This is a genomic window from Actinokineospora spheciospongiae, assembly GCF_003182415.1.
Lineage (GTDB): Bacteria > Actinomycetota > Actinomycetes > Mycobacteriales > Pseudonocardiaceae > Actinokineospora > Actinokineospora spheciospongiae.
Map to the genome: position 1 here is coordinate 165359 of NZ_QHCP01000001.1, position 115343 is coordinate 280701.

Consider the following 115343-nt stretch of genomic DNA (forward strand, 5'->3'; position numbering starts at 1 on the left):
CGCGGTGGTGTCGATGGGTGCGGTGGTGGCGTAGACGGTGGCTTCGGTGGGTCCGTAGCCGTTGATGTGCCTGGTGTGGGGGAGTTGGTGGAGGAGTTCGCGCAGGGCGGGGGAGATGGCTTCACCGCCGAGCATCAGCGTGGTGAGGCCGGACAGCGCGGCGGTGTCGCGGGTGAGGAGCCTGGTGGCGTAGGACGGGGTGGTTTGCAGGTGCGTGACCCCGGGCAGGGCCGCCGACTCGTCGCCCGCGTCGGGGAGGACGACGGTCGCGCCCGTGGTCAGCGTCCAGACGAGTTCGACCACGGAGATGTCGAACGCCGGGCTGGTCAGCGCGAGCCAGGTCTGCGGTTCCGGGGTGCCCAGCAGGTCGTCCATGGCGTGCAGCAGGTTCGCCAGGTTCGCGTGCGTGACCGCCACGCCCTTGGGCACGCCGGTCGAGCCGGAGGTGTAGAGGACGTAGGCCAGCGACTCCGGGTGCGGGTCCACACCCGAGTCGGTCGCGGCGGGTTGATCGGCCAGGTGGTCGGAGCCGAGGTCCAGCACCGGCACGCCGGTCGTCGGCGCCGGGCCCGCCGCCGGTTCGGTGAGGACGGCGACCGGGTTCGCGTCGTCGGTGATCCGGCGCAGCCGGGCGGGCGGGTGCGTCGGGTCCAGCGGCAGGTAGGCGGCGCCGGTGAGCAGGGTCGCCCACAGCCCGACCACGGTGTCCACCCCGCGCACGCTGTGCAGGCCCACCAACGACTCCGGCCCGGCGCCCTCGGCGCGCAACCGGGCGGCGAGGGCGTGCGCGCGGTCGGCCAGTTCGGCGTAGGTGAGCGTCCGGTCGCCCTGCACGAGCGCGGTCCGGTCTCCGTGGCGGGCCAGCGCCGCGCGCCAGCGGGTCAGGACGCCGGTCGTGCCCGCCGGGGTGCGGTGCCCCACCGCAGCCGCCCGCTGCACGCCGGTCAGCACCGGCAGCGCGCTCACCGGGGTGGCCGGGGCATCGGCGATCGCGGCGAGCAGGGTGCGCAGGTGACCGGCGAACCCGGCCACGGTGGCGGGGGTGAACAGCTCGGTGCGGTACTCCCAGCGCAGGCCGGGCGCGGGCCCGTCGATCCCGACGACCTCCACCGACAGGTCGAACTTCGCGGTGCCGGTGTCGACCGCGCTCGCCCGGTACTCCACGCCGTCTGCGGTGACGACCCCGGGCAGCTCCGGCCGCACCGAGAGCATGGTCTGGAACACCGGGTGCACGTCCGGTTCCGCGACCGCGCCCAGTTCCCGGACGACGTGCTCGAACGGCACGTCCTGGTGCTCGTGCGCGCCCAGCACCGCGTCCCTGGCCCGCGCCACCAGCCCGGCGGCGGTCGGGTCGTCGGACAGGTCCAGCCGCAGCGCCACGGTGTTGAGGAACAGCCCCACCAGCGGCTCCAGCGCCGGGTCCGGCCGGTGCGAGACCGGGGTGCCGATCAGCACGTCGGTGCTCCGGGACAGCCTGCCCAGCAGGGCCGCGTAGGCGGCGGCCACCACCATGAACAGGGTCGCGCCCCGCTCGGCGGCGAACGCGCGCAACCGCTCGGTGAGGTCGGCGTCGAGGACCTGGTGGTGGTTGGCGCCGCGGCCGTCGGAGCCGACCGGGCGCGGGTGGTCGGTGGGCAGCCGCAGCGCGTCGGGCAGGTCGGCCAGCCGGGACCGCCAGTGCGCCAGGTGCGCGGCGTGGTCGTGGTCCGCCTCGGCCAGGGTGTAGTCGGCGTACTGCAACGGCAGCGGCTCGGCGGTCGACCCGGTCAGCTCGGCCAGCAGCACGCCCAGCGACCAGCCGTCGCAGACGATGTGGTGCACGGCGACGAGCAGTTCGAACCCGGTGTCGACCGGCACCAGCGCGGCGCGCAGCAGCGGCCCGGTGGCCAGGTCGAACGGTCGGTCGATCAGCTCCCGCCGCCCTTCGGCGGTGATCACCGGCAGCGGCACCCGACCTGCGGGGTGGACCACCTGGTGGGGGCCGTCCGCGTCGTGCGGGAACACCGTGCGCAACGCCTCGTGCCGGGCCACCAGCGCGTCCAGCCGGGCACCCAGCTCGGCCGGGTCGACCTCGCCGGTGATCCGCACCGCGCCCGCGATGACGTAGGCGTCCTTCGTGGACAACTGGGCCTGCACCCAGATGCGGCGCTGCGCCGCCGACAGCGGCAGCCGGGCGGGCCGGGGCAGCGGCAGCGACGCGGTGTCACCCCGGGGGCAGGTGTCCAGGTGCGCGGCCAGGTCGGCGATCGTGGGGTGCTCGAACACCGCCCGCACCGACAGCTTCCTGCCCAGCGCGGCGCGCACCCGGGCGGCCAGTTGCGCGGCGAGCAGCGACTGCCCGCCGGAGGCGAAGAAGTCGTCGTCGCGCCCCGGCTCGGCGGTGCCCAGCAGCTCCGCCCAGATCGAGGCCAGCACCTGCTCGGTGGCGCCCTCCGGCGCCCGGTGCACCCGCGCTGCCCGGTCGGGCAGCGGCAGCCGCGCGGTGTCGAGCTTGCCGTTGACGGTCAGCGGCAGCTCCGGCAGCGCCACCAGGTGCGCGGGGTGCATCCACGTCGGCAGCAGGCCGCGCAGGTGCGCGCGCAGGTCGGTCTCGTCCGCGTCGCCGACGAGGTAGGAGGTGATCTCCGGGCCCGGGGTCAGGGCGGTGTGCGCGGCGCGGACGGCCGGGTGGGCGGTGAGCGCGGCGGTGATGTCGCCGAGTTCGACCCGGTAGCCGTTGACCTTGGTCTGCTGGTCGGCGCGGCCGTGGAAGTGCAGCACCCCATCGGGTTCGGCGTGCGCGAGGTCGCCGGTCCGGTACACCCGCGCACCGGGCTCGCCGTGCGGGTCGGGGGTGAAGCGGGCGGCGGTCAGCCGTGGGTTGCCCAGGTAGCCGCGGGCCACCCCGGCACCACCGAGGCACAGTTCACCGGTGGTGGGGGTGATGGCCAGCGCACGGTCCAGTGGGCGCGCGGTCACCCCGGGCACGGGCAGGCCGATGGGGGTGGTCGCCGCGGTGGTGTCGATGGGTGCGGTGGTGGCGTAGACGGTGGCTTCGGTGGGTCCGTAGCCGTTGATGTGCCTGGTGTGGGGGAGTTGGTGGAGGAGTTCGCGCAGGGCGGGGGAGATGGCTTCGCCACCGAGCAGGAGGGTGTCGAGCCCGGCCAGCGCGGAGACGTCCCGGGTGAGCAGCTTCGTGGCGTAGGACGGGGTGGTTTGCAGGTGGGTGACGCCGTCGAGCTGGTCGGTGACCGGGGAGTCGTCGGGGAACACGACGGTCGCGCCGGTGGTCAGGGTCCAGATGAGTTCGACGACGGAGATGTCGAAGGCCGTGCTGGTCAGCGCCAGCCAGGTCTGCTGGTCGTGCCCGGCGAGCAGTTCGTCCATGGCGACCAGCAGGTTCGCCAGGTTCGCGTGCGTGACCGCCACGCCCTTGGGCACGCCGGTCGAGCCGGAGGTGTAGAGGACGTAGGCCAGGTTCTCCGGGAGCGGCGCGGTCCGCTGGACGCTTGTGTCCACATCGGACTTGTCGGTGAGCGGGATCGTGCGCGCGGGGAGTTCGGGCAGGTCCGGCTCGGCGAGGACCACCACCGGGTCCGCCGCCGCGACGATCTGCTCCAGCCTGCGCGGCGGGTGCGTCGGGTCCAGCGGCAGGTACCCCGCCCCGGTGTGCAGGACCGCCCACAACCCCACGACGGTGTCGATGCCCCGGCCCGCGTGCAGGCCCACCAGTGCCTCCGGTCCGGCGCCCAGCGCGACCAGCCGGTCCGCCAGCGCGTGCACCCGGGCGGACAGCTCCGCGTAGGTGACCGTGTCCGCCCCCGCGCGCAGGGCCGTGCGGTCGGCGAACCGGCGCGTGGCGCGGGCGAAGCGCGACAGCGCCGAGGGAGCCCTGGTGACCGGGAGCCCTTCGCCCAGGTCGGCGCGGGCGGTGATCTCGGCGGCGGTCAGCAGCGGCAGGTGGTCCACCGGCCACCCCGGGCGGTCGGCGATCCCCTGGAGCAGCACGGTGAACCAGCCTGCGAACCCGGCGATCGTCGCCTCGTCGAACAGGGCCGTGCGGTACTCCCAGCGCAGCGCGAACTCCACGCCGGTGTCCTCGACGTCCAGCGACAGGTCGAACTTCGCCGTCCCGGTGTGCAGCTCGCGGGCGGTGGCCCCGGCCCGATCGATGCGGCGGCGCACCGTCAGCATGGTCTGCGCCAGCGGGGCCGCCCCCGGCGCCCGGGTGGGCACCAGGGCGTCGACCAGTTCGTCGAAGGGCAGGTCCTGGTTGCGCTGCGCGTCGAGCAGGGTGTCCCGGCAGCGGCGCAGCAGCACCCCGAACGTGGGGGCGTCGCCGAGGTCGGTGCGCAGCGCGAGGGTGTTGACGAAGAAGCCGACCAGCCGGTCCAGCGCCGGGTCGGGGCGGTTGGCGACCGGGGTGGCCACCACGACGTCGGTCTGCCCGGTGATCCGGGACAGGAAGGTGGCGTAGGCGGCGTGCAGCACGACGAACGTCGTCACGCCGTGCTCGCGGGCGACCCCGGCCAGCGCGGCCCGCACCTCGGCGGGGACGACGTGCTCGTGCACCGCGCCCGCGCCGTCGGCGGTGGTGCGCGCGTGGTCCACCGGCAGCTCCAGCGGCGCGGGCACCTCGGCGAAGCGCTCCCGCCAGTGCGCCAGTTGCCGCTCCCGCTCCCCGGAGTCGAGCACCCCGTGGTGCCACAGGCTGTAGTCGGCGTACTGCACGGGCGGCGGGGTCGGGTCCTCGGCGGTCAGCTCGTCCAGCACGACGTCGAGGGACCAGCCGTCGCAGACGATGTGGTGCGCGGCCAGCACCAGGTCGCGGCCGACCACGGCGGCGCGCACCAGCGGACCCCGGGCCAGGTCGAACGGGTCGGCGGTCAGCGCCGCGACCGCGTCCGCGCCCTCGGGCAGCGTCGCCACCTCCACCCACCCGGCGGGCAGGACGTGCTGGTGCGGGCCGTCGGCGTCGGACGGGAAGACGGTGCGCAGCACCTCGTGCCGCTCGGCCACCCGCGACAGGCGCGCGGCCAGGTCGGCGGCGTCGGGCTCCTCCGGCAGCCGGATCGCGCCCACCAGCACGTACGCGCCGGGGTCGAGCTGGTCGAGCACCCACATCCGGCGCTGCGCCGCCGACAGCGGCAGCCGGGCGGGCCGCTCCCCGGCGGTGACCGCCGCGCGGGACCCGCCCGTGGCGGACTCGGCCAGCTCGCGCAGCGTGCGCCCGGCGAGGATGTCGCCCACCGGCAGCACGACGCCCAGGGCGGTCTCCGCCTCGTGCGCCAGGCCGATCGCCAGCAGCGAGTCGAAACCCAGCTCCAGCGGCGCGGTGTCGGGGTCCAGCCCGGCGGGGTCGCACTCCAGCAGGCGCGCGGCGATGGCGGTCAGGGTCTCCAGGGCGCTCATCGGCCCGCCTCCTGGCCCGCCGGTTCGAGCAGGTCCAGCGCGCCGCCGAGGAACAGCGCCCGGCACTCCTGGCGGCGCAGCTTGCCGTTGGCGGTGCGCGGCAGGGCGCGCGCCCGGACCGCGACGACGGTGTGCACGCGCAGCCCCAGTTCCTCGGCGACGGCGCGCCGGATCGCGGCGGCGGCGTCGGCGACACCGGCCGGGTCCTTGCGCTGGAACATCTCCGCCACCACGACCAGCCGCTCGGCGTCCGGGCCGGGCACGGTGAACACCGCGCTGCCGTGCGCCCGCACCAGATCGTGGGCGCGCTCGGCGCACGCCTCGACGTCCTGCGGGTAGTGGTTGCGGCCCCGGATGATCAGCACGTCCTTGAGCCGACCGGTGATGTGGAGCTGCCCGTCGGCGATCACCCCGAGGTCCCCGGTGCGCAGGAACGGTTCGGCGCAACCGGGCAGCCGCAGGTCGAACCGGTCGGCGGCGACGCCGTTCCAGTAGCCCGCCGCCACGCTCGCCCCGGCCACGACGACCTCGCCCACCTCGCCGTCGGGCAGCTCGGTGTCCCCGTCCTGGCGCACCACGCGGACGTCGAGGCCCTCGGGCAGCCCGCCGCACCCGACGTGTTCGGTGACGGCCCCCGGACTGTCGTCCCCGACCACCCGGGTGACGGGCTCGACCCCCACCGGTCCGCCGCTGACGAACAGGGTCGTCTCGGCGAGGCCGTAGCAGGGGAACCACGACGACCGTCGGAAACCGCGCGGTGCGAACGCTTCGGTGAACCGGTCCAAGGTGCTCGGTCGGATCGGCTCGGACCCGCTGAACGCCACCTGCCAGCGGCTCAGGTCCAGGTCGTCGGCGTCGTCGGGGCGGTAGCGGCGGGCGCACAGCTCGTAGGCGAAGTCCGGGCCGCCGCTGACCGTGGCGCCGAACCGGGAGACCAGGCGCAGCCAGCGCATCGGCTGTTGCAGGAACTCCATCGGCGGGGTCAACACCCCGGGGAAGCCGGAGAACAGCGGTTGCAGCACGCCGCCCACCAGGCCCATGTCGTGGTACGGCGGCAGCCAGCTCACCAGCGTCGACTCCGCGCCCAGCCGCATCCTCTCGGCGATGACGGCCGAGTTGTGCAGCAGGTTCGCGTGGCTGACCAGCACACCCTTGGGTGCGCCGGTCGACCCCGAGGTGTACTGCAGGAACGCCGGGGTGGTCGCGACCGGGTCGACCTCGGTGCCCGCGCCGGGCGCGGTGAGCGCGGCGGCGTCGACCCGGGTGAGCCGGTCGAACACCGGGTCGCCCGCGGGCAGCAGGGCCAGGACCGCGGCGTCGGCGACCACGGCCACCGGCTCGGCGTCCACGGCGATCCCGCGCAGCCGCGCCAGGTTCTTCTCGGTCACCGGCGGATAGCTCGGCACCGCGATCACACCGCAATGCAGGGCGGCGAGGAATGCGACCACGAAACGCTCACCGGGCCCCGGCATCAGCAGTACCCGGTCGCCGGGGCGGGCGTGCTCCCGAAGTGCCGCCGCGGCGGCGAGTACGCTTTGGTGGAGTCGGCGATAGGACACCGTGTCGGTGTCACCGCCTGTAATGAAATGGTAAGCGGTGCGCTCTGGCGTTTCCTCAGCCCGGCGGGTAAGGATTTCGCCGAAGAAGTCGTCGGGGAACGTTCGCATGATGGGGATACCGTCCTAGTCCCGGAACCAGTTCAACTGTTCGACGGCGAGTTCCGCAGCGCCCTCGATGCGCAACCGCCCGGACCCCAGCGCGCCCATCGGGTCCATTTTCCCGGAAACGATCTTGAGGTAGTCGGCGAACGAGGCGCTGATGGTGACCTGGCCCACAGAATCGGGCCGGGCGGCCACCGCGCATTCGCCGCCGGAAACCACGAGCTGCCAATGGTGGTCGGTGCCCTCCCCGGCGATGCGGTAGTCCACCACCGCCTCCCGGTCGCCGGCCTTGGTCGGGCGGAACGCGTCGCGCAGGTTGTTGAACAGGCCCGCCAGCACCACGTGCTCGCCCTCGGCCGGGCTCTGCTCCGGCACGGTGACGAACCGCGAGGCGGGCACCCCGGCCGCCTCGCCGCCGCTGCGCTCGACCACCCGCACCCCCTCCGGCGGGGCCACCCACGACCGGTCCGCCCAGTCCGCGCCCAGCTCGTCCCACCCGGGCAGCGCGCCCGCCAGGTGCGGGCCCAGGGCGTCGGCGGGCACCGGCGTGCTCGCCGACTGCCACCGGTAGTCGGCCGACAGGCGCAGCCGGTCGGTCCGGTTGGGCAGCGCCCCGTGCGCGGTCAGGCAGTGGAACAGCAGCACGTCGCCCACCCGGTAGTGGGTGCTCGCCCACCGCTCGTCGTCCGGGTCGACCGCGTCGAACCTGGCCTGCACGCCCTCGTTCTGCGACCCGGTCAGGATGGCCAGCCCGCCCAGCTCCGGGGGGCAGTCGACGAACGGGACCCAGGTGGTGAACATGTCCGCCACGCCCTCGACCACGAAGTCCTGGTGCACGTAGAGCCCGGGGGTCGTGCCCAGCCCGGCGGGCCAGACCAGCCTGGCCACCTTGCGCGGGTGGCAGAAGACGTCCTCGCCGACCAGCGCGCGCAACACCGAGGTCAGCGCCGGGTCGTGCGGCAGGGCGTGCAGGTATTCGATTCTCTGGACATCGGTGTATCCGGGGACGAAGTTCGCATTCTTGAAGTCCCTGGCCGGGGGTCTCAGCGCCGCCCGCTCCGGGTCGGCGCCCCCGGCCAGCCAGCCGTCGCGCTGCAATGCCCCGAGCACGTCGCGGGCGAGCTTTCGGATCGGCGCCGGATCGAGCAGGCCGCGCAGGAACACATAGCCCCGATCGGCGATCGCGGCGCGCAGCGCGGCCGGATCGCCCGCGATCGGCGTCGAATCCACCAGTTCCCGCATGACCACTCCTGAAATCGAGGCCGCAATGGTTTCGCCGAATATTTCGACGCGTGCCGGACCGCTGTGCGTTCGAGAGGAATTCAATCGAGCCGAGCGGTTCGGGGGCTTTTCGCGGCCGGCGGCCAGTGCAGCCGTCAACCCCCTCCTGGCCGTGGTCGCCAGCTTATGCGGCCCCGGGGGTGGTCCGGCAAGTTAGGGAAATCCCTGACTTCCCCGTTCAGCCCAACAACTCCGACCCCACCACGCTACGTGTTTTAGGGATCGACCGTCCGGGTGAGTTTACTGGGGCTGCTTGCCTGGAATCGGCTGCGGCGGTAGACAAGTTTGGGACAGTTCGGGCTTGAGCATGAGGAGTTGGGGCAATGCGCCTGGGTATCATGTTCGGCGCACCATCGGGGGCCAGCTTTTCCACGGCGGCTTTCTTATTGAACCCGAAGCGATCGTGAACCGTGACAACGCGCCCACCCGTTCGATATTCGGACGCGGGGCGGAGTTGAAGCTGCTCTCCAGGGCGGTCACCGACGTGGGACGGGGGCACAGCCGCACCATCGAGGTCATCGGCGAGCCGGGCATCGGCAAGACCCGGCTGCTGCTGGAGTTGCGGCGCGACACCGCGGCCTCGCGGATGACCGTGCTCACCGGCCGCGGCGGCGAACCCGGCCGCGAGGTGCCGTTCTCGTTGTTCACCGAGGCCGTCGACGACTACCTGGCCGGTCTCGCTCAGGCCGAGCGCGCCCGGCTGCTGGCCGATCCGTTGCTGGCGCCCGCTTTCGAGCACCTGGCGTGCGTGGCACCCGGCTCCCCGGAGCGGGCGGCGTGCGCGGAGGACGTCGAGCGCAGGCGGCTGTTCAACTCCGTGCGCGAACTGCTGACCCGGATCGCGGGCGGCCACGGCCTGGCGCTGCTGCTCGACGACGTGCACTGGGCCGACCCGGACTCCGCGGACCTGCTGGGGCACCTGGTGCGCCACCCGCCCGCCGGTCCGGTCCTGCTGGCCGTGGCGCACCGGCCCAAGCAGGCGGTGGCCAGGTTGGCGGCCACCCTCAGCTCCGCCGCGCGGTACGGGCTGCTCCAGGTGCTGCACCTGGGCCCGCTGACCCCGACCGCCGCGGACGAGCTGCTGGAGGCGCTGACCCCGGCCGTCGGGCAGGCCGGTCGCGCCGCCCTCTACCGCGCCAGCGGCGGGAACCCGTTCTACCTGGAGGTCCTCGCCGACGCCCGGCGCGGCGGCAGGCCAGCCGAGGCCGAGGGCCCGTGCCCGCGGCTGACCGCCATGCTGCACGCGGAGCTGACCGCGCTGCGCCCGCAGACCCTGGCCGCGGCGCAGGCCGCGGCCGTGCTCGGCGAACCGTTCGACGTGTGCCTGGTCGCCGAGGTGGCCGGCCTGGGCACCGCCGAGGTCTTCGCCGCGATGGACGAGCTGGCCTGCCGGGACCTGGTGCGCCAGCTCGGTTCCTCGTCGCGGTTCGTCTTCCGCCACCCGGTCGTGCGGCACGTCACCTACCGGGCCATCGGCGCGGGCGGGCGGATCGCCGCGCACACCAGGGCGGTCGAGGCGCTGCGGGCCCGCGGTGGTTCGGCGGTGGCGATGGCCCCGCACGTCGAGCGCACCGCCGGGGTCGGCGACACCGACGCCACCCGGGTGCTGGCCGACGCCGCCGGGGACGCGCTGGACCGCGACCCCGCGGTGGCCGCGCAGTGGTTGCAGACCGCGCTGCGGCTGCTGCCCGACCCGCCCGAGTTCCGGCTCCGGCGCAGGGAACTGCTGCTGCGCCTGGCCGAGGCGCACGCGCGGGGCGGGCAGCTCGTGGAGAGCGAGGCGGCGCTGGTGCGGGCGATCGAGATGGTCGACGAGGACGACCGGGACACCCGCACCCGGCTCGTCGCCCAGCGCGCCGGGATCACCCGGCTGCTCGGGCGGCACGCCCAGACGGTGAGCTGCGTCGACGACGAGCTGTCCGGCGGGCAGCGCGCCGACAGCGCCGACGCCGTGGCGCTGCGGCTGGAGCGGACGGTCAACGCCGTGCTCGCGGGCACCGGCGCCTGCCGCGTCGAACCCGAGCCGGTCTGGGCCGAGCAGGCGGTGAGCGCCGCGCTGCGGCTCGGCGACCGCGGCCTGCACGTGAGCGCGCTGGCCGCCGCCGCGCTGGCCGAGGTGGTCGCGGGCGGCTTCGACGCCGCCGCGGAGCTGGTGGCGCAGGCGGGCGGGCGGGTGGACCGGCTGGCCGACGTGGACGTGGCGGTGCACCTCGACGGGGTGGTCTGGCTGAGCTGGTGCGAGGTGCACCTGGGCGAGTCGACGGCCGCGGTGCGCCACCTGGAGCACGCGCTCGTCCTGGCCCGCTCGTCCGGGCGGTCGGTGGACACCACCCGGCTGCTGGTGGTGCTGGCCGCCGCGCAGCTCGACCTCGGTGCGGTCCCCGCCTCCGCCGAGGCCGCCGAGGCCGCGGTGGAGGCCGGGATCGGCCTGCCCGGCACCGAGCTGCGCACGATGACCCTCTACGCCCACTGCCGCGCGCTCGCCCACCGCGGCGCCACCTCCGCCGCGGTGGAGGCGGGGCTGGCCGCGACCAGGGCCGCCGAACCCGGCCGCGGGCTGTGGTGGTCGCTGGCCTGGCTGGCCCTGGCCGAGGCCCGCCTGCTGCACGGCGACCCGCAGGGCGCGGTCACCGCCGTCCGCGCGGTCGTCGGCGACGGGGGACTGGCGGCGGTGCCGCCGATCGCCCGCGCCGAGGTCGCCGAACTGGTGGTGCGCGCCGAACTGGCGCTGGGCAGGCCGGAAGCCGCGTGGGGCTGGGCCGAACGGCTCGACCCGGCCGAACCGCACCGCGCCGGGTTCGCCGCGCTCGCCCGCGCCCAGGTGCTCACCGGCAGCGACCCGACCGCCGCGGCCCTGCACGGGGCGCAGGCCGAGTCGGCGTTCACCGCCGCGGGCAGGCGGCTGCTCGCGGGCCGGGCCCGGCTGGTGACGGCCTCGGCGCTGCTCGCCGCGGGCAAGCAGGCCAAGGCCGCCGCCGAGCTGTTCCGCGCCGAGCAACTGCTGCGCGAATGCGGGGCCGCCGCGCTGGTCGAGCGCGCGGTCGCCGAGCAGCGCAGGCTCGCCAAGGCCACGCAGGCCCCGCCGGAGCCCCGGGCCGGGCTGGCCACGCTCACCGCCCGCGAGCGGCAGGTGGCCGACCTGGTGACCAGCGGGCGCACCAACCGGCAGATCGCCCAGCGGCTCGGGGTCAGCGACAAGACCGTCGAGGCCCACCTGGCCCGGGTGTTCGCCAAGCTGGGCGTGGGTTCCCGGGCCGCGGTCGCCAGCGTCGTCGCCCGCTCCCGCACGGCCATCGGCCTGCTCAGCGAAGGTGCGTGACCCGCACCCGTCCTCCCCGTTCCCGTCGCGACCTGAGAATCCGGAGTTCGCCATGCTTGATTCCCTGCGCTGGCTGGGGCTGCTGCTCGGTGCCCTGGTGGTCACCCTGGCGGTGGCCAAGCTCGGCGGCCTGCTCGCCAGGGCGGTGCGCCAGCCCAGCGTCGTCGGCGAGATCGTCCTGGGCCTGCTCACCGGCCCGTTCCTGCTGTGGGTCGGCGGCGAGGGCGTGCGCACCGCCCTGCTGGGCGAGGGCAGGCTCGACGCGCTGAACACGGTGGCGCACGCGGGCCTGGTGCTGTTCCTGGTCGGCGTCGGGCACGAGCTGAAGGTGGGCGCGGGCATCCCGCGCGCCCGGTCCCTGGTCTGGACCGCGACCGGGGCCATGCTGCTGCCCGCCGCCGCGGGCCTGCTGATGGCGCTCTGGGTGGGCGGGCAGGGCACCGACCTGCGCGGCTCGGCGCCGACGACGTCGTTCGTGCTGGTCATGCTGGTGGCGCTGACCGTCACCGCGGTCCCCGTGCTGGCCCGCATCCTCGACGAGAGCGGCCGGATGGACACCCCCGCGGCCCGGCTCGCGCTCAGCGCCGCGGCGTTCATCGACCTGGTCGCCTGGGCCGTGCTCGCGGTGGCCATCACCGGCGCCACCGGCGAGGGGGACCTGCTGTCGGTCCTGGGCAGGCTGGGGATGCTGGTCGGGGTGGTGCTGGTCATCACCTCGCTCGGCAGGCTGCTGCGGATCGGGCGGGTGCGCGCCGCCGCCGCGGCGCACCGCCGGGTGACGATCGTCCTCATCGGACTGGCCGCCCTCGGCGTGGCGCTGCTGGCGAAGGCGCTGGGGATCAACGAGATCATCCTCGCGCTGGCCGTCGGCCTCGCCCTGCCGGTCGACGGCGAGCGCGGCACCTGGACCCCGGTGGCCGAGACGGTGGCCCGCGGCGGTCGGGAGCTGGTGCCGGTGTTCTTCTTCGTGACCGGCGTCGGGGTGTTCGCCGCGGAGGTCGGCTCGATCCCCTGGGCGGCGATCGGGGTGGCGCTGGTGCTGGCCGTCGTGGGCAAGGTGGGCGGCAGCTACCTCGGCGCCCGGCTCGGCGGCAGCACCCGCGGGGAGAGCCTGGAGCTGGGGGTCCTGCTCAACACCCGCGGCCTCACCGAGCTGGTCGTGCTCCAAGCCGCGTTCACCGCGGGCATCATCACCCCGGCGCTGTACCTGGCGCTGGTCGTGATGACCCTGGTGACCACGGCGATGACCGGGCCGCTGCACAAGCGGCTGACCCGCGAGCCCGCCGAGATGAGGTCCGTGTGACCACCACCCGATCCGCCGCCGACCGCTTCTTCGCCCGGCAGAGCGAGCTGGACCCGGTCCGGGCGGCGCTCTCCGGCGCACCGGTCGACCCCGGCGCCCGCCCCGACTACTCCCCGGCGAACTTCGCCGCCCGGGCCGAGCTGCTGCGCTCCACCGACCCGGGCGGCGACCCCGCGCTCGCCGAACGCCTCGCCGCCGAGACCGCCTACACCGAGGCCGGGCTGGCCACGGAGCTGAACCTGGTGACCTGCCCACCGGTGCTGCTGCGCGAACACCTGGGCCAACTGGCCAGGGACGGCGACCCGGCGGTGTTCGCCGAAGCCCTGGCCGGGGTGCCCGCCGCGCTGCGCGGGTACGCCGAGACCCTGCGCGCCACCGCGCTCCCACCCGCCCGGCGGCAGGTCGAGATGGTGCTCGGCGCCATCGGCTCCTGGGCCGCGGGCACCGAGTTCGGCGACTCCCCGCAAGCGGAGGCGGCTCGGCGGGGCTACGCCGAACTCGCCGCGGTGCTCACCGAGGAGGTCCTGCCGACCGCCCGCCCCGAAGACGGCGTCGGCGTCGACCGCTACCGCGCCGCCGCCCGGTTCCACCTCGGCGAAGACCTCGACCCGGCCCACTGCCACGAGGTCCTGGTCGCCGAACTCGACGAACTCCGCGCCGCCTCCGCGGCTTTGGCCCCCCGGGGCGTCCGGGAGACCTGCGCCGAGCTGAACACCGACCCCCGCTGGACCGTCACCGGCCCCGAGGCCCTGCGCGACTGGGCGGTCGAACGCCTCGACACCGCCGCCTCGGTGGGCCGGGAGGTGCTGGTCGCACCACCGGGCCTGGGCGCGGTGCAGGTGCACGTCCCGGTCGAGCACGGCTCCCCGCGCTACCTCCCGCCCGCGGCGGACGGCTCCCGCCCGGCCCGCCTGGTCTGGCCGGTGCCCGCCACCGACCCGGTCCCGGTGTGGAACCAGACGACGATGCTGCACCACGAGGGCGTCCCCGGCCACCACCTGCAACTGGGCACGGCGGTCCTGACCGCCACCTCCGCCTGGGCCGCGCACACCGTCGTCGCGGGCAACGCCGAGGGCTGGGCGGTCTACGCCGAGGGCCTCATGCGCGACGCGGGCGCCCTGACCACCCCGCAGGAACGCCTCGGCCACGTCCTGGGCCTGCGCCTCAACGTGGCGATGGCCCTGGTCGACCTCTCCGTCCACACCGGACTCCCCATGGGGGGCACTGGTGCTTCGTGGACCCTCGACGGCGCAGCCGCCTTCCTCGCCGCCGAATCGGCGTTCGACGCGGGATCGCTGTACTTCACCGTCCTGCGCTCGGCGGCGTGGCCCGGCCAGGCGCTGACCTACGCCTGGGGTGCGCGCGCGTGGCAGGAGTTGCGCGCGGCCTCGGACGCCGAGGGGACCGACCCGCGCGAGTTCCACCGCCGGATGCTCGCGCTGGGCCCGTGCGGCTTGTCGGTGCTGCGCTCAGCCCCGGGGGCGTAGCCGCCCGTGGCGGGCGCGGGGGGCTGACGCGCCCGCCACGAGCGCGTCCCCCAGGGGCGTGCGCCGGTAGAGGACCGAACGCCCCGCCCGCGCCCGGTCGAGCAGCCCCGCCCGCCGGAGCACCGCCAGGTGGTCACCGACGGCGCCCACGGTCAGACCCAGGCTGCGGGCCAGGTGGGTCGTGCCCGCCGGGTCCGCCAGGGCCACCAGGAGCCGCGCCCGGGACCGCCCCAGCAACGCCGCCAGCGCGTCGGGGTCGTGCCCACGCGTGGACTCCCACAGCGCAGCCGCACCCCGGGCCGGGTAGATGATCGCGGCGGGCCAGGGGGCGTCGAGGTGCACGGCCACCCTCGGCCAGACGAACACCGAGGGCACGAAGAGGAGCCCCGACCCGTCCGAGGCCCGCACCCGCCGCCCCGGCACGCCGGTGACCGCCACCGCGCCGCCGCCCCAGCGAACCCTCGGGTGCAGACCGTCGAGGGCGGCCACCCACCCACCGCCACCCAACCTCCCGGCCCGGTGGACGACGTCCCGCTCGCAGACGGCCCTGACCTGCGGCCAATCCGCCGCCAGCAACTCGTGCCACGCGGTCGTCAGGGCGTCGGCCAGGTGCTCCACCACCGACGCCGACCCCAACAGCGCGGCCACCCGGGGATCGCCGACCGGGCGGTGCCCGGCACAGGCCGAGATCTCCTCCCGCGCCACGCCCACCGGCGTCGCCAGCACCCGCGCGACGTCCTCCCCCCAGGTCTCGGCGAGCACCGACGGCGGCGGGGTCACGAACGCGGCACCGTGCCGGGGGGACTGCAAGGCCAGCAGCGCGGCGAAACCGGGCTGCAGGCGGAGCCGGTCGAACGCGGGCCGCAGGCGGGCCCGCCACGCCTGCGGCAGCCGCACCCGCGACACCCCCGCCAACGCCCGCAGCAGGCCGTCCAGCTCGAACGCGGGCGAAAGGGCGAACCGGGTCCGGAGGAGGTCTTCCCCGGTCACCTCAAGGCGCAGCACCCCACCGACGTTACGCCGCAGAACGTAAGCATGGACGGGCCCCGACCCCGCGCCGATGCTGGGCCGATGCCCCCGGACCTCCCCGATCCGCTACCGCGACGTGCTGGCCGAACCCCGCTTCCGCACCGTCTTCGGCGCCCGGTCGCTCGCCACGGCGGCCGACACCCTGCGCACGGTGGCACTGTCCGTCCTGATCTTCCTCGCCACCGGTTCCGCCCTGCTGAGCGCGATTGCCCACGGCGCGTCCTTCGTGCCCCAGTTGATCGGCGGCAGCCTGCTCGGCGCGCTGACCGACCGGGCCGAACCGCGCGGGCTGATCGCGCTCGGGTACGGGGTGGAAAGCGCTGTCGCCCTGCTGCTCGCCACCGGCATCACCCCGGTCTGGCTGAGCCTGTCCCTGGTCGCCGCAATCGCTTTCGTGACACCGGTCTTCACCGGGCTCACCGGCCGCGTCATCGCCGACGTGCTCCCCGGTGAGCGGTACGCGGTGGGCCGGTCGATGTCGCTCCTGGCGTCCTCGGTGGCGCAACTGGTCGGCCTGGTGGGCGGTGGGGGAGCGGTGGCGCTCCTGGGGAGTGGGCGGGCGTTGCTCGTGTCGGCCGTCCTGCACGCCCTGGCCTGCCTGTGGGTCCGCACCCGGCTCCCCGTGGGCAGGCCCGCGAGACGCGAACGGACCGGCACCGTCCGTGCCGGTTGGACGACCAACCGGCGCCTGCTCCGCGATCGCGACCTGCGGGTGCTCATCGTCGCCCAGTGGCTGCCGACCGCGGCAGCCGCGGGGGCGGAGGGCCTGTTCATCCCGTACGCCGCCGCGCGGTGGGCGGCGGAGAGCGCGAGCCTGCTGCTGGCCGGACTCCCCGCGGGCATGGTGGTCGGGACCGTCCTGGTGGGCCGGTTGGTGCCCCCGGGGAGCCGCGACCGCCTGGTCATCCCGCTCCTGGTGCTGGTCGGGGCCCGCTCACGGCCTTCTGGTTCCCGCTGCCGTTCGCCGTCGCGCTGTTCTTGTCCACATTGTCCGGTGCCGGGCTCGCCTACGGCGTGTGTGTGCAGTCCCGGTTCCGGGACCTCGTTCCGGTGAGGGAACGGGGGCAGGCGTTCACCCTCCTGGCCACCGGCCTGATGACCGCCCAGGGACTCAGCCCGGCCGTGTTCGGCCTGGTCGCCGACCACACGACGGCGGGTGCGGCCGTGGCTGTGGCGGGTCTGCTGGCGGTGGTCCACGTGGTGTGGCGAGGACCGGACCTGATCCGGGTGTTGCGGACAACCACCTGATCGTGGCGCTTGTGGCGTTTCCGCCCGGGGTATCCGGACCAACCCACGGAGGAGGAACCATGACCACCGAGACGCACTCGACCGTCCCGACCACCCGCCAGTCCACCGACCCGACGCCGTCCGCCGGGAGGCCCGCCTCGGCCGACGAGCCGGTGCACGCGGAGAGGACTGCGGAGAGGGTCACGCAGCGGCACGCCGAACGGCACGCGGAGCCGCCGAGGAGCGCCGAGGTGCGCCGGGACCGGGAGATGTCCGGCACCACCGGGATGCCCGGCACCACCGGGATGCCCGGCACCACCGGGATGCCCGGCACCACCGGGATGCCCGGCACCACGGAGATGTCCAGGAACACCGAGATGCCGAGGGACACCGACAAGGCGGAGGACGCCGACAGCGGTGGGCTGAGGATCGCCGGTGTCCGGCTGCCCGTCCCCGCGATGGCGCCCGTCGACTCCAAGCGCGCGCTGTGGTGGGGTGGGCTGGCGGCCCTCGCGGTGGTCGGGGTGCTGGAGTGGCCGGTGGCGGCGGTCGTCGGGGTGGGCAGCTTCGTGGCGGAGAAGTTGTCCCGGGAGGACGTTCGCACCGAGCCCCGGGCCAGGTAGCGCGGTCACCTCCGGTTGCGGAGGGCCTGCACCAGCAGTGCGATCGCTTCGACGGCCGCCGGGCTCGCCCCGGCGGCCGTCGCCGCTGCTCGGAGGGCGGGCTCGGCGTGGTGCAGGGCCGGGGTCAGCAGGGTCGAGGCAAGTGCGACCGGGGTCAGCAGGGGTGCCGGCGGGGCGAGGTCGACGACCAGGACCGGGCGCGTGCGGTCCCCGGTGGTCGGCTCGTGGATCAGCTCGAACATGGGCTTGTCCATTCGAGTGAGGGCGGTTCGAGCATCTCCCGCTGCCGGGCCGGGGCCAAGAAACGGTGTGTGAACCGTCGGTGCCGAAAGGACCACCTTCGGATGAATCGGGTGCGGCGGGGAGGGGTTGGCCTCCCGCCATGGGTATGACACGCGCTCAAGCATGCCGGACTGCGAGTGGGTGGAAGACGGTTGATGGTGTTGAAGAACGTGGTGCGGTTGCCGGAGTTGGCGGTGAGCGCACCGGGTCGCGTCCTGCGGGCGGCCGGGGAGGCGACGAGTGCGGCGCTCGACGTGGCCGACGAGGCCGTGGGCCTGGGCAGGCGGGCGGCTGCGACGGGGGTCGAGGCGGGGCGGGCGACCCTGGAGTCGACCGGGCGCCTGGTGCGCGACGCCTTCACCAAGCGGGAGCTGTGGTGGCGGGCGGGGCACCGCCTGCACCTGCCGGTGCGCCTGCCCGAGGATGCGCCCGAGCAGGTGCGGCGGGTGCTCGAGGACGTGGTGGCCGCCGTCCTGGAACACCCCGGGGTGGTGAGCGCCTACTGGGACGGTGGGCTGGCGCGCGTGGTGGTCCGGTTCGCCGAGGACGCGGCCACCGACAGGGTGGCGGCGGAGGTGTCCGCGCTGGCGCGCGAGTACGAACCGTCGCCCGCCAGCGCCGTCGAGCCCGCCGCGCACCCCGGGGACCTGCACGAGATCCGGTCCGCCGCGGTGGCCTTGGCGGTGACCGGCGCCGGTCTGGCGACCTCGCTGGCCGCCGGGGTGTTCCGGCTGCGCCGCCCGCCCCGGGTCGCCGCCGCCGCGCTGACCGTGGTGCGGGAGGACCCGCGGGTGCGGTCGCTGCTGCGGTCCCGGCTGGGTGGCGGGCCCACCGAGGTGGCGATCGCCGCCGCGACCGCCGCGGTGCACGGGTTCGGCGGTTCCCCGACGGAACTGCTGCTCGACGCCGCGCTGCGCACCGGGCAGTTGCTCGACGCCGCGGCTCGGGTGACCGCGTTCGAGCGGGTGCACGACGTGGTGTGCGTCCCCGGGCGGGAGAGCGTGGCGGGCGAGCCGGTTGCCAGGCCCGCGCTCGTCGACCCCGTCACCAGGTACGCGACCTCCGCCTCCACCGGCGGCCTGGTCGGGGCGCTGGTCACGGGGGTGCTCACCGGCGGTGTGCGCGAGGCGAGCGAGGCGGTCCTGGCCGGATCGCCGAAGCCCTCCCGGTACGGCTGGACCGGCTACGCCTCCGTGCTGGGGCAGGTCCTGGCGCGCGACGGGGTGCTGGTGCGCGCCCCGGAGCGGCTGCGCTCGCTGCAAACCGTGGACACGCTGCTGGTGCACGCCGGGGCGCTGCGGCTCGACAGCCGCACGGTCACCGAGGCCCACCCGCACGCCCCCGACTGGGGCGACGGCCGCCTGTGGGAGGCCGCCGAGGCCGCGCTGGCCGCCGCCGACTCCGGGTCTGATCCTGACGCCGACCCCGACGCGGTCCGGCTGCGGCCGGTCCCCGACGCCGAGGCGGACTCCACCGGGCTGATGATCGCCTCCGCCGACGGGCGCGACGTCGGCACGGTCCTGGTCGGGCACCGGCCCGACCCGGTCGCCCGGGCGGTGCTCGACGCCGCCGGGCAGGCCGGGCTGCGCGTCGTGGTCGTCGGCGACGACGGCACCGGGGCGAACGCGGTCGGGGCGGACGAGACGGTGTGCGAGCGGTCCATGGCCGAGGTCCTGCGGTCGCTGCGGGCCGACGGCCGGGTGGTGTGCGCCCTCGCCCGGCCGCGCGGCACGACCGGGGCGGACGCCGACGTGGTCGCCGGGGTGCTGGCGGCGGACTTCGCCGTGTGCCTGGCCGACCAGGACGCCGCCGTGGTGTGGGCGGCCGACGCGCTGTGCGTCGACGGGCTGGCCGGGGTGTGGCGGTTGGTGCGCGCGATCCCGGCGGCGCGGGCGGCGGGCAAGTACGGGGCGACCTGCGCCCAGGCCGCGACCGCCCTGTCCGGGCTGCTGGTCGCCACCAGCCAGCAGCGGCGGTGGGGGCGCCTGCTCTCCCCGGTGGCCCGGCTCAGCCCGGTCGACCTCGCCGCGGGCGCGGCCCTGGTGTCCGGGTGGGCGCTGGCCGCGGGTGTGGGCACGGCGCCCACCCCGGCGCCCCGGCCGCTGGTGCCGTGGCACGCGCTGCCCGCGGAGGGGGTGCTGCACCGCCTCCGCGAGCAGTCCGGGCGCGGTCGCCAGGTCGCCGACGACCTGACCGCGCGGGCCCGGCACCTGGGCGCGCGGCTGGCCGGGATGCCCGGCGCCGGGCCGCCGCGCGAGCTGCTGCGCCTGGCCGGTGCCGTGCGCACCGAGCTGGCCGACCCGCTCACCCCCGTGCTCGCCGTCGGCGCGGTCGCCTCGGCGGTGCTGGGCTCCACTGTGGACGCCCTGCTGGTCGTCGGCGTCATGGGCGTCAACGCCCTGGTGGGCGGCGGGCAGCGGTTGCGCGCGGAGCGGGCGCTGGCCGCGCTGGCGGTCACCCAGCGGCAGCGGGCGCGGGTGGTGGGCGAGCGCCGGACCGAGGTGGTCGACGCGGACGGGCTGGCACCCGGGCACGTGATCGAACTCCGGGGCGGTGACGTGGTGCCCGCCGACGCCCGGCTGCTGGAGGTCGACAGCCTGGAGGTGGACGAGTCCGCGCTCACCGGCGAGTCGCTGCCGGTGACCAAGGAGTCGACCGCGACACCGGCGGCGGCCATCGCCGACCGCCGGTGCATGGTCTTCGAGGGCACGACCGTGGTCGCCGGGTGGGCCAGGGCCGTGGTGGTGGGCACCGGGGCCGACACCGAGGCCGGGCGCGCGGTGTCGCTCGCCTCGCGGACCGCGCCGCCCGCCGGGGTGCAGGCGCGGCTGCGCGAGCTGACCGGCAAGGCGCTGCCGATGACGCTGGTCGGCGGCGCCGCGGTGACCGGGTTCGCGCTGCTGCGCGGTCGCCCGGTGCGCGAGGCCATCGGCGGCGGTGTCGCCGTCGCGGTGGCCGCGGTCCCCGAGGGGTTGCCGCTGGTGGCCACCGTCGCCCAGACGGCGGCGGCTCGGCGGCTGGGCAAGCACGGCATCCTGGTCCGCACGGCCCGCACGCTGGAGGCGCTGGGCCGGGTGGACACGGTGTGCTTCGACAAGACCGGCACGCTGACCGAGAACCGGCTCCGGGTGGTCGAGGTGGCCACCGCCGACGGGGTCTTCCCGGTGGACGCGCCCGAGGCCACCGCCGTCCTGGAGGTCGCGGCCAGGGCCTGCCCGCGGCAGCCGACCGAGTCGGGCGCGCACGAGCACGCCACCGACGAGGCCGTGCTGTCGGCGCTGCCCGAGGACAGCGGGTGGGAGCAGTTGGCGGGTCTGCCCTTCGAGGCCAGCCGCGGGTACGCGGCGGCCGTCGGGCGCACCGGGGACGACACGCTGCTGGTGGTCAAGGGCGCACCCGAGGTCGTGCTGCCGGGGTGCGCCGCGGTGCCCGCCGACACCGGCGAACTGGTCGAGACCCTGGCCTCGGCGGGACTGCGCGTGCTCGCGGTCGCCCGCCGCCCGGTCGCGGCCGACGACGCCGACGAGGTGCTGGACGAGCCGCTGGCCGAGCTGGAGTTCCAGGGCCTGCTCGCCCTCGCCGACACCCCGCGCGACAGCGCCGAACCGCTGGTCCGGAGCCTGCGCGAGGCGGGCGTGGCCCCCGTCGTGCTCACCGGCGACCACCCGAGGACCGCGCGCGCCATCGCGGTCGGCCTCGGCTGGCCGGAGGACACCAAGGTCGTCACCGGCGGCGAACTCGCCGCCCTCGACCGCGCGGGCGGCGCCCGGCTGCTGCGCGGCGCCGGGGTGGTGGCCAGGGTCGCCCCGGAGCAGAAGTTGCAGGTGGTGGAGGCGCTGCGGGCCGCGGGCCGGGTGGTGGCGATGGTCGGCGACGGCGCCAACGACGCCGCCGCGATCCGCGCCGCCGACGTGGGCATCGGCATCGCCGCCCGCGGCTCGGCCGCCGCCCGCAACGCCGCCGACCTCGTGCTCACCGACGACGACCTGGGCGCGCTGGTCGGCGCGGTGGCCGAGGGCCGCGCGCTGTGGCGCAGCGTCGCCGACGCCATCGGCATCCTGATCGGCGGCAACGCGGGCGAGGTCGGCTTCACCGTCCTGGGCACCATGCTGTCGGGCACCTGCCCGCTGTCCACCCGCCAACTGCTCCTGGTCAACCTGCTCACCGACATGTTCCCGGCCATGGCAGTGGCGGTGACCCCGGCCAGGGACGAGGCGGGCGGCGAGGAGGCCCCGGTCGGCGCGGCGGTGCTCGGCGGGCCGCTGATCACCCAGATCCGGCACCGGGGCATCATCACCGGCCTCGGCGCCACCACCGGGTGGCTGATCGGCAAGTGGACCCCGGGGACCGCGCGGCGCACCAGCACGATGGCCCTGTGCGGCCTGGTCGGCTCACAGCTCGTGCAGACCCTGTCCGGCAGGCGGCACAGCCCTCTGGTCCTGGCCACCACCCTGGGGTCGGCGGCGGCGCTGGTGGCGGTGGTGCAGACCCCGGGGGTGAGCCACTTCTTCGGCTGCACCCCGCTGGGCCCGGTCGCGTGGGCGGGCGTCGGCGCGGCGATGGGCACCGCGGCCGTCGGCCCGGTGCTGGTGCCACCGCTGGAAGCGGTCGTGAGCCGGGCGGCCTCCCGCCTCCCGGCCGTCCGGTTCACCTCGGGGGCCGGGCGGGGCTGACCCGGGGGATCGGGTGATCGCCGCGCGGGCGGACCCCGCCCGCGCGGCGATCACCCCCGGAACCGGGACGGCGGAACGCCGAGCATCCGCTTGAAGTGCCTGCCCAGGTGCGACTGGTCGTGGAACCCGGCCGCCGCGGCCACCTGCCCCGGCGCCATCCCGTCGAGCAGCAGCCGCCGCGCCAGGTCGACCCGGCGGCCGACGAGGTAGCGGTGCGGCGGCAGCCCGAACTCACCGCTGAACGCGCGCACCAGGTGCGTCGGGTGCGCGTGCAGCCGGGCCGCGGCCTCGTCGAGGGTGACGCCCTCGACGGTGCGCGCGTCGAGCAGGTCGCGCAGCCGCCGGGCCAGACCGGGTGCGCGGACGGCGGGGGCGGTGGTCGGGCCGCCGGTCAGGTGCATGCCGAGGCGTTCGCAGATCAGGGCCAGCCTGCTCTGCGCCTCCAGGTCCTCGTGGTGCGGGGCGAGCGCCCGGTGCAGCCGGTCCACCCGGTCGCGCAGCACCGGGTCCGGGATGCCGGGGGAGTCCACGGCGGCGCCGGTCAGGCCCGGGTCGAGCAGTTCGGGGCCGAGGTAGAGGACCCGCTTGCGGAACCCGTCCGGGGTGGCGTTGCGCCCGTCGTGCGGGACGTGCGGTGGCAGCACCGTCACCTGGGAGGTCAGCGCCCCGTGCTCGTGCCGGTCCAGGTCGTAGCGGACGACGCCCGAGTCGATGATCAGCACGGTCCAGGCGTCGTGGGTGTGCGCGGGGTAGGCGTGCTCGGCGAACCGGGCGTGCAGCACCTCGCGGACGCCGCCCAGCGACGGCCGCCACGCGGTGACCTCCGAGCGGACCGGCACGCCAAGAACGTACAAGACCCGGACCAGCCGACCGGCTGAGACTGGCCCGGTGGAACACGACACCGAACCGTCCCGCCCCGAAACCAAGATCGCCGTCCTGCTGCGCGACGACCTGCTGGGCTGGCAGGCGCTCAACGTCACCGCCTTCCTGGTCAGCGGCCTGACCGCGGCCAACCCCGACCGGATCGGCGAGCCCTACCTCGACGCCGACGGCACCGAGTACCTGCCGATGCTCGGCCAACCCGTGCTGGTCCTCCAGGGCGGCAAGGAGGTCGTCACGGCCGCGCACACCCGCGCCCTCACCCGCGGCCTGCGCATCACCGTCTTCACCGCCGACCTGTTCACCACCGGCAACGACCGCGACAACCGCGCCGCCGTCCGCGCGGTTCCCCGCGACCACCTGGACCTGGTCGGACTCGGCGTCCACGGTCCCCGCAACGCCGTCGACAAGATCCTCAAGGGCGCCCGGATGCACCCGTGACCGGTGGTGGAACGGGGTGTTCCGCCAACCGCCCTTGAACCCGTGTGCGGCGGATCGCCTTGACAGGGCGCGCACGGGTGCGGATGCTGGAGGTGCGAAGGGGAGTACCCCTCCGGCCGCAGGTCGTCAGTACGGTGGGTCAGTGCCCGCCCGGCCTCGGCGCCGCCCGGCTCGTCCGGCGGTGGGGAGACCTTCGGTCAAGGACCGGAGGCACCACCATGCGCACTTCCCCCATCGCCGTCGCCGTCGCGGGCGGTCTCGCCCTGCTCACCGGGTGCAGCGGCCTCCAGGACGCCGCCGACACCGCCGCCGCGGCCAGTCAAACCCTGTCCAGCGCCCAGGTCTGCCTCGACGCCGTGGGCGCCGTCGACTTCACCCCGGACGCGCTGAACCCGCAGAACACCGTGGAGCAGAGCCGAACCGCCGCCGAGACCCTGAACGGCCTGGCGGGCAAAGCCGCCGACACCACGGTGAACGACGCCATCCGGGACCTGTCCGACACGCTCGCCGCGGTGACCCTGGACGACCTCGCCTCGCCCGTGGTCTGGGTGCAGCGCAAGACCGACCAGGCCGCTGCCCTGCTCCAGGCGTGCTCGATGCGGTGACCCCGCGCGGAGCGCCCCGCACCGGCCCACCGGTCGGTGCGGGCGGGGCACCGCCATCCCGGCGGCCCGCAGCCGCTCCCGCGCCGTGCGCCCCAACGCGAGCAGCACCACCACGGCGGTGACCAGATCGACCGTCCCCCAACCGAAGTGGCCGAGCGCGCCGTAGCGGTGGAGCGCCGACCAGGCGTGGACCGACGCGATGAGCGCGATGCCCGACTCCGAAGCGGTCGTCCCCGGCCGGTTCCGCCACCACGTGCCCGCCACGCCGAAGACCGTGCCCGCGAGCAGTGCCCCGGCGGCGAAGGCCCACAACGCCCAGAAGGCGAGCGAGTTCGCCAACCGCGCGGCGGCCCGAATCCGCTACGCCGAGCCCACCCCACCCGCGGGCACGGTGTACTCCGTGAACCGTCCACACTCGACAAACCCCAACCGCCGGTAGACCGGCTTCCCGTCATCCGAAGCCTGGAGCACCGCGACGGACTCCCGCGCGCACCGCAGCGCGGCCTCCGTGATCGCCCCCGCGTACCCCTTGCGCCGGTGCGCGACCAGGGTCGCGACGTTGTAGATCCCGGCGACCTCGGCGTGCCGGAACACCTCCGCCGTGCAGACCGGCGCACCGTCCACGTACCCCACCAGGTACGAGGACGACGAGTCGAGGGCGTGCGGCGCGGCGTCGGCGAAGAACCGCTCGACGGTCGCGGCCGGGGGTTCCCAGTTGGCGGCGAGCACGCGGGCGAAGTCCGCCAGCTCGGCGGCGGTGTCGACCACCCGGATGTCCAGCCCGGACGGCTCCCGGTCCGGCCGCGACCGGCGCAGGTCCAGCCACATCCCGGCCTCGGACTCCGCGGCGGACAGCCCGGCGTCCACCAGGAGCTGGTCGAGTTCGGGCGAGCCCGGTCCCACCCACCAGGAGAACGGCCGCCCGGTCGCGGTCACCCGGTCCACCGTCTGCCGCACCCGCCGCCGGGGCGCCCCCGACTCGAACCGGGCCCTGGCGACGATGTTGAAGGTGTCGTCGGCGATCCCGCTGTCGGCGATGAGCAGGTCGGCGCTGTCCACCACCACCGCCCCGGGCAGCCGCCGGTGCAGGTGGGCGGCGTGTTCGGCGAGGTTGCGCTCCATGCTGTCCAGTAAGTCCACCGCCCCATCGAACCGTGTCCGGTGGCGCCGGGTCCCGGTGCACCCCGTCCGACCGGACAACGGCATGACAACTGCTTGACAAAGTCGCCCGGGGTGGTGACGCGCCCGGCGGGAGGGGCCAGGATCTGCGGCGTTGGTCCGAACGCGACGACCCGGGTGGCCCGGGCGGCGGGCGGGGGCGGGAGGAGGAGTCGCATGGTCGACGGCGGTGCGGCGGTGTCCGCGGACGGGGAGTCCGGTGGGGACCGGACCGACCGGTTGTTGCTCGGCCTGGTCGCGCGGGTGCACGCGGGGGAGCGGGCGGCGCTGGCCGAGGTGCTGGCGGTGGTGCGGCCCCCGGTGCTGCGGTACGCGCGGAACCGGCTGCGGCCCACCAGGGACGCGTTCGCGTCCGTCGAGGACGTGGTGCAGGAGACCTGCCTGGCCCTGGTGAAGGCGATCCCCACCTACCGGTGGGACGGGCGGCCGTTCATGGCCTTCGCCTACGCCATCGCCGCCAAGAAGATCGCCGACGTGTACCGGACCGGTTCGCGGGACCGGTCGAGCCCGGTGTGGGAGTTCGCCGACCGGCCCGACGGCCTGCCCGACCCGGAGCAGCGGTTCCTCGACCGCGAGCGGGGCGACCGGGCCGGGGCGCTCGTGGCCACCCTGCCGGTCGCGCAGCGGGAGGTCCTGTTCCTGCGGGTCATGGTGGGCCTGTCCGCCGCGGAGACCGCGGAGGCCCTCGGGACGACACCCGGCGCGGTGCGGGTGGCCCAGCACCGGGCGCTCACCGCGCTGCGGCGAAAGCTGCGGTGACCCCCGCCGGAGCCCTTCTGCGCAAGATCGTTCCTTTGTAGGGTGCCGCCCATGGCACAGCGTCAGCTCCGCACCCGGATGGGAACCCTGCTCGTCACCGACGACGGGGCGGTGGTGCGGGCGCGCGGCGTCCGCTACGCGACGGCGGGCCGGTTCGAGCGGCCCGAGGCGGTGCGGCCCTGGTCGGGGGTCGTGGACGCCACCCGGCGCGGACCGGTCTGCCCGCAACCGCCCTCCCGGCTGGGCTTCGCCACCGGCGAGTTCACCGACGGCATGGTCCACAGCGAGGACTGCCTGGTCGTGACCGTCGCCGCGCCCGCGGGTGCCGACGGGCTGCCGGTGCTGGTGTGGATTCACGGCGGCGCCTACGTCGAGGGCACCGGGGAGTGCGCCAAGTACGACCCGGTGGCGCTGGCGGCCGAGGCCGGGGTGGTGGTGGTGAACGTCAGCTACCGCGTGGGCGTCCTCGGCTACCTCGCCCCCACCCAGGCGGGCGGCGCGGACAACCTCGGCCTGCGCGACCAGGTGCTCGCCCTGCGCTGGGTGCGCGACAACATCGCCGACTTCGGCGGCGACCCTGGCAACGTCACCGCCTTCGGCCAGTCGGCGGGCGCGGACTCGGTGCTGGCCCTGATGCTGTCGGAGGAGGCCGACGGCCTGTTCCACCGGGCGATCATGCAGAGCGCCCCGCTGAGCATCTCGCAGGAGCGGGCCCCGCTGTTCGCGGCCGTGCGCGCCCGCCTCACCCACCTCGCCCACGGGGCGAGCACGGCGGAAATCCTCGCCGCCCAGGACGAGGCGGTCGCGGTGGCGCACCGGTTCGGCGCGTTCGCGGGCATGCCCTACGGACCGGTCCTGGGCAGCGCCCCCCTGCCGTCGGTCGCGGAGGTGCCCGCCCGCCTCGCCGACGCGGCGTCCCGGGTGGAACTCCTGATCGGCCACACCAAGCACGACGCCAGCCCGTTCGTGGTGATGTCCCCCGCGGGCCGCCGCCTCACCCGGCTGGGCAGGTCGGTGACCCGCATCGTCTCGGCGGGCGCCACGAAGCAGGTCTTCGCCGACCCGGCGCACAGGCTGGCCGACACGTGGGCGTCCAACGGCGGATCGGTGGCGCGGTACCGGTTCGACCGGGCCCCCGGCTTCCTGGGGGCGGGCCACTGCGTCGAACTCCCGTACCTGCTGGGCACCCCGGACTCCTGGTCGGACTCCCCGATGATGGGCGGCAAACCCCTGGACACCGCCCTCGCCACCAGGCTCCGCCGCACCTGGGGCGACTTCGCCCGCGGCGGCGTCGCGGCCCTGGAGTCCACGAACCTGCGGTTCGGTTGATCGCCAAGCGCGGCGCACCGGCAGGATCGGGGCATGACCACGCTCCTCATCGCCAACCGCGGCGAGATCGCCGTCCGGGTCCAGCGGGCCGCCACCGCCCTGGGCCTGCGCACCGCCGCGGTCTTCACCGCCGACGACCGCGACGCCCGGCACGTGCGGCTCGCGGCGGAGGCGCACCCGCTGACCGGTGAGCGGGGTTACCTCGACGGGGAGCAACTGGTCGCGCTCGCCGGGCGCGTCGGGGCCGCGCTCGTGCACCCCGGTTACGGCTTCCTCAGCGAGAACGCCGACTTCGCCGCCCGCTGCGCCGAGGCCGGGCTGACCTTCGTCGGTCCCGCCCCGGAGGCGTTGGCGCTGCTCGGGGACAAGGCCCGCGCCAGGGAACTGGCGGCAGGCCTGGGCATCCCGGTCCTGCCCGCCACCCCCGGCGGCGTCACGTCGGCGCAGGCGCGGGACTTCTTCGACGAGGTCGGCGCCGTGGTGGTGAAGGCCGTCGCGGGCGGCGGTGGGCGGGGCATCCGGGTGGTCACCGAGGCCGCCGACCTGGAGTTCGCCCACGAGCGGTGCCGGTCGGAGGCGGAACGGGCCTTCGGTTCCGGTGAGGTGTACCTGGAGCGGTACCTGCCCCGGGCGCGGCACGTGGAGGTGCAGGTCATCGGGGACGGGACGGCGGTCAGCCACCTGTGGGACCGGGAGTGCTCGGTGCAGCGCAGGCACCAGAAGCTGATCGAGGTGGCACCGTGCCCCGGGCTGCCCGCGCGGCGGCGGGCCGAGTTGTTCGCCGCGGCGACCCGGCTGGCGGAGGAGGTCGGGTACTCGGGGCTGGGGACGGTCGAGTTCCTGGTGGCCGACGACGGGTTCTGGTTCCTGGAGGTCAACCCGCGCGTGCAGGTCGAGCACACCGTGACCGAGGAGGTGACCGGCGTCGACCTGGTGGCCGCGCAACTGGAGGTCGCGCTCGGCCGCACGCTCGCCGACCTCGGGCTCACCCAGGACCGGGTGCCGCCGCCGCGGGGGCTGGCCGTGCAGTGCCGGGTCAACCTGGAGGAACCGCTGCCCGACGGCACCGCGCGGGCCACGTCCGGGGTGCTGACCGAGTTCGAGGTGCCCTCCGGGCCCGGGGTGCGGGTCGACACCGCCGGGTACCGCGGCCTGCGCGCGGTCTCCCGGTACGACTCGCTGCTGGCCAAGGTCGTCACGCACGTCCCGCACACCGACCTCGCCCGCGCCGCGGTGGCCGCGGAGGCCGCGCTGGGGGAGTTCCGGGTCGGCGGGCCGGGGACGAACCTGGCGTTCCTGCGGGAGGTCCTGCGGCACCCGGTGTTCCGCGCGGGGGAGTGCACCACCTCGTTCGTCGACGACCACGTGGCCGACCTGGTCACCGCCGCGCCCGAGGTGGCGCGGGCCGACCTCGCGGCGCCGTTCGCCGGGACCGTGGTCGACGTGCCCGCCGCGGTCGGGGCGCGGGTGGCGGCCGGGGCGCCGCTGGTGGTCGTCGAGGCGATGAAGATGGAGCACGTGCTGGTGGCGGCCGTGTCCGGGACCGTGGTGGAGGTGCGCGCGTCGGTCGGTGCGGTCACCGCCGACGGTGACGTGCTGGTGCGGCTGGACCCCGACGAGGCCCAAGCGGGCGCGGTGGCCACGGAGGAGGCCGTGGACCTGGCCGCGGTGCGGGCGGACCTGGCCGAAGTCCTGGAACGGCACCGGGTCGGGCTCGACGCGGCCCGGCCGGAGGCGGTGGCCAAGCGGCGGCGCCTCGGTCGGCGCACCGCCCGGGAGAACGTGGCCGACCTGTGCGACGCGGACTCGTTCGTCGAGTACGGCGCCTTGGCCGTCGCCGCGCAGCGGCAGCGGCGGTCGCTGGAGGAGCTGACCGCCAAGACCCCGGCCGACGGCATGGTCACCGGGATCGGCGGGGTGAACGGGCAGCGGTGCGCGGTGCTCGCCTACGACTACACGGTCCTGGCGGGCACCCAGGGCGTGATGAACCACCGCAAGACCGACCGGATGCTGGAGTTGGCGGCGCGGCACCGGCTGCCCGTGGTGCTGTTCGCCGAGGGCGGCGGCGGGCGGCCCGGCGACACCGACACCACGGCGGTGTCGGCCCTGGACGTCCCCACCTTCGTCACCATGGGCCGCCTCAACGGGCTGGTCCCCACCGTCGGCATCGCCTCCGGCCGGTGCTTCGCGGGCAACGCCGCCCTGCTGGGCTGCTGCGACGTCGTCATCGCCACCCCGGAGGCCACCATCGGCATGGGCGGGCCCGCGATGATCGAGGGCGGCGGGCTGGGCGTGTTCGCCCCGGAGGAGGTCGGGCCGGTGTCGGTCCAGGTGCCCAACGGCGTCATCGACGTGCTCGCGGCGGACGAGGCCGAGGCGGTGTCGGTGGCCAAGCGCTACCTGTCGTACTTCCAGGGCTCGGTCGCCGACTGGGAGTGCGCCGACCAGCGGGCGCTGCGCCACGTCGTGCCGGAGAACCGGGTGCGCGCCTACGACGTCCGCCGGGTGGTGGAACTGCTGGCCGACACCGGGTCCGTGCTCGAACTGCGCCCCGAGTTCGGCGTCGGCGTCCTCACCGCCCTGGTCCGCGTCGAGGGCAGGCCCATGGGGCTGCTGGCCAACAACCCCGCCCACCTCGGCGGCGCGATCGACACCCCCGCAGCCGACAAGGCCACCCGCTTCCTGCAACTCTGCGACGCCCACGGCCTGCCGGTGCTGTCGCTGTGCGACACCCCCGGCTTCATGGTCGGCCCCGACGCCGAGCGCACCGCCACCGTCCGCCACTTCAGCCGCCTGTTCGTCACCGGTGCGACGCTGACGGTGCCGGTCCTCGGCGTGGTCCTGCGCAAGGCCTACGGCCTCGGTGCCATGGCCGTGCTCGGCGGCAGCGTGCACGCCCCCGTCGCCACCCTCGCCTGGCCGACCGGCGAGGTCGGCGGCATGGGCCTGGAGGGCGCCGTCCGCCTCGCCTTCCGCCGCGAACTGGAGGCGATCGAGGACCCCGACAAGCGCCAGGAGACCTACGACTTCATCCTCGCCGAGGCCTACCGGCGCGGCAAGGCGGTCAACGCCGCCACCGTCCTGGAACTCGACGACGTGATCGATCCCGCCGAGACCCGCCACCGGATCGCCCGCACCCTGCCGCCCGCCACCCCGTCCGGGCGCCGTGTTGACACGTGGTGACCGTCGTGTGAACGCCTCGCCCGCTCCCGCGATGTGGGAGTCCGCTGTGGACCGCCGAAGCGGTGGGATCGTTGGGACCACAGCACTCCCCGACGATCCCCCGGAGGAACGCGTGACGACCCAGGTGCGGCTCAACCAGGTGGACATCGAGGCGGTGGGCGGCCTGGTCGCCGCCGTCCAGGCCGACAGCGCCAAGGCCAAGACCACGTGGGCGGCCCACGTGACCTGGACGGGCGGTTTCCAGTCGGAGGCCAAGGTCCGCCAGTTCCCGGCGGCCAAGTCCGACGAACCCCCCGCCCTCGGCGGCGGCGACACCGCGGCGAACCCGGTCGAGCAGCTTCTCGGCGCCCTGGGCAACTGCCTCGCCGTGGGCTACGCCGCCAACGCCACGGTCGCGGGCATCCAGCTCGACAGGCTGACCGTCGACGTCAAGGGCGACGTGGACCTGCACGTCTTCCTGGGCCTGGCCGAGGGCCACGCGGGCTTCGACGGCATCACCGCCACCGTGCGCATCGACTCACCCGCCGACCGCGCCGACCTGGAAGCCCTGCACGCCAAGGTCATCGCCAGCTCCCCGGTGGGCCACACGCTCACCGCCGCGGTCCCGGTCGAGGTCCGCCTGGCCTGACCGAGGGGCGGGTCAGACCGCCTGCGCGGCCAGGGTGACACCGGTCAGGCGCTCGGACTCGGCCCACAGGCGGGCGTTGGCAGCGGCGTCCCGCGCCCGACGGGTGGGCCGGACCGTGGTCGTGGGACCGACCAGCCCGAACCGGCCACCGGGCCCGTAGTAGCCGCCCGCCGTCGCGTCCGGGCTGGTGGCGGCGTGCAGCAACGGCTCGACACCGGTCCCCACCTCCTGCGAGGGCAGCGGGCCGACGCGGGTGAACCAGCTCTCGGTGGTCTTGTCGCGGCCGAGGCTGGCGCCCGCGGTCTGCAGGTTCGTCCGGGTGAAACCGGGGTGGGCGCCGGTGCTGAGCAGGTCCCACCCGCGCTCGGCGGCCAGGGCGGCGAGGTGCTGGGTGAACATCTGGTTCGCCAGCTTCGACCGCCCGTAGGCCGCCATCGGCCGGTAGCGGCGCTCCGAGTGCGGGTCGTCGTAGTCGATCCGGCCCACGGCGGCCAGGCCGCTGCTCATGGTGGCCACCCGGGGCGCGTCGGCGGCGAGCAGCAGCGGCAGCAGCCGCACGGTCAGGGCGAAGTGGCCGAGGTGGTTGCCGCCGAATTGGAGTTCGAACCCGTCGGCGGTGGTCATCCGCTTCGGCGGGGCCATCACGCCCGCGTTGTTGACCAGCAGGTCCAGCGGGGTGCCCTCGCCCAGCAGGCCGTCGGCGAACTCCCGCACCGAGGCCAGGTCGGCCAGGTCCACCCGGCGCACCTCCACCCGCGCAGCCGGGTGCGCGGCCAGGATCTCCGCCTTGGCCTGCTCGCCCTTGGCCGGTGTGCGCACGGCCAGCACGACCCGCGCCCCCACCTCGGCCAACCTGCGCGCGGCCTCCTTGCCCAGCCCACTGTTCGCACCGGTCACGACGACGAACCTGCCGGTCTGATCGGGGATGACGTACATTCGGAACTCCTTAAAGACTGTCGGTCTGTTATGACTCCGACGCTAACAGACCGCCGGTCTGCTGACAAGAGACCATCGGTCTTCTAGGCTGCGCGCATGACGTCCTTCAAGCGCGCCCGCAGCGAGGAGCAGCGCGCGAAGCGCAGGCAGACCATCCTCGACACCGCGGCCGCGATGCTGACCGAGATGCCGGTGGCACAACTCAGCCTGAACGAGCTGAGCAGGCGCGTCTGCCTGGCCAAGTCCAACGTCCTGCGCTACTTCGAGTCCCGCGAGGAAATCCTCCTCGAACTCCTCGCCACCGCCACCCACCAGTGGCTCACCGACCTCGACACCACCCTCACCACCCCCGCCGACGCCGCACTGCCCGACCGCCTCGACGCCCTCACCACCACCACCGCGACCTCGCTGGCAGCCCGCCCGACCCTGTGCGACCTGCTCGGCAACCAGGCCGCTGTGCTGGAGCACAACGTCTCCCCGCAGATCGCCGCCGACTACAAGCGCGCCACCCTCGCGGGCGTCGCCACCCTGGCCGGGGTGGCACGCCGGTGCGTCCCGGAACTGGGGGAGGCCGACGCCACCGGCTTCGCGGGCGCCACGGTCGTGCTGGCGGGTGCCCTGTGGGCGCACAGCCGCCCGTCGAAGGCCATGCTCGCCGCCTACGCCGCCAACCCCGACCTCGCGGCGCTCCGGCTCGACTTCACCGCCACGCTCACCGAGGCGCTGGGGGTGTTCCTGGCGGGCCTCCTGGCCCGACAAACCCGTTGACCGGTGCTGTTCCCCCGGCGTTTTTGTCGGTGAGCCGCGCGGGGAGACCGTGCTGTGAGAGTGGGGCGGTGGCCGGGTCTGGCCGCTGTACCTGGAGGGGCCGATACCCGCGAGATGGCGCCCCCACCCACACCTGAGTGTCGGCCGGCGGGCAAGCCGGGAGCAGGCCGCGCTTAAGCGGGCGTCAATAGGGTGGCCGCGCACAGGACACCAGCGGTCGGGCGGCGACCGGTGGAGCGGGAGGGGAACCATGCGCATCGACCCGAACGGACCCGAGGACGAGCCCGAGGTCCGGCAGATGGTCGTCATCCACAAGGCGCTGCGCAAGCAGTTCGCCCTCCTGCCCGAGCAGGTCCGCGCCGTGGCCGACGGGGACCGCGCCCGCGCCGCCGCCGTCGCCGACCACGTGCGCAGCCTGCTGCTGCTCCTGCACGCGCACCACCACAGCGAGGACGAGGTGCTGTGGCCGCTGCTGCAGCAGCGGGCACCGCTGGAGGAGGCCCTGATCCGGGAGATGGAGGCCCAGCACGGCGCGGTCGACGCCGGCATCCGGAAGCTGACGCCCCTGGTGGCCGCCTGGGCGGAGCGCGGCGACCGCGCCACCGCGTCCGACATCGCCGCGGAGTTGGCCGGGCTCACCGCGCACCTCGACGAGCACCTGGACGCCGAGGAGGAGAAGGTGTTCCCGCTCGTGCTCGACCACCTCAACGTCGCCGAGTGGGAATCGGTGGTGGCGGAGGGGCCGAAGCAGATGCCGTCCAGCCCGCGCATCGGCATGGTCACCATCGGCGTCGTCCTCGACGCCGCCGACCCGGCGGAGGGGGACTGGTTCTTCCGCAACCTCCCCGCCAAGGGCAAGATCGCCTGGCGCGTGTTCGGCCGCTCGTACTACCGGCGTTACTCGGCCAGGCTCGGCACCACGGCGGTCTGAGCCCCATTCCACCCGGGTACCGATGTTGCGGAAAGCGGGGACGGCCCCAGCCGCCACTGGTACTACTTCCGCATGGGAAACAGGGGGCTTTCCAAGGCGGGGATCGTGCTCGCGCTGGTCCTCGGCGGTCTTCCGCTGACGGTCTTGGGCGCGGACGCGGCGCGGCAGCCGGACAACCGGGCGCACGTCGACCGCGCGGAGACCGCCCAGGCGCAGGCCAGGGCGGTGGCGATCACCGAGGCGCTGTTCTCCTACTCGAGCGCAGACCTGCCCGCGCAGCGCGCCGAGGTCGCCGACCTCATCACCGGCGACCTGATCACCCAGTACACCGATCTGCTCGACCAGGCGGAGAAGAGCGTGCGGGAACAGCAGGTGACGCTGACGTCGAAGGTCACGCACTCCGGGGTCCGCCTCCTCGACCCCGGGAAAGCCGAAGTCCTGCTGTTCCTGACCCAGTCCAGCGCGCGGCCGGGCGAGGCCCCGCAGTCCGCGGGCGCGCAGTTCGTCCTGACCCTGGTCCGCGGCGACAGCGGTTGGCAGCAGGCCAAGGGGTCCACCATCGACCTGCTGGGTGCCCGGTGAACGCCCCGAACCGCAGGGCGCTCGTCGCCGTGGTCGCCCTCGTCCTGGTCGCGGCAGCCTTCGGGTTCGCTGTCCTGCTCGGGGACCGGACCACCGCGGGAACCGCCGTTCCCGTCCAGCCCACCGGGTCCCCCGCCGACCGCGAGGCCGCCACCACCCGCGACGACGTGGTCCGGGTGGGCGGTGACGGCGCGCGCGTCCTGAACACGCTGCGGGTCGCCACCTTCGACGCCGACTACGACGCCTGGGAGCAGGTCGCCACCGGCGACCTGCTCGACTCGCTGCGCACCGGGCGGACCTCGAGCCGGGAGAGGTTCCTCGCGGCCGGGACGTCCACCACCGGCCACGTCCTCGCCGCCGCGGCGGAACAGGTCGACGCCGACCGCGGCACCGCGACCGTCCTCGTCGCCCTCCGCGTCACGGCGGAGTCCGCCACCGCTCCGACGGAGACGCTGGTGCGCGTGCTCGTCACCGTGACCCGCACCGCCGACGGCTGGCGCCTCTCGGGGATCGCCCACGCCCCGGTCCGATGACGCCCGCCCGGGGGAATCCCCGGTCGCCCGGAGTCGTCCACCGGCGGGTTCAGCGGTGGCGGTCCGTACCGTGGCCGCCATGACCGTGCCTCCCGCCGAAGCGCTGCCGGTGGTCGTCGTCGGCGCCGGGCCGACCGGGCTGACCTCGGCCATCCTGCTGGCCCGGCGCGGGGTCCGCAGCGTCGTCCTGGAACGGCACCGCGACGTCTACCCGCTGCCGCGCGCGGTGCACCTCGACGACGAGGTGGTGCGCATCCTGCAACGGGTGGGCGTGGCGGAGGGGTTCCGCGCCATCAGCCGACCGGTGGCCGGGCTGCGCCTGGTCGACGGCGGGCTGCGCACGATCGTCGAGTTCCGCCGGGACAGCCTGGAGGGCGCGCACGGCTGGCCGCAGGCGAACCTGTTCGACCAGCCCGACCTGGAGCGGTTGCTGCGCGCCGCAGCGGCGGAGCACCCCGAGATCGACCTGCGCGGCGGCCACGAGGTGGTCCGCGCGCAACTCCCGGCGAACCCCCGCGACCCGGTGCGGGTGCACGTCCGCGACCTCGGCACCGGGGCGGTCGGCCACGTCGACGCCCGCGCCCTCCTCGGTTGCGACGGCGCGAACAGCCCCACCCGAGCGACCATCGGCGCCGCGATGCGCGACCTGCGCTTCGAGGAGCGGTGGCTGGTCGTCGACGTGCTCTGCCCGACCCGGTTGGACGTGTGGAACGGGGTGTACCAGGTCTGCGACCCGCACCGCGCCGCCACCTTCATGCAGGTGGGCGCCGAGCGCTACCGCTGGGAGTTCCGCCTGCGCGAAGGCGAGACCAGCGCGGACCCGGACCTCGACGCCCTCCTGCACCCGTGGACCGGCGGCGCCGAGGTCGAGGTGCTGCGCCGGGCCGAGTACACCTTCCGGGCCCAGGTCGCCGACCGCTGGCGCCGAGGCCGCACCTTCCTCCTCGGCGACGCCGCCCACCTGACACCCCCGTTCATCGGCCAGGGCCTGGGCTCCGGCCTCCGCGACGCCGCCAACCTCACCTGGAAACTCGCCGCCGTCCTCACCGGCACCGCCGACGAGTGCCTCCTGGACACCTACGAGCCCGAACGCCGCCCCCACGCCACGACGATGATCCGCACCGCCGTCGCCGTCGGCTGGGCCATGACCGGCGGCGGCCCACTCGGCGCCACCGTCCGCAGGCGGGCGATCGCGGGCGCGGGCCGCATCCCCGGCGTCACCGACCTGGTCCTCAAGACCACCTCCCCCCGCCTGCGCCGTGGCACCCTCGTCCGCACCGGCCCGCGCGACCGCCTGGCGGGCACCCTGTGCCCCCAACCCCGCATCCCCACCCCCACCGGCCCCCGCCGCCTCGACGACGTGCTCGGCGACGCCTTCGGGATCATCCACAGAGGACCGATCGAACCCGCCCCCGCAACCACGGCCCGCAGGCTCGGCGCGGTGGTCGTGCGCGCGGACGGGTGCCCCGAACTCCTCCGCTGGCTCGGCCGCTCCCGCGCCGCCCTCATCCGCCCGGACCGCGTCGTCGTCACCGGCTTCCCGAGCCAGGACGTGCCCACGTGCGTGGAACTGTTCTCGGCTTAGAACCCACCCGCCCAACGACAAGCCACTTCGAACCCCATCGGCGCAGCAACAACTGGTGACCCCCGCAACCGCCAGCTCGGCCACCAGTCACCCCGAATCTCACCGGCGCAGCGAAAACCGCCCACCCAACAAACCGGCGGCCCGGCGAGCGAACTGCCTGGGTGGGTGGATGTGTTTGGCCGGGGGTGGCGATCATGTGACAGCCTGCCTGGGCGGTGGGGCATCTTTTCAGCCCCACCCGGTCGCACTGGAGCACATGATCGCCATAGGGGCCCCGGCCAAACACATCCACCCAGCCGGGCACACCCACCAAACGATCGGGCTTTGCCGGAGACGGCCGAGCCGAGCACATCCACCCAACCGGGCACCCCGACGAAGGACCGGGCTCCAAGCAGGGGTCAGCTTTCGTCGAGCAGCGCGCAGCCCCCCGGGTTCCGGCCGCGTTCGGCCGGGGGCCACCTCGACGACCGCTGTGGATCACCTGGGCCCCGTACTTGTAGTCCTCCGTGACCTCATTGCGGAGACGTACTTTCATCCTCGGCGGCCTGACCGGGGTGGGGACCGTGCTCCTGGCGCCCCACGCCGCCAACGCGATCAGCTACCCGTTCACCCTGGGCGTGGCCTCGGGTGATCCGGCGGCGGACGGGTTCGTCCTGTGGACCCGGCTGGCGCCGAGCCCGCTGAACGCCGACGGCCTGGGCGGGATGCCCGACACGGCGGTGCCGGTGGAGTGGCAGGTGGCGGCGGACGAGCGGTTCACCCAGGTGGTGCGGTCCGGGACCGCCACCGCCGCGCGGGCCTCGGCGCACAGCGTGCACGTCGAGGTGACCGGCCTGCAGCCGGGCCGCGAGTACTGGTACCGCTTCCGTGCCTCCGGGTTCATCTCGCAGGTGGGGCGGGCCAGGACGGCTCCGGCGGTGGGCACCAGCCCGGAGCTGACCATGTTGTTCACGTCGTGCTCGCACTACGAGGCGGGTTACTTCACCGCGTACCGGCGGATGGCCGAGGAGCGCCCGGACCTGATCCTGCACCTGGGCGACTACATCTACGAGGGTGCGGCGAGCAGCACCGCCGTGCGCAAGCACGCGCCCACCGTGGAGATCGACGACCTGGCCGACTACCGCGTCCGCCACGCCCAGTACAAGACCGACCCGGATCTGCAGGCCGCGCACGCGGTCGCGCCCTGGGTGCCGGTCTGGGACGACCACGAGGTCGAGAACAACTACGCCGGGCTCGTCCGCAACGACAGCTCGCCCGCCGGTGACTTCCGCGCCCGCCGCACCGCCGCGTACAAGGCGTACTACGAGCACATGCCGCTGCGCGCCGCGCAGGTGCCGGTCGGGGCGGACATGCGGCTGTACCGGCGCATCCGGTGGGGGAGCCTGGCCACCTTCCACATGCTCGACACCCGCCAGTACCGCGACGACCAGGCCTGCGGCGACGGCAGCAAGGTGTGCCCGGAGGCCGACGCGCCGACCCGCACGCTGACCGGGGCGGCGCAGGAGGCGTGGCTGCTGGACGGGATGCGGCAGAAGCTGGGCACCTGGGACTTCCTGGGCCAGCAGGTGTTCTTCGCGCAGAAGCTGGCTTCCGCCGACGGCGCGCGCAGCATGGACGCCTGGGACGGCTACACCGCCAACCGCGATCGGCTCCAGCGCGGGTGGGACGCCCAGGGCAACCGGGGCACCGTGGTCCTGACCGGCGACGTGCACCGCTCGTGGGCGTCGAACCTGATGCGGGACTACACCGCGCAGGACCGGGTCGTCGGCACCGAGCTGGTGACCACGTCGGTCACCTCCGGTGGTGACGGGAACGCCTCGGACAACGGGCTTTCCGCGCTGAACCCGCATGTGAAGTTCCACAAGAACCTGCGCGGTTACGTCCGCACCGTCACCAGTTCGACCCGGATGGCGGTGGACTTCCGCGCGGTCGACCGGGTCACCGCGCGCGACTACCCGGTGAAGACCGTGGGCAGCTACGTCATCGAGGCCGACAACCCCGGATTGCAGGCGCCGTGAACAAGACGATCCCCGTGCTGGCGGCGGCGCTGCTGACTGCCGCCCTCACCACCCACACCGCCGCCGCGGCGGGCACCACCCCCGCTGACATCACCTGGACCACGGCCAACTCCGTCTCCACCGGCAACCAGCACAACGCCGCGGTTTCCGCGGTCCGCAACGGTTGGACCGCCGTGGCCTGGGAGGACGACCGCGACGGCGGGGACGCGCTGCACAGCGAGGTCTTCCTCCGCCTGTTCAAGGACGGCGTGTCCCGCTACGAGACCAAGCTGTCGGCGGGCGGCACCGGCAACTGGACCCACCTGCAGCCGGACGTGGCACTGCACGACGACGGCAGCGCCGTGGTGGTGTGGGCCACGGACGGCGACGGTAACGGCTACTACAACATCGCCGTCCGCGCGGTCCGCACCGACGGCACCGTTTCCGGTTCCGCGACCGCCAACGCCTCTTCCGACGGCCAGCAGCTCGACCCGGCCGTGGCCGCCGACCCGGACAGCGCGGGTTTCGCGGTGGTGTGGGAGGACGAGCAGACCGCGACCGCGCCCACGGTCCGCGTCGCTGGCTTCGCGTCGGTCACGTCGAAGACCTACGAGGCCCAGGTCCACGCCGCGGGTGGCACCCACCAGCGCCCGGACGTGGCCGTGGGCGCGGCGGGCAACGCCGTGGTGGTGTGGGACGAGGACGGCGACGCCAACGGCTCGTTCAACGTCGGCCTCAAGGTGCTGACCCCGGCCGGTGGGGTCAAGCGGGCGCAGGGGGTCGCCAACGCGACCACCGCGGGCCAGCAGCGGCACCCGTCGGTCGCGGCGAACTTCGCCGGTGACTTCGCTGTGGCCTGGGAGACCGACCACACCGGGACCGCCGCGACCGCTGTCCGCTCGTTCACCGCCGCGGGCGCGGCGGGTGCGGAGACCGTGCTGGCGGGCGCGGACCCCCAGGTGGGCATCGACGACCAGCGCGGCGTCGCCGTCGCCTGGAGCGCGGGGCAGGACGTGTTCGCCCAGGGCCTCAACGCCGACGGCACCGCCACCGGCAGGCTGCCCCGCCTCGCCGCGGTCAAGACCGCCACCGGCCGCCAGGAACACCCCGCCCTCGGCGTCGACGCGTGGGGTCAGCTCACCGTCGCCTACACCGACGACAACGACGGCAACGGGGCGGACCAGGTCTACCTGGGCACCGGGCTGCTGAACAGCACCTGGTGACCGGCTCCGGGTGACCGGAACACGGACGAGTCGCCGTTCATCGCCCCCGTGCTCGCCAAGGGCTGGGCGACCGCTTCGCGGGCGAGCCCGCCCGAGGCAACCGCTGATCCCAGACCCACCGCTGCCCCCGCCGCGTGCGCGCCGGGGGCAGCGGTGTTCCGGGCCGGGAGCGACTAGCGGGAACTGATCGCGCGGCGGGGGGAGTTCGGGCCGTTGTCCGCACCCACGACCCACTGGCTGTACGGCGCGATCGCCAGCCAGCCCACGGAGCGCTGCGCGCCGGTCGGCGCGAACTCGACCGGAACGCCGTGGCGCGGCCAGATCCGGCCGCCGCTCGTGCGCGCGCCGCCCACCTCGACGGCCTGCGTGCCCGCGACCTGCCCGGCCTGGTTGATGCTGTTGGCGGTGGAGGGCAGCGGGCTGGCCGGTGTCAGGTCGGTGATGGTGCCCGCGCGCCAGCGGAACGCGTGGTAGGCGCCGCTCGCGGTCTCGGAGGTGCCCGTCACCTCGCCCGCGTCGTTCAGGTACGGCCCGCGGCCCACGCCGGGCAGGTTGGTGACCGCCTGGTTGCCGCCGAGGGTGCCGATGTCGGTCAGCACCCCGTCGCGCCAGAAGCCGACCCGGTAGCCGCCCTCCGGGACCACCAGGTCGAACAGCACGTCACCGCGGGCGTTGATCCCCGTCGGCTCGGGCGGGTAGCCCCCGCCGAACGGGTTGGGCACGGCGACGGCCGCGCCGCTGCCCGCGCGGTACACGTGCGTGCCCGAGTCCGAGGACACGGCGACGTCCCCGCGCGGGCCGATCCGCCCCAGGTGGCCGTCGGTGGAGATGGTGCGCCAGACCCCGGCGCGCCACGTCGCGAACAGGTAGCCAGGCCCGGACTCGGTCACGGCCCGCACCAGCACCTCGCCGACCTCGGAGATGCCCAGGCCGACCGCTGAGACCGCCCCGGGCGGCAGCAGGTCGGTCGTGCGCCCACCCGACCACAGCACCGCCGAGGACACGCCGCCGACCCGGCGCGTGCCCACCACCTGGTCGCGGGAGTTGAACTCGATGGCCTGGCTGGGGTTGGGGTCGAGCGGCAGCAATTTGCCGCCGCGCCAGGTCACCGCCTGCTGGTCGAAGGAATCCGCCTGCCGGGCGTTGCCCACGACGAGCCCGCTGGGGGTCACCCCGAGGGCCGAGGCGGAGTGGTCGGGGGAGGGAGCAGGCAGTTCTCGCAGGGTGGGTGCGGCAACGGCGACCGCCGTGGCCTCCGTGCCGAGCAGGGCGGTGGCTGCCAGCAGCACCGCGGGGACCAGGGTTGCGCGCATCACGGTCCTCTCATCGGGTGATCAGGACGTGACACAAGGTATACATAATGCCGTTACTCAAACAAGAGCGTTATCCGAAAAGTTCCTCGGTCCCTAGGGTCGGGTGAGGGCGCCGGGAGAGCCCGCCACGGGCTCGGGGACGCGGACGGAGGTGAAGGAAACCCTGCGGCGCAGGTGGAAGCCGAGTGCCTGGTAGAGGCGGATGGCGTTGGTGTTGGTCGCGGGCGTGTGCAGGAACGGGCGTTCGCCGCGCTCGCGGATGCCCGCGACGAGGGCGCGCACCAGCCTGGTCGCCAGCCCCTGGCCGCGCTGGGACTCGTCGGTGCAGACGGCGCTGATCTCGGTCCAGCCGGGCGGGTGCAGGCGTTCCCCGGCCATGGCGACCAGTTCCCCGCCCCGGCGGATGCCCAGGTAGGTGCCGAGTTCGATGGTGCGGGGCAGGAACGGGCCGGGTCGGGTGCGCTGCGCCAGGGCCAGCATCTCCGGCACGTCCGCGACCGCCAGCCGCACGGCCTCGGGGTCCGCGGCTCCCTCGACCCCGGCGTCCACCAGTTGCACCCCGGGGATGGACAGCGTTGTCTCCCAGCCCGGGGGTGGGGTGTCCAGGCCGGGGATGAAGATCTCGTTCCCCGCGCCCGCCAGCTCCGCGACCTCGTCCCACGCCGACACCCCGGGCCGCACGGCCGCGAACGGTGAGACGTCCGCCGGGTAGCGGACCACCCGGCCGTGCCGCTCGGCGAGCTGGGCGTGCGCCCCGGTCAGCGACTCCCAGGTCGCGTTGTCCAGTACCCGCTCGGCGTTGTCCAGCGCCCGCTCGGCCGCCATCGCGCTCCTCCGGTCCCTCGTTCCGACACCGGGGTGAACCCGCCCGCACTGCCCGGTGTTCCGCGCCGTGGGTGATCCCACTGCCCGGGAGGCGGGGGAGCTGCCCCGCTCCGGCGGGGGTGGCGGTGGGTCAGGCGGAGAGCCTGCTCCGCAGTTCCGTCAGCGCGTGGCCCAGGGGCAGGTCGACCCGGTGGGTGGCGTGTTGGTCGCCGCGGGTCTCGCCCTGGTTGATGATGGCGACGGGGGTGGCGGTGGTGGCGGCCCGGCGGATGAAGCGCAGGCCGGACATCACGGTCAGCGATGAGCCCAGGACCAGCACCGAGGCCGCCGCGTCGACCAGGGCGTTGCACAGGTCGACCCGCGGCCGGGGGACGTTCTCGCCGAAGAAGACCACGTCGGGCTTGAGGACGCCGTCGCAGGTGCGGCAGGCGACCACCCGGAAGTCGGCCACCGCGGTGTCGTCGAGGTCCACGTCGCCGTCGGGGTTGATCGGGGCGGCCTCGGCGGAGAAGTCGGGGTTGGCCTCGGCGAGGCGGCGGTCCAGGTCCTCGCGCGGGGTGGGTTCGCGGCAGGACAGGCAGACGACCCGGTCCAGGCCGCCGTGCAGTTCGACCACGTCGGGGGTGCCCGCGGCCTGGTGCAGGCCGTCGACGTTCTGGGTGATCACGCCGGTGAGGTGGCCGCGGGCGTGCAGGGCGGTGACGGCGCGGTGGCCCGCGTTCGGGGCGGCGCGGGCGATGGTGCGCCAGCCGACGTGGCTGCGCGCCCAGTAGCGGCGGCGGGCGTCGGGGTCGGCGACGAACTCCCCGTAGGTCATGGGGGTGTGCTTGCGCAGGCTGCCCGCCGCGCCCCGGTAGTCCGGGATGCCCGACTCGGTGGACAGGCCCGCGCCGCTGAGCACCAGCACACCGCCGCGGTCCACCAGCTCGACCACCTCGTCCAGTCGGGTGGTCCTGGGCAGCGGCGGTCCGCTGGCCGTCCAGCTCAGGGTCGGCCGGGTGCGCATGCGTCCATCCTACGTCCGCGCGGCCAGTGCTCGCCCGTGCTGACGGGCCTGCCCACCAGGGGTTTCCCACTCGGTGGATCGCGGGCGCGGACGGGGGAGACTGGCGGCAGCGGACCGTGGACGGCGGAGGTGGCGTGGTGGGTGCGGAACCCTTGCGGAGGCTGGGCTTCCTGACGATCGGGCTGTTCGACCCGGACGACCCCCGACCGGGGCACGAGTCCACGTTGGAGGTCATCGAGCTGGGGGAGCGGCTCGGGTTCGACAGCGCGTGGGTGCGCCACCGGCACCTGCAGCACGGCATCTCCTCGCCGGTGGCGCTGCTGGCCGCGGCCACCCAGCGCACCAGCCGGATCGCGCTGGGCACCGCCGTGATCCCGCTGGGCTGGGAGAACCCGATCCGGCTGGCGGAGGACCTGGCGACGGTCGACGTGCTCTCCGGCGGGCGGCTCAACCCGGGGGTCAGCGTCGGCCCGCCGATGCACTACGACCGGCTCAAGGACGCGCTGTACCCGGACACCGCCGACGTCGAGGACTTCAGCTACCGCCGCGCGGAGCGGCTGCTGTCGGCGTTGCGCGGGGAGAAGGTGACCGGGTTCAGCGGCACCGAGGGCATCGAGGTGTTCTCCGACCGGGTGGAGCCGCACGCGGCGGGGCTGGCCGAGCGCCTCTGGTACGGCGGCGGCAGCCTGCGCTCGGCGCAGTGGGCCGGTGAGCAGGGGTTGAACTTCCTGACCAGCAACGTCGTCCGCGCGGGTGAGACCGAACAGGACTTCGACAGCATCCAGCTCGCGCAGGTCCTGCGGTTCCGCGAGCACCACCCGCTGGGCGACCGGGCGCGCGTCTCCCAGGGCCTGGTGGTGATCCCCACCGACTCCGCGACCCCGGCGCAGCGGGCGAAGTACGAGGAGTACGTGGCAGGCCGCACCCCGCGCACCGCCGAGCCGCAGGGTCCGGCCCGGGTGGTGTACGCCCGCGACCTGGTCGGCACGTCCGCGCAGATCGCCGAGCGGCTGTCCGAGAACGCGGCGTTCCAGCAGGTCACGGAGGTGGCGTTCGCGCTGCCGTTCACCTTCGAGCACGAGGACCACGTGCAGATCCTCACCGACGTCGCCACCCACCTCGGACCCGCGCTGGGGTGGCGACCGACCGCGTGACCTACCCCGACCGGGTGCCCAGCGCCCGGAAGCCGCCCATGAACAGCGCCGTGATGATCTCCACCAGCTCCGGGGTCGTGGCCGAGCGGTAACCGAGGGTCTGGTCCACCAGCACCTCGTTGACCCCGCCGACGAGCACCATCACCCCGGTCTCCAACTGGTGCGGCGCCAGCGTCTCGGCTTCCTCGGGCACCAGGGCGGCGATGTAGCGGACGAACGCGTGCAGCACCTCGCGGCGGCGGGCCTCCAGCTCCGGGCTGACGCCGACGATCTCGATGACCATCACCCTGGCCCGGCGCCGGTCGGCGGACATGGTGTCGACCAGCGCGGTGAGCCCGGCCCGGACGCGGTTCTCGACCTGCTCGCCCGCGGCGGCCACGGCCGTCTCCACGGCCGCCCGCACCAGGGCGGCCTGCTTGTCGTAGACGGCGCGGAGCAACTGCTCGCGCTCGGTGAACGACTCGTAGAAGTAGCGCTGGGTCAGCCCGGCCTCCGCGCACACCTGCTTCACTGAGGAGGCGGCGTAGCCGTCGGTGCCGAACAGCTCCAACCCCGCGGCCAGCAGCCGGGAGCGCCGCTCGGCCTGGCGCTGCCCGGCGTCGCGGCCACCGTAGCGGCGGCCATCGGTGGTGACCCCGGTCACAGGTTCTGCCTTCGCTTGACCATGTCCGCAGCCTACTGACATGGTTTCGTGTCAGATATTGTGACACGTTGGCGTGTCAGATCGGGGAAGGGGACGTGCGGGCATGGCGCAGCAGCAACGGAACATGCGGATCTCGGACGAGGACCGGCGCGGCGCCGCCGAGGAGCTGCGCGCCGCGCACGCCCAGGGCAGGCTCAGTCTGACCGAGTACGACACCAGGCTCGACGGGGTGAACCGCGCGACGACCTACGGCGACCTCGCCAAGATCTTCACCGACCTGCCCGCGGTGTCCCACGCCCGCACCGAGCGGCGGTCGTCGGCGCCGAAGTGGGTCCGCATCGTCTGGCTGTGGTGGACCGTCACCCTCGTGATCAACCTGGCCGTCTGGGCCCTGGTCCGCTTCCAGCTCAGCGACGACGTCCACTTCTGGCCGGTCTGGCTGCTGATCCCGACCATTGCCATCGCCGCGGTCACCTACCGCGCCACCACCGCGCACGCCGCCAAGCAGGCCCGCCGCACCCCCGCCTGGCGGGGTTGATACCAGGTTCGCGACAACTCGCCCGCTGCCCCTAACGCGCGGCCCGCACGCGCTGACTCCTCCAGGACACCGCCGTCCGGTGAGGAAGAGGCACGCGAATGAAGATCGACATCTTCAACGAGATCCAGAACCCCCGCCCCTGGGGTCCGGATCAGGAACAGCTCCGGTTCCGCCAGGCTCTGGCGCAGGCCGAGCTGGCCGACGAGCTCGGCTACGGCTGCTGGTGGCAGGTCGAGCACCACGGGGCCGAGGAGTTCAGCCTGTCGTCGGCACCGGAGATGGTGCTGGCCGCGATCTCGCAGCGCACCAGCCGCATCCGGCTCGGGCACTCCGCGGTGCTGGCGCCGAGCCGGTTCAACCACCCGATCCGGGTCGCCGAGCGGGCGGCCACGCTCGACCACCTCAGCGGCGGCCGGGTCGAGCTGGGGCTGACCCGGTCCACCGTGCCCGAGTGGCGCTTGTTCAACATCGACAAGGACGACGTGCGCCCGCAGACCGCGGCCGCCTTCGACATGATCCCGAAGATGTGGACCAGCGACCGCTTCTCCCACGACGGCGACGGTTTCACCATCGACGACGTGCCGATCCTGCCCAAGCCGTACCAGACCCCGCACCCGCCGCTGTGGCAGGCGGCGGCCAGCCCGGCGTCGTTCGAGGAGGCGGGCAGGCGCGGGGTCGGCGTGCTCGGCACGACCATGTGGGAGTCGCTGGAGCGCGCCGAGCGGATGATCGGCCTGTACCGGGCCGCCGCCGAGGCGTGCACCGAACCCGCGGGCGCGTTCGTCAACAACCAGGTCGGCTTCTTCACCTTCGTGCACTGCGCGGAGACCGACGAGCAGGCCATGCGCAACGGCGCCGCCGCGGCCGCCGCCTGGTACAGCACCCGCGCGCTGACCTTCTTCGAGGCGGCCACCGACTTCCGCCTCGCCATGGAGCGCAACGAGAAGCTGCTCGCCGCCCCCGACGGCGGCGGCGCCACCGGCGACTTCCTGCGCGCCGAGGCGGGCGACGCCCCCACCCCCGCGGCCATGCTCATCGGCCGCATCCTCGGCGGCGAGGACGTGCCGGAGGACGAGCTGTTCGACATCCTCAGCGCGCAGAACTCCCTGATCGTCGGCAGCCCCGACACCTGCCGCAAGAAGCTGCGCGCCTACGCCGACCTGGGCATCGACCGCCTGCTGTGCCTGCACCAGATGGGCAACCTCGGCGACGAGGAGGTCACCACCAGCATCCGCCTCACCGGCGAGCTGATCAGCGAGTTCGACACGGACTGAGCTGCGAGGGGTGGTGCGGACAACGGCGGCTTCCGGCCCCCGGTGCGCGTCACCCCTCCCGGGTCCACACCTCGGCCGTGGTGGCGAAGGCCGAGGAGGTGGGGCGGTCGTCGGGGCCGGTGTGGGTGACGTGGCCGGGGACCGGGGTGCCGCCGATGGTGACCGCCGCCGTGCGCATCGGGGCCAGGAGCAGGGTCAGGCCGTGCGGGACGCCGTCGAGGTGGAAGGCGTCGGTGGTGAACGGGCGGTGGTGCATCGGGTCGGACATGGTGAGGGTGACGTCGGCGGCGTGGGCGGTGACGCCGGTGGCCAGGTCGATGTGGCAGGTGACCGGGGTGGCCTCGACGGTGGGGGTGGGCCAGGGCAGGTGTTCGGTCTCGGGGAAGTGGCGGACGAAGGTGCGCTCCAGCCAGGTCCCCAGGGTCGGGGTGGTGGTCAGCACGCGCACGGCTCCCCGGTGCCACACGACGAGCGCGGTGCCCCGGCCCGCCACCGACCAGTCGACCGACCACAGGGACGCGAAGACCGTGGGCTCCCCGTCCTCGGACAGGGTGACCGCCGGGTTGGCCCCGGCCAGCAGCACGGTCACGGCAGGCCCAGCAGCGCCAGGCCCACCAGCGGCAGAGCGGCGGCGTACTGGTCGGTGAACTCCGCGCCCATGGAGCGCTTGAGGTCGACCATCTTCTTGCCCAGGGACACCCGGGGCCTGCCCGTGTCGTGGAGCCAGCGCATGAGCTCACCGTAGAAGTGGAAGTACAGCCCGGGTCGGCCGCCCTCGTCCTCCGGCAGCGCCGACCAGTGCCGGGCCAGCGGCAACTCCGGGTGGTCGAGCAGCACGCCCAGCGCCAGCAGGGTGTCGTCGCGGGGGTCGGTGTAGGCGATGGTGAACACGTCCGGGCGCGCGAGCAGCGCGGTGAGCTGGCCGGTGAACTGCGGCAGCGGGATGATCGGCACGTCCCGGTGGGTCTCCAGGTTGACCCGCAGCAGTTCCGCCGCCCGGGTCGGGTCGACCGCGCCGCCGGTGCGGACGGTGATGGTCGGGTCGTCGTCGATCGTGTCGAACAGCCTGCGCAGGTGTTGGCGGCGCTTGCGCGGCAGGGTGGCCAGCCACGCGTCCCGGTCGCCGACCGCGCGCAGGTGGGCCAGCGGTTCGGTCTTGCGCACGAGCCTGCCGCGCTTCTCCAGCAGCGGCAGCGCCTCCTCCGGCACCTGCCGCAGCAGCGCCGCGCACACGCCCGCGCCGAGTTCGCGGCGGATGCCGGGCAGGAACTCCGCGAGCAGCCGGTGCACGCCGCCGTGGCCGTCGTCGGTGTCGAACCACCAGCCCGGTACGGCGCTGGTGCCCGGCGCGCGCACGTCCAGGCCGCCCAGCCCGCCCGCCCGGCGCGGTCCGACGAACCGGTGGCGGCGGGTGGTCGGTCCGACGAACCCCGACGCCACCACCCCGGTCGGACCGCCGGACCCGTGCAGGACCGTCACCAACTGCGGCACCCGCGCGGCCCACGCCTGGGCGGCCAGCACCGGCCACGACCAGTCCGCGCGCAGCCCGGCGCGGGCCGTCAGCTCCGGCCAGTGGTCCGGCTCGGCGTCGAACCGGGCGTCGAGGACTTCCACCGCGCTCACCGGCACACCGGCCTCGGCGCGGCGACGGTGTGCAGCGGACGGTAGGTGAAACCGAGCTGTGCCTTGACCTCCGCCATCCCGCGCCCGGCGGTCACCGCCGGTCGGCCGCGCTCGACGGCGTAGCGGACCACGCGGGTGAAGCCCTCGTAGTAGAGGTGCTTGCGGCCGCCCTCCTCCGGGGGCAGCGCGGCCCAGTGCTGGTGGAACACCAGGTCCGGGCTGTCGAGCGCGGTGGCGAAGGCGAGCAGGGTGCCCGCGGTGTCGTGGTAGGTCGTGGTGGCCACGTCCGACCGGCGCACCAGCTCGTGCAGGTACGCGCCGGAAACCCCGCCGCGCCAGTCGAAGCGGGGTACGCCCAGCCGGGCGCGGTGCCTGCGCAGCAGGTCCGCCAGGACCTCCCCGTCGAGGTCGTCGCGGTCGCTGTCGGTGCGCGCGACGAGGTCCGGGTCGGCGGCGACCTTCTTGACCTGCCCGCGCACGCTGCTGCGCCTGCTCTTGGTCAGGCTCCGCAGCCAGCCCTCGAAGTCGGTGAAGGTGTTGTCCAGCACGGAGGTCCCGAGCGTTTCCTTGGCCAGCCGCCCGCGCCCGGCGAGCAGCCCCACCCCGTCCGGTGCGGCGTTGCGGTAGACCACGCCCGCGCAGAACACGCCCAGCCGCCGGGTGATCGCGCGCTCGTAGACGCGCCGGGCGGCGAGCCGGTCGGCCGCGTCCAGCCCGTCGTCGAACACCCAGCTCGGCACCCCGGACAGCCAGGGGAACTGGGTGTCGACGAGCGTCGGGCCGAAGCGGACCGGGCGCACGACCATGCACCCGAACGCGGCGACGAGGTCGCCCCCGCTGTGCAGCAGGGTCAGCAGGATCGGGCTGGGGGAGTGCGCCGACTCGACGCCGAGCAGCCGGTAGTCCCAGGGCGCGGGCAGGCCGTGGCGGACCCGGAACCCCTCCCACCCCGGCGGTTCCGGGTCGCGGCGGGGGTCGAGCACGGTGGCGGTCAACGCCCGCGTCGGCACGGTTGTCGTCATCTGCTGTGCCCCTGCCTCTGCTGCCCCTGCCTCTGCTGCCCCTGCCTCTGCTGCCCCTGCCTCTGCTGCCCCTGCCTCTGCTGCCCCTGCCTCTGCTGCCCCTGCCTGTGCTGACCCTGCCTGGCCAGGAACGGTCGGGGGACGGCGACCGACACCAGCGGTCGGGTGCCGAAGCCCAGCATGGCCTTGCGGTCGAGCAGGGTGCGGCCCGCGGTCAGCAGCGGGCGCCCCCGGTCGGCGGTGTGCCGCACGGCCCTGGCGCAGGCGTCGACCCACAGGCCGCTGCCGGGCCGGGCGGCGAAGTGCTGCAACGCGGCGCCCTCCTCGTGGTCGAGCAGCACCGAGAACGCGGCCAGTTCGCCTCCGGCGGTGCGGTAGGTGGTGGTCACGACGTCCGGGCGGCGCACCAGCGCGTCCAAGTAGGACGGTGCGATCCGGCTGCGGGTGTCCAGGTGCAGCCCGCCGACCCGGGACCGCTGCCCCTCCCGCCAGGCCCGCGCGTCCTGCCGGGCGCGGTGGTCGTTGAGCAGCGTGGCCAGTTCCCGGCCGTCGAGGTCCGCCCGTGCCGCCGCCGACTCGACCCGCAGGGAACCCGCGCCCAGTCGTTCGCGCACCGCGTCCGGCAGCCCCCGCTCCCACGCCTCGGCACTGCCCACGCCGGACAGCACCGCCACCGGATCGATCTCCCGCGTGACCCGGCCGCGCCCGGACAGCACCGGACCCAGGCCGTGGTCCACCGCGCGGTAGACGACCCCGAGCAGGCCGGGGCCGAGCCGGTCGACCACGGCCCGCTCGAACGCCAGCACCGCCGCCCGCTTGCGGTCGTCGTCCACACCGGGCAGGAACACGCAGGCGGAGTGGCCGCTCAGGGCGGGCAGGTAGACCTCCACCCAGCGCGGGGCCAAGCCGCGGCGCGGGGCGTCGGGCGGTGGGGCGTAGGCGCGCTCGCGCACGGTCCGGCACACCATGGCCACGAACGCGCCGACGGCTTCCTCACCCTCGCGCGCCACGGCCAGGACCGGCGGGTTGCGCGCGAGCCACGCCTCGATGCCCAGCAGCCGGTAGTCCCACACCGGCAGCAGTCGCGCCTTCTTCTGGAACCGCCGCCACCCGGTCGGCTCCGGGTCCGACCGCGGGTCGTGCACCTCGACGGTGGTCACCCCGCGACCGTCCGAACCACCGGGGTCGCGTGCCGGGGGCACCACTCGACGCGGCCGGGCACACCGCCGCCGACCAGGGCGTCGACCAGTCGGGGCGACCGCTGCCGGAGCAGGGTGAACGCCAAGCCCGCCCGGGTGCGGCGGGCGTACACGCGGGTCCAGTCCAGGTGCCACAGGCCGCAGTCGCGCAGCACGCCCAGGTAGCCCAGCACGGGGTCGTGCAGGACGCCGTACGGGCCGCTGTCGAGCCGGTCGAGCGTGCGCCGGGGCACCCGGTGGACCCGGTCGCCGCCCGGCACGCGGTCGGTGAACCCGTCGAGCGCCTTGTCCGGTCCGACGGCGACCACCGGGCGCCCGGCGCCGAGCGCCGCGCCGACCTCCGGCAGCGCCGGGTCGTCCACCTCGGCGTCGACCAGGCAACCGCGCCAGCCGCGCGGCAGGTCCCAGACCGGGCGGGCGCCGGGGTGCTCCAGCGCGACCAAGAGGCCGTCGCCCGCGGTCGGCCGGGCCAGCGGCAGCAGCCCGCCGAGCCCGCGCACCGGGTCGAACCCGGTCGGCCCACCGGCGAGCGGGGCCAGGTCGACCACCGCGCGCACCAGGTCCTCGGTGGACACCGCGCCCTCGGCCGACCCGCTGCCCAGTCGCGGTTCGGTGCGACCACCCAGCGCCCAGCGCTCCCGGTAGAACGGGACCGTGGCGAAAGCCGACCGCACCACTCGCCGGTATGCTGTACGCCACAGCGCGTCGACACCGGTTTTGACCATGCCGCGCAAGCTATCCCGACCGATGCCGGTTTTCAAACCCGCCCCCGGAGCAAGGCGATCGTCGTAACGCCGATGAGCTGAATGGCGGCTTTCTCCGCAAAGGACTACCCCCGTCCGGGACTTGCGGCTTATATCCACACCGCTCCGCCAACGAGTTTCGCCCGCGTTCACCGGGGCGTCGTCCCCGTCCAAGGAACGAGATGCCTGCACCCTCGGTCGTCGCCGCCCTCAGCGTGGTCATCCCCTGTTTCAACGAAGCGGACAACGTCGACCCCTGCTACCGGGAGATCATCGCCGAACTGGGCGAACACGACCTCGAACTGCTCTTCGTCGACGACGGCAGCACCGACGCCACGCTGGAGCGGGTGCGCGCCCTGGCCGAGGCCGACCCCAGGGTGGGCTACCTGTCGTTCACCCGGAATTTCGGGTTCGAGGCCGCCTTCTCGGCCGGTTACCGGTACGCGGGCAAGCCCTGGGTGCTGCACATCGACGCCGATCAGCAGTTTCCGGCGGCCGAGGCGCGAAAACTGATCTCGGCCGCCGAAGCGGGCAATGACGCCGTGTTCGGCATTCGGACGAATCGGCAGGACCCGCTGGTCCGCCGTTGGGGTACCGCCCTGTTCCACTTCCTGGGCAGGCGCGTGCTGCGGATGGAACTGCCCCGGGGGGCGACCGCTTTCCGGCTGGTGCGCGCCGACCTCGCCCGCACCGTCGTCGACCTCCGGCTGGGCACCCCGCACTTCTTCGCCACGGTGCCCCGGCTGACCGACCGCTACACCGTGGTCCAGGTCGAACACCGCGCCCGGGTGCGCGGGGTGTCCAAGGTGAACCTCGGTTTCCTCACCGGGCACGCCATCGAACTGTTCGTCGGGCACACCCGCAGGCTGCTGACCATCGCCGCCACCTCGGCCGTGCTCGGCGGGATCGCCGCGGTGGCGCTCACCGTCGCCGTCCTCGCAGGCGCGGTCCCCGGCTCCGGCGCGCTGGCGGGCCTGACCGCCCTCATGGCCTGCGCGCTGCCGGTGCTCGCCCTGGTCGTGCGCTACCTCGGTGTGATCGGCGCGGCCCAGCCGCGCCCGCGCCTGTACTACGTCCGCGAGTCCAGCCTGGCGGTCGACCCCGCCGAGCTGCTCTGCGCCCCGCCCGCGGTGCCGCCCTCGACCAGGGCGCAACCGCGGTCCGACCCCGCACTGGAGGCCACCCGATGAAGTCCCTGGTGATCCTGGGCGGTGCCGACGGCGCCGTCGGCACCTACCACCGCGCCCGCGAGCTGGGCTACCGCACGATCTGCGTGGACTTCCGCGCCGCCGCGCCCGCCGTCGCCGTCGCCGATGAGTTCGTGCAGGTCAGCGTGCGCGCCCCGGAGCAGATCGCGGCCGCCCTGGCCGGGCGCGGGGACATCGTCGGCGTGCTGTGCCCGGCCAGCGACGTCGGCCTGGCCACCCAGGCGGCGCTGATCGAGCACTGGGACCTGGCCCGCCGATTACCCGACGCCGCGGTGTCCGCGTCGATGGACAAGTCGGTCTTCCGCTTCCTCTGCGACTCCCTCGACCTGCCCAGCTACGCCAGCGTGGCGGGCGCCCCCGGACCCGACCTGGTCGCCGCCGCCCGCAGGCTGCGGTTCCCGGCCCTGGTCAAGCCGGTCGACTCCTCGGGCAGCCGCGGCGTCGTCGCCTGCGCCACCCCCGGTCGGCTCGCCGAGGCGTTCACCGAGGCCATCGCGTTCTCCCCGTCCGGGCGGGTGGTCGTGGAGGAATTCCTCGACGGCACCCACCTGACCGTCGAGGCGCTGGTCGTCGACGGTCAGATCGCCTTCCACGCCGTCACCTCGCGCACCGTGACCCCGCCGCCGTTCTTCGTCACCACCGCGCACGTGATGCCCGCCGACCTGCCCGAGCACACCGACGCGCACCTGGTGCGGATGCTCACCCGGATCAGCGCCGAACTCGGCTACACCCACGGCCCGCTGACCCTCGACGCCGTCCTGGGCCGCGACGGCGAGCTGTACCTGATCGAGATGGCCGCCCGCCTCGGCGGCAACGGGCTGTCGGAGCTGGTCCAGGCCGCCACCGGGGTCGACCTGGTCGGCGCGATGATCGACCTGGCCACCGGCGGCACCCCGGTGCTGTCCCCGCGGCCGATCCGCCCCAGCCTGGTGCACATGCTGGCCTCCGACCGCGCCGGCCACCTCGTCCGCGTCGAGGGCGTCACCGCCGTCGCCGAGATGCCCGAGGTCGTGCGGCTCTACCTGTTCGCCGAGGAGGGCACGCACGTGCACGCCTACGAGCAGGCCGGGTACAAGCTCGGCTACCTGGTGCTCAGCGCCGACACCCCCTGGGAGCTGTGGCGGGCCGAGGGCGCCGCGCGGGCCGGTCTGCGCTTCGTCCTCGACGCCCCCGACATGGCCGTCCCCCTTCCGTGACCCACACTTCCCGCTTGGAGCAAGACATGTACGTCCTGGGCATCAGCCGGGTGCACGACTCGGCGGCGGCGCTCGTCCGCGACGGCGAGATCATCGCCTTCGCCGAGGAGGAGCGCTTCACCCGCGTCAAGCACGACGGCGGCTTCCCCACCGAGGCCATCCGGTTCTGCCTGGACCGCGCGGGCATCACCCTCGCCGACGTCGACCACGTCGCCTACTACTGGCAGCGCTGGAAGGAACCCATCCACGCCGCCAAGGTCTTCGCCCGCTACTTCCCCGGCACCCTGGCCGTCTTCCGCAACGAGACCGGCGACGCGCACAAGGCCGCGAGCATGGTCGACACCCTGCGCACCGGCGGCGGCAAGGGCCCCGACGACTACCACGTGGGCGGCGCCGTCCTGGCCCACGTCAAGCGCTCCTACACCCTCGGCCGCGACGTCCGGGAGGCCCTGGGCTTCACCGGTGAGACCAAGTTCAAGGTCCACCTGATCGACCACCACCGCTCGCACGCGGCCAGCGCCTACTACATCAGCCCGTTCGACGAGTCGGCCGTGCTCACCTTCGACGGCATCGGCAGCGACGGCACCAGCACCCTGTTCGCCCACGGCCGCGGCGACCGCATGGTCGACCTGCGCCGGATCAAGTTCCCGCACTCCCTCGGCGCGATGTACGCGGGCGTCACCGGCTACCTGGGCTTCTACCCGACCATGGACGAGGGCAAGGTCATGGGCCTGGCCCCGTTCGGCCGCGACACGTACGTGGAGCAGTTCAAGGACCTGGTGCACCTCGACCCCGACGGCGGGTTCGAGCTGAACCTGGAGTGGTTCCGCCACCACACCACCGGCAAGCACCTGATGTCGCAGAAGTTCACCGACACCTTCGGCCCCGCCCGCGAGCGCACCAAGGTCTCCGCGGCCAACCCGGTGCCGCAGCACTACATGGACATCGCCTACGCCCTCCAGGTCACCCTGGAGGAGGCGGGCCTGCACATCGCCCGCTGGTTGCAACGCGAAACCGGCTCCAAGCGCCTGTGCGTCGCGGGCGGTGTCGCCCTCAACAGCGTCATGAACGGCCGCCTGCTGCTGGAGACCGACTTCGAGGAGTTCTTCGCCCAGCCCGCCGCCGCCGACGACGGCTGCGCGGTCGGCGCGGCACTGGAGGTCACGGTCGGCAAGCACCGCCTGCCCCGCCCCCGCACCGGCTACACCTACACCGGCCCGGACTACACCGAGGCCGAGATGGAGCTGGCGCTGCGGGACGCGGGCGTGGAGTACACCCGGGTCGACGACATCGCCGCGCATACCGCCGCCCGCATCGCCGACGGCATGATCGTCGGCTGGGTCCAGGGCCGGATGGAGTGCGGCCCGCGCGCCCTGGGCAACCGCTCCCTGGTCGCCGACCCGCGCCTGGCGGAGTCCAAGGAGCGGATGAACGAGAAGGTCAAGCACCGCGAGCCGTTCCGCCCCTTCGCCCCGAGCTGCCTGGCGGAGAAGGCGGGGGAGTGGTTCGCCAGCGGCTATCCTTCCCCGGTGATGCTGCTGGTCTTCGACGTGCTGGAGCACCAGCGCGCCGCCGTCCCGGCCATCACCCACGTGGACGGCACCGCCCGGGTGCAGACGGTCAGCGAAACCGACAACCCGCTGTATTGGCGCATGATCAGCGAGTTCGAGAAGCTCACCGGCGTCCCCATGGTCGTCAACACCTCGTTCAACGACAACAACGAACCCATCGTCGCCAGCCCCGCCGACGCGATCGCCTGCTACCTCAAGACCGATGTGGACGCGCTGGCGCTGGGCCCGTTCTGGGTGGAGAAGCAGCGCATGGAGACCGAGTGACCGCCGTCCGACCCGAATCCCCACCCGCGACCCGGCCCAACTGGGTGCGCGCGCTGTACGAGCGCAGGCGCTGGCTGTGGGTGGTCCCGGTGGTGCCCGCCGCCGTGGTCGCGCTGCTGGTGATGGCCGTCCTGCCGCCGGACCAGACCCTGGACAACCTGGGAGAGTTCGCGCTCAAGCTGGTCCCGTTCGGCTGCGCGGTGGCGGCGGTGGCGCTGATGCCGCGCTGGAGGGTCGCCCCCTGGCTGCTCCTGCTCGCCGTGTTCGTCTACATGGGGTACCTGGACACGGAACTGGTGCTGCGCATCCAGGAGTACGGCCGCACGGCGCTGACCGACGAGGGCACCTTCGCCCCCATCTACCAGTTCGAGCTGTTCATCACCACGTTCATCGTCCTGTTCGCGCTCATGGCCTACCGGCTCGGCGGCGCCCGCACGGCGAACGTGCTCAAGACGGGCCTGGCGGCCATCCTGGTCGTCATCTCCGGCCTCAACGACCTCACTTTCTGGGCGGCCAACGACGTCTGGGCGGCGGGGGAGAAGCCCGAGGCGCTGCACTGGGCCTCCCACATGATCGTCTTCACCGGCGGCCCGCCCAGCGTGCCGACGGCGGTGGTCTTCATGGTCATCCACCTGGCCCTGGCCGGGGTGATCGTCGCGCTGCCGGTCGGCAAGTGGGTCGACCGCAAGCTGGCCCCCTGATCAGCCGCCCGACTTCGCCACCACGGCCGCGACGAGGCGATCGGTGTCCGCGGCGGTGGTGGGGCGCCTGCCGTGGAACGACAGGGTGGTGAGGACGTCCCCGCGCACCACGAAGACCTCGCGGGAGTACAGGGTCAGGTAGGGGCCGCCGTAGGTCACCTCGGCCACCCACGGGGTGCCACCGACGACCCGGACCCCGATGTCCAGGGTGATGTCCCCGGAGGAGACCGAGTAGCGGGCGCAGCGGGCGTAGAGGTCGGTGATGGCGGCCAACGACCGGTCGGCCGCTGCCGGGTAGCGGAAGACCCACTGGCTGATCGTGGTGTTGCCCGGGCCGCTGAACTGCACCTCGGCCCGGGCCACGGGCTGCTGGGGGCCGACGTCGGCGTTGTCCTGGCTGCACTCCGGCCGGTCCGAGGTCAGCTCGTCCTGCGGTGAGGGCGGCGCCACGGTGAAGCCCGGGGGCAGGTCCGCGGCGGTGAGCAGCAGCGTCGCCAGGTCCACCGGGGGCTTCGTCGTCGTCGGGGCGGGCGGGGTGGTCGGCGTGTTGGCCCGCACCGCGGCCTCCCCGAACGGCAGGAGCCGCAGCAGCGCGAGGAACTCGGTGTTGGCGGTAGTGAACTGCTCGGTGACCGGGCTGGGATCTCCCGAGGGTGCGGCGAAGACGCGCGTGCACTCCTGAGCACCCCGCAGGGAGGCGTCGAGCCCGATGTCCCAGTGCGCCCGCGCCACCGGCACCGGCGGCCCGGGGAACCGCCGGGCGTCGGCGATCCGGTCGACCACCTCGGCGCACCGCGCCACCTGGGCGGGCCGGTCACCCGCCGCCATCCCGAAGAACGCCCGGCCCTGGGCCTGCACGACGTCGTCCAGCAGAACCTGGCCACCGCCCTGCGCCCACACGCGCATCGCGGCGACCGGGTCGAGCTGCCGGGCGGCCGGGGGTTCGGTCGGCAGCAACGCCACCGCCGACGGCGCGGGCGGGTACGGCACCAACACCGCCACCGTCACCACCACCACGGGCACCAGCGCGACCCGCGCCACCGACCGGTCGGACACCCCGCGCCGCACCGGCTCCGCCTGCCGGGCAGGCACCCGCCGCCGCACGAGCGCCACCGCGAGCACCGCCGCGACGACGGCGGTGAACGGCAGCACGTGCCACGGCTGCCTGGCCACGACCGCGTCCACGCCACCCCCGGACCAGTGCGCCACCCAGATCGCCGCGCCCCCGGCCACCCCGGTCAACCACGCCGCCACCAGCGCCGCGACCACCCCGGCCCGCCGAGCCGCGCAGGCCACCACCACCTGCACCGCCACCACGGCCACGACCTGCCACGCGGTCCGCACCAGCGCACCCTCCGGCGTGCCTGCGCCCCCCAGCCCGGCGAGGACGACCGCGACCACAGCCCCGACCGCCCCGACCGCCCCCGCGGTGAAGGCGGCCCGGGGCGGCCGGGCCAGCAGCGCCGGGACCAGCCACACCAGCGCCAGCGCGGCGGTCGCCGAGAACCGGTCACCGGGCCCGGTGTACGCCAGGAACACCAACCGCACCACGACCGAATCCGCACCGCCACCCGCCAGCGCGTCGAGCCGGTCGAGCGCGGGGGAGAACACGGTGCTCCAGGCCCCCGCGTACCCGTGCGCGGTGAGCAGCCACCCCAGGCAGCTCCAGCACACGACCAGCACGGCCGCCGCCACCGCCACACCCCGCCCACCGCGCAGCCGATCGCCCAGCAGCACCGCGCACCACCCGGCCCACCCGCACACCAGGGCCGCCACCACCGCGCCCACCGCCAGCAGCCCCCAGGTGAGCGGGGACAACCGCAGGCCCCGCTCGTCCAGCACGACGGTCGGCACCAGCAGCGTGCCCAGCGCCAGCCCGAGGCCGAGACCCGCCGCCGGGCGCAGGAACACCCCGGACCGGTCCCCGCCCGCCCGCCGGTACGCCGCACCGCGCCACGCGGCCAGGCAGACGAGCACCGCCACCCCCACCGACCAGCACACCCGCACGACGTGCGGCCCGGCCGTGTCCGAGCGCACCCACAGCCCGGACAGGCCGAACTCGGCGGTGCCCGTCAGCACCTGCCAGGTCACCGCGCCCAGGAAGAACGCCCAGAACCCCGGCAGCAGCAGCACCCGCGGGTCGTTGGTCGCGGCGAGCCGGGCCGCGCGGGTCGGGTGGGCGGTCAACCGCGGCGCCCGCACCTCCGGCAGCGCCCGGTACGGGTCGGCGTCCCCGGTCCAGCGCACCACCAGCGCGTCGGCGTGGAACTCGCGGGCGCGCAGCACCGAGGTCCGGGCCGCGTAGGCGAGCGCCAGCAGCACCGGGAACCACAGCAGCAACGTCACGGTGGACGTGTCCCACCCCAGTCCGCCGTGCACCGCCCTGGCCACGCCCCACAGGTACGGCAGGACCGCCACCACCAGCACGGCCCGCCACACGGCGATGGTCGCGTAGGTCATCGGCACGTCGCGGTGCCGCAGGTGGGCGAGTTCGTGCAGCACCACCGCGTCGAACGCGGGCCGGTCCCGCCCGTGCAGCAGCACCAACCCCACGTCCAGGGCCACGACCGGCCGCCGGTGGGTGCCGAACGCGACCCCACCCGCCCTCGGGCTGCCCGGGTCGAGCCGGAACTCCGGCATCGCGGGCAACCCGGCCCGGCGGGTCAGCTCCACCAGCGACGGCTCCACCCGCGCCCACAAGGCGGGCACCGCCCGCAACTCCACCAGTCTCCCGCGCCGGATTCGCCACCACGGCTGCGCCTGGTAGATCAGCCAGGTGACGAGGGCGAGCAGCAACAGGCCACCCGCCAGCCACAGCAGTTGCCCGCCGCGCAGGGCGTTCAGGCAGTCGTAGTAGCCCCGCCACTTGCGCCCGTCCAGATCCAGTGCCCCCGAGGTGGCGGGGTAGAGGTCGTGCAACACCAGACAGCGGGCCCTGGCCAACCCGCGCCCCGCGAACGCGGTCTCGGAGAAGGAATCCGCGACGAACAGGGTGATCGCCAGGGCGATGCCGATCAGCGTCACGAACCGGAACGCGGTACCGGCGGGCACCGCGCCCGCCGGGCTGCTGCCCGCGCCTGCGGCAGGTGCCGCGCCTGCGGCAGGTGCCGTGCCGGTGGATTCCGGGGCGGGGCCGCCCGTGTCGAGGTGGGGGCGGTCCCCGGGCGGGTCAGGCGGGGTCGGGGCCACGGCTCAGTTCGGCGATCACCGCGTCGGCGATTCTCGTCGCTTCCTCGGGGGAGCGGCCCAGTTCCAGGGCCCGGGCCTCGACCACCCGGCGGACCGCATCGGAGTCGTCGCCTCGGCGGAAAACCTTGCGGATCAGCTTGCCGCCGCCCTTGACCAGGGATTCGCCCGCCTTGTCCAGCAGGTGCTGGTACACCGAGGCGCCGACCGCCAGCGCCACCGGGGTCACCATGGTCACCACGGTGCCGATGCCCGATCCCAGCACGGGTGCCCGTGGCCCGTCCTCGGCCAGGACCCGTTCCGGGTCGCGCAGGAACTCCTGCCCCACGACGTCCACCACGACCGACTCGTCCGGTGCCAGGTCGGCCACCACCGCCTTGGCGATCCCCACCACGAACTCGTCGTACTCCGCGCTGCGACCCACAGCGACCTCCCCGCTCCGAGACGGGACATCATCGCGTGCCCCCGGGCCGAGATCATCCCGCCAAAGCGGTGAACCCGGGTCCGCTTCCGGGTGGAAGCCCCCCGGGGCGCGCGGGTCATTGCCCCGAACGGCGGTCCGGCAGTAGCCTACCGGCCAGTAGGTTTCTGCACCTCGACGAGGAGGACGACCCATGCGCAGGTACGACGCGCTCGTCGTGGGCGCCGGGTTCGGTGGGCTGGGCGCCGCGATCGAACTCAAGCGGCTCGGCTACGACGACATCCTGGTCGTCGACCGCGAGGACGACCTGGGCGGCACCTGGCACGTCAACCGCTACCCGGGCCTGGCCGTCGACATCGCCTCGGTGACCTACTCGTACTCCTTCGCCCCCAACCCGTACTGGTCGCACGTGTTCGCCAGGGGCGCGGAGTTGAAGCGCTACGCCGAGCACGTCGCCGACACCTTCGACCTGCGCAGGCACCTGCGGTTCCGCACGTCGGTCGAGGGCGCGGAGTGGGACGACACCGCCAAGCACTGGGTGGTCCGCTTCACCGGCGGTGAGACCGTGCACGCCCGCTACCTGCTGACCGCGACCGGGTTCCTGTCCCAGCCGAAGAAGCCCGACATCCCCGGCGTGGACGACTTCGCGGGCACCGTCGTGCACAGCGCGGCCTGGGACGACGGTGTCGACCTCACCGGCCGCCGCGTCGCCGTCATCGGCACCGGGGCGACCGCCGTGCAGCTCATCCCGAAGCTCGCCCGCGCGGCGGCTGACCTGACCGTCTACCAGCGCACCCCGATCTGGGTCACGCCCAAGGTCGACGGCCGCATCCCGAAGCCGGTGCAGCGCCTGTTCGCCCGCTTCCCGGCCACCCAGCGCGCGGTGCGGGCGGCCAACTCGGCGGTCCTGGAACTGATCATGGTCGTCGGCGTGCTCAACTACCGCCGCGCCCGCCTGGCCAACAAGGGCGCCGAACTGCTCGCCCTGGGCCACCTGCGCCGCCAGGTGCGCGACCCGAAGACCCGCGCCGCGCTGACCCCGAACTACTCCTTCGGCTGCAAGCGCCCCACGTTCTCCAACGACTACTACCCGACATTCAACCGGCCGAACGTCCACCTGGAGACAACCCCGATCGACCACATCGCCGCCGACGGCATCGTCACCGCCGACGGCCGCAAGACCGACGTCGACACCCTGGTCCTGGCGACCGGCTTCGACCTGTGGGACGCCAACTTCCCGGCCATCGAGGTGATCGGCCGCGAGGGCCGCGACCTGGGCGCGTGGTGGCGCGAGACCCGGTTCCAGGCCTACTGCGGCGTCACCGTGCCCCGCTTCCCGAACCTGATCAGCCTCAACAGCCCCTATTCCTACAACGGCCTGTCCTACTTCTGGACCATCGAGGCCCAGATGAAGCACATGAACCGCCTGTTCACCGAGATGAAGCGGCGCGGCGCCACGACCTTCGAGGTCACCGACGCGGCCAACGACGCCTTCCTGGCCCGGATGACCGACAAGCTCCAGGACTCGGTCTTCTACGTCGGCAACTGCGCCCCCGCCCGCAGCTACTACTTCAACCACCACGGCGAAGCGGCCCTGCTGCGCCCCACCTCCACCCGCAACGGCCTGCACGAGGCGGCGAACTTCCCGCTGGACTCCTACACCTACGCCTGATCAGTCCACTCCGGACCGATCAGGACGCCGGGCAGCCCGACGCGGTGGGCATCGGCGCCGCGGGGTCGAAGGCCGCCGCCCTGACCTCCTCCGCGACGCCCCCGGCGGTCGAGCGCTCGCCGAACGCGGGGGCGAGCACCCCCCGGTCGAAGGCGGTGCAGTTGATCGAGTACGCGTACCTGTTCCACCCCTGCGCCCAGAGGCCGGTGAAGCCGGTGCTGAAGTGGGCCGCGTCGCGCACCACGTAGTCGGCGTCGACGCGCAGGACGGTGACGAGGTCCATCGGCCCGGTGATCGTCCGGGGGTCGTCCGGGGCGAACGCGTAGGCGAAGGCGTACCTCGTGTGCACCGTCAGCTCACCGAGCGCGCCCGCCGCCACGGTCATGGTCCCGGTGACCTTCGGCGGCACGTCGAGCAGGCGGTGCTCCGGGGACAGGTTGGTGCGCAGCCCGCCGCTGGCCAGCAGGTACTCGCGCCCCTTCGGGGCGAACATCGCCAGGTACCCGTCGAGGCCGCGCCCGTGCGTCACCTCCCCGTCGAGGTGCGCCGCGACCACGGCCCGGTGCACCAGCCCGGTCGCGGCGGACACCTGCTCGGCGGTGAACCCGCCCACCGGGGCCGCCGCGGGCACCACGACCCCCGCCGCCCCGTCCGCCCACCCGGCGGCGGGCGTGCCCGCGAACGGCTGCGCCAGGTCGACCCGCCGCACCTCCACCCGCGTCGTGCTCGTCGGGACCGCCAAGCCCGGCCTGGTCGCTCCCCGGTCGACCGAGTCCAGCAGTAGGCTCCCCGCCACGGCCACCCCGAGCACGGCCGCCCCGGCGACGACCTTGCGCCGGTGCGCGGCCCAGAACGCCGACCGTCGCCGGGGCCGCTTGGGCGGCCGCACCCGGCGGGCGGCCTCCCGCGCCAGCCGGTCCCACTCCGGCCCCCGCAGGTCGGGGTGGTCGAAGATGTCGTCCGCCACAGCAGCCCCCAGGCTCGTCGTCCGCTGAACGCCGAACGATAACCCAGGTGGCGCAACGGTTCTCCCACCGGAATCGGCCACCACGCGGCGGGCCGGTGGGAGAATCGCAGACCGGGTCGGGTGAAGTGGCACGGGCGCGCGTCCACCGGTGCGTCGGGGCTGTGCTGGGATGGTCCGGTGACCGACATCGCCACCGCCCGCACGCTGCTGTTCGTCCCCGGCACCCGGCCCGAGCGCTTCGCCAAGGCCGCCGCCTCAGGTGCCGACGCCGTGGTGCTCGACCTGGAGGACGCGGTCGCCGCCGAGGACAAGGCCGCCGCCAGGGCCGAGGTGGTGGCGTGGCTGGACCGGGGCAACGCGGCCGTGGTGCGGGTCAACGCGGCGGGGACGCCCTGGCACGAGGACGACGTCCGCGCCGTGGCCGGGCGGGCCTCGGCGGTCATGGTGGCCAAGGCCGAGCGGCCCGACGACCTGGCCGCCATCCCCGGGCCGGTGGTCCCGCTGGTCGAGACGGCCACCGGCGTGCTCGACGCGCGGGCGCTGTGCGCGGTCCCCGGGGTGGTGCGGGTCGCGCTGGGGCACATCGACCTCGCCGCCGAACTGGGCGTCGCCCCGGATTCGCGGGAGGCGCTGCTGCTGAGCCGGTCGGCGCTGGTGGTCGCGTCGGCCGCGTCGGGGCGGGCGGGGCCGGTCGACGGGGTCACCACCGCCTTCGGGGACCACGACGCGCTGCGCTCGGACTTGGCGCACGCCCTGGGGCTCGGCTTCACCGGCAAGCTGTGCATCCACCCCGGCCAGGTCGCGCCAGCGCACGCGGCGATGGCGCCCGGCGCGGACGAGGTGGAGTGGGCGCGCGGGGTGCTGGCGGCGGGGGCGAGCGGGTCCGTCGCCGTCTACAACGGACAGATGGTCGACCGGCCGGTCCTGCTCCGCGCCAACGGCATCCTGCGGCGCGCGGGAGGCTGACCGGGGCGCCCGCTGGTACGGTGGCGGTGAAGACCGAGCACGGGGAGTGATCCACCGATGGTGGCCGAGGACGACGTTTCCGGGTAGACCGGCCGTCTGACCAGCGGTGTCCGCACAGCGGCACCGCTACCGGTCGTGCGCTCCTTTCCTCCCACCCTCCCCGGACGGCTGCTGCCGCCCGGCTTCGCGCATGAGGACTTCCGCGTGTCTTCCATCATCTGTTCCGCCCTGTCCTTCTCCTGGTCCGACGGCACCCCCGTCTTCGCGGACCTGAGCTTCACCGCAGGCCCCGGCCGGACCGGCCTGGTCGCGCCGAACGGCGCGGGCAAGAGCACCCTGCTCAAGCTGATCGCGGGGGAGCACACCCCGACCGAGGGGTCGGTGACCGTCGACGGGGTGCTCGGCTACCTGCCGCAGACCCTGCCCCTGACCGGGGAACCCACCGTGGCCGAGGTGCTGGGGATCGCCCCGGTCGTGCGGGCCTTGGCCGCCATCGAGGCCGGGGACACCGACGAGGAGCACTTCGCCGTGGTCGGCACCGACTGGGACGTCGAGGACCGGGCCCGGGTGCAGCTCGACCGGCTCGGCCTGGCCGGGGTCGCCCTCGACCGGCGGCTGGACACCCTCAGCGGCGGCCAGGTCGTCACCCTCGGGCTGGCCGCGCAACTGCTCGCCGACCCCGACGTGCTGGTGCTCGACGAGCCGACCAACAACCTCGACCGCGACGGCCGGGCCCGGCTCGACGCCGTCGTGCGCGAGTGGAAGGGGTGCCTGCTGCTGGTCAGCCACGACCGGGCGCTGCTCGACCGGATGGACCGCGTCGCCGAGCTGGACCAGGGGCGGGTGCAGGTCCACGGCGGGAACTTCACCTCGTGGGAAGCCGCCCGGCAGGCCTCCCGCGAGGTGGCGGAGAAGAACATCCGCAACGCCGAGCAGCAGCTCAAGCGGGAGAAGCGGGAGATGCAGCAGGCCAGGGAACGGGCCGCGCGCCGGTCGGGCAACGCCGCCCGGACCAACACCGACATCCCCCGCATCATCCAGGGTGGCCTGAAGCGGCGCGCCCAGGAGTCCGCGGCCAAGGCCGACGACACCCACGGCAACCGGGTCGACGCGGCGCGCGCCCGGCTGGACGCGGCGGAGCGGTCGCTGCGCGAGGACGAGGCGATGGCCCTGTCGCTGCCCGACACGGAGGTCCCCGCAGGTCGCACCGTCTTCCACGGCGAGCGCCTGCGGGTCCGCGACCTGTTCGGCGACGGCCTCGACCTGGTCGTCCGCGGTCCCGAGCGGATCGCGCTGCTGGGGGCGAACGGCGTGGGCAAGTCGACCCTGCTGCGGGTCGTCTCGGGCGCGCTCACCCCGGACGCGGGGCTGCTGACCCGGGCCGAGGGGCGGGTGGCGTACCTGTCGCAGCGCCTCGACCTGCTCGACCCCGCGCTGAGCACGGCGGAGAGCCTGCGGGCGGTCACCCCGGGGATGCCGGAACCGGACCGGATGAACCTGCTGGCCAGGTTCCTCTTCCGCGGCCCCCGGGCCCACCTCCCGGTGGGCGCGCTGTCCGGCGGCGAGCGGCTGCGGGCGACCCTGGTGTGCGTGCTGTGCGCCGAACCGGCACCGCACCTGCTGCTGCTCGACGAACCCACCAACAACCTCGACCTGCTCGGCGTCGAACAGCTCACGGCCGCGCTCAACGCCTACCGGGGCGCGTTCGTGCTGGTCAGCCACGACGAACGGTTCCTGGCCGACGTCGGCGTGGACCGCGGTCTGCGCCTGGCCGAGGGCGGGCTCACCGAGGTGGACGTGCCCTGAACCGGCGCGTGCCCTCGCGGGAGCACCCCGCGAGGGCACGCGCCGAGCACTTCACCGGCCTCCCGCGACGGTCAGGAGGTCCAGACGTCGGGGGTGGGTGACCCCGGGCAACGCGGAGAGCTGTCGGAGACGCAGGCATGGGCGCGATCGGGGACGTCGGTTCCGGCCGCCGACCCGACCAGCACCCCGGCAGCGAAGGCCACCACCGCGAATCGCACTGCGACGCCGAACGAACACATGATCGTGGAACGCATCACGCACCTCTTCCCGGAAGGAGCTGTCCGCCCTAACCCTGCGCCCGGCGGCCCGGCGGCGGCAACGGGTTCCCCGTTCACCGGCACGCGGACCACGGGCAACGCGGGGCCGTCCCGTTCCCACCTCCGGCTTGGTCCGGATGGGCGCGGCAGGCGATGGTCGCCTCCACTGGTCGCAGGACACCGGGCCGGGTTCACGGGAACGCGGGCACCGCCTCGCGCTGCCGCCGCTTCTCCGCCTTGACCTCTTCCGGCTCCACGTACGGGCCGGGCTTGGGCCGCGGGGCTCCGCCGGGGAACGCCAGCCGCAGGATCGTGCGCTGCACCGAACCCCACTGCTTGCGCAGCGGCCCGGTGTTGTACGGCAGCCCGTACCGCGTACACCAGGTAGTCCTTGACGACCTGGCGGCGGGCTTTCACCCCGATCGCCTTGATCTCGTCCCACACCTGCTTCTTGGGCTTGCGACCGGTGCGGATCTTCTCGAAGTCCAGGTCGTGCACCGCAACGCCCCACTCGAAGAAGGCGGTCAGCAGCAGGTTGTAGAACGGTTGCAGCAGGTAGGCGGGCTTCCACGGCTGTCGCGCGTCGATCCGCATGATCTCGTAACCGACGTCGTTGTCCTTGCCGATGACGTCGGTGTAGGTGTGGTGCACGTAGTTGTGCGAGTGCTTCCACGCCGCCGCCGGGGAGGCGGTGTCCCAGTCCCAGGTGGACGAGTGGATGGTGGGGTCGTTCATCCAGTCCCACTGGCCGTGCATGACGTTGTGGCCGATCTCCATGTTCTCCAGGACCTTGGCGACCCCGAGCCCGGCCGTCCCCAGCACCCAGGCCGGTTTGTACCGGGAGAACAGCAGCACCGCGCGGGACAGCAGCGCCAACCGCCGGTGGAAGGTGATCATGTTGCGGATGTAGCGGGCGTCCACCTCGCCGAGGTCGCCGAACACCTCGTCGTGCAGCGCGTCGAACTCGCGGGCGATGCCCGACAGTTGCTCCTCGCCCAACGCGTACAGGGGGTTCGCCGGGTCGTACGGGGTCGCCGGTCGTGCGGGCATCCCGTCTCCTCTCCGCTCGGTCCTACAGGTCGATTTCGACGTCGCCCTCGGGGGCGCTGATGCAGGTGCGCACCATCTGACCGTCGGCGGTCTCCACCGCCCCGGTGCGCAGGTCGCGTACGGCGCCGTCACGCAGCCTGCCGACGCAGGTGCGGCAGATGCCCATCCGGCAGCCGAAGGGCAGCTTCACGCCCGCCCGCTCGCCACCGACCAGGATGGACACCCCCGTCCCGCACGCGGCCTCGGCGTCGGACACCCGGAACCGCACCCGGCCGCCCGCCCCGTCCCCACCGCCGATCCCGATGACCGGCTGGAACCGCTCCACGTGCAACCGCTCAGCCAGCCCCTCGGCGTCGAACCGCGCCACCACGGCGTCGATCATCGCCCGGGGCCCGGACAGGAACGCCTGCCGCTCCCGCCAGTCCGGGCAGTGCCGGTCGAGGTCGTCGGGGGAGGACCGGGGCACCTCGGCGGTGTGCACCTCGACCAGCCGGTAACCCGGCGCCCGCTCGGCGGTGCGGCGCAACATGGTCCCGAAGATCATGTCGTCCTCGGTCCGGGCGCTGTGCACGTGCACCACGTCGTCGAGGGCGTCCCGCCGCTGCAACTCCCGCACCATGCTCATGATCGGGGTCACCCCACTGCCCGCCGACAGGAACAACACCTTGCCCGGCAACGGCTCCGGCAGCGTGAACTCACCCTCCACCTCCGCCGCACCACCGTGCCGGTGGTCTCGCGGGCGGACCAGCGTGGCCGCAGCAGGGCGAAGTAGTCGTCGGGCAACAGCGGGGAGGTCAGCACCCGCCCCAACCTGTCAGCCGACTGCCAGCCCGTCCTTCGAGCCGAGTCGGCCGGATGGTGCTCGGTGGAAGAAGATCTCGATGGCTCGTCGGATGCGGTTGGGCAGGTGGGACGAAGACGCGTCCCCTGCGGAATCGTTCGACCCGGTCGCGCCTGGAGTGCTCATGCGGTCGCGGCCTGGAGGGCGGGGCCGAGGAGGAGTCCGCCGTCGATGACGTACTCCGACCCCGTCATGAACGACGCGTCCGATGACGTGAGGAACAGGAGCAGCCGGGTGACGTCGACCGGTTCTCCGAGTCGGGGGATGGCGAACGGCTCGGGTGAGTAGAAATCGGCGATCGCCGCGGTGGCACCCGCTGCTGGTTCGTGGATGAAGGAGGTCGCGATCACGCCGGGGTGGATGGTGTTGACCCGGATGTGGTCCCGGCCGAGTTCGAGCGCTGCCGTTCGCGTGAGGCCTCGCACGGCCCACTTGCCTGCGACGTACGGCGCGTAGTGGGCCGTGCCGCCCAGGCCCATGGTCGAGGCGATGTTGACGATGGTTCCCCCTGCCGCGCGGCGCAGAGCGGGGGCGGCGGCCTTGATGCCGAGGAAGGTCCCGGTGAGGTTGACGTCGAGGATGCGCGACCACGTGGCCTGATCCGTGTTTTCGATCGTCGCGGGCGGGTTCTGCACGCCCGCGTTGTTGACGAGCACGTTCAGGGCGCCGAAGGCGCTCTCGGCGGCCAGCACAGCGGCGGACCACGAGCTCTCCTCGGTGACGTCGAGGTGGGTGAAGCGAGCGCGGGTCCCGAGCTCATCGGCGAGAGCGGCGCCGCGTTCGGCGTCGATGCCACCGATCACCACGTTCGCCCCCTCCGCGTGGAAGGCGCGCACGTGGCTCGACCCCTGGCCACCGGCCCCACCGGTCACGAGCACGGTCTGGTTGTCGAAGCGGTGCATCAGGTGTTCCTCCGGTGTGCGGGTGAATGACCGGGGTCATCGGTGATGAACGGCGGTCGATGGTGAGCCAGTCGACTCACCATCCCCGACACTAGGTCGAGGGCAGAGGCGAGTCAAGCCACTCACCTCGTATGCTCGCCTCATGAGCAGGGTCGTGACGACGTACCACCAGCGCATCGCCCAGGAGAAGCGCGCGCTGATCCTGGCGGCCGCGACCGCGCTGTTCCTGGAGCTGGGCTACGACCGGACGTCGCTGGCGCGGATCGCAGAGCGCTCGGGCGTTTCGCGCGCCACCTTGTTCAAGCAGTTCCCGACCAAGGCCGCCCTGTTCGACGCCATGGTCACCGAGTCCTGGTCAACCGCTGACGAAGAAGACCCCCCGCAGGCAGGCGACATCGTCAACGGGCTCAGCACCATCGGTCGCCGCTACGCCGAGCTGTTGAGCCACCCCCGGATGACCGACCTGTTCCGAATCGTCATCGCCGAGCTGCCGCGATTCCCCGAACTCGCCAATGCGCAGTTCTCGCACGGGAAGCTGCCCTACTTCGAGTCCGTGCGCGGCTACCTGCTGGCCGAGCACGAGGCGGGAACGGTGCGGGTTGAGGACGTGGACCTCGCGGCCACCCAATTCCTGGGCATGATCGCCAACTACGTCTTCTGGCCGACACTCCTGGTGCCGGGCTGGGAGGTGAGCGCCGAACGCGCCGCCCAGGTGGTCGACGAGGCCGTCCGCACCACCACCGCCCGATACGCCACGACCGGACCAGGGGCGTCCACCGACGACTGAGCCTCGTCGAAGGTCTGTGAAGAGCCACGAATGAGAAGTGTGCGACTCCACCGGGTGTGTTCGTGAGTGTCCAGGGGAAATCGGCCCACCCGCACCCGGTGACCGCGTGTGGGTTTCGTGTCAGCTCAAGTTGAGGGGTGGCTGTAGGGCGCTGCCTGCCGGCGGCCACTGGGCGTTCAACTCACGCAGCAGAGCCCGGGCCTCACCGAGGCAGAGGTCACTCAGCCGCGCCAAGGCCCGCGCAGCCTTGAACCGGATGTGCAGCGGACAGTCCGGATCGTGCGCGACCTCCCGCGCGACGACGGCTGCGGTCTCCCGGAAGTCCCGGTTATACGTGATCATGGCCAAGGCGGCGCGCAGCCGGACACCGGGTGAGAGCGCGTGGTCGCGGGCCATCCCACGCAACCCCAGCGCGGCCTCGGCGGCCTGGAACCGCCCGATCGCCTCCCAGGCCTGGATGCGTGCGGGCGATTGGGCGGTCGTCAGAAGTCCACGGAGGATGGAAAGCATCTCCCAGCGCAAGTCCGGCCGGGAGACGCCCAACTGGAACGCGGCACTCGAACGCACTGAGGGTGGCATCCCGTCATCGTGGACGAGTGCGGACAAGACGGCCGCCCCCAGCTCACGCCCTCGTTCACCGAACGCCACCAGGTCACGAGCAACCCGCCACCGCAGGGTGGGCCGAGTGCTCGCGTCGGTGGCAATGGCGTCGAGCACCCGCGTTCCCACCTCCCGATCTTCCACCGCGTAGTCCGCCAACCGACCCGCCGCCACCCACCGGGCGGCGACGATTTCCCGGTGATCGTCCCTGATCCGACGGACTGGATCGAGCCCATCGCGGATGCGCAGCGCCCAGAGCGCGTTCACCTTGCCCGTCGCCGGAAGTCGACTGTCGGCCGCCATCTCCTGGATGAATCCCGCCAGGTCATCCGACAGCCCGCGGACCAGGTCGAGGAGCAAACCCACTGCCCGAATCCGGGAACCCCAGACCTCGTTCTCATCGGCGAAGGCGACCCGCGCTTCTGCGACGAACGCCTCGCGCATCCCGGAATCCAGCTTCGCCAGCTCTCGACGTGCTCGGTACTCCACCCTCGGATCGGCGAGCAGCGACTCCAGGCGAGTCACGGCTTCGGCGGTGTTGGCCGGAGACACCTCGGCCAGCGCCACGGCGGCCTCGACGCGGTGCCCAGGTGAGGTCTCCTCCGCGTCGAAGGCCTCCCGCAGGACGGCTTCCGCCTCATCGGCGAGGTCCGCGCGCTCCCACCTGCTCTGACCGGCGACTCGTTCGGCCGGGGTCGCACACCGGTCCGCGAGCAGCCGCCGCTCGGTGGCTTCTCGATCAGCGGCGCTCAGCCAGTCCAGCAGGGAGCGGAGGGTGGAAGGCCCGACGCTGGGATCACGAGCCAGGTTGGCGGCCAACTGCTCGACCTCGGGGGAACGGGCGCGCTTCGAGATCAACCAGTTGAAGGCGGTGTGGCGGTCGGTGACCGGTCCCTCCGCACACCATGAACGCATGGACCGGAGGATCACGTCGGTCAGGGTCGGGTCCAAAAGGGCAATTTTTTGGCCTGCTTCGCAGCGGTCACGGATCGGCTGTGATCGGTCGTCGAACACGGCTCGATGGAAGGCCAAGCTGCTGTTCACTTCTTCGTCGACAGCCATCGCCAAATCGGATGACGCATCGGTCCGACACGAGAAGTCCAAGTGGCTGTCGTTGGCCTGCGACCGCAATTCGGCCACGGCCATCCGCTTCGAGCCCTTGTCCACTCGCGTGAGGAGTGCTGCCGCAATTTCTCGTTCAACCTGCACGGTGTCGCGGTTCCGTACCAGCTTGCGGAGTGGGTCGATCAAGAGGGTGAGCGACGCCAGTGATTCGGTCAGCAGCAACTCCCGCTGCCACCTGCTTGTTTCGCCCTCCACCATCAGGTCTACGACCTTTGGAACGCAATCAGGGTCCAATTTGGCCAAGGTCCGGCCGATCTGCCATCGGGGGGCCGAAGTCCACTCGCTGGAAAACCGAGTTCGCAGCATTTTCACCGCATCGGAGAGCAACGACCGATCCACGTGATCGATGGCCCGGGCAACGTCACATAGCATCAACTCGCTCAAGTTTGGCTGTTCGAGCTTGTTTCGCAAAGCGCGGAGCAGGAGGCTGCGCGCAGCCACGCCATACTCGTGGAAATCGGCCACAAGACTCTCGATGACCCCAGGGGGAGCCGTAGGGTCGTTCATCAGTGCGACAGCGCCGCCAAGGGCTGTGTGGCGAAATTGCCTCCCGAAGTGTCCCAGACTGAGCACCGCGCCGAGCCGGATCGCGCCTGTCAGTCGTGAATCCAAGGCAATGGTTTGGATCTCATTTTCGGAGAATAGTCCAACATCGCTATCTGAAAAAATGCGAAAGTAGTCTCGGTGGGTTTCCCGGGATGGAATGCCCAACACTTTGCAGAGATTTCTCATTGCTTCTGCGACGGGCTTTCCGTTTTCACGATCCAAATCTCGTGTTAGGCGTAGAACGTCCATCTTTATACTCAGATCAGCAGAAGACTCTCCAGTCGCTCGGATGTGCTCCAGAATTTCCGAGTGGAATCCTGGTCCAAGCGGGATCAGTTCTTGGGCTGCCCATATCTGAGAATCGGGGTTCGCCATCGGATCTGAGAGCGCGGCACGAAGCGCAGCGACCGCAGGTGTCTTGTAAGGTTCGCCCAGATTTGCGAGTCGACCAAGGGCGCCCATCTGATTGAAGATGAACGCAGTGGGGTCGGTGGCCACGCGGGTCAGTACCCTCGCGGCCTCGGCTCGGTGCTCCGGACCCAGGTCGGCCAGCCAACGAGCTGCCCAGTAGCGGTCATCCGCGTCGGCGGACCGATCGTCCAATACCGACCGCAGCAACTCCAACCCCAGTTGTGGGAGGCCGTGGTCCACCAGGGTCGACCCCAGTGATCCGCGCTGGGAGGGGGTGAGTATTGGATTTTCCGCCAAACCGCTCAGGAGACGCGTGGCGATGGGGCGGTGCTGGGAACCCAACTGGCCGAGCAGTCTTCCCGCGTACGCCCGTGCCGGAAGTCGCAGCCGGGAATCCTGGGCAAGCCGGGCGAGCGCGGCTGCCGCTTCGCTCACGTGGCCGCCGCCCAGGGACGCCATACCGAAAACGGCGGCCCGCAGCAGCGCGGTCGACGGTGCCGACCTGGACAGGACGTCCCGGAAGGCCCCGGCGCAACGGGGATGGTGGTCAACGCTGATCTCGGCCAGGCCGGTGGCCGCCGCCATGGTGTCCGCATCGGCGGACCACGGGTCGTTCATCACCTTCATCAGGCACTCGATCGCGTAGGTGCGCTCCCGGCCTTCGAAGGTCGCCAAGAGGACCGCTGCCGTCCGGCATTGCTTTCCCGAGAGGAACTCCTCCGCGAGAATCGACCGCAGAGCAACCTCCACCAGTCGGCGTTCCGCGCTGCCGCAGTCGGACAGCGCTTCTGCGGCTGCGAGCCGGTGGGAGAGGTTGATCGACGCGTCCTCGACGACCGTGCGCAGCAAGCTGGTCGCGGCCTCGCACCCCCTGCTGCCGCGCAGGCGGGTGGCCAGTGCCGCCGCAGCCTCGACCCGGGATGCCCAGGGCGCGGACTCGTTGTGCGTAAGCGCGATGAGCCAGTCGGCGAGGCCGGGGTGGTGAGCGGCGCGGCTTGCCTGGGAGAGGATGCCCTCGCTTTGGTAGTGCGTGGTCAGCGCCCATTTGCCCACTGTCTCCAGGAAGGCATCGACCACGTCCTCGCTGGCCGGGACGTGCGTTGCGAGCAGGCGGGCTGCCAGGAGGTTGTGGGTGCCGTCGCCGTGGTGGAGCCAGGTGATCAGTGTGTCGGCCTGGGCAGGGTGTAGACGGGTGTAGTGCAGGAGGACAGCACGGGAGTGCTTGCCGCCTTCCTGCGGGTGGGCGCCGTGCAGCAGGTGGGCGAAAGCGGGGTCCTCCGCGTCGAACTCCTCGGGGAGGAGGCGGGCCTTCGCGGTGGCGGCCAGGTGTTCGGCGAAGCTGTGGTGCAGGAAGCGGAGGTCGTCGCCACGGCGGGTGAGGGGGCCGACGGCGGCGAGGTAGGTGATCAGCTCCTCGTGCCACTCCCCGGTCAGGCCGGTGAGGTGTTGCTCTGCCCAGTCCTGGGCGGCGGCGATGAGCGAGGTGTCGGTTTCCAGCCGGATGCGTCCGAGGTGTTCGAGCAGCGGGTCGTACGCCGCCGTGAATGGTCCTTCGGGCTCCGGGTGGGCTGAGCGCAGGAACTTGAGGTATGCCTCGTAGAGCTGGTACCGGTTGTCCGGGAGTGGGCGGTCGCTGTTCTGCTCGAACACGATTGCCGCGATCGTGGCCAGCAGCGGTACCCGGACCAGTTCGTCGAGGTGGGCGGCCCGCAGTTGGCGCAGCAGGCGCCCTGCGCGTTCCTCGTCGCCGAACCAGTTCTCGGCGAAGTGGCGGAGGGCCGCCTCGTCGAACGGTTGCAGTTCGTAGCGGCCCGCGCCCGCGCGTTGCAGGGGGGCGAGGGTGGCGCCGTCGATCGGGCGGGTTGTCAGCACCACCCGGTAGGGAGATCCCACGTCCGCGCCCCAGGTGGCGAGCACGGTGACGAGCCGGTCCCGTTCGGTGCCGTCGGCGACCTCGTCGAGGCCGTCGACCAGCAGCAGCCAGCGGCAACCCGCCACCCGGTCGCGGAGCAGCCGGGCGTCGAACGAGGTGTCCAGCAGGGCGCCGTACTCGGCGCGCGCCGTTTCGGCCAGTGCCTCGGGGAAGGGGGAGCCCAGCCTGGTCGCCAGTTCGCGGGCGGTGAGCCGCAGCGGTACGACCGGCTCGGTCAGTGGCTCGTCCGACTCAGCGGGGTGGTTGCGCCACCTGGTGGTGAGCGTGGCGGCCAGGCGCAGCGACAGCGTCGACTTCCCCTGGCCGGGGCCGCCGGTGACGATCACGTGGTCGGCGGTGTCGAGGGCTTCGCGCACCGTTCTCGTCGGCGGGCGCACGACCACCCTGGCGACGGGGGCGCGGTGCGTCTCGACGACCTGGCCGCGCTCGTCCAGGATCGGTTCGGGCTGCGGTTGGTCGACCGGTTCCTCGATGCCGGTGCCGAGGTCCTGCCGCACGTACACCTCGGCCAGCGACGGGCGCCGTGCGCCGCGCAGGCGGTACGGGAAGTCCTGCGCCTCCGGTGCTTGCGCGCGGAGCAGCGAGCGGATGCCGGCCGGTGGTTCCGGTAGGTCGGCCCAGTTCTCCACTGCTCCGGCCATCTCGGGCGGCGGCGGAGCGGCCTCGCGCGCGTGCAGGTGCACGTCGCCGTGGATTGTGCCTGCTTGCAAGGAGTTTCCGTGGATGACGCCGTCCACGCGGTTGGTCAGTCGCTCCTCGTCGCGCACCCGTACCCCCTCCGGTGGGCGCCCATGGTCGCACGGCGGAGCGCTCGGGCACCGACGATCGGCTCTGGTCGCGCCGCGCCTGCTGTCAGACCGTGAGCCGGGGTGGGTTGGGGCCGTAGGCGTTGGCCCTGGCCGCGCGGGCGCGCACCCCGGGGATCGCGGTGACGACCCGCAGGAAGCGCGGCGGGGTGATCGGCTTGCCGCGGTCGCGGGCCCGGGCGGTGCGCTGCTCGATGCGGACCTGTTGGGCCTGCACCTGCCGGATCGCCGGTTCGCGGTCGGCCTGGATGGTTGCCAGCACGGTTTCGTCGAGGGTGCCCGAGGTCAGGGCGGGGACGAGCCGGTTCGCGGCGGCCACGGCGTCCTGCACGGCCATCAGGATGCCGTTGCCGCCCACCGGGGAGATGACGTGCGCGGCGTCGCCGAGGAGGAGCAGGCCGGGGCGGTGCCAGCGGTCGACCCGGCTGATGTCGACCGAGAGCAGGGTGGTCTGGGCGAAGTCGGTCAGCGCCGGGACGCGGTCGGCCAGCCAGGGGATCTGCCGGGCGACCGAGGCGCGGATCGGTTCCAGGCCCGCCGCCCGGGTGGCCTGGTAGCCGCCCTTGGGGAGGCTGTAGCCGACCTGCCAGGTGTCGGTGCCGCCGAGCAGGCCGAGGTAGTGGTCGCGGCCGAAGTACAGGTCGACGTCGGCGTCCGGGGGGTCGGTGGGGAGCCGGGGCAGGCGGAACCACAGCAGGTCCGTGGTGGCGCCGAGGTTCGCGGCGGGGAGGTCGGCGAGCTTGCGGACCGCGGAGAACCGGCCGTCGGTGGCGACCACGAGCCGGGCCTCGACCTCGCCGCCCCGGTGTCGGACGCCGGTCACCGCGCCCGCGTCGTCGCGGAGGAGGTCGGTGACGCGGGTGTGCATCCGGAGGTCGAACGCGGGCAGTTCGGCGGCCCGCTCGGCCAGGAAGGTGAGGAACCGCGACTGCGGCATCAGCGCCACGTACGGGAACCGGCTGCGCACCTTCGCGTAGTCGGCCACGGTCAGCGGGCCGTGCGGGGTGTGGAACCGGAACGAGCGGGCCGGGTGGTGCGCGAGGGCCAGCAGGTCGTCGGCGAGGCCGAGCTGGTCGAACAGCTCCAGCGTGTACGGGTGCAGCGAGTCGCCGCGGAACTCGCGGGCGAAGTCGCCGTGCGATTCCAGGACGGTCGTCCGCACGCCCGCCCGCGCCAGCAGGTACCCCAGCACCATGCCGCCGGGGCCACCGCCGACGACCACCACCGGTCGCGTGTTGTCCATGCCCCCATCCTGGCCACCCGCCGCCCACCCCGCCGGGTGGGCGCCGACGTGACGTTGATCCCCGTAACGGGTTGCCGCACCCCACCGATCTGCGCCTTGTGACAGACGACTGGCTCCGCACGGGCGGTCCCGAGGAGACGTTCCGGGTCGCGCCGGTCGAACGGGACGTGGCGAGCCTGCGGCGGGCCAGGGCCGAGTCGCTGCGGGCGGCCAACCTCGACACCTGGAACCGGGGGCGGGACCGGCTCGTCGAGGCGATCCGCGACACCCGGGCCATGCTCAGGGCCGCGGGCTCACCGGGCCTGGGCACGGTCGTGCGCTTCTCGCTGCTGGTCCGCAACTGGCGCGGCTGGGTCCTGTCGGAGGGCTTCTACCTGCTCGCCAACGGTGACATGGCCGCCCAGCCCGGCGACGAGGCGTTCCGCCACCGCTTCCGCCACCGCCCGGAGGACTACGCCAGGCGGGTGCTGACCACGACCTGGACCGAGTACCGCCACGGCGACGACCGCACCGGCGTCCCGCACGACCGGCTGGACGAGACCAGCCCGGCCGAGTTCGAGAAGTGGGTGGCCGACCGGGTCCGCGGCACCGCCCGCCCCCTCGCCGTCCTCCTCGTCCGCCACGGCCTCCGCGACGACGACCTGCTGTAGCCCCGTCAGCGCAGGTGGGGGTCGACCCTGGCGATGGTGTCGCGCAGGGCGGTGATGTGCTCGGTGAGGGCGCGGCGGCCGGTGCGGGTGAGGGAGATCCAGGTGGTGCGGCGGCCCGCGTGGACCCCCTTCCTGCTGCGCACGTAGTCGATCCCGGCCAGCGCCGAAACCTGCTTGGACAGCACGGAGTCGCTGACGCGCAGTTCGTCGCGGAGGGCGGCGAACTCGAGTTCGGTGACGGCGGCGAGCAGGCTGAGCAGCTTGAAGCGGAGCAGGGATTGCAGGTTGGGGTCGAACTCGGCCATCAGGCCGCCATCAGGAGCAGGACGACACCGGCGGCGGCGAGGGTGGCGAAGGCGAGTAGCTGCCACCGCGACTGGGCGCGGGAGTGCGCCGCCGGGTCGCCGCGGTAGGCGCTGAACCACCGCCGTCCGCCCAGCGCGTAGCCGATCCCGCCCGCGGCGGAGCAGACGGCGGTGAGCCACCACAGGTCGAGGTGGCCCGCCCAGACGGCACCCGCCAGGGCCGCGGTGTAGGACAGGGACGCGGTGGTGGCCGTGCCGAGCACGGCCCGGTGGGCGAGCCCGGCGATCCACACCCCGTTGAGGTTGCGGAACCGGGTGAGCTGGGCGACCGCCACCGCGCAGAAGACGAGCAGGCCCGCGGCCAGGACCAGGTGCGACCAGGTGGTGCCGACCGCGAGGCCGACCGCGGTGGTGGCGAGCCGCGTGGCGACGGCCACGGCGATCGACCCGAAGAACAGCCCCGGGAGGCGGAGTCGGGCCGCCAAGCCCTCCTGCGACCGCCGCGCGTCGCCGAGCGCGGTCGCGGCCTCGTCCGGCTGCGGGGTCCACGAACTTTCCATGTCGGAAAGTGTAGGCCGTGCTTTCCGTATCGGCAAGTACGGTGGATATGGCGGTGGACCTCCTCCGCGCCGGGCGGGAAGGTCCACTGTGGAGAAAGGGCTCGACGCCCGACCCGGGTGGTGGGTCGGGCGTCGAGTTTCCGCGTTCGCCGGGAAACGGAGTGAACCCGGCTACCGCAGTCCGGAGCTGTCAGCGACAGCCGGGTGGGGTTGCTCAGCGCGCTGGGCGCCGGGTCCGTCGACCGGGATCAGGAGGTCGGCATCAGAACGGTGTCGATCAGGTAGACCGTGGCGTTCGCGGTCTTGACGCCGCCGCAGATCACGTTGGCGTCGTTGACCTTCAGCGAGTCGCCCGAGCCGGTCACGGTGACCTTGCCCTTCTCGACGCTGGTCTGCTCGCCTGCGATCTTGTCCGGGGAGATCTGGCCGGGGATCACGTGGTAGGTCAGGATCTTGGTCAGCAGGGCGTCATCGGTCTTGAGCGTCTCGATGGTGGCCGGGTCGATCTTGGCGAACGCCGAGTCGACCGGCGCGAAGACGGTGAACTCGGCGCTGTTCAGCGTCGAGACCAGGTCGACCTTCGGGTTCAGCTTGCCGGAGACGGCGGAGACCAGGGTCGTCAGCAGCGGGTTGTTGCTCGCCGCGGTGGCGACCGGGTCGGCGGCCATGCCGGAGACCGAGCCCGCGCCGGAGGGGACCTGCTTGGCGTAGTCGGCACAGCCCGGGCCCACCAGGTTGCTGGCGGGGTCTGCGGCAGCGCTGGCGGAGGTGGTGGTGGCGGCCGGGGCCTGCGTGGTGGTGGTCGCCGAGGAACCGGTGTCCGAGCTGCCGCAGGCCGAGGCCAGCAGGGCGGTGATCGCCAGGCCGCTGACCGTGGTGCCGACGCGAATGCTGCGCTTCATCTGTACATACTCCGTTGCTTGAGGAAGGGCACCGCTGGGGCGGGAGGTCCCGTCCAGCAGATCCTCGGTGTGTCCGAGGGGGAGAACACTGGTGATTCGGCCCCGGGTCGGGGGTGGATGGGTCGGATGGGAGACGAGATCATTCCGTTACCAAATGTGTTCGCCTGGTCACCCACTCCGGTTTTCACCCTGCGCGGGGAAATGGCGCTGTGTAGGCTCGCGCGCCTTCGGCTGCCGGGAGGGACAATTCTTGCGTCCATACAGGAATTGCCCGGGCGTTTGCGCCCGCTGCCCGGTCTCAAACCGGTGTGGTGTGTGACGTTGGCCGTCGGCGGTCCGACGGTTGCGGCGCGTGGGGGCGGGTATTCGCAGTCCGACGACCCGAACTTTGTGAGAGGACCGGTGTCATGGGAGCCGTTGCGCACTACATCGAGGTGGAAGCGCCCGCACAGGCGTGCTACGACTGGTGGCGGTCGCTGACCAAGCTGCCGCAGATCATGTCCGACGTGCGCGAGGTGAAGTCGAAGGACGGGGCCGACCACCGTACCGTGTGGACGGTCGACGGGCCGCTGGGCAAGACGCTGACCTGGGAAGCCGACATCGTCGACGACGAGGCGCCGCACAAGATCGCCTGGGCGACGGTCGAGGGCTCCGACCCGGACGTGAAGAACTCCGGCGTCGTGCGCTTCGACGACAAGGGCAACAGCCGCACCGGGGTGGAGATCAGCCTGGAGTACGAGCCCCCGGCGGGCAAGCTGGGCGAGGCCGTCGCGTCCCTGTTCGCCGACCCGCAGAAGAAGGTCGAACGCGCGGCCGCCGAGTTCAAGGCGGTCATCGAGCGGCGCTGACGTGGACGCCGCCGAGCAGTTCCGCGCGTGGGTCGACGAGGGCCACGCGGACCTGCCGCTGCCCGGTGGCGGTGGCACCGCCGAGCGGTGGGCCGGGTTGACCGCGTTCGGCGCGGTCGACCTGGCCGCCGCCCGGCTCGCCGAGGGGCACGCCGACGCGGCGGCCATCCTCGCCGAGTTGACCGGTGAGCAGGCCGCGCCGGGGGAGTACTGGGGGGTCTGGGCGGCCGCGCCCCGCTCGCTCACCGCCGACCACGACCACAACGGTTGGCGCGTCAGCGGCGACCGGCCGTGGTGCTCCGGCGCGCACACGCTCACCGACGCCCTGGTCACCGCGCAGACGCCCGGTGGCCAGGCGCTCTTCCACGTCCGCACCGCCGACGCCGCGCCGCTGCCCGGCACCTGGGCGGCGACCGGCATGGCGGCCAGCGACAGCGGCACCGTCCGCTTCGCCGCCACCCCGGCCCGCCCGGTCGGCGACCCCGGCGCCTACCTCGACCGACCCGGCTTCTGGCACGGCGGCATCGGTGTCGCCGCGGTGTGGCTCGGCGGCGCCCGCGGGGTGGCCCGACCGCTGTTCGACCGGGCCGACCACGACCCGCACCAGCTCGCCCACCTCGGCGCGGTCGACGAACTGCTCAGCACCGGGGACGCCGTCCTCGCCGACGCGGCCCGCGCGGTCGACGCCGCGCCCAAGGCCGACGCGGAGCGGCTGGCGCTGCGGGTCCGCGCCGCGGTCGAGCGGGTGGCCACCGGCGTGCTCGACCACGTCGGCCGGGCCACCGGCGCCGGACCGCTCTGCGCCGACGCCGCGCACGGCCGCCGCGTCGCCGACCTCACCGTCTACCTCCGGCAGAGCCACGCCGAACGCGACCTCGCCCGCCTCGGAGAACTGGGAACCCGACCGTGATCGAAATCGAGGGCACGGGGACCGACGAGAGCACTTGGCGGGCGTGGCCCGTGCTGGGTGCCCTGCCCCCGCTGCCGAACCCGGAGAGCCCGGTCGTGGTGGTCGCCCCGCACCCGGACGACGAGGTCCTGGGGGTCGGTGGCCTGCTCCGGCTCGCCCGCGGAGTGCGCCTCATCGCGGTCACCGACGGCGAGGCGTCGCACCCGACCACCACCGTTTACACCAAGCCCGAACTCGCCGCCGTCCGCCGCCAGGAAACCGCCGCCGCCCTGGCCGCCCTCGGCGTCGCCGCGCGGGTCGACCGGATCGGGATGCCCGACGGGAACATCGACGAGGACGCGCTCGTGCCGCTGATCGCCCGGGTGCTGCGCCCCGGCGCCCGCTGCCTGGCCACCTGGCGCGGCGACGGGCACCCCGACCACGAGGCCGTCGGCCGGGCCGCGGCCCGCGCGTGCGCCCGCACCGGGGCCCGGCTGCTGGAGTACCCGGTGTGGACGTGGCACTGGTCCACCCCGGGGGACGAGCGCGTGCCCTGGTCCTCCGCGCTGCGGGTGGACCTGCCGCCGGAGGTGGCCGCGGCCAAGCGGGCGGCGGTCGCGGAGTTCGCCAGCCAGGTGAACCCGCTCGGCCCCGACCCGGCGATCCTGCCGCCACCGGTGCTGCGCAGGCTCACCCGCGACTTCGAAGTGGTGTTCGGGTGAGCCTCGGACCCGACTACTTCACCGCCCAGTACGCGGCCGACCCGGACCCGTGGGGGTTCCGCTCCCGCTGGTACGAGCAGCGCAAGTACGCGCTCACCCTGGCCGCGCTGACCCGCCCGCGCTACCGGTCGGCGTTCGAACCCGGCTGCTCGGTCGGCGTGCTGACCGCCGCCCTGGCCCGGCGCTGCGACCGGGTGCTGGCCTGGGACCTCGATCCCACCGCCCGCGCCCAGGCCGCCGCGGGCACCCCGGACAACGTCGTGGTCGACGCCGGTCAGGTGCCCGGCGACTGGCCGCCGGGCGAGCACGACCTGGTGGTGCTGTCCGAGGTCGGCTACTACCTCGACGCGACTGACCTGCGGCGCCTGGTCGACCTCGCCGTCGGCTCGCTGGCCAGGGACGGGGAGCTGGTCCTCGTGCACTGGCGCCACCCGGTCGCCGACTACCCGGCCGACGGCGACACCGTGCACCGGGCCTTCCTGGCCGATTCCCCGCTGCACCGGCAGGTCGGGCACCTCGAACCCGACTTCCGCCTCGACGTGCTGACCCGGCAGCCGGGATCGGTCGCCACCCGGGAGGGCCTGTGCTGACCGGGATCGAGGTCGTGGTCCCCGCCCACGACGAGCGCGAGCACCTGCCGGACTGCCTGGCCGCCCTCGCCGACGCCGCCGCCCGCGCGCCGCTGCCGGTCCACGTCACCGTCGTCGCCGACTCCTGCCGCGACGACACCGCCGCCGTGGCCGAGGCCGCGGGCGCCACGGTCGTGACCGTCTCGGCCCGCAACGTCGGCGCCGCCAGGGCGGCGGGCTTCGCCACGGTCGCCCGCCCCGGCCGCTGGCTCGCCACCACCGACGCCGACACCCGGGTCCCCCGCACCTGGTTCACCGACCAGCTCGCCCAGCGCGCGGACGTGGTGGCGGGCGAGGTGGACGTCCTGGACTGGACGGCCTGGCCCGCCTGGTTGCCGCACCTCCACCGCGCCAGGTACTCCCGCGAGCGCGGCCACGTCCACGGCGCCAACCTGGCCTTCACCGCCGAGGCCTACCTCGCCGTCGGCGGCTTCCCCGCGCTGCCGGTGCACGAGGACGTCCGCCTCGTCGAGCACCTGCGCGCAGCCGGGTTCCGCGTCGTGCACCCCGGCACCGCCCCGGTGGTCACCAGCGCCCGCCGCACGTCCCGCTGCACCGGTGGCTTCGCCACCCACCTGACCGACCTCGCCGAGGCCCGCGACCGGCTGACGGGCACCGGCTGACCGGGTGCTGGGCCGAACACCGCCGATGTCCCGGCGGGCGGAATGGCCACGAACTGTCAGTGACACGCCTATGGCGATCCGTGCGCCGTACCCCTTACGCTGGATGTCTGACTTCATCGGGGGTGGCGGCCAGTGGGTCGGACAGAGGGCTCCCTCCGAGACCTGTGGTCCCTCGTCCGCCACGTGCGCTGGGCCCGCCCCACTCCGGGGATTCGCCGCCGGGCCGTGGAGTACCTCGCGGTGTTCGAGCGGGTCGTGGTCCCCGTTGTCACGGCCGCTGTCGATGACCCGGTTGTCCGCGAGCGGGTCGTTGACGCGCTGCGGGGACCCGGGGTGAAGCTGACGTTCCTCGCCGCCGCGTACGCCGAGACCGCCGGGTTGCCGCTGGACGTCGAGCCGACCGTGTTGACCGGCGCCATCACCCGCGTCTACGACGACCTGTTCGACCACTTCGGCGGACCCGACCTCGACAACCGGTTGGATTCCCTGTTCCGCACGGGGGACTTCGCCGCCGCGAACGACGTGGAGGCCGTGTTCGCGGGGCTCTACCGGGCGGTCCGCGAACGCGTGGACCCGGCGGCCCTGGAGCTGCTGCTCGGCGAACTCCTCGAGTTGCAGGCGTACCAGGTCAGGTCACGGGAGCAGACCGACCCCTCGGTCGGGTTCTCCTCGGTCCTGGACATCACGCGGGGCAAGGGCGGCCACGGGATGGTCGTGCTCTTCGGCGTCGCGACGGGTCCGCTGCACTGGAGGGAATCCGCCCTCGTGCGCGAACTGGGCTCCGTCCTCCAGCTCCTGGACGACTATGAGGACATGGAACCGGACAGGGCGGCGGGCGTTCGGACCGCGGTCACGCTCGGTGGGATCTCCCTCGGCGGCATCTGCGCCGGGTTGCGGGAGGTCGCCGACGGTTTCGGTGCCCGGTTCGGCAGGCGGAGACCGATGTTCACGATCGTCTACGCCGCGTTGTGGATGTCCTACCTCCGAAGGCGGTTCCCCCGGCCCGGTGGTCGGAGCCCGGTGGCCCGCCACCCCCTGTCCACCCTGTTGCTGCACCCCGCGCCACTGGCATCACCCGACCTCCGGTTGTCACCGCGTCCGGCCAGGGGGAAGGTGTGACTGTGACCAGAGGGGTGCCACCGGGGTGGAGCGCACCGCCCCGCCCTGATCTCGCCGTGCCCCTGGTGCGGGCGCCGGTGGTGCTGTCCCACGTCTTCGCGGGGCCGCGCAGGCCGGACTTCGGGCGGTCCCACCGGCAGAACGTCGTGCTGGCGGCGGTCGCGGTGGTGGTGTTCGCGCTGAGCCGGTTGCTCTGGTCGACACCCGTGGCACTGGTGGCGGTGGGCGTGGTCGCCTACGCCTTCGCCAGGTTCGTCTTCCTGCTGGTCCTCGAGCGCAACCAGGACCGGTTCGGGGAGCGGTGGTTGAGCGAGTGCAGCCGGGACCTGCGGGACAGCGAGTTCCCCGTGGTCCGCCTCAGCGCCGACGACCGCTTCTACGACCTGACCGACACCGATCGCGCCGCGCGCCTGCTCCACCTGTCCGACGAGCGCCCGGCCACCCCGGTCGTGATCGATTTCAGCCATCCCCCCTCGGCCCTGGAACGGGTCGGGTTCGCGCTCGGCGAGGTCCAGTTCCGCGCCGTGGAGGGCGCGGAACCGCGTGTCCGCTTCCCCGAGGCGCGCTACCGGTTGGACGATTCGGCGTTGCGCACGTTCTGGCAGCTCGGTGGCTCCGCCGTCGTCACCCTGAGCGCGCCAACTGCTTCCGGAGCAGCTCGTGCCGGAACTGGTAGGTCGGACCCACCAGGCGCAGGACGGTCCGCTGGTGGGTGTGGTCGAGGAAGCGCATGAGCCGCAGCGGCGTGCGCCGGGTGAGGGCCAGCCAGATCCGGGCCGTGTCGTAGCGCCCGCAGGCACTGGTCGAGTAGGTCGCCAGGCCGATGCCCCCGGCGCCCAGGACCAGGCCCACCGCCGCACCGAGCGCCCCGACCAGGAACGGGTTGGTGACCGGCACGACCAGCCCCCGGTCGGCGACCCCGACGAAGCCGCCCAGCACCGCGCCGACGACGGCGCCCAGGGCGGCACCGGACCCCGTCGCGATGAGCACGGCCCTCCGGTCGTCGTGCAGCGAGGAGGTGGGGGTGATGATCCCGGCGGGGTCCGTGGGCTCGGTGAACCTGCGCACCAACCCGAACAGCACGCCGAACAGCAACCCGGTCACCGCGCCGGGGAGCCCGCCGAACACGAGCCCGACGGCCACGGCGCCCGCGACCGCGCCGACCACGGCGAAGACCAGGTCGCGCGCGACCTCCACGCCGCGCAGCCGCCTGGGCGCGAAGCGGCGAGGCGGCTCGGCGGGCACGCGGGCGAGCAGCGCCCCACCGGCGGCGCCGAGGGCGAAACCCACGACGAGACCGAGGACGGGCCGCCCGAACAGACCCAGCAGCAGCAACCCGAGCACCGCCGACACCCCACCGCCCACCAGGACACCGCGGGCGACGACGACCCACCCCGGCACCTTCGAGCACAGCTCCCACCACGCGATCTCGCCGTACTCGCGGGCCAGGAACGTCAACCAGTCGACCTGCCGGTCCAGGTCCCAGCCCGGCGCCCGGGTGGCGGGCTCGTGGTCGGTGGGTGATCCGGGGCGCTCGTCCAGCGCCCTGCGTGGGAAGTCCCGCAGCAGCGCCGCCCGCATGGCGTCGGCGTCGGCCAGCTCCAGCAGGTCGGCGGGCTCGGAGTCGCGCTCGCTGTAGACGTCCTGCGCCAGGGTCAGCATGAACGGGGTCTCCAGCGCCGCCCCGAGCTGGGCGTTCTCCCGCAGCCCCTCCAGCACCGGCTCCCACCGGTCCACCGCGACCTGCGGGATTCTCGACCGCAGGTGGTCGACCACCTCGTCGGGCCGGAACGGCAGCAACTCCACCACGTCCGGCTCCGGGATCGTCCCGGCCGCGTTGGCCGCGGCGAAGTACCCGCTCTGGCACGCCAGGACGAGGGGCCTGCCGCTGTCCAGGTCGCGCTCGATGGTCCGCAGCGCGGACGTGTCCGGCTCGGCACCCATCTGGTCGAGGTTGTCCAGCAGCGGCAACAGCCGACCGCGGCGCAGCAGTTCGAGCACCGCGGTCGGTCCGTACCGCTTCTCGTTCGCCAGGAACGGGTACTCCCCGAGCACCGCGTTGACCAACCACTCCTGGAAGTTCTGCCGGGGGTGCCACCCCGCGACGGAGAGGATGACCGGAACGGGTTTAGCCGACTGGCGCCGCAACACCGCCACGGCGAGCAGGATCAGCAGGCCCGTCTTGCCCGCGCCGCTCACCCCGGTGACCACCATCCGACGGGGGTTGTCGACGTACGCGGTCACCAACTCGTCGCACGTCCGCTCGGTCTCCGGCCCGCCGTGCAACGGCCGGTACCGCACCGGCAACCGCTTGTCCTCGACCAGGGCCCGTGCGCGCAGCTCCTTGTCCCACTGCTGCCTGACCTTGTTCGCCAGTGCGGCCGCGGCGTCGTCGACCTGGGCGTCGGTACTGGTGCTCGAGTTCCGGTCCTCCAGCAGCGGGACCAGGAACTTGACCACGCCCCCCGCGCTGACCACGACCGCCAGCACCCAGGTGATCGTCGCCGCGTCTTCGCGGAAGCCGACGACCAGCAGACCCGCGACGATCAATGCCCACAACACCAGTTGCTTGCGTCCCGACACGGACACAGTTAACCGAATTCCGACGACCACCACCCACCCAACTCCGCGGCAGGCGGATAACCGCCACCGCGGTCGGCCACCGATCGTTCAGGCGGGGGTCGCGTCGACCCGCCCGACCGCCTCACAGCTCTTCGACCCAGTAGGGCCGCACGTCCATGACGCCGGTGCCGCGCGCGCCGGTGATGGTGCCCGAGGTCTGGGTGGTGAGGGTGTACCAGGACTCGACGTAGTCCGGGTCGTCCACCCACCAGCTCGCGGGCATGGCGTTGAGGATCGCCGTCACCAGCGGCGTGTACGCGCCACCGTCCACAATGGTCAGCAGGGCGGTCGCGAGGGCGGTGGCCAGCGCGGAGTAGTTCGTGTCGCCGTCGTCCTCCATCATCACGACGTCGGCGGCGTTGTACCTGTAGTGGTTCCAGTGCACCAAGAGCTGGTTGGGGTGGTAGTCGCGGTTCTCGTCGTCGAGGTAGGGCATCTGGACCGGGTCGACGGTGGCCTTGCCGTCCGGGCCGAAGCCGCCCGCCAGGGTGAAGATCTCCGAGGAACCCTTGGGCCACGGCTCCTGGTTGTCGCCGACGCGGACGCGGGTGACCTGGGTGGCCCAGTAGCCGCCCGCCGCCTTGATCGGTCCACTTTGGATGGATCGGGTGCCGGTCGCGCGGCGCAGGACGTCCAGGCCGAGGCGGGTGGCGGTGGGCACGTCGATGTCGACCACGAACACCGGCCGGGACGGGACCTCCACCGTCGACAGCGTCACCGCGCGCCCACCGGGCTCGTAGGCGGTGAACCGGGTTGCTTCGTCATCGTTCGGCGCCGCCGCGACCAGCGGGGCCACCCCGTCGCGCAGGGCGACCGCCATGCCCGCGTCACCCAGGCGCACCCGCAGCAGGTCGGCAGACCCGGCGGGCAGGCCCTTGGCGGTCACCACGTCGGCGTTGGCCGCCGCCAGGGTCGGGGCCAGCCGACCGCGCCGGTCCAGCACCCGGGGGTCGGCCGCCGCCGTGCCCAGCGCGGGCCGGGCGCCGGACTCGCCGAGTTCCACCGCCAACGCGTGCGCCACCCGGTCGGTGATCCGCCCGACGCCGTCCGGTCGGGCGGGCGCCGCCTGCGCCGCTCCCGCCGCGACCACCCCGGAAGCGAGGACGACCACCGCCACCACGCCGTGCCTGAGTTTCCCCATCGCCGCCACCCGTCTCCCGTGAAGGTCCTCCCTCCACCTTGGATTGTCGGCGATAATCCGACAAGCGGACAAACGGCGTATCCGATCACCGGTTGGGCGGCGCAGGCGCGGAGTCCGGCGGGAACCGCCCGGCTGTCGGTGCGGGCCCCTGGGGTGCTCGGAGTCCGGATCGTGCCCCGTTGGTCCGGCCCGGACGCCGCAGGCAACACGAACGTGAAGGTTTTGCCCCCGGGTTGAACGGCGGGTGGAGTTCCACCTCACCGCAGTCCTCCACCGCACCAGGTTCGATGGTCCGACCCGCCTCCCCGCCGCCGCCCTGCGCGACCCCCGGCTGCTGGCCCTCACCGCCGCAGACACCCTGGCCGGTAGCCGGGGCGCCTGCCAGGACTCGGCCCACCTCGTGCTCGCGCTATGCCGGGCGCGGGGCCTGTCCGCCCCCTGCGTCTCCGGCCACCTCCTCGGCCAGGACGGCACCCACGCCTGGGTCGAGGTCGTCGTCCCGCACCCCGGCGGCAGGCTGACCTGCGACCGGGTGGTCGGTGTCGTCGCCCTCGGCTGGGATCACAGCGGATGCTCGTCCAGGGGGTGCACGGCGATGGCGATCTTGCCGCGTGGACGTCGGCGACCCTCGCGGGCCGAGCCGCCTTCCAGCAGCGCGTGCGCCTGTGCGATGTCGGTCAGCGGGAGCACGGCGCCGATCGCCGGCCGGAGCCTGCCCTGCTCGACCAGCAGGCCGAGGGCGTCGAGCTTCGCCCGGCCGGGGCTGGCGAAGAGGAAGTGGTAGGTCGCGTTCACCCCCCACGCGGCGAGCAGGTTCTGGGGTTCGGGGGTGTCCACGATGGACACCACGCGGCCTCGGTCGGCGAGGACCTCCGGGCTGCGGGTGAGGGTGTCCCCGCCCACCGTGTCCAGCACGACGTCCACCCCGCCCAGTGCGCGGACCTGCGGCACGGGGTCACCGACCGAGAAGTCGATCGCGGTGTCGGCTCCCAGCCCGGTGACGAACTCGTGGTCCCCCGCCCGCGCGGTGGTCACCACCTCGGCGCCCAGCGCGCGGGCGACCTGGATGGCGGCCGAACCGACCCCGCCCGCCCCGCCGTGCACCAGGACCCGTTCCCCGGCCCGCACCCCGGCGCGTTCGACCAGCGCCTCCCACGCCGTCACGCCCACGACCACGAGACCGGCTGCCTCGACGTGCGACAACCCCGCGGGCTTGCGGGCTACGAGGGCCTGGTCGACCACGTGGAACTCGGCGTAGGCCCCCTGCCCGGTGAACACCGGCGCCAGGTACCAGACCTCGTCGTCCGGTCGGAAGTCGTCCGCCCCCGGGCCGGTCTCGACCACCACGCCGGACACGTCGTTGCCGATCACCGCGGGCAGCGCCACCTGGTCGCGGTAGTCGCCGCGCCGGGTTTGCAGGTCGAGGGGGTTCACGGACGTGGCCAGCACGCGCACCAGCACCTGGCCGGGGCCGGGAACGGGTCTTGGCAGCTCTCGGGTGGCGAACGCGGTGTCCGCGGCACCGAAGCGGACGAGTTCCACCACGCGCATCGAAGTCGACATGCCACGATCTTGGAACGTCATATCCCGAATTGTCAATGTGTTTGTGCGTTACGATCGCCGCGTGTTCTCTGAGGCGGAGTTGCTGGCTGTGTTCCGGGCACTGTCCAACCCGACCCGCCGTCAGCTGCTGGTGTGGCTCAAGGAGCCGATGGGGTTCCCCGGCCAGGAGCCCGACGACGTCGAGATCGGTGTCTGCGTGACCGACATCCAGCGGCGGGCGGGTCTGGGGCAGTCCACCACCTCGCAGTACCTCGCCATGCTGCGGCAAGCGGGGTTGGTGGTCGCCACCCGGCGGGGCAAGTGGACCTACTACCGCCGCGACGAGGCGAACATCGCCCACCTCCTGGAGACCCTGCGCGACGTGTTCTAGTGCCCCGTCGAGCTGTCGGGGGGAGGTGCTCGGGTCGGCGGCCCCGGCCGATCGGGCGGGGCTGACGGGGATCACAGCGGACGGGCGGCAGCCCCGGTGGGCGCGGGCTCTAGCATCGCCGTTGTCGGATCGAAGATCTTGGAGGACAACGTGTCAACTGTGACCCTCAAGGGGAACCAGGTTTCCGTCGGTGGCGCCTTCCCGGAGGTCGGCGCGGCGGCGGCCCCCTTCAGCCTGGTGGGCAAGGGCCTTGCCGACGTCGACCTGAGCGCGTTCGACGGAAAGCGGAAGGTGCTCAACATCTTCCCCAGCGTCGACACCCCGACCTGCGCGACCTCGGTGCGCACGTTCAACGAGCGCGCGGCCGAGGCGGAGAACACCGTGGTGCTGTGCGTGTCCGCCGACCTGCCGTTCGCCCAGGCCCGCTTCTGCGCGGCGGAGGGCCTGGAGAACGTGACCACGCTGTCCACCCTGCGCGGCGCCGAGTTCCTGACCGACTACGGCGTGGCGCTGCAGGATGGGCCGATGGCCGGTCTCGCCGCCCGCGCGGTGGTCGTGCTGGACGAGTCCAATGTGGTCGTGCACTCCCAGCTCGTCGGTGAGATCGCCGACGAGCCCGACTACGACTCGGCGCTGGCCGCCCTGAAGTGACCCCCGGGCGCCCCACCCGGTCGGGTGGGGCGCCCGGCTCCGGCACTCCGGAAATCACAGGTGACAACCACGGTTCTGGATGACACTCTTACCCAAATAAGGGTGTTATCTTGGTTTGGAGGTCGCTGTGGTTCGTCGCACCGCCGCTGTTGTGCTGGCATCCGCGCTCGTCGTCGCCGGGGCGCAGGACGCCGCCGCGGTCAGCGGGCCGGGGGACGCGGGGGTCCCGTTCTGGGTCGATGTCTCCCACCTCCGCCTGGTCAGCGACTCGGGGATCGCGGTCGGGACCTACCAGGGCACCATCTCCCTCTTCCGGGGCGGGAGCCGGGTGAGCCTGGGGAGCACCGCCGACGTGCAGGTCAACGACATCAACGCCACCGGCACGAGCGCAGGCAGGGTCAGCTACCGCGCCGCGACCTGGTCGCCCACCGGGGCCATCACCACTATCCCGAACCTGCCGGACGCCACCACCACCGAGGCGGTCGACATCAACGACAGCGGTGACGTGCTCGTCACCACCTTCCAGGGCAGGCCGTTCAGCAACGGCGCCGCCATCTGGCACGCGGGCGCGCTGACCCCGCTGCGGTACGGCGACACCCCCGTGCAGGCCGTGGCGATGAACGGCGGCGCCCAGGTCATCGCCGTGACCGACAGCGGCGACTTCGAAGCACCCCGCGAAGCCCTCCGCTGCACCCTCGCGGGCACCTGCACCGCGCTCCCGATGCCCACGGGCGCCCAACTCGTGGCCGTCCACGCGATCAACGACGCGGGCACCGTCGTCGGCACGATCATCGTCGACGGTGTCACGCGGGCGGTCGCCTGGGACGCCAACGGCCGGATGACCGTCCTGCCCCCGCTCCCGGGCCACGCCTGGACCAACGTCGCGACCATCCGCCACGCCGTGAACACCCCCGGGGACATCGTCGGCTACAGCGACGCCACCGCCGTCGTCTGGCGGGCCGGGGTGCCCACGGCGCTGCCCGGCGGACGCACGCTGAGCATCACCGACCAGAACGACCGGGGCGACGTCGTCGGTTCCGCCCAGAACGCGGCGGGCGACCCGCGCCCGTTCGTCATTTCCCGTGGCTCGTCGTTCAGCGAACTCGGAACGCTGATGCTGCTGCCGCGCGGGGAGGTCAAGGCCATCTCCGCAGGCGGGCTTGCCGTGGGCACCAGTTGGTTCTCGGTCTCGTTCTTCCCGGGCGCGGGCATCAGCAACCTGCGCGCCACCACCTGGCAGGTCGGCTGAACGCGGCGCGGGGTGGGCCACCGTGGTGACCCACCCCGCGCGGCGTGGCTCAGCGGCTGAGTCGGGTGATCAGCTCGCGGACGGCGGTCCGGGTCACCGGCAGGGTGACGCCGGGTCGCTTGCTGTCCCGCACGGCTGCCAGGTCCTGCCGCAGCTCGACGCAGTCACTGGTGTTGCCGGAACGGGATGACTTGCGCCACTCCATGATCACACCCTTCCAGGATTCAGCGGCTGAGTCGGGTGATCAGCTCGCGGACGGCGGTCCGGCTCGCCGGCAGGGTGACGCCGGGTCGCTTGCTGTCCCGCACGGCTGCCAGGTCCTGCCGCAGCTCGACACAGTCACCGGTGTTGCCCGAGCGGGATGACTTGCGCCACTCCATGATCACAACCTTTCTCGTAGTTGCTCGATCATACTGCGGCTTTCCGCGCTTGACAGAGCCATGCGATCGAGCATCGAGCGCATGTTCTCATAGCTGCGGACCTCGTCGTCGTGCAGAAAAACACTGCTTCCGTTCAACTCGACGTTGAGCACCGGGGGTGCGTCGGGGAAGTCCAGCAACAGCCACGGGTGGAGCAGCAACCGGTGTGGCATCCGCCCCCGCACGATGCGGACGCCGAGCCCCCGGGTGGATGCCTGCACCAGGTGGCCCAGTTGTTCCCTGAGCGCATCAATTCCGCCGAACGGCTGTTGGAGCGCGCTCTCGTGGAGGAATGCCGTGTAGTCGATCGTGGGCAACACCCGCTGCCGCTGCAAACGGGCACGCCAGCGCATCTTCACGTCCTGCGGCTCGGCGCCGTCCTCCGACATCAGGCCTGCGGCATACCGTTCCGTTTGCAGCAGCCCGGGGACGAAGCTGAAAGACCAGTTCGTGAGCGCGTTGGCCGACGCTTCGTAGCTGGCCAGGGTGCCCACGTCGGGCAGGACCCCGGGCAGGGGCCGCGACCACCACCCGGCCTGCACGCCCGTTCGGGCGCTCTCGATCAACTCCTCGCGCTGGGCCATCGGCACGCCGTAGGTCGTCAGGACCATCGCCACGTCCTCGCTGGTGATGTGCCGCTTGCCGTTCTCGATGCGGCTCAGCGTCGCCGTCGACCAGCCGATCGCCCGAGCTGCGGCCTCCAGGTTCAGCGTGGTCTGCTCCTGTCGGAGAGCCTTGAGCTGGGCGCCGATGGTGCGGTCGCGCGCCTGCGGGTTCTTCCTCTGTCCGGACACGTCTTCCTTTCCACCCCCGCAAAGGCACACGCGTGTCGATGCCGGGATTTTACAGTGTGGGACGCATCCGGCGGGGCGGTCATCAGCAGACACTCAGCACCGGGGGCACACCATACGCAACACGGCCAGACTAAGGGGAACCGCTGCACCGCAACACATCGACGGCTCAACTGAGCCCACGCTTCACCCGATCGGGTCTCGGTGACTGCTGGGACCGCATGAAGTGGACTATCCACTGTAGACAAAATCGGCTCTTGGGGTCAGGAGGGTGTGACTGCTGCGCGGTGGCTTTCCGATTTCAACTGGTCAAGCTCAGTGGGAGCGGGCCCAAGCGGTCGTGGAGGAGGTCGTCGAGGAGCTGGGGGAGTGTGGGTGGCAGGAGTTTGTCGGTGGTGGCCATGAGGTCGTGTGGGTGCCACCAGCGCTGTTCGATGAGCCCGGCTTTTTCGTTGGAGGTGTGTTCGGGGGCGAGTGTGGGGGTGGTGGTGCGGGTGTGGGCGAGGTAGACGTGGTCGATGCGGTGGTGGTGGGTGCCTCGGTAGTGGAATCGGGACTCGCGGGTGTAGAGGTGGTGGCCGAGGGTGATGGTGGTGAGCCCTGTTTCCTCGGTGAGTTCGCGCAGGGCGGCGTGTTCGGGGGTTTCGTCGGGATCGATGCCGCCGCCGGGGAGTTCCCACCAGTGGTGGGTGGGGTTGTCGGGGTCGCGGGCGTGGATGAGCAGGACGCGGTCGCCGGGGTCCAAGAGCAGGACACGGGCGCCGTGCCGGGGTGTGGGGGTGGGCACGTGCGGTGGTTCCTCGCCGGTCGTGGGGCGGGCCCGGCGAGCCGCTGGGGGGTCAGAAGAGGGTGGGCTCGTTGTGCTGGGCCGGGTTGACGGGGGCCGACGGTAGCAGCGGGTGGGTGGGGGTGAGGGTCGTGGTGACGGTGAGAGCGGAGTGGTCGGTCAGGCGTGACCCGTCCGCGTGGTGTTCGCGGGTGCTGTGGTCGTAGCGGCAGTCGGTGACGCGGGGGAGCAGCGTGGGGGTGAGGTGGGCGTGGTCGTAGCGGTAGCCCAGTTCCGGGCGTCGTGCCCAGGAGTGTTCGACGGTGTCGGGGTGGTGGTGGCGGTAGAGGTCGATCAGGCCGTGGCGGGTGGTGAGGTCGCGGTAGAGGAATTCCAACGCCGCGAGGTCACCCTCAAGGTCGAACACGTTCGTACCCGCGACCTCTGGGCACGCCTGGACGCCAAGCAGGTCGACATCGTCTGCGGCAGTCTCCCCACCCACCGCGGCCGACAACCCCACCTCGACTACGACTTCCTCGAATGGCACCGCGAAGGCGTCGCCCTGCTCACCAACCTCACCCCACGCGAACTCCCCGACACCCCGGTCACCGCCACCCGCCTCACCACCCTGCCGCTGCTCGCCCCCAGCGCCGGACTCCTCGCCCAGTTCCTCAGCCAGTGGTTCGGCCCCGACTACCCCCACACCCTCAACGTCATCGCCACCATCGATTCACTCAACTACGGCCTCAACCTCCTCACCGCCGAACTCCTCCACGGTGCCATCCTCACCACCGACCGCGTCGCCGACGCCGCCATCACCGGCACCCTCCCCGGCACCGGCCTGCGCAAACTCACCCTCGCCGACGACCTCACCCCACCCATGGAGATCGTCACCGGCATCCTCGCCCGCCCCGGCGAACGCCACCGCCACAGCCCCGACCACCCCCTCAACCTCCTCTGGAACGCCTTCACCCACCACAGCCCCAGCGCTGACCTCACTCGCGGAGCGCGTGGTAGTGCTCGGCGAGGAAACCGGTTGCCCGGTAGTCGCCACGGCGGGTGAAGATGGCGGAGTCGGTGGCTGTGGGGTGGTCGACGGTCGCCTGCTCGGCCACGGTCGTGTCGACCGCCTTGTGGTCCGACCAGGCCACGAGTACGCCGCTGGTCAGGCCGGTGACCGACGTGGGGGTGAGCACTGCGCCGGTGGTGCGGTCGCGCAGCAGGGCGGCGTAGTCGGGCTGGTCGAGGCGGCAGCCGCGCGGGGGAGTGACCTGCGGCCAGTCCGGTGCGGTGAGCCCGCGTGAGCGGGCGGCCTGCCACAGCCGGGGCACGTCCTCGTCGGTGTGCGGGGGCGGTGCCATCTGCTCGCACATCCACAGCAGCCGCCCGGCGCCGCGCGTCGGGCCGAGCCTGCGCCAGCGGACCCGCCGCGCCAGGTCGGCGGCGATGACGGCGACCCACGGGTGCACGGTGCGGGTGAAGCCCTGCGCCGCGAGCCAGGCCAGGTGGCGCGGGGCTTGGTCGAGGACCGGGAACAGGGTGCTCGCGGGCAGGCCCACGATCGTCCGGCCCGGCCTGGTGAACAGCTCGGGGGAGTGCGCGACCAGCAGCAGCGCCGCCCGGGCCAGGTCGCCGGGGGCGGAGGCGACCGACGACCCGAGGCCGGACACCGCCGTGCTGGGGCGGATGCGGTCGCGGTGGCCGCCCGCCTTGAGGACGGTGGCCACGACCGGGCGCTGCGGTTCGGCGACGGGGGCGTGGGCGAGGTCGGGGACCAGCAGGGACACCAGGTGGATCAACAGGTCCTCGGCGGTGTCCGGGTCGGTCGGGACCTCGACGCGGCTCAGCGCCGCCCGTAGCTGCGCGCCGACTCGGGTGCCGACCATGAGCCGCGCCGTGAGCAGGCCCAGTTCCGTCACGGCCACCTTGGGGCCGTCCAGCGCCAGGTATCCGTGCTGCACCAGGAAGTCGACGGCCTCGGTGACCGGTTCGGTGTCCTCGTCGCCCTGGTGGTGGCTCAGGGTGCGCAGCCACCACTGCTCTGCCTCGGGCAGCGTGGTGATCCGGCCCTGCACGACCTCGGCCAGCACGTGGTCGGGCAGGCTGTCGTGGATCTGCGAGTGCACGGTGTAGCCGTCGACCAGGGCGGCCTGCCAGTTGGCCCGTTCCAGCTCCGAGGTCACGAGGTATGCCCAGCCCTCGCGCTCGCCCGCGCCGACCCGGCCCGCCCGGCCGAACATCTGGAGCACCGTGGCCACGTCGATGTCGTCCAAGCCGACCCGGGTGTCGCGCACGACGACCGCCCGCGCGGGCAGGTTCACCCCGGCGGCGACCGTGGTGGTGGCGACCAGCACGTCCCAGTCGCGGTCGCGGAAGCGCTGTTCGGCCTCGCGCTTGTGGTCCCAGTCCTTGTAGTGCAGGCCGACCCCGACCGACGCGCACGCCCTGTGCAGCCGGTCGGTGTCGTCGATGTGCACCCCGGAGGTGTCCGCGCCGCGCGAACCCGCGATGGCCAGGGCGGTGGTGCGGACGTTGGGCTTGGTGCCGCAGAACACCAGCACGCTGCCGCCGTCCCCGGTGACCCGCCGGGTCAGCTCGACGGCCGTGCGCATCCGCAGCAGGCCGTCGGTGGTGCGGTCCGAGGTCGCGGGGATCTGCGGGAGCTGCCAGGTGAGGCGGGTCGGCCGCCAGGTGGTCGACACCAGCGAACCCTGCAACCAGGAGGCGATCTCGTCCGCGTTGGACACCGTCGCCGACAGCCCGACGATGCGCACCGGGGAGTCCGCGCCGCGCACCCTGGCCAGCAGCGCCTCCAGCAGCGGGCCGCGCTCGGGGGCGCCGAGCAGGTGGATCTCGTCGACGACCAGGCAGCCCACCTCGGCCAGCGCGGTCTGCAACGAGCTGGCCCGGCAGATCGCCTCGAACTTCTCCGTGGTCGCCACCCACAGGTCCGCCGCGCGCACCCGCTCGATGTCGGTCAGGTACTCCCCGGACAGCCGCTCCACCCGCAGCCCCTTGCCGCGCCAGGTGGCCAGCTCGCGGTCCAGTTCGTCGGTCAGCGACCGCTGGGGCACCAGCCAGGCGGCCTTGCGCCGCTCGCCCAGGATCGCCCGCAGCGCGGCCAGCATCCCCACCACGGTCTTGCCCGCCCCGGTCGGCGCGGTGATGACCAGGTGTTCCGACGAGCCCAGGACGGCGGGGGCGGCGTGTGCCTGCGCCGGGTTCAGCGTCGGGAACGGCAGGTAGTCCAGCCACTTCGCGGGCACCAGGTCGGCGGCCGGGACGTGCTCGACCTCGGGCACGTCGGCCGGGCCGTGGGCGTCCCAGACGGCCTCGAACGCGTCGCGGGCGTCATGGGCGCGCTCGTCGGCGGTCGGGCCGCCCCAGTCGCGGCGGGCGCGGGCGGTCAGGGCGGTGGTGACGGTGAGGGCGTCCACACCGATCGTGGTGATCACCTCGTCCTCGATCCAGTGCCGCACCGAGCGGTGCGCCACCCCCGCGTCGGTGAGCCGGGTGCGCAGGGCGTCGAACGCTTCGCCGGTGGGCAGCAGGACCCGCGCGTCGGTGCCCTCGGGCAGGTCGGGGAGGCGCAGGGCCGGGTCGGTGGTCTTGCACCAGTGCAGCAGCCGCCGCTCGGCGGCGCGGACGAGCGGGACCGCGCGGGTGGGGCCTTGGCCGCCGCGTCGGGACGGTGGGGGCGGCTGGACGATCGCGGAGACGGTGGTCACCGGGGTCGCCCCGCGCTGTCCGTCACCCTGGTCCGCCGCACGGCGCTACCCTACGTGATCAGCAGGAGTGCGGAGGGAGGCCAGCGTGTCCAGCGCGCCCGAGGGCAGCGACGAGGTCGTGGAAGGCGTGGTCGACCGGGTCATCCACGTGGGACCCGACGGGCACACCGTCGCCGTGCTCAGCACGGGGGAGTCCGGCGAGCCGGTGAAGGTCGCGGGCACCGTGCTGGCGGGCCTGCGCCCCGGCGAGACGCTGCGGGTCACCGGCCGCCGCCCGTCCACCGCCCGGCACGCCGACACCCTGCGCGTGCTGACCTGCGAGCGGGTGCTGCCCGCGACCGTGCACGCGATCCGCGCCTACCTGGGCTCCGGCATGATCAAGGGCATCGGCCCGACCATCGCCCAGGCAATCGTGGACCGCTTCGGCGCCGAGACGCTGACCGTCATCGACACCACCCCGGAACTGCTGCTCGGGGTGTCGCTGATCGGCCGCAAGCGGCTGGCGACGATCGTCGAGGGCTGGGCCGAGCAGCGCGAGATCCGCGAGGTGATGGTCTTCCTGCAAGGGGTCGGCGTCACGCCCGGTCTGGCGGTGCGCATCCACCGACACCTGGGCGCCGAGGCCCGGCAGATCGTGGAGCAGCACCCGTACCAGCTCATCGAGCGGGTGCACGGGATCGGCTTCCGCATCGCCGACAAGATCGCCGTCGCGGTGGGCATCCCGGAGCGCAGCGGCGCCCGGATGCGCGCGGCGCTGCTGCACGTCCTCGACGAGGCCAGGGGCAAGGGCGGGCACTGCTACCTGCCGCGCGAGGAACTGCTGGCGGCGGCGGTGGCCCTGGTCCGGCAGGACCCGGAACTGGTCCGCGACGGGCTCGACGAGCTGCGGGAGATGGGCTCGGTCGTCGTGGAGCGCACGCCCGCGCTGTTCACCGACGAGCTGGTGTTCCCGGCGTGGCTGCACCGCAGGGAGAGCACGCTCGCCGAGAACGTGCGGCGGCTGCTGGCGGCGCCGTCGCAGCTCCCGCGCCGGGCCGGGGCGGTCGCCGAGGAGGACCCGCCGCTGGGGGAGCGGCAGGCCGAGGCCGTCGAGATGGCGCTCACCGAGACGCTGTCGATCCTGACCGGCGGTCCCGGCAGCGGCAAGAGCCACACCGTGGCCGCGCTGGTGCGCCGGGCGAAGGCCGCCGGTGCCACCGTCGCCCTCGCCGCCCCCACCGGGCGCGCGGCCAAGCGGCTCTCGGAGCTGACCGGCCTGCGCGCCACCACCGTCCACCGCCTGGTGCACCACCGGGACAACCCGGTCGACGACGGCGGCCTGTTCGACCCCAACGACGGGCTGTCCTCGGACCTGGTCGTGGTGGACGAGGCATCCATGCTCGACGTCCTGATCGCCGAACGCCTGCTGCGCGCCATCCCCGAGGGCAGCCACCTGCTGCTGGTCGGCGACGTCGACCAACTCCCCAGCGTCGGCCCCGGCGCGGTCCTGCACGACCTGCTGGGCGTCGCCGACATCCCCTCCACCCGCCTGGACACGATCTACCGGCAGGACGCCGACAGCGGGATCGTCAGCAACGCCAACCGGGTCGTGCACGGCAGGCCCCCGGTCAACGGCCCCCAGTTCTGGTTCCACGACCTCGACGCGGACAAGACCGCCGACGTGGCGGAGCTGGTCGTCGACATCGCCACCCGCCGCCTCCCGGCCAAGCAGGGCTGCACCCCCGCCGACGTCCAGATCCTCTGCCCCGGCAAGGCCAGGGCCACCGGCGCCACCTCCCTGAGCCGCCTCGCGCAGGACCACCGCAACCCCGCCCGCGACACCACCCCCGAACACTGGGCCGACGACCGCCCCTTCCGCGTCGGCGACAAGGTCATGCCCACCCGCAACGACCCCACCAAGGGCGACTACGGCGTCTTCAACGGCGCCACCGCCACCATCACCGCCATCAACAAAGACGACCAGAACATCGAAATAGCCCTCGACGACGGCCAGACCGCCACCTACGACTTCGACGAACTCGAAACCCTGGCCCACGCCTACGCCATCACCGTCCACCGCTCCCAGGGCAGCGAATACCCGTACGTCGTCATCCCCCTGACCAACGACACCCCACACCTGTTGCTGCAACGGAACCTGCTCTACACGGCGATCACCCGCGCCAGGAAGCTCGTGGTGATCGTCGGCCACCGGGGCGCCCTCTTCCGCGCCCTCGACAACCGCCCCCGCCGCCGCAACACCCTGCTCACCCACCGCCTCTCCGCCATCGGCCCCTCCCCGGCCCCACCGACCCGCACGGCCGACGGGCAGCAGTTCGCCTTCTGAACCGGCCGCGCCCGGCCCGGCGAGTGATCCACTCCCGCTGGTTCGCCCGAACGGCTCACCCGTCAGGCGGGGTCTCCGGTGCCGCGACTCGCGCGGTGGGCGTCGACGGCCTCCTGCACGAGGAAGCACAGGATGTCGATCCGCTGCTTGTGGTCGGTGGTGTCGGCCCGGTTCGCGGTGGCCCACTGCTGCCAGAGCCCTCCCGGCCGGGTGAACCGCTCGGCGCGGTGGGTGCCCAGGCGCGCGTCGAGGTGCTGGAGGGCGCCGAACGCGGAGTCCTGGTCGTACCGCAGCTTCGTCTCGCGGAGGTAGTTGTCCAGGTAGGCCGTGAGGATGTCGGCGTCGTCGGCGGTGCCGAGCCTGGCGAGCGCGAAGCAGTAACCGTGCCCGGCGAAGACGACCCGGCTCTCGAGCAGTCGGGCGCCAACGGGGGCGCGGAACCGCTCGCGGCGGTCCACCCCGATCAACCAGCCCGCGACGAGCCTGCACCGCCAGTCGGCGTCGAGCAGGACACCGAGTTCGCGGTCGGTGATCCGCTCCGCCGCCTCGGCCAGCGACCGCAGGAAAGCCGCTCCCTCCGGTGTGCCCAGCGCGGCGGGGTTCGCTTCCATGAGCCTCATGTAGCGCTGGCCGTCCTCCCCGCCGACGCTCACGTGGCGGTCGATGACGTCTTGCGGATCGAGGTCGTCCGTCCCGGGGGAACTCATGACCGGAGTCTCCCAGAGGCGCGGACGCCGGTGCGCGGACGTGCTCGCCCGTCCCTCCGAATTGCTCCACCCGGCGCATGGCGGCGCCCCAGCGGAACCTGTATGGAATCCCCCTCGGCATCGGTGGTGGTTGTGGAATCTGGCAAATGTGAACGCTGTGAACGCCTTGTGCACCCGAAAGGACCTGTCCTTCTCGTCCATTGTGGACAGATTTTTAACATGGTCTGAATGGCCGATGTGAACGGTCGGATCGCGACGCTATCCTGCTGAAGCGCCAATTCGGACGGCGGGTTGTCGAATGCGGCTGCATTCATTCTTCGCAATCAATTACTGCTTTCGGCAGAATGGGGGAGAACCGGGTGGTGGCGGTCGGGACGGGCGTGCGGGGACACCGGGACTTCCGGCTGTTCTGGCTCGGTGGCGCGGCCACCCTGCTCGGTTCGCACGCCTCGGCGCTGGTGCTGCCGGTGCTGGTGCTCCTGCTCGGCGGCTCACCGGTGACCGCGGGGGTCCTGGGCACCGCGGTCGGGTTGGCCGAGGTGCTCATCTCCCCGGCGGCGGGCGTCTGCGCCGACCGGGTGCCGCGCCGACCGATGATGGTGGTCTCCGCCCTGGTCGCCGCCTGCGCGGCGGGCGCGATCGCCCTGGTGGTGCTCACGGGCCGGGTCTCGCTGCCGGTGCTGTTCGCCGCCGCGGTCGTGGAGGGCGCGGCCACCGCCTGCTACGCCGCCGCCGCGTCGGGCGCGATCCGGGCGATCCTCCCGCCGGACGACCCGGCAGGCGCCCTCGGTGCCCTCCAGGCCAGGGAGAAAGCCGCCAAGCTCGCCGGACCGGGTGTCGGCGGCGGCCTGTACCAACTCGCCCCGTGGGCACCGTTCCTCGTCCACGCGGCCTGCCACGCCGTCGCCGCCCTGTGCGCCCGCGCCCTCGGCTCGGACCTGCGGCCCGCGCGGGTGGAGACCACCAGGCCCGCCTTCGCCAGGGACTTCGCCGACGGCGTGCGGTTCCTGTGGGCCGAACCGTTCCTGCGGTTCATGACCGTGTGGGCCGCGGGCGTCAACCTGGTGCTGGGCGCGCTGTACTTCCACGTCATCCTCGTCGCGCGCCTGCACGGCGCCTCCGCCGCCACCATCGGCCTGATGCTCACCGCCGCGGGCGTCGCGGGCCTGTGCGGGGCGCTGTTCGCGCCCACCCTGCTGCGCCGCTTCCCGCCGATCAGGTTGGTCCTGGTCGTCTCGTGGTCGATGGCCCTCGTGGCGTTCGCGTTCACGGCGTCCCCACCACCGGCGGTGATGGGGGTCCTCCTGGCCACCGTTTCGGCGCTCACCCCCGCGCTGAGCATCGCGTTCCAGAGCAAGGCGATCACCCGCACCCCGGACGGGATGCAGGGCAGGGTCGGGACCGCCCTGCGCACCCTGGGGGAGGGGACGGGCGCGGTGGCCCCGCTGGCGGCGGGCGCGCTCGTCGCCACGCTGGCCCCGGCTCTCGTCGCGGCGGTGCTCGGGCTGGGCCTGACCGCGATCGCCCTCCACACCACCGCGGTCCTGCCGTCGCTGACCGCGGCACCCGACCCGGACCGCGTTCCCGACCAGGCAGGGGAGTGAACGCCGTGGAGATCGACGTCCGGGTGTTCTTCCCGGAACCACCCGCCTTCGCCGAGTTCGCGCCGACCCGCGCGGTGTACGTCGGCGACGTGGACGGCCGCTGCGAGGTGTTCGCCTGGACCAGCGCGGGCGCCCGGCAGGTCACCAATCGACCGCAGGGCACCGTCACCTGCGCCATCGACCCGACCGGCGCCTGGGTGTGGTGGTTCGACGACGACCTCACCGGGGTGGGCCGCTGGCGGATCACCCCGTTCGGCAGCGGCGCCGCGGTCGACGCCGGGTTGCCGCCCGGCCGCGCGGCCGGGCTCGCCATGTCCGCGGACGGCACCGCCGCCGTCGGCGTCGGCCACGACGGGCTCTCGGTCCACCGCAGGCACCCGGACGGCCGGGTCGACCTCATCGGCGAGTTCGACGGCTACGCCACGCTCGTCGACCTGTCGCACTCCGGCCGCCTGGCCGTGCTCGCCCGCGACCCCGAGGACCCGGTCCCGGCGGTGGTGCTGGACGTGGCCACGGGTGGGCACCTGCCCCTGCACCTGCCGGGCCGGAGCCTGTGGGTGGCCGGGTTCGCGCCCGTGCCCGGCGACGAACGGCTGCTGCTGACCACCGCGAGCGACACCGCCTACCACCTGGCCGAGTGGACCCCGGGCGGCGGGATTCGCGAGCTGCCCTGGTTCGAGTCCGACACCGAGATCGCCCCGTCCTGGTACCCCGACGGCCGCCGGGTCCTGCTGCGCCGGGACCGGCACGCCCGCTCCGAACTGCGCGAACTCGACCTGGACCGGCGGACCGACACGCTCCTGCCGACGCAGCGGGGGACCATCCTGGCCGCCCAGGTGCAGCCGGACGGCGACCTGCACCACGTGTGGACCGACACCGCGCACCCGCCGCACCTGCGCACCGCCTCCGGGCGGCGACCGCTCGGCGGCCCCCGGACCACGGCCGTGGCGGGCACCCCGCGCGAGGTGTGGGTCGACACCCCGGCCGGACCCGTGCACACGCTGCTCACCGTGCCGGGCTCACCCCCACCGCACCCCACCGTGTTCCTGCTGCACGGCGGCCCGCACGCGGCGGCCCACGACGCCTACGACGCCCTGGTCTCGGTGTTCACGGGCATCGGCTGCGCCGTGGCCAGACCGAACTACCGCGGCTCCACCGGCTACGGCGCGGCCTGGCGCAACGACTTCTCCGACGGCCCCGGGCACACGCAGCTCCTCGACCTCGCCGCCGTGCGCGAGCACCTGGTCCGGGCCGGGGTCGCCGACGAGCACCGGACCGCGGTGGTGGGCACGTCCTGGGGCGGCTACCTCGCCCTGCTCGCCGCGGGCGTGCAGCCGGAACTCTGGCAGTCGGTCGCGGCCGTCAACCCGATCGCCGACTACGCCGCCGCGTACCGCGGCGCCACCCCCGCGGTGCGCGCCCTCGACCGGCGCATCTTCGGCGGGGACCCGGACCGGCGACCCGCCGCCTACGCCGCCGCCTCCCCGATGACCCACGTCGCCGCCGTGCGCGCGCCGGTGCTCGTCCTGGCCGCCACCGACGACGACCGCTGCCCACCGGAGCAGGTGGCCGTCTACGTCGCGGCGCTGTCCGCGCGCGGCGTCGAGCACGAACTCCAGTGGACCCGGTCCGGCCACGAGGGCCACACCGGCGCGGTCCACCACCAGGTCATCAGCTCCGTGGTGCGCTTCGTGGCCACGGCGCTGGGAGGGCGGGCGCTGTCCGCCCCGACGAAGGCGGGGTGAACGGGTGCACCCGACACCCCGCCGAGACCCCGGGAAGGAGGTGAACGCATGCGCAAGCGCGTCATCAAGAACGACCCGATCAGCGGCAACCGCGACCAGAGCCGCAGTGTCGAGGTGAGCGTGTCCGTCAGCGTGGGTTTCTGACGGCACCGCACCCGATGGCAGTGGGGAGGCGGGCGCCCGCCTCCCCACCACGGCAGACCCGGGAACCACACACCCGAGCACGACGAAAGCGGGCCGCAGTGCGAATCGTTCTGATCAACATGCCGTGGGCGCTGATAGACGTTCCCTCGCTGGCGCTGGGCATCCTGAGCACGGCGGTGCGCCGCGCGGTGCCCGACGCCGAGGTCGAGGTCGTGCAGGCCAACCTGGACTACGTGGACTGGATCGCCGAGCGCAGGTCGTTCACCGTCCGCGACTACCACTTCTACTCCCTCGACACCTACTTCCAGGGCGTCGGCGACTGGGTCTTCACCTCCGCGCTCTACGACGACCCGCACTGGCGCGTCGACGAGCTGGCCGAGCTGGTGCCGATGCCGGACGAGCAGCGCGCGATGACCCTGGAGCTGCACGAGACCGCGGCCGAGTTCGTCGAGGAGACCGCCAGGCGCATCGCCGAGAGCAACCCCGACCTCGTCGGGTTCACCTCCACCTTCCAGCAGAACGTGCCCGCCCTGGCGGTGGCCAGGGCGCTCAAGCGCATCGCCCCGCACATCCGGGTGGCGATGGGCGGGGCGAACTGCGACGGCGTGCAGGGCGAGGCGATCCACCGCAACTTCCCGTTCGTCGACCACGTGCTGCGCGGCGAGGGCGAGGTCGCCTTCCCCGCCCTGGTGCGCGCCCTGCGCGACGGCGGCGGCCTGGGCGAGGTGCCCGGCCTGTGCTGGCGGGACGGGGACGGGACCGCGGTGGTCAACCCGATGGCGACCACCCCGCTGGCGCCCGCGCAGATCGTGGCGCCGAACTACGACGGCTACTTCGAGCGCCTCGACGAGTCGGTGGTGCGCGACTGGGTGGACCCGAAGCTGGTCGTGGAGGGCGCCCGCGGCTGCTGGTGGGGGGAGAAGCACCACTGCACGTTCTGCGGGCTCAACGGTTCGTTCATGCAGTTCCGCAGCAAGAGCCCGGAGGTCTTCTGGGACGAGATCGCGCACCTGGTGCGCGAGCACCAGGTGCTGGACATGTTCGTCGTGGACAACATCCTGGACATGGGCTACGTGCGCACCCTGCTGCCCGCGATCATCGAGTCCGGCTACGACCTGCGCATGCAGTACGAGATCAAGTCCAACATGAACCGCGGCCAGCTCGCCACGCTCGCCGCGGCCGGGCTGGTCAACGTGCAGCCGGGCATCGAGAACCTCAACAGCCGGGTCCTCAAGATCATGGACAAGGGCGTGACCGGCTGCCACAACGTGCGGATGCTGCGCGACGCCGCGTCGGAGGGCCTGTCCATCGCGTGGAACTACCTCTACGGGTTCCCCGGCGAGGCGGAGGACGACTACGGGTCGGTGATCGAGCAGATGCCCGCCCTGCACCACCTGCCCCCGGTGGAGGGCGTCGCCCGGATCGTCATCGAGCGGTTCAGCCCGTACTTCAACCGCCCGGAACTCGGGTTCGCCGAACTCGCCCCCGGCGCCCAGTACGCGATGAACTACGACCTGCCGCACACCGAGCTGATGGACCTGGCCTACCTGTTCACCTCCGCCATGCTCGGCGTCGACGAGCGCACCGGGGACCGGCTGCGCGCCGCCGCCCGCCGCTGGCAGGCCGAGTTCCCCACCAGCAGGCTCACCCACACCGACCTCGGCGACCGCATCCTGCTCGTCAGCCGCCGCACGGGTTTCGACTGGACGAGCCTGCTGCTGGACGACCCGTGGGAGGTCGCCCTGTTCCGCCTGCTCGACCAACCGCACGCCCCCGCCGCGCTGTCCCGCAAGCTCGCCGCGGCCGGGCTCGACGCGGACCCCGGCCGGGTCGCGGACACCCTGGCGCGGTGGCTGCGGCTCGGCGTGCTGTTCACCGAGTGCGACACCTACGTCCACGTGGCACCGATCTCCCGCAATCAGGACCTGATGAAGCTCCCCCGCCCCGACGCCGACCCGGAGCACGCCCACCCCGACCTGGAGGAGGTGCCCGCGTGAGCACCCCGACCCTCGACCTCCGCCCCGCCCCGGTCCCGCTGCTGCTCTGGCGCGACCACGACGACGCCGTGCTGGGCCTGCCGGACATGGCGATGGGCGAACAGCCCGCCGCGGGCGACCCGCAGACCACGGCCGCCGACCTGTACGCCAGGGGCGTCCGCAAGGTCTCCGTGGGCAGCCCGCTGGACCTCACCGGCGGGATGGACGCCGGGACCCTGGTGTGGCTGATGGTCTTCCTGCGCGAGCTGACGAGCTGGAGCGTCGCCTACGACTGGACCGTGCTGTGGGGCAAGCACCGGGACGTGTGGCAGCGCCTGAACCACCTGCACCCGCCGCGCGCCATGCCGGACCACCCCGAGGCCGAGGACGTCCTCACCCGGTGGCGCGACACCCACTACCTGTGCAAGTGCATCCACCGCCACGGCCCGGGTTTCCTGGAGGTCAGGGACCGCAGGGCGGGCGACCTGTCCCGCTTCGTCATCGACGACCCGCACTACCTCGCCGCCGTGGAGACCCTGATCCCCGGCGCCCCGTCCGACTCGGTGCCACCGGACGTCCTCGCCCACCTCGTCGAGGAGGGCTTGGTCGGCACCGCGGACGACCTCGCCTGGTGGCTGCCCTACCGGGTCCGCCGCTGGCCGTGGCCGTCGATGATCGTCTGACCCGCGAGGCGTCAGCAGGTCTCGCGGACGTGACCGGGCTCGTCCGCGGGCAGCACGTCGCGGTCGCGGCGGACGATGCTCAGCGCGTCCCCCCAGCGGGAGCACGCGGCGGTCAGGCCGCTGTCGGTGTACTCGATGACGATCACCCCGTTGTCGAACGCGGCGGTGTACTCGTCGCAGTTGCCCTGCTCGCCGCACTCCTCGGCCACGGCGAAGTCCAGGCCGTTGCGTTCGCGGTCGGGGGCGAGCTCGGAGGTGTTCTTCTGGCCGATGGCCAGCCCCCTGCCGTGGGCGTGCGCGGAGAGCAGGCGGATGAAGTCCTGGGCGTCGGCGGCGGACAGCAGTCCGCGTGATCGGGTGAAGCTGTCGAAGTTGTCCGGCTCGACCGCCTGGAAGCCCTTGGCGGCGCACTCGTCGATCCAGGCGTTCACCTTCGCCGCGACCCGGTCGCGCTTGTCCGGTGTGCGCAAGTCCAGCAGGGCCTCGTCCCAGTCCTCGTCCATCACCGCGGACCCGGTGGCATCGCGCAGCACCAAGTCCCCCCACTCGGTCTCAGCGCCGGGCTGGGCCTGGAAGGCGTTGACATAGCAGATGTTGTAGAGACCCGGTTCGGGCGAGGCGGCGTGGTCGCGGATGACGACCTCCACCCCGGGAGCGGGCGGGTAGCCCTGCGCCAACTGGTAGTCGACCCCGCCCCCGGCCGGTGGCGGGGCGACCGGCCGCGGCTGGGGGGTGCTCGTCCCCGGAGGGGGACTCGACGGCTGCGGCGGGGCGCACGCCGTGAGCGCCGCCACCGCGGCGCAGAGCAGGAGTGCGGTGCGGACCTGCATGGTGGACTCCAGAAAGCTGTGGACCTCGGTGCTCACCGGGCGCGCCGCTGCCGGGCAGCCCTTGGCGGGCCCGACTCTACGAGGTCCGGTGGCGGCGTCGGGATCGGTGGTCCGGTCTCCGGCGCGGTCGTGCGGGATGGGGCCGCGGCGGGCAGAGTGGGTGCCCCCGACGACGCCGGCGCATGGGCTGGTCGGCCCCCTGGGTCTCCTCAGCCGACAGCGACTACAACCGCGACTGGGGCTGGACCCGCGAAGACGGCGAGTACCCGGGGGCGAGCTTCTACGTCCGCACCGGCGACGACGTGTTCCTCACCTACGTGACCGAGGGGCGCGGGGTGGAACCGCTGAGCGGTTTCGCGGGCTACCTCGACCGAACGGTGTTCGGCAGGCAGGAGAGCTGGGAGGACTCACCCACGGGCTGGCCGACCGGCGACCCGCACACCCGAAATCGCAGGCACGACGAGTACCCGGCCGAGTAGGGTCGGTCGGTGTGGAGTCCACCCGTGTCGACCGCTGGCTGTGGGCGGTCCGGCTGACCAAGACCCGCCCGGACGCCGCCGCTGCCTGCCGAGGCGGTCACGTGCGCGTCAACGACCGCCCGGCCAAACCCGCAACGACGGTCGCCCCCGGCGACGAGATCCGCGCCCACCTCAACGGCCGGACCAGGGTGATCGAGGTCGTGCGGGTGATCCAGAAGCGAGTGGGCCCCCCGGACGCGGCGACCTGCTTCCTCGACCACACCCCCGCCCCACCCCCGGACACCACCGCGCCGGTGGCCCGCCGCGACCGAGGCGCGGGCAGACCGACCAAGCGCGAACGCCGCATCCTCGACCAGTTCCGCGCGGGCGGCCACTGAGCCCCCACCCCGCCGACGCCCACCGCGCCCGAGGCCACCCCACACCGCCCCACCGGCCCGGCTGCCAGCCACACCGACCCCCACCGGCGCAGCCGCCAGCCACCACTGCAACCGGCGGCCCGGCGAGCGAATGCCGGGGTGGGTGGAGGTGTTTGGCCAATCGGCCACCCCCGAGAACCGCCTGCCCGGTGAGCGAATGCCCGAGTGGGTGGAGGTGCTGCTTGGGCGACCACCTCGAAACCGCTGGCCCAGCCACCAGCCACCGCGAACCCCACCGGCGCAGCGGCCCGATCAGCCACCCCGAGAACCGGCGGCCCGGCGAGCGACTGCCCGGGTGGGTGGATGTGTTTGGCTAGCTGGCCACCCCGAGAACCGCCGGCCCGGCGAGCCAACCGCCCGGGTGGGTGGATGCGCTTGTCCAGCCGACCACCCTGAAAACCGGCGGCCCGGCAAGCGACTGCCCGGGTGGGTGGATGTGTTTGGCTAGCTGGCCACCCCGAAAACCGGCGGCCCGGCTACGCAGAGGCCCGGGTGGGTGGATGTGTTTGGCCGGGGGTGGCGATCATGTGACAGCCTGCCTGGGCGGTGGGGCATCTTTTCAGCCCCACCTGACGCACTGGAGCACATGATCGCCATAGGGGCCCCGGCCAAACACATCCACCCAGCCGGGCACACCCACCAAACGACCGGGCTCGAAAGCCGAGCACACCCACCCAGCCGGGCACCACCAACAAAACCTCAGGCTCCAAACCAGAACCGCAGCCGAGGCCACGCCTCAGGACGCGCCAGCAGACCCCGCAGATCCCGCAGCACCCGACTCACCCGCATCCACCTTGCTGAAGCGCAGCTTCCACGGCATCGCCGCCGATTCCACCTGCACGGCGAAGCTCATCTTCGACTGCCCCTCGGTGCGCTCCTCGAACCGGATCGGCACCTCCGCGATGCGCATCCCCAGCCGCACCACGCGGTGGTTCATCTCCACTTGGAACGCGTACCCGTTGCTGCGCACCGAGGCGATGTCGATGGCGCGCAGGGCGTCCGCGCGCCACGCCTTGAACCCGGCGGTCGCGTCCTTCACCCCGAGCCGCAGGATGGTGTCCACGTAGAGGTTCGCCCACGCCGAGAGCGCCTTGCGGTGCCACGCCCATTCGCCCGCGACGGACCCGCCGTCGACGTAGCGGGAGCCGACGACCACGGCGGCGTCGGTGGTGGCGAGGGTTTCCAGCATCACCGGCACGGCTTCGACCGGGTGCGACAGGTCGGCGTCCATCTGCACGACGACGTCGGCGCCTTCGGCCAGTGCCCTGCTCATCCCGGCGACGTAGGCGCGGCCCAGGCCGTCCTTCTCGGTGCGGTGCAGGACGCCCACGGTTCCCGGTGCCGCCGCGGCGAGCCCGTCGGCGACCTCGCCGGTGCCGTCGGGGGAGTTGTCGTCCACCACGACGATCCCGAGGTTCGGCACGCCCAGCCCGGTCAGCAGTTCGACCACCTTCGGCAGGTTCTCCCGCTCGTTGTAGGTGGGGATGACAACCGTGACCTTCGGAGTGCTCTCTGCCATGAGTGTTTGCCCTCGCGCCCTTCTCCCCGGCTGTGGTGGCCCGCGCAGACCACTCCGGACACGGTATCGGATCGCGCCGACCGCGGTCACCGACCCGGGAACGGCGCGTCGGGTGGTGCGGTCCGACACCGAGGTGCGCTGTCGTTGATCGTCCTCAAGCGACTGTCGGTGCGGGACTCGGCCGGGTCAGCCGCAGGGGACGTCGAGCCAGGTCTTGGCGCCTGCGCCGGTTCGGACGGTGTCCAGTTGGGTGAGGAGGGTGTCGAGGTTGCCCGGTTCGTCCACGAACCTCAGCACCGCCCGGTAGAACGCGGTGCGCATGGTGGCGGGCATCAGGTCCGCGCCGTCGAAGCAGAGCGCGTCGTCCGAGGTCAGGATGCCGGTCACCTCGGCGCGGGTGCCGGTGCGCCCGGTCGAGCTGGACAGGGTGCGGCTGGCGGAGTAGGCGCCGTCCCGCGCCCAGGTGCCCTGGGCGGTGTCGGAGGCGAGGAACGCCACCAACTGCCGGGCCTGCGGGCTGTCGCGGAAGATCGCCGCCAGGTCTGCCGACACCACCGAGGCCGGGGCGACGTCCGCGAGCGGGGGGAACCTGGTGAAGGCGTAGGAGTGGCCGTTGAGGTAGCCGACGTAGGCGCCGGTGATGAAGGACGCCTGGTGGTCGAGCCAGCAGCTCGGCGGGGTGCTGAACAGCCCCCGGCCCGCGTCGTCGTAGTCGGTGAGCAGGGCGGTGCCCGGTCCGCCGCTGACCGCCCCGCCGATCAGCTCGCCCCAGGTTTCCCAGGCGGCGCGCACCCGGGGGTCGGTCCAGGCGAGCGCGCCCGCCGTCCACGCCCGGTAGGCCTCGGGGCCCGCCTGGTGCAGCAGGATGTCCTCGATCCAGTCCGTGCCGGGCCAGCCGGAGTCCGGCACGCCCGCCAGGCCCAGGCACCAGGCCTCCGGTCTCGACCGGCTGAACGCGCGCAGTTCGGCCGCCGTCTTCGGCGGGTTCGCCAACCGGCTCGGGTCGTACCAGAGCGCGCTCTTGAGGTCGACCTTCACCGCCACCCCGAACCGGTTCCGGGTGCCCACCTGCTCCAGTTGCGACCACTGCTCGCCGACCACCGCCGCCCGGGCGGGGAACACGTCGTCCAGCGGGGTCAGCGCGCCCGCCCGCGCGTACCCGGCCAGGTCGCCGGGGCTGGGCAGGATCGCCACGTCCGGCGGGGTGCCCTTGCGCACGTCGGACTGCAACACCTGGGTGATGGCGCGGGTGCCCACGAATTCCACGCGGATGCCGGTGGCGTCGATGAAGGCCGCGAGCACCTTCTCGATCGTCGCCCGCTCCGGGCCGCTCGCCCACGCCGCCATCACCACCAGGGTCTTCTGGGCGCGCACCGCCGAGCACCCCGCCACCACCAGCAGCACAACGGCAAGCCCCGCCGCGAATCGCCTCACCTGGCATCTCCCCGGGGTCGGAAGCGGTATTCCAGCAGGTACCTCGACAGCGCCGCGGTGCTGAGCCCGACCAGCAGCACGAACGCGCCGCCCGCGGCCCAGGCGAGCCGCCCGGTGTCGGCGGCCCGGTCGAAGCGCTCCGCCGCCTCCCTGCCGTCGCCGGTGATGGCGCTCTCCGACGTCGGGTCGGTCGGGGCGGCGGGCTCGGCGGTGAGGTCGGCCACCGCCACCGCGCACCGCGGGCAGTCGGCCGGGAGCAGCGACTTGAGCGTCCGCGCGCCTTCGGCGACGTGGGTCCGGGTCCGCTGCTCCCAGGCCACGGCCGTGCCGCGCAGCGTGCCGGTGCCCTCGGTCAGCGCCGTGCCCGCCCCGGTGGCCCACCCGGCGCCCAGGACGGCGAACGCCACCGCCACCGCGGTGGCCGCCAGCAGCCCGGGGTCCAGCGTCCGCCGGAACCGGGTGCCCAGCCAGACCTGGGTGCCGACGAGCGCCAGCAGCAGCGGGACCGTGCCCAGCCACCACCACAGCCCGACCCGGACCCCGGCCGAGTCGTCGAGTCGCTGCTCGTCCAGCACCCCGCCCAGTTCGTCGAGCACCTGGGCGGCGAGGCGGGCGGCGTAGACCAGGTCCGCGACGACGGCCCGGGTCGGTTCCCCGGCCACCCGGTGGTTCGCGTCGGCCTGCTCGACCGCCCCGATGTAGGCGACCAGCAGGCCCTCGGCCACCTGGAGCCGGTCACCGGTGGCGGTGGCGCTCGCGACCCTGGTCAGGCTCTGGCTGACTGCGGCGATCCGGTCCTGGTACCGCTCACCGGGTCCCACCAGCCCGGCCTGCCCGGAGGCGAACGCGGTCAGTGCCTCCTGGTGCGCCTCGGCCAGCGCCGACCGGGCCGCGGCCAGGTCCTGCACGGCGGGGCCGGTCCGGTCGCGCACGGTCTCGGTCGTGCTGCTCAGCCGGTCGTAGAGCCACCAGGCGGAGCCGCAGGCGGTGGTGGCGGTCAGCACCAGGGACACCAGCAGCGCCCACAGCGCCCGCCTCGTCGTGCTCACGCCCGCTCCGCCGCTCCGGTGCCGCAGCCCGCGCAGAACAGGTGGTTCGGGGCCAGTGGGCCCGCGCACCCGTGGCAGGCGCGCGGGGGACCGGTGGCCGCGGGCGGCTCGGACCGCTCCGGGCGCACCCGCGGCGGCCGGACGCTGTGGGTCGACCTGACCCCCAGCCGCAGCACGTCCGCCGCCGCGATGTCCGGCCGCAGGCGCACCTCGCCGTCGACGACCTCGACCAGCCGCTCCAGCAGCCGCACCGCCCCGGTGTTGCCCAGCCCGGTCGCCAGGGCCAGCGCCTGCCCCCACTCGCGCCGGGCCGCCTCGTGGTCACCGTGGTCGTGGGCGTCGTAGCCCGCGATCATCGCCGCGCTCAGGTCCGCCTGCCCGGTGTAGTGGCTGACCCCGGGGTCGACGTGGCTCGACCGCTGCACGTCGTCGGTCCAGCACATCAGCACCGGTCGCGCGGTCGCGCCCGGTGCCGGGGGCACCAGGTCCAGCGACGCGGCCAGCAACTGCTCCTCGACGTCGTAGCCGGTCGGGTCCAGGTCGAGCCGCAGGTGGTACTCGCGCGACTCCGCGCCCCAGGCCCCGGTCGGGTACTCCGCGCCCGACCCGTCCGCCGCGGGCACGCCGACGAGGTCCGCGGTCGCGGGGTGCACCTGGCGCAGCAGGCCCACGGTGGCGAACCCGGCGGTGCGCACCCGCAGCCGCAGGTCGGGCACGGTGCGGCCGAGGGCGGTGCGCAGGATGGCGGCGAAGTCCTCGGTCAGGTCCGCCGCGGCGCGCACCGAGTCCGCCGTGCCGTGCGTCGCCTCGGCGATGGCCCGCACGTCCTCGGGGTCCCAGTCGGTGCCGATGCCGCGCGCGTCGCAGACGAACCGACCGCGCACCTCGGCCAGGGCGCGGGCCAGCTCGCCCGCCCGCTCGGTCTGGTTCTTGCCGTCGGTGAGCAGGACCGCGTGCCGCACCGCGCCCGGCCTGCCCGACAGCAGCGCGTCCGCCGCCCGCAGCCAGGTGCTCATGGCCGTGCCGCCGGACGCGGTGAGGTGGCGCACCGCCGACTTGGCCGCGGCCCGGGTGCCGGGGTCCGCGCGCACCAGCTCCGGTGCGCCGGGGAAGACCACGTCCGCCCGGTGGGTGCCCGCGACCACGGCGAACCAGCTCCCGTCGGGCAGGGCGTCGATCCCCGCCGCGGTGGCCGCCCTGGCCGCGGCGATCCGGGTGGGGTCGGTCGGCTGGTCGCCGTCGCGGTCGCACATCGACCCGGAGCAGTCGATGGCGAACACCACCGCCGACTCCACCGACCCCGCCGCCGCGCCGACGGACCCGCCGCCGGTGATCCGCAGGACGGCGTGCAGCTCGGTCGCCCCGCGCGCCAGGTGCGGCCAGTGGTGCACGGCCAGCTCGAACCCCTCGGTCATCTGCGACTCCTCAGCCAGGTGCGCGGGCCCACGGCGTAGGCGCGGTCGAGGAACAGGCCCAGGGCGTCCGCGTCCCTGGCCTGGCCCGCGAGGTCGCGGTAGCAGCGCGCCAGCTCGGCCGCCGCCGCGCGGGCCCGGCCGGTGCTCTCGTACTCGGCCTCGGCGAGCACGGTGCGCAGCCGCTGCCTGCCCGGCCCGTCCGCCTCGCCGCCGTCGAGGTAGAGCCGCCCCAGCAGTTCCGCCGCCGCGGCCAGGTCGGCCCGACCGGGGTAGCCGCAGCTCAGGTGCCCGGTGAGGACCAGGACCGCGGCCGTGCCCGCCGCCTCGCTGTGCGGGGAGAGCCGGGGCACCCGCCGCAGCGCGGCCACGGCACCGGCCCGGTCCGCCCGCTCGCCGTGCCGCAGGCACACCCTGGCCAGCCCGAACGCCGCGCTGCCCGACGTGCCCTCGACCAGCGCCACCGCCGTGTACAGCCCGCGCGCCCGGTCCAGGTCGCCCGCCAGCTCGGCGCAGTAGGCCAGCGCCAGCTTCGGCGCGGCCTCCCCGGGCAGCTCGGCGTGCACCTCGGTGAACCGGTCGTGCGCCGGTTTCCGCTCACCCCGGGCCAGCCCGAGCAGACCGCGGTGCCAGGCGGCCTGCCAGCTCGGCGCGGCGGGCAGCGCGGCGACCTCGTCCAGCTCCGCCTCGGCCCCCTCGTCCTCGCCCACGGCCAGCAGCGCCCGGCAGCGGGCGAAACCCTCCTCGGCGGTGGCGGTCGGGGCGTTCAGCGCGGCCAGCAGCTTGCGCGGGTCGGCGTCGAGGATGGTCGGGTCGGTGACCGGCACCGGCAGCAGCGGGACGGCCGCGGCGGGCGCGGGCAGGCCGGGGTCCAGCGGTTCGCGGGTGGCCCGGTCCGGGCGCGGGCGGGTCCACCGGTCCAGGCCGGGCAGCGCCCCGAGCCCGGCGTCGAGCAGGCCCGCGGCCGGGCTGAACCGGGTGGAGCGGGTGACCCGGGGCTTGCCGTCGCGCAGCGCGGCGACCTGCCCGCGCACCTTGCGCAGTTGCTCGGCCAGTTCGCGCGCCGAGGCGAACCGGCGGTCGCGGTCGGGGTGCGCGGCGCGGGCCGCCAGCAGCTCGAACGCGTCGGTGCCCACCCGCACCCGGTCCGCGTCGTGCTCGGCGCACGCGCGCAGCAACCACTGGAGCGTCCTGCCGACGGTGTGGATGTCGGAGGCGACGGTCGCCCCGTGCTCCTCGATCTCCTCCTCCGGCACCCGGTAGCCGTCGGTGTGCACGTCGTCGCGGTCACCGATCCGGCGCACCCCGCCCAGGTCGATGACCTTGATCCGGCTGTCGCCCGGCCCGCCGCCACCCGGGCGCAGGATCACGTTCTCCGGCTTGAGGTCGCAGTAGACCAGGCCCCGCCCGTGCAGGTAGTCCAGCGCGGCCAGCACGCGCAGCCCGAAGGTCGCCACGTGCTCGGCCCGCAGCGGCTCGTCCGGCAGCCCGCCCGCGCCGATGTCAGCGAGCGTCAGCCCGGGCACGTAGTCCATGACGATGTGGTCGTGCTGCTCCCCGGTCGCCGGGTCGCGGTGGGCGACGAAGTTGTGGATGCGCACGATGTTCTGGTGCTCGACCGTGGTCAGCATCCGCCGCTCGGTCTCGGCCAGCTCCCGGTGCGCCGGGTCGATCAGTCCTTTGAGGACGACGATGTTGTCGTCGAGGTGCCGGTCCTCGGCCAGGTAGAGCCAGCCCAGGCCGCCGTGCGCGAACGGCCCCAGCACATGGTAGCGGTCGTCGACCACCGCGTGCCGGGTCAGCGTCGGCCGGAAGGAGAACCGCGTGCCGCACCGGGTGCAGAAGCCCGCCTCCCGGCGCGGCAGGCGCTCGCGGCAGGTGCGGCAGTGGTGGGTGGTGTCGGTCGCCCGTAGATCGGGGCGGATGCGGCTGGTCGGGTCCGGGAAGGGGAAGGTGGGCAGCGCGAGCGGGTCGGCGTCCGGCCGGGGCGCGGGCGGTGCGGGCGCGGGCGGGCGCCTGCCGCAGCGCAGGCAGTGGCCGGTGGTCGGGTCGACCGCCTTCGCGCAGTCGGCGCAGGGGGTCATCGGTTCCCCTCGATCGCTTCGCGGACGGCCCTGCGGTAGGCGGAGACGGCGACGCGGGAGCGGGCCAGGTCGGAGTGGGCCAGGTGGTGGGCGGCCTCGCGGTAGCGGGTGTCGAGGCCGACGTCCTCGGCGAACCCGTGGTCGACCACCAGGGCGCGGGTGGCGTCGAGCAGCCCGCGCAGGTCGGCGCGCTCGCGCCGGGGATCGGGCCGCTCCCACCCGGCGCGGCGGTGGTCGGGGGGTTGGGCGGTGCCGAGTGGTCCGCGCGGGCCTGCGTGCCCGCGGTGGTCGGGCCGGTGGCCTTCCCCCTCGGCGTGTCCGTGGTCGCGGGCGTGGGCGCCGTCGAGCGGCCCGTGCGGGTCGACGCGTTTGGACTGGTGGCCTTGCCCCACGGCGTGTCCGTGGTCGCGGGCCTGGGTGCCGTTGTGCGGTTCGGGCGGGGCGGCGTACTCGTGGCGGTGGGGTGCCGTCCCGGGGTGTCGGTGGCCGGGGGGCCGGGGGGCGTCGAGTGGTCCGTGCGGGGCGGTGCGTTCGCGGTCGAGCCGGTCGCGTTCGGCGCGGACCGCGCGGTGTGCCCTGGCGATGTCCGCCGCGCAGTCGTCGAGGTCCACCTGTGCCCCGGGGGACAGGGCGGGGCGCAGGGAAGCGGCCCGGAGCCTGCCGGGTGGGGCGCCGACCTCCCTGGCCAGCCGCAGCAGGTCGGCCTCGGCGGCGGCGAGGGCGCGCAGGTCGGCGGTGTGCTGGGCGCGCCGGGCGGC

96 protein-coding genes and 1 pseudogene (1 of these 97 cut by a window edge) are annotated in these 115343 nt (G+C 73.6%); 51 read left to right on the forward strand and 46 right to left on the reverse strand.

The genetic code is table 11. From position 1 onward, the window contains the following. From DFQ13_RS33455 to DFQ13_RS00720, 3 genes are all read right to left on the reverse strand, one after another. The coding region (locus DFQ13_RS33455; protein ID WP_181399778.1) for a non-ribosomal peptide synthetase at positions 1–5391 on the reverse strand (5391 nt) is incomplete at its 3' end. Beyond that, on the reverse strand, positions 5388–7058 hold the full coding sequence (locus DFQ13_RS00715) for a fatty acyl-AMP ligase (protein ID WP_110078406.1): 1671 nt from the start codon (positions 7056–7058) through the stop codon (positions 5388–5390). The genes DFQ13_RS00715 and DFQ13_RS33455, both read right to left, overlap by 4 nt. Positions 7059–7073: 15 nt before the next feature. After that, on the reverse strand, positions 7074–8294 hold the full coding sequence (locus tag DFQ13_RS00720; RefSeq protein WP_035279102.1) for a phytanoyl-CoA dioxygenase family protein: 1221 nt from the start codon (positions 8292–8294) through the stop codon (positions 7074–7076). A gap of 346 nt (positions 8295–8640) precedes the next feature. Between DFQ13_RS00720 and DFQ13_RS00725 the strand changes: the two genes are divergently transcribed. The 3 genes from DFQ13_RS00725 to DFQ13_RS00735 are packed head-to-tail and all read left to right on the forward strand — an operon-like array spanning position 8641 to position 14442. Beyond that, positions 8641–11652, forward strand: coding sequence for a helix-turn-helix transcriptional regulator (locus tag DFQ13_RS00725; RefSeq protein ID WP_110078407.1), 3012 nt, complete (start codon positions 8641–8643; stop codon positions 11650–11652). A gap of 52 nt (positions 11653–11704) precedes the next feature. Next, a complete protein-coding gene (locus tag DFQ13_RS00730) occupies positions 11705–12955 on the forward strand; it encodes a cation:proton antiporter (protein ID WP_052020724.1) in 1251 nt (416 codons plus the stop codon). Continuing rightward, on the forward strand, positions 12952–14442 hold the full coding sequence (locus DFQ13_RS00735; RefSeq protein ID WP_110078408.1) for a DUF885 domain-containing protein: 1491 nt from the start codon (positions 12952–12954) through the stop codon (positions 14440–14442). Before DFQ13_RS00730 ends, DFQ13_RS00735 begins: the two co-directional genes overlap by 4 nt. Here the strand turns inward: DFQ13_RS00735 and DFQ13_RS00740 are convergent. Beyond that, positions 14425–15447, reverse strand: a complete 1023-nt coding sequence (locus tag DFQ13_RS00740; protein WP_110078409.1) for a DUF5937 family protein — start codon at positions 15445–15447, stop codon at positions 14425–14427. The two genes, DFQ13_RS00735 and DFQ13_RS00740, sit on opposite strands and share 18 nt — an antisense overlap. Before the next feature lie 55 nt (positions 15448–15502). Here DFQ13_RS00740 and DFQ13_RS00745 point away from each other — a divergent pair, with 55 nt between their 5' ends. From DFQ13_RS00745 to DFQ13_RS00755, 3 genes are read left to right on the forward strand one after another with little or no spacing between them, the layout of a single operon-like run. Beyond that, positions 15503–16525, forward strand: coding sequence for an MFS transporter (locus DFQ13_RS00745; protein WP_110078410.1), 1023 nt, complete (start codon positions 15503–15505; stop codon positions 16523–16525). Then, complete coding sequence (locus tag DFQ13_RS00750) at positions 16522–16719, forward strand: hypothetical protein (protein ID WP_110078411.1); 198 nt, start codon at positions 16522–16524, stop codon at positions 16717–16719. The genes DFQ13_RS00745 and DFQ13_RS00750 overlap by 4 nt, the downstream gene beginning before the upstream one ends. Positions 16720–16778: 59 nt before the next feature. Further along, positions 16779–17321, forward strand: a complete 543-nt coding sequence (locus DFQ13_RS00755; protein WP_110078412.1) for a DUF456 domain-containing protein — start codon at positions 16779–16781, stop codon at positions 17319–17321. A 5-nt stretch (positions 17322–17326) separates the two neighbouring features. Here the strand turns inward: DFQ13_RS00755 and DFQ13_RS00760 are convergent, their stop codons facing one another. Next, the gene (locus tag DFQ13_RS00760; protein WP_110078413.1) at positions 17327–17575 is read right to left on the reverse strand and encodes a hypothetical protein; all 249 of its coding nucleotides are present in this window, start codon (positions 17573–17575) and stop codon (positions 17327–17329) included. Positions 17576–17758: 183 nt separating this feature from the next. On the opposite strand from DFQ13_RS00760, the gene DFQ13_RS00765 reads away from it, so the two are divergent. Next, on the forward strand, positions 17759–22276 hold the full coding sequence (locus DFQ13_RS00765; protein ID WP_181399780.1) for a cation-translocating P-type ATPase: 4518 nt from the start codon (positions 17759–17761) through the stop codon (positions 22274–22276). Positions 22277–22326: 50 nt separating this feature from the next. Here the strand turns inward: DFQ13_RS00765 and DFQ13_RS00770 are convergent, their stop codons facing one another. Then, positions 22327–23115 carry an AraC family transcriptional regulator gene (locus tag DFQ13_RS00770; RefSeq protein WP_110078414.1) on the reverse strand — a complete coding sequence of 263 codons (789 nt, stop codon included), beginning with the start codon at positions 23113–23115 and terminating at the stop codon, positions 22327–22329. 49 nt (positions 23116–23164) lie between these two features. Between DFQ13_RS00770 and DFQ13_RS00775 the strand changes: the two genes are divergently transcribed. Continuing rightward, the gene (locus DFQ13_RS00775; RefSeq protein WP_110078415.1) at positions 23165–23596 is read left to right on the forward strand and encodes a DUF2000 domain-containing protein; all 432 of its coding nucleotides are present in this window, start codon (positions 23165–23167) and stop codon (positions 23594–23596) included. Positions 23597–23814: 218 nt separating this feature from the next. Continuing rightward, complete coding sequence (locus DFQ13_RS00780; RefSeq protein ID WP_110078416.1) at positions 23815–24201, forward strand: bacteriophage spanin2 family protein; 387 nt, start codon at positions 23815–23817, stop codon at positions 24199–24201. Between the two features lie 105 nt (positions 24202–24306). Here DFQ13_RS00780 and DFQ13_RS35860 read toward each other — a convergent pair. Beyond that, a pseudogene (locus DFQ13_RS35860) lies at positions 24307–24465 on the reverse strand (hypothetical protein); the annotation flags it as partial. Between DFQ13_RS35860 and DFQ13_RS34645 the strand changes: the two are divergent. Further along, on the forward strand, positions 24401–24640 hold the full coding sequence (locus DFQ13_RS34645; protein WP_146240992.1) for a hypothetical protein: 240 nt from the start codon (positions 24401–24403) through the stop codon (positions 24638–24640). The pseudogene DFQ13_RS35860 and the gene DFQ13_RS34645 sit on opposite strands and share 65 nt — an antisense overlap. On the opposite strand, the gene DFQ13_RS00785 is transcribed toward DFQ13_RS34645, so the two are convergent. After that, positions 24562–25341, reverse strand: coding sequence for a GNAT family N-acetyltransferase (locus DFQ13_RS00785; RefSeq protein ID WP_233438208.1), 780 nt, complete (start codon positions 25339–25341; stop codon positions 24562–24564). The two genes, DFQ13_RS34645 and DFQ13_RS00785, sit on opposite strands and share 79 nt — an antisense overlap. Before the next feature lie 195 nt (positions 25342–25536). On the opposite strand from DFQ13_RS00785, the gene shbA reads away from it, so the two are divergent. The 4 genes from shbA (at position 25537) to DFQ13_RS00805 (ending at position 31279) form a co-directional block, all read left to right on the forward strand. Continuing rightward, positions 25537–26139 carry an RNA polymerase sigma factor ShbA gene (shbA, locus tag DFQ13_RS00790; RefSeq protein WP_084175315.1) on the forward strand — a complete coding sequence of 201 codons (603 nt, stop codon included), beginning with the start codon at positions 25537–25539 and terminating at the stop codon, positions 26137–26139. A gap of 51 nt (positions 26140–26190) precedes the next feature. Beyond that, entirely contained in the window at positions 26191–27468 is a 1278-nt protein-coding gene (locus tag DFQ13_RS00795; RefSeq protein WP_110078418.1) for a carboxylesterase family protein, read from the forward strand. A 33-nt stretch (positions 27469–27501) separates the two neighbouring features. Continuing rightward, complete coding sequence (locus DFQ13_RS00800) at positions 27502–30651, forward strand: acetyl-CoA carboxylase family protein (RefSeq protein ID WP_110078419.1); 3150 nt, start codon at positions 27502–27504, stop codon at positions 30649–30651. 112 nt (positions 30652–30763) lie between these two features. Continuing rightward, positions 30764–31279 (forward strand): OsmC family protein, encoded by a 516-nt coding sequence (locus tag DFQ13_RS00805; RefSeq protein ID WP_035279084.1) that lies wholly within the window; start codon positions 30764–30766, stop codon positions 31277–31279. A gap of 12 nt (positions 31280–31291) precedes the next feature. On the opposite strand, the gene DFQ13_RS00810 is transcribed toward DFQ13_RS00805, so the two are convergent. Then, entirely contained in the window at positions 31292–32215 is a 924-nt protein-coding gene (locus DFQ13_RS00810) for an SDR family oxidoreductase (protein WP_110078421.1), read from the reverse strand. A gap of 96 nt (positions 32216–32311) precedes the next feature. Here DFQ13_RS00810 and DFQ13_RS00815 point away from each other — a divergent pair, with 96 nt between their 5' ends. The 7 genes from DFQ13_RS00815 (at position 32312) to DFQ13_RS00845 (ending at position 39834) form a co-directional block, all read left to right on the forward strand. Next, positions 32312–32983, forward strand: a complete 672-nt coding sequence (locus DFQ13_RS00815; RefSeq protein ID WP_035279078.1) for a TetR/AcrR family transcriptional regulator — start codon at positions 32312–32314, stop codon at positions 32981–32983. Positions 32984–33233: 250 nt separating this feature from the next. Then, a complete protein-coding gene (locus tag DFQ13_RS00820) occupies positions 33234–33914 on the forward strand; it encodes a hemerythrin domain-containing protein (RefSeq protein WP_110078422.1) in 681 nt (226 codons plus the stop codon). A gap of 72 nt (positions 33915–33986) precedes the next feature. Then, positions 33987–34496 (forward strand): hypothetical protein, encoded by a 510-nt coding sequence (locus DFQ13_RS00825; RefSeq protein WP_146240994.1) that lies wholly within the window; start codon positions 33987–33989, stop codon positions 34494–34496. Beyond that, positions 34493–35029, forward strand: coding sequence for a hypothetical protein (locus DFQ13_RS00830; RefSeq protein ID WP_110078424.1), 537 nt, complete (start codon positions 34493–34495; stop codon positions 35027–35029). The genes DFQ13_RS00825 and DFQ13_RS00830 overlap by 4 nt, the downstream gene beginning before the upstream one ends. 79 nt (positions 35030–35108) lie before the next feature. Continuing rightward, positions 35109–36614: a bifunctional 3-(3-hydroxy-phenyl)propionate/3-hydroxycinnamic acid hydroxylase MhpA gene (mhpA, locus tag DFQ13_RS00835; RefSeq protein WP_110078782.1), complete on the forward strand. Its 1506-nt coding sequence runs from the start codon at positions 35109–35111 to the stop codon at positions 36612–36614. A 506-nt stretch (positions 36615–37120) separates the two neighbouring features. Further along, on the forward strand, positions 37121–38632 hold the full coding sequence (locus DFQ13_RS00840; RefSeq protein WP_110078425.1) for an alkaline phosphatase D family protein: 1512 nt from the start codon (positions 37121–37123) through the stop codon (positions 38630–38632). After that, the gene (locus DFQ13_RS00845; protein ID WP_110078426.1) at positions 38629–39834 is read left to right on the forward strand and encodes a hypothetical protein; all 1206 of its coding nucleotides are present in this window, start codon (positions 38629–38631) and stop codon (positions 39832–39834) included. Before DFQ13_RS00840 ends, DFQ13_RS00845 begins: the two co-directional genes overlap by 4 nt. Positions 39835–40007: 173 nt before the next feature. On the opposite strand, the gene DFQ13_RS00850 is transcribed toward DFQ13_RS00845, so the two are convergent. The 3 genes from DFQ13_RS00850 to DFQ13_RS00860 form a co-directional block, all read right to left on the reverse strand. Continuing rightward, positions 40008–41147 (reverse strand): hypothetical protein, encoded by a 1140-nt coding sequence (locus DFQ13_RS00850; RefSeq protein ID WP_146240996.1) that lies wholly within the window; start codon positions 41145–41147, stop codon positions 40008–40010. Positions 41148–41240: 93 nt separating this feature from the next. After that, positions 41241–41972 (reverse strand): GNAT family N-acetyltransferase, encoded by a 732-nt coding sequence (locus DFQ13_RS00855; protein WP_110078428.1) that lies wholly within the window; start codon positions 41970–41972, stop codon positions 41241–41243. Positions 41973–42102: 130 nt separating this feature from the next. Beyond that, the gene (locus tag DFQ13_RS00860; RefSeq protein ID WP_110078429.1) at positions 42103–42978 is read right to left on the reverse strand and encodes an NAD-dependent protein deacetylase; all 876 of its coding nucleotides are present in this window, start codon (positions 42976–42978) and stop codon (positions 42103–42105) included. Positions 42979–43115: 137 nt separating this feature from the next. On the opposite strand from DFQ13_RS00860, the gene DFQ13_RS00865 reads away from it, so the two are divergent. Further along, positions 43116–44132: an LLM class flavin-dependent oxidoreductase gene (locus DFQ13_RS00865; protein ID WP_219994197.1), complete on the forward strand. Its 1017-nt coding sequence runs from the start codon at positions 43116–43118 to the stop codon at positions 44130–44132. 1 nt (position 44133) lies between these two features. On the opposite strand, the gene DFQ13_RS00870 is transcribed toward DFQ13_RS00865, so the two are convergent. After that, positions 44134–44775, reverse strand: coding sequence for a TetR/AcrR family transcriptional regulator (locus tag DFQ13_RS00870; protein WP_110078431.1), 642 nt, complete (start codon positions 44773–44775; stop codon positions 44134–44136). Between the two features lie 103 nt (positions 44776–44878). Here DFQ13_RS00870 and DFQ13_RS00875 point away from each other — a divergent pair, with 103 nt between their 5' ends. Both DFQ13_RS00875 and DFQ13_RS00880 read left to right on the forward strand, forming a co-directional pair. Then, positions 44879–45313, forward strand: coding sequence for a DUF1707 SHOCT-like domain-containing protein (locus DFQ13_RS00875; RefSeq protein WP_052020864.1), 435 nt, complete (start codon positions 44879–44881; stop codon positions 45311–45313). 98 nt (positions 45314–45411) lie between these two features. Then, positions 45412–46587: an LLM class flavin-dependent oxidoreductase gene (locus DFQ13_RS00880; protein ID WP_110078432.1), complete on the forward strand. Its 1176-nt coding sequence runs from the start codon at positions 45412–45414 to the stop codon at positions 46585–46587. 49 nt (positions 46588–46636) lie between these two features. Here DFQ13_RS00880 and DFQ13_RS00885 read toward each other — a convergent pair whose 3' ends face one another. The 5 genes from DFQ13_RS00885 to DFQ13_RS00905 are packed head-to-tail and all read right to left on the reverse strand — an operon-like array spanning position 46637 to position 51156. Then, positions 46637–47176 carry a hypothetical protein gene (locus DFQ13_RS00885; protein WP_110078433.1) on the reverse strand — a complete coding sequence of 180 codons (540 nt, stop codon included), beginning with the start codon at positions 47174–47176 and terminating at the stop codon, positions 46637–46639. Next, positions 47173–48210 (reverse strand): GNAT family N-acetyltransferase, encoded by a 1038-nt coding sequence (locus tag DFQ13_RS00890; RefSeq protein ID WP_110078783.1) that lies wholly within the window; start codon positions 48208–48210, stop codon positions 47173–47175. Before DFQ13_RS00890 ends, DFQ13_RS00885 begins: the two co-directional genes overlap by 4 nt. Beyond that, positions 48207–49232, reverse strand: a complete 1026-nt coding sequence (locus tag DFQ13_RS00895; protein ID WP_110078434.1) for a GNAT family N-acetyltransferase — start codon at positions 49230–49232, stop codon at positions 48207–48209. Before DFQ13_RS00895 ends, DFQ13_RS00890 begins: the two co-directional genes overlap by 4 nt. Then, a complete protein-coding gene (locus tag DFQ13_RS00900) occupies positions 49229–50392 on the reverse strand; it encodes a hypothetical protein (RefSeq protein ID WP_233438209.1) in 1164 nt (387 codons plus the stop codon). The genes DFQ13_RS00895 and DFQ13_RS00900 overlap by 4 nt, the downstream gene beginning before the upstream one ends. Then, positions 50389–51156, reverse strand: a complete 768-nt coding sequence (locus DFQ13_RS00905) for a hypothetical protein (RefSeq protein ID WP_110078435.1) — start codon at positions 51154–51156, stop codon at positions 50389–50391. Before DFQ13_RS00905 ends, DFQ13_RS00900 begins: the two co-directional genes overlap by 4 nt. 200 nt (positions 51157–51356) lie before the next feature. On the opposite strand from DFQ13_RS00905, the gene DFQ13_RS00910 reads away from it, so the two are divergent. From DFQ13_RS00910 to DFQ13_RS00925, 4 genes are read left to right on the forward strand one after another with little or no spacing between them, the layout of a single operon-like run. Continuing rightward, positions 51357–52364, forward strand: a complete 1008-nt coding sequence (locus tag DFQ13_RS00910) for a glycosyltransferase family 2 protein (protein WP_110078436.1) — start codon at positions 51357–51359, stop codon at positions 52362–52364. Further along, a complete protein-coding gene (locus tag DFQ13_RS00915) occupies positions 52361–53578 on the forward strand; it encodes an ATP-grasp domain-containing protein (protein ID WP_110078437.1) in 1218 nt (405 codons plus the stop codon). The genes DFQ13_RS00910 and DFQ13_RS00915 overlap by 4 nt, the downstream gene beginning before the upstream one ends. A 26-nt stretch (positions 53579–53604) precedes the next feature. Next, entirely contained in the window at positions 53605–55413 is a 1809-nt protein-coding gene (locus DFQ13_RS00920; RefSeq protein WP_110078438.1) for a carbamoyltransferase family protein, read from the forward strand. Next, the gene (locus tag DFQ13_RS00925) at positions 55410–56114 is read left to right on the forward strand and encodes a hypothetical protein (protein WP_110078439.1); all 705 of its coding nucleotides are present in this window, start codon (positions 55410–55412) and stop codon (positions 56112–56114) included. Before DFQ13_RS00920 ends, DFQ13_RS00925 begins: the two co-directional genes overlap by 4 nt. On the opposite strand, the gene DFQ13_RS00930 is transcribed toward DFQ13_RS00925, so the two are convergent. Together DFQ13_RS00930 and DFQ13_RS00935 are read right to left on the reverse strand one after the other, a co-directional pair. Beyond that, a complete protein-coding gene (locus DFQ13_RS00930; RefSeq protein WP_146240998.1) occupies positions 56115–59165 on the reverse strand; it encodes a M48 family metalloprotease in 3051 nt (1016 codons plus the stop codon). A 118-nt stretch (positions 59166–59283) separates the two neighbouring features. Continuing rightward, on the reverse strand, positions 59284–59724 hold the full coding sequence (locus DFQ13_RS00935) for a hypothetical protein (RefSeq protein WP_035289229.1): 441 nt from the start codon (positions 59722–59724) through the stop codon (positions 59284–59286). A gap of 190 nt (positions 59725–59914) precedes the next feature. On the opposite strand from DFQ13_RS00935, the gene DFQ13_RS00940 reads away from it, so the two are divergent. Beyond that, complete coding sequence (locus tag DFQ13_RS00940) at positions 59915–61393, forward strand: flavin-containing monooxygenase (RefSeq protein ID WP_110078441.1); 1479 nt, start codon at positions 59915–59917, stop codon at positions 61391–61393. A gap of 19 nt (positions 61394–61412) precedes the next feature. On the opposite strand, the gene DFQ13_RS00945 is transcribed toward DFQ13_RS00940, so the two are convergent. Beyond that, positions 61413–62360, reverse strand: a complete 948-nt coding sequence (locus DFQ13_RS00945; RefSeq protein WP_110078442.1) for a hypothetical protein — start codon at positions 62358–62360, stop codon at positions 61413–61415. 177 nt (positions 62361–62537) lie between these two features. Here DFQ13_RS00945 and DFQ13_RS00950 point away from each other — a divergent pair, with 177 nt between their 5' ends. Then, positions 62538–63326 (forward strand): HpcH/HpaI aldolase/citrate lyase family protein, encoded by a 789-nt coding sequence (locus DFQ13_RS00950; RefSeq protein WP_110078784.1) that lies wholly within the window; start codon positions 62538–62540, stop codon positions 63324–63326. A gap of 204 nt (positions 63327–63530) precedes the next feature. Next, entirely contained in the window at positions 63531–65132 is a 1602-nt protein-coding gene (locus DFQ13_RS00955; RefSeq protein WP_110078443.1) for an ABC-F family ATP-binding cassette domain-containing protein, read from the forward strand. 71 nt (positions 65133–65203) lie between these two features. On the opposite strand, the gene DFQ13_RS34310 is transcribed toward DFQ13_RS00955, so the two are convergent. The 3 genes from DFQ13_RS34310 to DFQ13_RS00975 all read right to left on the reverse strand — a co-directional run bounded on the left by DFQ13_RS34310 (position 65204) and on the right by DFQ13_RS00975 (position 68182). Beyond that, positions 65204–66439 carry a fatty acid desaturase family protein gene (locus DFQ13_RS34310; RefSeq protein WP_219994200.1) on the reverse strand — a complete coding sequence of 412 codons (1236 nt, stop codon included), beginning with the start codon at positions 66437–66439 and terminating at the stop codon, positions 65204–65206. A 22-nt stretch (positions 66440–66461) separates the two neighbouring features. Further along, complete coding sequence (locus DFQ13_RS00965) at positions 66462–67145, reverse strand: flavin reductase family protein (protein WP_219994202.1); 684 nt, start codon at positions 67143–67145, stop codon at positions 66462–66464. A gap of 257 nt (positions 67146–67402) precedes the next feature. Next, positions 67403–68182 (reverse strand): SDR family oxidoreductase, encoded by a 780-nt coding sequence (locus tag DFQ13_RS00975; RefSeq protein ID WP_110078444.1) that lies wholly within the window; start codon positions 68180–68182, stop codon positions 67403–67405. 142 nt (positions 68183–68324) lie between these two features. Between DFQ13_RS00975 and DFQ13_RS00980 the strand changes: the two genes are divergently transcribed. After that, positions 68325–68969: a TetR/AcrR family transcriptional regulator gene (locus DFQ13_RS00980; protein ID WP_110078445.1), complete on the forward strand. Its 645-nt coding sequence runs from the start codon at positions 68325–68327 to the stop codon at positions 68967–68969. A gap of 120 nt (positions 68970–69089) precedes the next feature. On the opposite strand, the gene DFQ13_RS00985 is transcribed toward DFQ13_RS00980, so the two are convergent. Both DFQ13_RS00985 and DFQ13_RS00990 read right to left on the reverse strand, forming a co-directional pair. Continuing rightward, complete coding sequence (locus DFQ13_RS00985) at positions 69090–74351, reverse strand: NACHT domain-containing protein (protein WP_110078446.1); 5262 nt, start codon at positions 74349–74351, stop codon at positions 69090–69092. 85 nt (positions 74352–74436) lie between these two features. Beyond that, a complete protein-coding gene (locus DFQ13_RS00990; RefSeq protein WP_110078447.1) occupies positions 74437–75633 on the reverse strand; it encodes an FAD-dependent oxidoreductase in 1197 nt (398 codons plus the stop codon). Between the two features lie 98 nt (positions 75634–75731). On the opposite strand from DFQ13_RS00990, the gene DFQ13_RS00995 reads away from it, so the two are divergent. After that, positions 75732–76283: a hypothetical protein gene (locus DFQ13_RS00995; protein ID WP_110078448.1), complete on the forward strand. Its 552-nt coding sequence runs from the start codon at positions 75732–75734 to the stop codon at positions 76281–76283. 5 nt (positions 76284–76288) lie between these two features. Here the strand turns inward: DFQ13_RS00995 and DFQ13_RS01000 are convergent, their stop codons facing one another. From DFQ13_RS01000 to DFQ13_RS01010, 3 genes are all read right to left on the reverse strand, one after another. Continuing rightward, complete coding sequence (locus DFQ13_RS01000) at positions 76289–76588, reverse strand: transcriptional regulator (protein WP_035289203.1); 300 nt, start codon at positions 76586–76588, stop codon at positions 76289–76291. Next, positions 76588–77148: a hypothetical protein gene (locus DFQ13_RS01005; protein ID WP_110078449.1), complete on the reverse strand. Its 561-nt coding sequence runs from the start codon at positions 77146–77148 to the stop codon at positions 76588–76590. Before DFQ13_RS01005 ends, DFQ13_RS01000 begins: the two co-directional genes overlap by 1 nt. A gap of 248 nt (positions 77149–77396) precedes the next feature. Next, complete coding sequence (locus tag DFQ13_RS01010; RefSeq protein ID WP_110078450.1) at positions 77397–78050, reverse strand: fasciclin domain-containing protein; 654 nt, start codon at positions 78048–78050, stop codon at positions 77397–77399. A 407-nt stretch (positions 78051–78457) separates the two neighbouring features. On the opposite strand from DFQ13_RS01010, the gene DFQ13_RS01015 reads away from it, so the two are divergent. The 7 genes from DFQ13_RS01015 (at position 78458) to DFQ13_RS32895 (ending at position 83614) form a co-directional block, all read left to right on the forward strand. Further along, entirely contained in the window at positions 78458–78898 is a 441-nt protein-coding gene (locus DFQ13_RS01015) for an SRPBCC family protein (protein WP_035289198.1), read from the forward strand. A 1-nt stretch (position 78899) separates the two neighbouring features. Beyond that, positions 78900–79808, forward strand: a complete 909-nt coding sequence (locus DFQ13_RS01020) for an acyl-CoA dehydrogenase (protein ID WP_110078451.1) — start codon at positions 78900–78902, stop codon at positions 79806–79808. Next, a complete protein-coding gene (locus DFQ13_RS01025; RefSeq protein ID WP_110078452.1) occupies positions 79805–80509 on the forward strand; it encodes a PIG-L deacetylase family protein in 705 nt (234 codons plus the stop codon). The genes DFQ13_RS01020 and DFQ13_RS01025 overlap by 4 nt, the downstream gene beginning before the upstream one ends. Then, positions 80506–81099, forward strand: a complete 594-nt coding sequence (locus DFQ13_RS01030) for an SAM-dependent methyltransferase (protein ID WP_110078453.1) — start codon at positions 80506–80508, stop codon at positions 81097–81099. Before DFQ13_RS01025 ends, DFQ13_RS01030 begins: the two co-directional genes overlap by 4 nt. Then, complete coding sequence (locus tag DFQ13_RS01035) at positions 81093–81761, forward strand: glycosyltransferase (protein ID WP_219994204.1); 669 nt, start codon at positions 81093–81095, stop codon at positions 81759–81761. Before DFQ13_RS01030 ends, DFQ13_RS01035 begins: the two co-directional genes overlap by 7 nt. Before the next feature lie 132 nt (positions 81762–81893). After that, positions 81894–82880 carry a class 1 isoprenoid biosynthesis enzyme gene (locus tag DFQ13_RS01040; RefSeq protein WP_146241000.1) on the forward strand — a complete coding sequence of 329 codons (987 nt, stop codon included), beginning with the start codon at positions 81894–81896 and terminating at the stop codon, positions 82878–82880. A 2-nt stretch (positions 82881–82882) separates the two neighbouring features. Continuing rightward, positions 82883–83614, forward strand: a complete 732-nt coding sequence (locus DFQ13_RS32895; protein ID WP_146241002.1) for a hypothetical protein — start codon at positions 82883–82885, stop codon at positions 83612–83614. Here DFQ13_RS32895 and DFQ13_RS01045 read toward each other — a convergent pair. The 3 genes from DFQ13_RS01045 to DFQ13_RS01060 all read right to left on the reverse strand — a co-directional run bounded on the left by DFQ13_RS01045 (position 83505) and on the right by DFQ13_RS01060 (position 88206). Continuing rightward, a complete protein-coding gene (locus DFQ13_RS01045) occupies positions 83505–85463 on the reverse strand; it encodes a glycine zipper family protein (RefSeq protein ID WP_146241004.1) in 1959 nt (652 codons plus the stop codon). The two genes, DFQ13_RS32895 and DFQ13_RS01045, sit on opposite strands and share 110 nt — an antisense overlap. Positions 85464–85584: 121 nt before the next feature. After that, positions 85585–86643: a DUF3103 family protein gene (locus tag DFQ13_RS01050; RefSeq protein ID WP_110078787.1), complete on the reverse strand. Its 1059-nt coding sequence runs from the start codon at positions 86641–86643 to the stop codon at positions 85585–85587. 561 nt (positions 86644–87204) lie between these two features. Beyond that, positions 87205–88206, reverse strand: coding sequence for a zinc-binding dehydrogenase (locus tag DFQ13_RS01060; protein WP_110078455.1), 1002 nt, complete (start codon positions 88204–88206; stop codon positions 87205–87207). A 61-nt stretch (positions 88207–88267) separates the two neighbouring features. On the opposite strand from DFQ13_RS01060, the gene DFQ13_RS01065 reads away from it, so the two are divergent. From DFQ13_RS01065 to DFQ13_RS01075, 3 genes are all read left to right on the forward strand, one after another. Beyond that, complete coding sequence (locus tag DFQ13_RS01065) at positions 88268–88576, forward strand: ArsR/SmtB family transcription factor (RefSeq protein WP_035289171.1); 309 nt, start codon at positions 88268–88270, stop codon at positions 88574–88576. 150 nt (positions 88577–88726) lie between these two features. Continuing rightward, on the forward strand, positions 88727–89227 hold the full coding sequence (tpx, locus tag DFQ13_RS01070) for a thiol peroxidase (RefSeq protein ID WP_035289168.1): 501 nt from the start codon (positions 88727–88729) through the stop codon (positions 89225–89227). Between the two features lie 127 nt (positions 89228–89354). Further along, positions 89355–90476: a hypothetical protein gene (locus DFQ13_RS01075; protein ID WP_146241006.1), complete on the forward strand. Its 1122-nt coding sequence runs from the start codon at positions 89355–89357 to the stop codon at positions 90474–90476. 49 nt (positions 90477–90525) lie between these two features. Here DFQ13_RS01075 and DFQ13_RS01080 read toward each other — a convergent pair whose 3' ends face one another. The 5 genes from DFQ13_RS01080 to DFQ13_RS33460 form a co-directional block, all read right to left on the reverse strand. Next, a complete protein-coding gene (locus DFQ13_RS01080) occupies positions 90526–90681 on the reverse strand; it encodes a DUF397 domain-containing protein (protein ID WP_110078788.1) in 156 nt (51 codons plus the stop codon). A 19-nt stretch (positions 90682–90700) separates the two neighbouring features. Then, the gene (locus DFQ13_RS01085) at positions 90701–90856 is read right to left on the reverse strand and encodes a DUF397 domain-containing protein (RefSeq protein ID WP_110078789.1); all 156 of its coding nucleotides are present in this window, start codon (positions 90854–90856) and stop codon (positions 90701–90703) included. A 2-nt stretch (positions 90857–90858) separates the two neighbouring features. Further along, a complete protein-coding gene (locus DFQ13_RS01090; RefSeq protein WP_181399781.1) occupies positions 90859–91689 on the reverse strand; it encodes a helix-turn-helix domain-containing protein in 831 nt (276 codons plus the stop codon). Positions 91690–91987: 298 nt separating this feature from the next. After that, entirely contained in the window at positions 91988–92473 is a 486-nt protein-coding gene (locus DFQ13_RS01095; RefSeq protein ID WP_110078458.1) for an NUDIX hydrolase, read from the reverse strand. 52 nt (positions 92474–92525) lie between these two features. Next, positions 92526–92849 carry an exonuclease/endonuclease/phosphatase family protein gene (locus DFQ13_RS33460; protein WP_181399782.1) on the reverse strand — a complete coding sequence of 108 codons (324 nt, stop codon included), beginning with the start codon at positions 92847–92849 and terminating at the stop codon, positions 92526–92528. On the opposite strand from DFQ13_RS33460, the gene DFQ13_RS01105 reads away from it, so the two are divergent. After that, positions 92814–93515 (forward strand): hypothetical protein, encoded by a 702-nt coding sequence (locus DFQ13_RS01105; protein WP_110078459.1) that lies wholly within the window; start codon positions 92814–92816, stop codon positions 93513–93515. The genes DFQ13_RS33460 and DFQ13_RS01105 overlap by 36 nt on opposite strands. On the opposite strand, the gene DFQ13_RS01110 is transcribed toward DFQ13_RS01105, so the two are convergent. Further along, a complete protein-coding gene (locus DFQ13_RS01110; RefSeq protein ID WP_110078460.1) occupies positions 93448–96180 on the reverse strand; it encodes a DEAD/DEAH box helicase in 2733 nt (910 codons plus the stop codon). The two genes, DFQ13_RS01105 and DFQ13_RS01110, sit on opposite strands and share 68 nt — an antisense overlap. An 85-nt stretch (positions 96181–96265) precedes the next feature. Between DFQ13_RS01110 and recD2 the strand changes: the two genes are divergently transcribed. Next, entirely contained in the window at positions 96266–98503 is a 2238-nt protein-coding gene (recD2, locus tag DFQ13_RS01115) for an SF1B family DNA helicase RecD2 (RefSeq protein ID WP_219994206.1), read from the forward strand. Between the two features lie 62 nt (positions 98504–98565). Here recD2 and DFQ13_RS01120 read toward each other — a convergent pair whose 3' ends face one another. Beyond that, complete coding sequence (locus DFQ13_RS01120; RefSeq protein WP_219994208.1) at positions 98566–99210, reverse strand: DUF6000 family protein; 645 nt, start codon at positions 99208–99210, stop codon at positions 98566–98568. Between the two features lie 362 nt (positions 99211–99572). Here DFQ13_RS01120 and DFQ13_RS01125 point away from each other — a divergent pair, with 362 nt between their 5' ends. The 4 genes from DFQ13_RS01125 to DFQ13_RS01140 all read left to right on the forward strand — a co-directional run bounded on the left by DFQ13_RS01125 (position 99573) and on the right by DFQ13_RS01140 (position 105362). Then, entirely contained in the window at positions 99573–100814 is a 1242-nt protein-coding gene (locus tag DFQ13_RS01125; protein ID WP_181399783.1) for an MFS transporter, read from the forward strand. A 5-nt stretch (positions 100815–100819) separates the two neighbouring features. Further along, entirely contained in the window at positions 100820–102559 is a 1740-nt protein-coding gene (locus tag DFQ13_RS01130) for a S9 family peptidase (protein ID WP_146241008.1), read from the forward strand. A 242-nt stretch (positions 102560–102801) separates the two neighbouring features. Beyond that, entirely contained in the window at positions 102802–104700 is a 1899-nt protein-coding gene (locus DFQ13_RS01135; protein ID WP_110078463.1) for a RiPP maturation radical SAM C-methyltransferase, read from the forward strand. Further along, positions 104697–105362 (forward strand): DUF5825 family protein, encoded by a 666-nt coding sequence (locus DFQ13_RS01140; RefSeq protein WP_035289156.1) that lies wholly within the window; start codon positions 104697–104699, stop codon positions 105360–105362. The genes DFQ13_RS01135 and DFQ13_RS01140 overlap by 4 nt, the downstream gene beginning before the upstream one ends. A gap of 11 nt (positions 105363–105373) precedes the next feature. On the opposite strand, the gene DFQ13_RS01145 is transcribed toward DFQ13_RS01140, so the two are convergent. After that, positions 105374–106228 carry an endo alpha-1,4 polygalactosaminidase gene (locus tag DFQ13_RS01145; protein WP_233438210.1) on the reverse strand — a complete coding sequence of 285 codons (855 nt, stop codon included), beginning with the start codon at positions 106226–106228 and terminating at the stop codon, positions 105374–105376. Between the two features lie 146 nt (positions 106229–106374). On the opposite strand from DFQ13_RS01145, the gene DFQ13_RS35865 reads away from it, so the two are divergent. After that, on the forward strand, positions 106375–106671 hold the full coding sequence (locus DFQ13_RS35865; RefSeq protein ID WP_110078465.1) for a DUF899 family protein: 297 nt from the start codon (positions 106375–106377) through the stop codon (positions 106669–106671). Positions 106672–106682: 11 nt separating this feature from the next. After that, positions 106683–107048: an RNA-binding S4 domain-containing protein gene (locus DFQ13_RS01155; protein ID WP_110078466.1), complete on the forward strand. Its 366-nt coding sequence runs from the start codon at positions 106683–106685 to the stop codon at positions 107046–107048. A 775-nt stretch (positions 107049–107823) separates the two neighbouring features. Here the strand turns inward: DFQ13_RS01155 and DFQ13_RS01160 are convergent. The 6 genes from DFQ13_RS01160 to DFQ13_RS01185 form a co-directional block, all read right to left on the reverse strand. Then, positions 107824–108606 carry a polyprenol monophosphomannose synthase gene (locus DFQ13_RS01160; protein ID WP_110078467.1) on the reverse strand — a complete coding sequence of 261 codons (783 nt, stop codon included), beginning with the start codon at positions 108604–108606 and terminating at the stop codon, positions 107824–107826. A 186-nt stretch (positions 108607–108792) separates the two neighbouring features. Next, a complete protein-coding gene (locus DFQ13_RS01165) occupies positions 108793–110040 on the reverse strand; it encodes an ABC transporter substrate-binding protein (RefSeq protein ID WP_146241010.1) in 1248 nt (415 codons plus the stop codon). After that, positions 110037–111089 (reverse strand): hypothetical protein, encoded by a 1053-nt coding sequence (locus tag DFQ13_RS01170; RefSeq protein WP_052022122.1) that lies wholly within the window; start codon positions 111087–111089, stop codon positions 110037–110039. The genes DFQ13_RS01165 and DFQ13_RS01170 overlap by 4 nt, the downstream gene beginning before the upstream one ends. Continuing rightward, positions 111086–112504, reverse strand: coding sequence for a VWA domain-containing protein (locus DFQ13_RS01175; RefSeq protein WP_110078469.1), 1419 nt, complete (start codon positions 112502–112504; stop codon positions 111086–111088). Before DFQ13_RS01175 ends, DFQ13_RS01170 begins: the two co-directional genes overlap by 4 nt. Continuing rightward, positions 112501–114585 carry a serine/threonine protein kinase gene (locus tag DFQ13_RS01180; RefSeq protein ID WP_110078470.1) on the reverse strand — a complete coding sequence of 695 codons (2085 nt, stop codon included), beginning with the start codon at positions 114583–114585 and terminating at the stop codon, positions 112501–112503. The genes DFQ13_RS01175 and DFQ13_RS01180 overlap by 4 nt, the downstream gene beginning before the upstream one ends. Continuing rightward, positions 114582–115343 carry the end of a trypsin-like peptidase domain-containing protein gene (locus DFQ13_RS01185; RefSeq protein ID WP_110078471.1) on the reverse strand. It continues 1083 nt past the right edge of the window, so the window shows 762 of its 1845 coding nt (coding positions 1084–1845); its start codon lies off the right edge, out of view; the stop codon is at positions 114582–114584. Before DFQ13_RS01185 ends, DFQ13_RS01180 begins: the two co-directional genes overlap by 4 nt.

Coding starts and splice junctions, on each gene's coding strand:
- DFQ13_RS00715 (WP_110078406.1), bottom strand. CDS start 7,058: ATGCGAACGTTCCCCGACGACTTCTTCGGCGAAATCCTTACCCGCCGG.
- DFQ13_RS00720 (WP_035279102.1), bottom strand. CDS start 8,294: ATGCGGGAACTGGTGGATTCGACGCCGATCGCGGGCGATCCGGCCGCG.
- DFQ13_RS00725 (WP_110078407.1), top strand. CDS start 8,641: ATGAGGAGTTGGGGCAATGCGCCTGGGTATCATGTTCGGCGCACCATC.
- DFQ13_RS00730 (WP_052020724.1), top strand. CDS start 11,705: ATGCTTGATTCCCTGCGCTGGCTGGGGCTGCTGCTCGGTGCCCTGGTG.
- DFQ13_RS00745 (WP_110078410.1), top strand. CDS start 15,503: ATGCTGGGCCGATGCCCCCGGACCTCCCCGATCCGCTACCGCGACGTG.
- DFQ13_RS00755 (WP_110078412.1), top strand. CDS start 16,779: ATGACCACCGAGACGCACTCGACCGTCCCGACCACCCGCCAGTCCACC.
- DFQ13_RS00760 (WP_110078413.1), bottom strand. CDS start 17,575: ATGGACAAGCCCATGTTCGAGCTGATCCACGAGCCGACCACCGGGGAC.
- DFQ13_RS00765 (WP_181399780.1), top strand. CDS start 17,759: ATGGTGTTGAAGAACGTGGTGCGGTTGCCGGAGTTGGCGGTGAGCGCA.
- DFQ13_RS00780 (WP_110078416.1), top strand. CDS start 23,815: ATGCGCACTTCCCCCATCGCCGTCGCCGTCGCGGGCGGTCTCGCCCTG.
- DFQ13_RS34645 (WP_146240992.1), top strand. CDS start 24,401: ATGAGCGCGATGCCCGACTCCGAAGCGGTCGTCCCCGGCCGGTTCCGC.
- shbA (WP_084175315.1), top strand. CDS start 25,537: ATGGTCGACGGCGGTGCGGCGGTGTCCGCGGACGGGGAGTCCGGTGGG.
- DFQ13_RS00795 (WP_110078418.1), top strand. CDS start 26,191: ATGGCACAGCGTCAGCTCCGCACCCGGATGGGAACCCTGCTCGTCACC.
- DFQ13_RS00800 (WP_110078419.1), top strand. CDS start 27,502: ATGACCACGCTCCTCATCGCCAACCGCGGCGAGATCGCCGTCCGGGTC.
- DFQ13_RS00810 (WP_110078421.1), bottom strand. CDS start 32,215: ATGTACGTCATCCCCGATCAGACCGGCAGGTTCGTCGTCGTGACCGGT.
- DFQ13_RS00815 (WP_035279078.1), top strand. CDS start 32,312: ATGACGTCCTTCAAGCGCGCCCGCAGCGAGGAGCAGCGCGCGAAGCGC.
- DFQ13_RS00820 (WP_110078422.1), top strand. CDS start 33,234: ATGCGCATCGACCCGAACGGACCCGAGGACGAGCCCGAGGTCCGGCAG.
- DFQ13_RS00825 (WP_146240994.1), top strand. CDS start 33,987: ATGGGAAACAGGGGGCTTTCCAAGGCGGGGATCGTGCTCGCGCTGGTC.
- mhpA (WP_110078782.1), top strand. CDS start 35,109: ATGACCGTGCCTCCCGCCGAAGCGCTGCCGGTGGTCGTCGTCGGCGCC.
- DFQ13_RS00850 (WP_146240996.1), bottom strand. CDS start 41,147: ATGCGCGCAACCCTGGTCCCCGCGGTGCTGCTGGCAGCCACCGCCCTG.
- DFQ13_RS00855 (WP_110078428.1), bottom strand. CDS start 41,972: ATGGCGGCCGAGCGGGCGCTGGACAACGCCGAGCGGGTACTGGACAAC.
- DFQ13_RS00860 (WP_110078429.1), bottom strand. CDS start 42,978: ATGCGCACCCGGCCGACCCTGAGCTGGACGGCCAGCGGACCGCCGCTG.
- DFQ13_RS00875 (WP_052020864.1), top strand. CDS start 44,879: ATGGCGCAGCAGCAACGGAACATGCGGATCTCGGACGAGGACCGGCGC.
- DFQ13_RS00880 (WP_110078432.1), top strand. CDS start 45,412: ATGAAGATCGACATCTTCAACGAGATCCAGAACCCCCGCCCCTGGGGT.
- DFQ13_RS00895 (WP_110078434.1), bottom strand. CDS start 49,232: ATGACGACAACCGTGCCGACGCGGGCGTTGACCGCCACCGTGCTCGAC.
- DFQ13_RS00905 (WP_110078435.1), bottom strand. CDS start 51,156: ATGGTCAAAACCGGTGTCGACGCGCTGTGGCGTACAGCATACCGGCGA.
- DFQ13_RS00910 (WP_110078436.1), top strand. CDS start 51,357: ATGCCTGCACCCTCGGTCGTCGCCGCCCTCAGCGTGGTCATCCCCTGT.
- DFQ13_RS00915 (WP_110078437.1), top strand. CDS start 52,361: ATGAAGTCCCTGGTGATCCTGGGCGGTGCCGACGGCGCCGTCGGCACC.
- DFQ13_RS00920 (WP_110078438.1), top strand. CDS start 53,605: ATGTACGTCCTGGGCATCAGCCGGGTGCACGACTCGGCGGCGGCGCTC.
- DFQ13_RS00940 (WP_110078441.1), top strand. CDS start 59,915: ATGCGCAGGTACGACGCGCTCGTCGTGGGCGCCGGGTTCGGTGGGCTG.
- DFQ13_RS34310 (WP_219994200.1), bottom strand. CDS start 66,439: ATGCCCGCACGACCGGCGACCCCGTACGACCCGGCGAACCCCCTGTAC.
- DFQ13_RS00975 (WP_110078444.1), bottom strand. CDS start 68,182: ATGCACCGCTTCGACAACCAGACCGTGCTCGTGACCGGTGGGGCCGGT.
- DFQ13_RS00980 (WP_110078445.1), top strand. CDS start 68,325: ATGAGCAGGGTCGTGACGACGTACCACCAGCGCATCGCCCAGGAGAAG.
- DFQ13_RS00990 (WP_110078447.1), bottom strand. CDS start 75,633: ATGGACAACACGCGACCGGTGGTGGTCGTCGGCGGTGGCCCCGGCGGC.
- DFQ13_RS01000 (WP_035289203.1), bottom strand. CDS start 76,588: ATGGCCGAGTTCGACCCCAACCTGCAATCCCTGCTCCGCTTCAAGCTG.
- DFQ13_RS01005 (WP_110078449.1), bottom strand. CDS start 77,148: ATGGAAAGTTCGTGGACCCCGCAGCCGGACGAGGCCGCGACCGCGCTC.
- DFQ13_RS01010 (WP_110078450.1), bottom strand. CDS start 78,050: ATGAAGCGCAGCATTCGCGTCGGCACCACGGTCAGCGGCCTGGCGATC.
- DFQ13_RS01015 (WP_035289198.1), top strand. CDS start 78,458: ATGGGAGCCGTTGCGCACTACATCGAGGTGGAAGCGCCCGCACAGGCG.
- DFQ13_RS01050 (WP_110078787.1), bottom strand. CDS start 86,643: ATGGGGAAACTCAGGCACGGCGTGGTGGCGGTGGTCGTCCTCGCTTCC.
- DFQ13_RS01060 (WP_110078455.1), bottom strand. CDS start 88,206: ATGTCGACTTCGATGCGCGTGGTGGAACTCGTCCGCTTCGGTGCCGCG.
- DFQ13_RS01080 (WP_110078788.1), bottom strand. CDS start 90,681: ATGGAGTGGCGCAAGTCATCCCGTTCCGGCAACACCAGTGACTGCGTC.
- DFQ13_RS01085 (WP_110078789.1), bottom strand. CDS start 90,856: ATGGAGTGGCGCAAGTCATCCCGCTCGGGCAACACCGGTGACTGTGTC.
- DFQ13_RS01120 (WP_219994208.1), bottom strand. CDS start 99,210: ATGAGTTCCCCCGGGACGGACGACCTCGATCCGCAAGACGTCATCGAC.
- DFQ13_RS35865 (WP_110078465.1), top strand. CDS start 106,375: ATGGGCTGGTCGGCCCCCTGGGTCTCCTCAGCCGACAGCGACTACAAC.
- DFQ13_RS01160 (WP_110078467.1), bottom strand. CDS start 108,606: ATGGCAGAGAGCACTCCGAAGGTCACGGTTGTCATCCCCACCTACAAC.
- DFQ13_RS01175 (WP_110078469.1), bottom strand. CDS start 112,504: ATGACCGAGGGGTTCGAGCTGGCCGTGCACCACTGGCCGCACCTGGCG.
- DFQ13_RS01180 (WP_110078470.1), bottom strand. CDS start 114,585: ATGACCCCCTGCGCCGACTGCGCGAAGGCGGTCGACCCGACCACCGGC.